The organism is Pseudomonas imperatae (assembly GCF_057128625.1).
In genome coordinates this window covers 1-112,399 of record NZ_JBSKHP010000003.1, presented here as the reverse complement: position 1 = coordinate 112,399, position 112,399 = coordinate 1, and the positions used below count along the sequence as shown (strand labels likewise).

The following is a 112,399-nucleotide window of genomic DNA, read 5'->3' as shown; positions in this document are numbered from 1 at the left end:
GCTGACCCACCGCGCCATCCGCAGTGTGATCCGCTCGAAGATGGACACCCCGCACGTCAAGCGTGCCGGTGCCATGACCATTCCGAAAGCGCGCATCTATCCGTACGACGAGCCGGCCCTGGAGCAGCTGGGCGAGCAGTGCTCGATGAGCGAGCGCCGTGCCGACGAAGCCACCCGCGACGTGGTGAACTGGCTCAAGTGCGAGTTCATGAAAGACCGCGTGGGCGAGACCTTCCCGGGCGTGATCACCGCCGTGACCGGTTTCGGCCTGTTCGTGGAGCTGACCGACATCTTCGTCGAAGGCCTGGTGCACGTCACCGCGCTGCCGGGCGACTACTACCACTTCGACCCTGTACACCACCGCCTGGCGGGCGAGCGCACCGGCCGTAGCTTCCGCCTCGGCGACACAGTGGAAGTGCAGGTGATGCGCGTCGACCTGGACGAGCGCAAGATCGATTTCGGCATGTCGGAAAAATCCGCCAGCGCACCCGTGGGTCGCAAGAATCGCCAGGCTGAAAAGCCTGAGGCGAAGAAAGCGCCTGAGCGCAAGTCGGCGGACAAGAAGCCGGCGGCCAAGTCCTACGACAAGCCCGTGTACGAAAAACCGGCACCGGCAGCCCCGCTGTCGAAGCCGTCGAAGCGCCCGGCCAAGTCCTCGGAGTCGGCCAGCGCCTACCGTGCGTCGGATGCCGCGGCCAACAACGCCGACGTGCGCAAGAGCCGTGAAATGAAAAAAGCGCTGCTGGCCGAGGCCAAGGGCGGCGCGGGCAAGCCGGCGCGTTCGGACAAGTCCGGCGGCGCCAGCAAGCCCACCACGCACCGCAAGGGCCCGTCGAAATCGGGCGCCCGTAAACCGAAGGCGAAGTCATGAGTCAGTTGGAAAAGATCTACGGCGTACACGCCGTGGAAGCCCTGTTGCGTCACCACCCCAAGCGGGTCAAGCAGATCTGGTTGGCGGAAAGCCGCAACGACCCGCGCGTGCAGCCGCTGATCGCCCTGGCCGCGGAAAACCGCGTGTCGGTGGGGCAGGCCGAACGCCGCGAGATGGACGCCTGGGTTGAAGGCGTGCACCAGGGCGTGGTGGCTGAGGTCAGCCCAAGCCAGGTGTGGGGCGAGGCCATGCTCGACGAGCTGCTGGACCGCACCGAAGGCGCGCCGCTGCTGCTGGTGCTGGACGGCGTGACCGACCCGCACAACCTCGGCGCCTGCCTGCGCACTGCCGACGCCGCCGGCGTGCTGGCGGTGATCGTGCCCAAGGACAAGTCGGCCACCCTGACCCCCGCAGTGCGCAAGGTCGCCTGCGGTGCGGCCGAGGTGATCCCGCTGGTGGCCGTGACCAACCTGGCGCGCACCCTGGAGAAACTCCAGCAGCGCGGCCTGTGGGTAGTGGGCACTGCCGGTGAAGCCGAGCAGGAGCTGTACCAGCACGACATGACCGGGCCGACCATCCTGGTGATGGGCGCCGAAGGCAAGGGCATGCGCCGCCTGACCCGCGAGCACTGCGACTACCTGGTGAAGCTGCCGATGCACGGCAGTGTCAGCAGCCTGAACGTGTCGGTGGCCACGGGCGTGTGCCTGTTCGAAGCCGTCCGTCAGCGCAACACCAAGAAGTAACCCAACCCCCGTAGCAGCTGCCGAAGGCTGCGTCGCTGTCAAAAGGCGACGCCGCCTGCGGCAGCTGCTACGGGGATTTGCATTCCGGCGAAAGCTGTTCAAATATTCGCCAATTCCCTTGCTTGTCCCCACTCCCTTCTCTACAATTGCGCCCCTTGCCTCGACGGCAGGTGCCGGCAGTTCATCGCCATCACCTTTTCCGCGAGCAAGACATACAGTGTCATTCACTCCTTGTCTGACCGCCCTGGCGGCAGGCTACAACCCGTAAGGAGCATTCATGCGTCATTACGAAATCATCTTTCTGGTCCACCCTGACCAGAGCGAGCAAGTCGGCGGCATGGTTGAGCGTTACACCAAGCTGATCGAAGAAGACGGCGGCAAAATCCACCGTCTGGAAGACTGGGGCCGTCGTCAACTGGCCTACGCAATCAACAATGTTCACAAGGCTCACTACGTGATGCTGAACGTTGAGTGCACTGGCAAGGCCCTGGCCGAGCTGGAAGACAACTTCCGTTACAACGATGCCGTGATCCGTAACCTGGTCATCCGTCGCGACGAAGCCGTAACTGGTCAGTCCGAGATGCTCAAGGCCGAAGAAAACCGCAGCGAGCGCCGTGAGCGTCGTGACCGTCCTGAGCATGCTGACAGCGCCGATGGCGATGACAGCGACAACAGCGACGCCAGCGATAACGCTGACGAGTAATCCACGGACCTTTTGAGGAGCCAATTACATGGCACGTTTCTTCCGTCGTCGTAAATTCTGCCGCTTCACCGCTGAAGACGTGAAAGAGATCGATTACAAAGATCTCAACACCCTGAAAGCCTACGTATCCGAAACCGGCAAAATCGTTCCAAGCCGTATCACCGGTACCAAAGCTCGTTATCAGCGTCAGCTGGCCGTCGCTATCAAGCGCGCCCGCTTCCTGGCCCTGCTGGCCTACACCGACAGCCACGGCCGCTGAGACCGGGTCGTCGACAAGTAGCAAGGGATTGAATGCATGCGCGCCATAGCTGATTTCATCATGCGCGGACGCATGCAGGCCACCCTGGTGGTGGCCATATCGGCAGTCATGCCGCTGTTGTTCTGGTTGGGTGCTGCCGCGGGAAGCCTGGTGCTTCTGCGGCGCGGATTTCAGGATGCCAAGAGTGTCCTCGCCCTCGGCCTGCTGCCCGCTCTGGCGTGGTGGCTGCTGGGAAGCGACCACGACCCCCGCGCACTTCTGGTGCTGCTGGGCTCGGCGACCCTCGCGCACGTGCTGCGCTCGAGTGAGTCCTGGATCCGTGTGCTGCTGGTCAGCATAGCCCTGGGGTTGGTGTATGCAGTGGTGCTGGGCGCGGTTTTCCGCCCTCACATCGACGGCATGGCGCAGGAACTGTCAAAGGTCCTGCCCATGGCCCTCGGTGATCTCTACCAGCAATTGTCGGTAGAAGAGCGAGCGCGCCTGAGCGCACTGCTGCCACCGGTCCTGACCGGCCTGATAGCGGCCATGCTGCAGATTGTCAGCGTGCTGTGCCTGATGTTGGGCCGGTACTGGCAAGCGTTGTTGTACAACCCGGGTGGGTTCGGCCGCGAGTTTCGCACCGTGCGCATCCCACGGGGGCCGGCATTGCTGCTGCTGGCGTGCATGCTGGTGGGGCCGAATTTCGGCACTCAACTGGCCATGCTCACGCCGCTGTGCAGTGTGCCGCTGCTGTTCGCAGGCCTGGCCCTGATCCACGCCCTGGTCGCTGCAAAGCGCCTGGCGCGGTTCTGGCTGGTGGGGCTGTACGTGACGCTGCTGGTGTTCATGCAGCTGATCTATCCGTTGCTCGTGGTGTTGGCCATTGTCGACAGCCTGATTGATTTTCGCGGACGTCTGGCGTCGAAAGACGCTGGCAATGCGAACGGTGAAGGTTAAAAGTTAGAGGATTTCCACATGCAACTGATCCTTCTGGAAAAAGTCGCCAACCTGGGCAACCTGGGCGACAAAGTAAACGTTAAGGCTGGTTACGGCCGTAACTACCTGCTGCCTTACGGCAAAGCTACCGCCGCGACCCCAGCCAACCTGGCTGCGTTCGAAGAGCGTCGTGCCGAGCTGGAAAAACTGGCTGCAGACAAGAAAGCTTCGGCTGAAACTCGCGCTGCCCAACTGGCTGAGCTGGAAGTGACCATCACTGCCACCGCCGGTGACGAAGGCAAGCTGTTCGGTTCGATCGGCACCCACGACATCGCTGACGCACTGACCGCCTCGGGCGTTGAAGTTGCCAAGGCTGAAGTTCGTCTGCCGAACGGCACCATCCGTAACGTTGGCGAATACGACGTTGCCGTGCACCTGCACAGCGACGTAGAAGCTACCGTACGCGTTGTTGTTGTAGCTGCTTAAGGCACTACCTATCGGCTGGCACCCTTGGGTAACAGCCGGTAACATTGGGCACGATCCTGTCTACAGGTCGTGCCCTTTGTCTTTCTGTACCCTCTGATTTCAAGTGGCCATGAACGAGATATCGCAACCCGAACAGTACGATCTGCAAACCGCCGCCCTCAAGGTGCCGCCGCATTCCATCGAGGCCGAACAGGCCGTGCTCGGTGGCTTGATGCTGGACAACAACGCCTGGGAACGCGTGCTCGATCAAGTTTCGGATGGCGATTTCTACCGTCATGACCACCGCCTGATCTTCCGCGCCATCGCCAAGCTGGCTGACCAGAACACGCCGTTCGACGTGGTCACCCTGCACGAGCAGCTGGACAAGGAAGGGCAGAGCACCCAGGTCGGTGGCCTGGGTTACCTGGGCGAACTGGCGAAGAACACGCCGTCGGTCGCCAACATCAAGGCCTATGCGCAGATCGTCCGCGAGCGGGCCACCCTGCGCCAGCTGATCAGCATCAGCAACGAGATCGCCGACAGCGCCTTCAACCCCCAGGGCCGCAACGCCGCCGAGATCCTCGACGAGGCCGAACGGCAGATCTTCCAGATCGCCGAGGCGCGGCCCAAGACCGGCGGCCCGGTCAGCGTCAACGACCTGCTGACCAAGGCCATCGACCGCATCGACACGCTGTTCAACACCGATGAGGCCATCACCGGCCTGTCCACCGGCTACACCGACCTGGACGAGAAGACCAGCGGCCTGCAGCCGGCCGACCTGATCATCGTCGCCGGCCGTCCGTCGATGGGCAAGACCACCTTCGCCATGAACCTGGTGGAAAACGCCGTGCTGCGCAGCGAGAAAGCCGTACTGGTCTACTCGCTGGAGATGCCAGGTGATTCGCTGGTCATGCGTATGCTGTCTTCCTTGGGCCGCATCGACCAGACCAAGGTGCGTTCCGGCCGCCTGGATGACGACGATTGGCCGCGCCTGACCTCGGCGGTCAACCTGCTCAACGACCGCAAGCTGTTCATCGACGATACCGCCGGCATCAGCCCGTCGGAAATGCGCGCGCGCACACGCCGCCTGGTGCGTGAACACGGCGACATCGGCCTGATCATGATCGACTACCTGCAGCTGATGCAGATTCCCGGTTCCAGCGGCGACAACCGTACCAACGAGATCTCGGAGATTTCCCGCTCGTTGAAAGCCCTGGCCAAGGAATTCAACTGCCCGGTGGTGGCGCTGTCGCAGCTCAACCGCTCCCTGGAACAGCGCCCGAACAAGCGCCCGGTAAACTCCGACTTGCGGGAATCGGGAGCGATCGAGCAGGACGCCGACGTGATCATGTTCGTGTACCGCGACGAGGTGTACCACCCCGAGACCGAGCACAAGGGCATCGCCGAGATCATCATCGGCAAGCAGCGTAACGGCCCCATCGGCTTCATCCGCCTGGCCTTCATCGGCAAATACACGCGCTTCGAGAACCTGGCCCCAGGCAGCTACAACTTCGACGACGACGAATAACCCGCGTAGCAGCTGCCGAAGGCGGCGTCGCTTTTAAAAAACGACGCCGCCTTCGGCAGCTGCTACGGGGGTTTTTATCGAGCGGGCTGAATTCCGACAGTGGTCGTCGGAATTGGTCAAAATTTGTGCTATATTCCGCGCCCGCGTTTTTTCAACATGTAGCCACACGGTCATCGACATGCAAGCAGCCAAGCCGTTATTCGACTATCCAAAGTACTGGGCCGAGTGTTTCGGGCCAGCGCCATTCCTGCCCATGAGCAGGGAGGAGATGGATCAGCTCGGCTGGGATTCCTGCGACATCATCATCGTCACCGGTGACGCCTACGTCGACCACCCGTCGTTCGGCATGGCCATCATCGGCCGCCTGCTGGAGGCCCAGGGCTTCCGCGTGGGCATCATTGCCCAGCCCGACTGGACCAGCAAAGACGACTTCATGAAGCTGGGCGAGCCGAACCTGTTCTTCGGCGTCGCGGCCGGCAACATGGACTCGATGATCAACCGTTACACCGCGGACAAGAAAATCCGCTCGGACGACGCCTACACCCCTGGCGGCCTGGCGGGCAAGCGCCCCGACCGCGCCAGCCTGGTGTACAGCCAGCGCTGCAAGGAAGCCTACAAGCACGTGCCGATCGTGCTGGGCGGCATCGAGGCCTCGCTGCGCCGCATCGCCCACTATGACTACTGGCAGGACAAGGTCCGCCACTCGATCCTGATCGACGCCTGCGCCGACATCCTGCTGTACGGCAACGCCGAACGCGCGATCGTCGAGGTGGCCCAGCGCCTGTCGTACGGGCAGAAGATCGAAGAAATCACCGACATCCGCGGCACCGCCTTCGTGCGCCGTGACACGCCGCAGGGCTGGTACGAGGTGGACTCCACCCGTATCGACCGTCCTGGCAAGGTCGACAAGATCATCAACCCGTACGTCAACACCCAGGACACCCAGGCCTGCGCCATCGAGCAGGAAAAGGGCCCGGTGGAAGACCCGAACGAGCCCAAGGTCGTGCAGATCCTGGCCAGCCCGCGCATGACCCGTGACAAGACCGTCATCCGCCTGCCGTCGTTCGAGAAAGTGCGCGGCGACGCCGTGCTCTACGCCCACGCCAACCGCGTGCTGCACCTGGAAACCAACCCGGGCAACGCCCGTGCGCTGGTGCAGAAGCATGGCGAAGTGGACGTGTGGTTCAACCCGCCACCCATTCCCATGACTACCGAGGAAATGGACTACGTGTTCGGCATGCCCTATGCGCGCATTCCGCACCCGGCGTACGGCAAGGAGAAGATCCCGGCCTACGACATGATCCGCTTCTCGGTGAACATCATGCGTGGCTGCTTCGGCGGCTGCACCTTCTGCTCCATCACCGAGCACGAAGGCCGCATCATCCAGAACCGCTCGGAAGAGTCGATCATTCGCGAGATCGAAGAGATCCGCGACAAGGTGCCAGGCTTCACCGGCGTGATCTCGGACATGGGCGGCCCGACCGCCAACATGTACCGCATCGCCTGCAAGAGCCCCGAAATCGAATCGGCGTGCCGCAAGCCGTCGTGCGTGTTCCCGGGCATCTGCCCGAACCTGAACACCGACCACTCGGCGCTGATCCAGCTGTACCGCAGCGCCCGTGCCCTGCCGGGGGTGAAGAAAATCCTGATTGCCTCGGGCCTGCGCTACGACCTGGCGGTGGAATCGCCGGAGTACGTCAAGGAACTGGTCACCCACCACGTGGGCGGCTACCTGAAGATTGCCCCGGAGCACACCGAAGAAGGCCCGCTGAACCAGATGATGAAGCCGGGCATCGGCTCGTACGACAAGTTCAAGCGCATGTTCGAGAAGTACTCCAAGGAAGCCGGGAAAGAGCAGTACCTGATTCCGTACTTCATCGCCGCGCACCCGGGCACCACCGACGAAGACATGATGAACCTGGCGCTGTGGCTCAAGGGCAACGGTTTCCGCGCCGACCAGGTGCAGGCGTTCTACCCTTCGCCGATGGCGTCGGCGACCGCCATGTACCACTCGGGCAAGAACCCGCTGCGCAAGGTCACCTACAAGAGCGACGCGGTCACCATCGTCAAGAGCGAGGAGCAGCGCCGCCTGCACAAGGCCTTCCTGCGCTACCACGATCCGAAGGGCTGGCCGATGCTGCGCGAAGCGCTGGAGCGCATGGGCCGCGTCGACCTGATCGGCCCGGGCAAGCACCAGCTGATTCCGCTGCACCAGCCGGCGACCGACACCTACCAGAGTGCCCGTCGCAAGAACTCGACGCCGGCCGGCAGCCACAAGGTGGCCAAGGAAACCCGCATCCTCACCCAACACACCGGCCTGCCGCCGCGTGGCAGCGACGGCTCCAAGCCGTGGGACAAGCGCGAACAGGCCAAGGCTGCCGCCGAAGCCCGCGCCAAGGAAGCCGCCAAGGCCCGCCACGACGCCGCCAAGGGTGGCAAGGGCAAGAAGAAACCATCGCGCCAGCCCGTCCTGCCGCGCTGATGTGAAGCCGGGTGTAACCGAGGCTCCTCGGTTACACCTGCCGTCCTACGCAATATCCTGTAGCAGCGGCCGCAAGGTCGCGTCACTAACGCCGCATAACCCGTGACGCAGCCTTCGGCAGCTGCTACGTACCGCGCTCCTCCCCACTGAACAAGGAACCGTCCAGTGAGCACCGCTCTCAATCCGTCCTTCACCACCCCCTCCCAGCACTTCGCCCGCCAGCGCATCGAAAGCCGCATCAACCTGCCACGTCTGTTCGCCGCCATCGACGCCGACCCCGGTATCGTCGGCGCCGGGGTGGTGTATATCGACAGCGATTTCAACGTGATCACCCTGCGCGAGTTCCAGCCGATCTGCAGCAAGGCGGTAAAACGGGTGATATTGCGTGAGGCCAAGCGCCACACTACGCCCGAGCAGTTCATCAGCCAGGTGCATAACGACGGCCGCGAGTCGCGGGTGTTGCAGGAGGCGCTCAACGCCGGGTTGGCCTGCACGGGGGCGGTGCTGAGCTGGGTGGTAATGCTCAGCGGCACCATTGCCGTGCCGTTCACGGGGGGCGCCAGTACCGTGGTGACCATCATCGGTTACAGCGCCGCCACTGCCAGCGGGCTGCAATGCATCGCCGGGGTAGGGCGCACGGCGGTATCGGCCTACGACCAGCAGGCCGTGGACGAACTCGACAGCAATGATTGGTACCAGGCGGTGTCGCTCATTCTCGATGGCCTGTCATTGGCCGGTGTCGCTGCATCGGCGGTGACGACGACCAGGCTACTCCTGCTGGTCAAGGCCAACACGGGCAGGCCGCTTCGCGCGGCCCTTCAGGGCCTTACCCGGCAGGAGCGCAAGCGGTTGACCAGCGAGCTGCTTGCGTTGAAAGACCCGAAGTTGACCCCCAGGCTGATGAAGCTGAGGCAAGCTGCCAAGACACTGGAGAAGCGCTACACCCCGGCCCAGTTCAAACACGCCACTATCACCCAGATCAGAGACTCGATCAGCGCGTCGTTGGGCCTGATAGGCAGCAGCCTGTCGGGCAACATCAACGTAGCCGTCGGGCTGTATGAGGAGGACGGTGAATGACTGACCAGGATGGCTCGCTCAGCTGGATGGCAAAATATTACCCAGCGTTCATAGGTGTTGTCCTGTGCTGTTGCCTTGCGATTGGTACGGTAGTTGCCATTGTCGGCTTCTCCTACCTGGCCAACGTGCCGCTCAAGCCGCTCAAGGGGCCGGGGCTCCTGTGGGGCGGGGCATCGGTGGGTGTGGCAGTTTTCATCAGCCATTTCCTGATGGTCAGGGGCCGGCTCGCGGCGACCTGGGTTATTGCCGCCGTGTTGCTGGCCTGCCTTGCCACGGCGCTTCCCAGCTATTTCTACCAGCCGCCGCTCGGTGTCTTCGCGGTAGCGGTGTTGTCGCCGCTAACGGGGTTGTTGCTACTGAATTCGAGACGCCATCGCGAAATGCGCCAACACTTCCTGTGGCTGCGTCGGCAGCGATAACGCCTTGGCCAACCGCCTCCTTCGCTTGCGTCATGTGCCTGCCCGATAAATGTGCAACCCTTGCGATGCTAATCGGGCATGGCACGATCTTGGTGCTGTGCTTGAATGAGCAGGCGCTCTAGTGCTTGGCTTTGCCCACGTGGCATAAACCTTGCGCGGTGCGCTTACCGTTAAGGCTCGCAGGAGGCACGCCGTGTCGATCCATGTCGCATTGCACCATGTCACGCATTACCGCTACGACCGTGCGGTTGAACTTGGCCCGCAGATCGTCCGCCTTCGCCCCGCGCCCCATAGCCGCACGCGCGTGCTGTCCTATGCGCTAAAGGTGCTGCCCGAGCAGCACTTCATCAACTGGCAGCAGGACCCTCAGGGCAACTACCTGGCGCGCCTGGTGTTCCCGGAAAAGACCGACGAATTCCGCGTCGAGGTGGACCTGGTCGCCGAAATGGCGGTGTTCAACCCCTTCGACTTTTTCCTTGAGCCGTACGCGGAAAAGATCCCATTCGCCTACGCGAAGGACGAAAAGCACGAGCTGGCGCCTTACCTTGAGAAGTTGCCACTGTCGCCCAAGTTCGAGGCTTACCTCAAAGGCATCGACCGCACGCCGATACCGGCCGTGGACTTCCTGGTGGCGCTCAACCAGCGCCTGAGCCAGGACATCGGCTACCTGATCCGCATGGAACCGGGGGTGCAGACGCCGGAAGAAACCCTGGAAAACGCCTCGGGCTCCTGCCGTGACTCGGCCTGGTTGCTGGTGCAGCTGCTGCGCCACCTGGGCCTGGCCGCGCGCTTTGTGTCCGGCTACCTGATCCAGCTGACGGCCGATGTGAAAGCCCTGGACGGCCCGTCCGGCACCGAGGTGGACTTCACCGACCTGCACGCCTGGTGCGAGGTGTACCTGCCCGGTGCGGGCTGGATCGGGCTGGACGCCACCTCCGGGCTGTTCGCCGGTGAAGGGCATATCCCATTGGCCTGTAGTCCCGATCCGTCCTCTGCGGCGCCCATCAGCGGCCTGGTGGAGCCGTGCGAATGCGAGTTCAGCCATGAAATGGCGGTAGAGCGCATCTGGGAGGCGCCGCGCGTCACCCGGCCCTACAGCGAACAGCAATGGCAGCAGATCCAGGCGCTGGGCCGGCAGATCGACGCCGACCTGGTGGAGGGCGACGTGCGCCTGACCATGGGCGGCGAGCCGACCTTCGTGTCCATCGACGACCCCGATGGCGCCGAGTGGAACACCGCGGCCCTGGGCGACGCCAAGCGCAAACTGTCCGCCGAGCTGTACCAGCGCCTGCGCGCCCGCTACGCGCCCAAGGGCCTGGTGCACTTCGGCCAGGGCAAGTGGTACCCCGGCGAACAGTTGCCGCGCTGGTCGCTGAACGCCTACTGGCGCGTGGACGGCGAGCCGATCTGGCACAACGACGCGCTGATCGCCGATGAAACCCGTGATTACGGCGCCACCGGCGAGCTGGCTGGGCGCTTTCTGGCCAGCGTCGCCGAGCGCCTGAAGCTGCCGCCGCGCTTCGTGTTCCCGGCCTACGAAGACAACTTCTACTACCTGTGGCGCGAAGGCGCACTGCCGGTGAACGTCAGCGCCGAGGACTCGCGCCTGGGCGAGGAAATGGAGCGCAAACGCCTGCGCAAGGTATTCAGCCAAGGCCTGGACAAGGTCATCGGCCAGGTGCTGCCGCTGGCGCGCACGGCTGATGGAGAGCAATGGCAGAGTGGCCGCTGGTACCTGCGTGACAGCCACTGCCGGCTGGTGCCGGGCGATTCGCCGCTGGGCTACCGCCTGCCCCTGGCCTCGCAGCCCTGGGTGACCGCTGCCGAATACCCCTTCGTGCACCCGCGTGACCCCAACCAGGACCTGGGCGCACTGCCCACCCCGGTGCAGCTGCAGGTCGCCAGCCCGGCCCAGGCCGCCGACGAGCGCGTGCCCAAGCTGGACGAGTCGGCCAGCTGGCTGACCCGCACGGCCCTGTGCGCCGAGGCCCGCGACGGCCGCTTGTACCTGTTCATGCCGCCGCTGGCCAAGGCCGAGGAATACCTTGAGCTGGTAGCGGTGATCGAAGCCACCGCCGAGGAACTCAAGTGCCCGGTGCTGCTGGAAGGCTACGAGCCGCCCTACGACCCGCGCCTGGCCAACTTGCGCATCACCCCCGACCCGGGCGTGATCGAGGTCAACGTGCAGCCCTCGGCCAGCTGGGACGAGCTGGTAGAGCGCACCGAGTTCCTTTACGAGCAGGCGCGGGAAACCCGCCTGAGCACCGAAAAGTTCATGATCGACGGCCGCCACACCGGCACCGGCGGCGGCAACCACTTCGTGCTCGGCGGCGCCACCCCGGCCGACTCGCCGTTCCTGCGCCGCCCGGACCTGCTGCGCAGCCTGATCAGCTACTGGCACAACCACCCGTCGCTGTCCTACCTGTTCAGCGGCCTGTTCATCGGGCCTACCTCCCAGGCGCCGCGCGTGGACGAGGCGCGCAACGACTCGCTGTACGAGCTGGAGATCGCCTTCCAGCAGATGCCCGCGCCCGGCGAGCAGTGCCCACCGTGGCTGGTGGATCGCTTGCTGCGCAACCTGCTGATCGACGTTACCGGCAACACCCACCGCGCCGAGTTCTGCATCGACAAGCTCTACTCCCCGGACGGCGCCACCGGCCGGCTCGGCCTGCTGGAACTGCGCGGCTTCGAAATGCCGCCCCACGCGCGCATGAGCCTGGTGCAGCAACTGCTGCTGCGTGCCCTGGTGGCGCGCTTCTGGCGCGAGCCCTATGCACCACCGAAGCTGGCGCGCTGGGGCACCGAGCTGCACGACCGCTTCATGCTCGCGCACTTCATCGAACAGGACTTCGCCGACGTCATCGCCGACCTCAACGGCGCCGGCTACGGGCTGCAAGCCGAATGGTTCGCCGCGCACCTGGAGTTCCGCTTCCCGAAGATCGGCGACTACGCCGTGGCCGGCATCGAACTGGAGCTGCGTCAGGCGCTGGAGCCCTGGCACGTGCTGGGCGAAGAGGGCGGCGCCGGCGGCACCGTGCGCTACGTCGACTCGTCGCTGGAGCGCCTGCAGGTCAAGCTCAACGGCCTGTCGCCACAGCGCTACGTGCTCACCTGCAACGGCCGCACCGTGCCGCTGCAGCCCACCGGCAAGGTCGGCGAGTACGTGGCCGGCGTGCGGTTCCGCGCCTGGCAGCCGTTCAACTGCCTGCAGCCGACCATCCCGGTGCACGCGCCGCTGACCTTCGACATCCACGACACGTGGATGCAGCGCTCCCTGGGCGGCTGCCAGTACCACGTGGCGCACCCGGGCGGGCGCAACTACGAGACGCTGCCGGTGAACGCCAACGAAGCCGAGAGCCGGCGCCTGTCGCGATTCTTCCGCCTGGGCCATAGCCCCGGCCCGCAGCCTGCGCCTACACTCACGAACAATGACGAGCTGCCGATGACACTGGACATGCGTCGCACCTGAAAGGGCGGCCGGGCAACCGGCCTGCCGCTTTTTTCTGATGTCTTACTGCCTGCGCCGAGCGTTCCATGCCAGACCTGCTTGACCGATACCCGCTGACGGCGGGAAGTTTTGACGAGATGCTCGCGGCTGACGGCTCGGTGCGTCCGCACTGGCGCAAGCTGTTCGACCAATTGCAGCGCAGCAGCCCGGCGCAGTTGGCCCAGCGCCAGGCGTTGCTGACCCGGCAGATCCAGGAAAACGGCGTGACCTACAACGTCTACGCCGACCCCAAGGGCGCCGACCGCCCGTGGGAGCTGGACCTGCTGCCCCACGTGATTCCCGCCGCCGAGTGGCAGCACCTGCGCGCCGGCATCGCCCAGCGCGCCCGCTTGCTGAACGCGGTGCTGGCCGACATCTACGGCCCCCAGGAGCTGATTCGCAAGGGCCTGTTGCCGGCGGAGCTGGTGTACGGCCACAACAATTTCCTCTGGCCCTGCCAGGGCCTGAAGCTGCCCGGCGACACCTTCCTGCACCTGTGCGCCGTGGACCTGGCGCGCACCCCCGACGGCCGCTGGTGGGTGACCGCCGACCGCACCCAGGCGCCCTCGGGCGCAGGCTATGCCCTGGAAAACCGCATGAGCGTGTCGCGGGCCTTTCCCGAGCTGTACCGCGACCTCAAGGTGGAACACCTGGCGGGCTATTTCCGTACCCTGCAGGACACCCTGCGGCGGCTGGCGCCGGGCGGCAACGAAACCCCGCTGATCGTGTTGCTGACCCCCGGGCGCTTCAACGAGAGCTATTTCGAACACCTGTACCTGGCGCGCCAGCTGGGCTACCCGCTGGTGGAAGGCAGCGACCTGACCGTGCGCGACGCCACCGTGTACCTCAAGACCCTCAACGGCCTGCGCCGGGTGCACGCGATCATGCGGCGCCTGGACGACGACTTCTGCGACCCGCTGGAGCTGCGCACCGACTCGGCCCTGGGCGTGCCCGGCCTGCTGGAAGCCGTGCGCCAGGGCCGCGTGCTGGTGGCCAACGCCCTGGGCAGCGGCGTGCTGGAATCACCCGGGCTGCTGGGCTTTTTGCCGACCATCAACGAGCACCTGTTCGGCGAGAAGCTGATCCTGCCGTCCATCGCCACCTGGTGGTGCGGCGAGCCGCCGGTGATGGCCCAGGCCCTGGAAAAACTGCCGAACCTGCTGATCAAGCCGGCGTTCCCCTCGCAAAGCTTTACCCCGGTGTTCGGCCGCGACCTTGACGCCAAGCAGCGCAAGGCCATGGCCGAGCGCATCCAGGCGCGCCCCTACGCCTACGTGGCCCAGGAGCTGGCGCAGCTGAGCCAGGCGCCGGTGTGGCAGGACAACGGCCAACTGGCGCCGCGCGCCATCGGCATGCGCGTGTACGCGGTGGCTGGCTACGACGGCTACCGGGTGCTGCCCGGTGCCCTGACCCGCGTGGCTGCCGAGGCCGACGCCGAAGTGGTGTCGATGCAGCGCGGCGGTGCCAGCAAGGACACCTGGGTGTTGGGCGAACGCGTGCCCATCGGCGAACAGTGGAAGGCCCAGCGAACCATCGGCGTGCACGACGTGGTGCGGGTCGACCCGTACCTGCCGTCGCGGGTGGTGGAAAACCTGTTCTGGTTCGGCCGCTACTGCGAGCGCTGCGACGACAGCGCGCGGCTGCTGCGCATCATCCTCGGCCGCTACATCGACGGCGACGACCCGCTGGCGCTGGACGCCGCGGTGGAGCTGGCCGAGCGCCTGTCGCTGCTGCCCGAGGAGGGCGAGCTGGAAGAACGCCTGCTGGCCGCGCTGCTGGGCGAGGAATGGCCGTTCAGCCTGCGCGCCAACCTGCAGCGCTTGCAGTGGGCGGCCTCGCAGGTGCGCGGCAAGCTGTCCCGGGAAAACTGGCAGGCGCTGGTGGAACTGCAGCGCGAAGCCCAGAGCCTGGACGTGGAAGAACCCGACCTGGGCGAGCTGCTGGACTTCCTCAACCGCCTGGTGATGTCGCTGGCGGCGCTGTCGGGCTTCGCCCTCGACGACATGACCCGCGATGAGGGCTGGCGCTTCCTGATGATCGGCCGGCGCATCGAGCGCCTGCAGTTCCTCAGCACCAGCCTGGCCGGCTTCCTGCGCGGCGTGGCGGTGACCGACCAGGCCGGCCTTGAATGGCTGCTGGAACTGGGCAACAGCAGCATCACCTACCGCTCGCGCTACCTGGCGGTGCCGCAGCTGATTCCGGTGCTCGACCTGTTGCTGCTGGACGAGCAGAACCCCCACGCGGTGATCTTCCAGCTCAAGCTGGTGAACCGCGCGCTGCGGCGCCTCAACGATGAATTCGGTGCGCCCCGCGAGCGCGGCCTGGCCATGCTCATCGAGCGTCTGGCCGGCTTCGACCTGGGTAGCCTGGAACACTCGCTGTTCGGCGCGCCCAGCGTGCAGGCGGCGCTCGACGGCCTGGCCGACCTGCTGCAGACCATCAACGAAGCCAGCGGCCAGGTCTCTGACCGCCTGGCCCTGCGCCATTTCGCCCACGTCGATGATGTCAGCCAACGGACGGTGTCGGTATGAGCGCCCAGTACCAGATTCTTCACGACACCCATTACCACTACGACAGCCCGGTGTCCCTGGCCCAGCAGCTGGCGCACCTGTGGCCGCGGCCCTGCGCCTGGCAGATCTGCCGCGAGCAGAGCCTGGTCATCAGCCCCGACCCCAGCTGGCGCGTGGATGACTTCGATGTGTTCGGCAACCCGCTGACGCGCCTGACCTTCGAGCGGCCCCACGACGAGTTGAAAGTCAGCGCGCGCCTGCAAGTGGAGGTGCTGGCGCGGGCCACGCCGGACTTCGCCGCCTCGCAAGGCTGGGAAAAGGTGCGCAACGCCCTGTGCTACAACAGCGCGCCTATCGCCGAGGACCTGATGAAGGCCTGCCGCTACCGCTTCGAGTCGCCCTATGTGCGGCTCAAGCAGAGCTTCGTGGCCTTTTCCGCCGATTGCTTCCCGCCCGGCCGGCCCTTGCTGGAAGGCGCGCGGGCGCTGATGGAAAAGATCTTCGAGGAATTCACCTTCGACGCCGAGGCCACCCAGGTGGCGACGCCGCTGGTGGAAGTGCTGGAGCGCCGTCGCGGCGTGTGCCAGGACTTCGCTCACCTGATGCTGGCGTGCCTGCGTTCGCGCGGGTTGGCGGCGCGCTACGTCAGCGGCTACCTGCTGACCCAGCCACCGCCCGGCCAGCCGCGCTTGATCGGCGCCGACGCGTCCCACGCCTGGGTGTCGGTGTACTGCCCGCCGCTGGGCTGGGTCGACTTCGACCCCACCAACAACGTGCAGCCGGCGCTGGAGCACATCACCCTGGCCTGGGGCCGCGACTTCTCCGACGTCTCGCCACTGCGCGGGGTGATCCTGGGCGGCGGCAGCCATGACCCGGAGGTGCAGGTCACGGTGACGCCGCTGGGCGAGCTGGCGGGCTGATCAGTCCGGCTTCTTGTCGGTCCACTTCGGCAGCACGGTGGGCTGCCAGGCGTCCAGGGCGTCGAGCAGGTCGTTGGCCGAGTCGTTCACCTGCAGCATCGCCCGGTGCTGCTCGCGGACGAAGTTTTCCTCCACCAGGTGGTCGAGGAAGCCGGTGAGCTTGCTGTAGAAGCCGTTCACCTCCAGCAGGCCCAGCGGCTTGCCGTGGTAGCCCAGCTGGCCCCAGGTCCACACTTCGAACAGCTCTTCCAGGGTGCCCAGGCCGCCGGGCAGGGCGATGAAGGCGTCGGCCAGCTCGGCCATGCGCGCCTTGCGTGCGTGCATGCCGTCCACCACTTCCAGGCGGGTGAGGCCCTTATGGCCGATTTCCAGGTCGTTGAGGCTGTGGGGGATGATGCCGATCACTTCACCACCGGCTTCCAGCACGGCATCGGCGACGATACCCATCAGGCCCACGGCGCCACCGCCGTAGACCAGCGTCAGCTTGCGCGCCGCCAGGGCGCGGCCCAGGGTGATGGCCGCCTCACGGTACACCGGGTTGTTGCCGCTGCTGGCGCCGCAGAAAACACAGACTGAAGTCAAAGGCATGGGGTGGCTCCTGGCACGTTGGGGGCCACAGGGTAAATCCGCAGGCGCTCTGGCTCCAGCTTTTCGTTCAGTCGTCCAGATGTTCGGTGCCGGTGTTGCCGCAGGCGTAGGCGGCGAGCAGGCTGCGCAGGAAATTGTTCATGTAAACGCTCCGTGATTGATATTGTATACAATATTAGGTGCGTGTAAGGTTTGTCTTGTTGCCATTTTCGATAGGGCTCATAGAAGAAGCCTTGCTTAATAACTGTCCTGGAGATCCACCATGTTCGCAAAAGTCGTAGCCGCCTCCCTGCTTGCCCTCGCTGCCGGCCAGGTATTTGCCGCTGATTGCAAGGTAGACGTCGATTCCACCGACAGCATGACCTTCGACACCAAGGCCATCGCAATCAGCAAGACCTGCAAGACCTTCACCGTCAACCTGGGCCACTCGGGCTCGCTGGCCAAGAACGTCATGGGCCACAACTGGGTGCTGAGCAAGGCTGCCGACGCCCAGGGCGTGGCCAGTGACGGCATGGCTGCCGGCATCGACAAGAACTACCTGAAGGATGGCGACGAGCGCATCCTGGCCCACACCAAGATCATCGGTGCCGGCGAGAAGGATTCGGTGACCTTTGATGTGTCGAAGCTGCAGGCGGGGACTGACTACGCGTTCTTCTGCTCGTTCCCGGGCCACATCTCGATGATGAAAGGCGCGGTCACCCTGGTGGACTGATCGCCACACCCGTAGCCGCTGCCGCCAGGCTGCGCTGGCCCTGTGCCTCACTGAAAATCTACAGTGTACTCAGGGGCCAGCGCAGCCTGGCGGCAGCGGCTACAGTGCGTTACGGTTTTACCTTGAACACATGGCGCAGGTACGCCACAAAGTTCTCATCCCGGCACTGGGTCTTCGCCGCCTCGTCCGAGATCTTCGCCACCGGCTGGCCATTGCAGTCGGTCATCTTCAGCACAATGCTCATCGGTTCCACCCCCGGGATATCGCAGGTCAGGTTGGTGCCAATGCCGAAGCTGACGTTGATGCGCCCGCGCAGCGCGCGGAAGATGTCCAGCGACTTGGGCAGGTTCAGCCCGTCGGAGAACACCAGCGTCTTGCTCATGGGGTCGATGCCCAGCTTCTGGTAATGGGCGATGGCTTTTTCCGCCCACTGCACAGGGTCGCCCGAGTCATGGCGCAGGCCATCGAACAGCTTGGCGAAGTACAGGTCGAAATCGCTGAGGAAGGCGTCCATGGTGATGCAATCCGTCAGGGCGATGCCCAGCAGCCCACGGTATTCACGCACCCAGCAATCCAGCGCCGCGCTCTGGCTGTCGATCAGCCGCGGGCCCAGTTGCTGGTGGGCCATGATCCATTCATGGGCCATGGTGCCCAACGGTTTGATGTCCATTTCCCGCGCCAGGTGCACGTTGCTGGTGCCGACGAAGCGCCCGGGGAAATCGTGCTTGAGCACCGACACCACTTCTTCCTGCACCTTGTAGGAAAAGCGCCGGCGGGTGCCGAAATCGGCTACCTGCAATTCGGCCAGTTCGTCGGCCGAGGCGTTGGCCGCCAGCCAGTCGAACTTGCGGTACAGCTGCTCGCGGGCCTGGCCCAGGGTGACCTCGCGGTAACGCACGCGGTTGCGCACTTCGCTGACGATGGCCAGCAGCGGCACTTCGAACAGGATCACGTGCAGCCACGGCCCGCGCAGCTTGATGCTTAGCTGGTCGTTCTCGATGCTGGTCTGGATATAGCGCAGGTTGAAGCGGAACAGGCCCAGGAAGCGCAGGAAGTCCGGCTTCATGAAGTTGATGCGCTCCAGGAACCCCAGCTGGTCGCTGCTCAGGCTCAGTTCGCAGAGGCGCTCGATCTGGTAGCGAATTTCGGCCAGGTACGGGCGCAGGTCTTCACCGTTGCGGCAGCGGAACTCCCACTCCACCTCGACGTTGGGGTAGTTGTGCAGGACGGCCTGCATCATGGTCAGCTTGTACAAATCGGTGTCGAGCAGGTTCTGCACGATGCGATCAGCGAATACGCTCTCGCTCATTGAGGGCTCCAACTGGGCCTGGCGGCATGACGGAATCGATAGTGGCGCACAGTAAAGGCTCATTCTGCCAGTCTTTTGTGCTGGCCGCCGAATGCTTGAGCCTGGCGCGAAAGCCTCTGGCATCGCCTTTTCGCCGCCACTATAAGTAGTTTCCTAACTAACTCTGTGTTTTTCCAGGCACCAGCTAGCCTGTAATGGTGCGTGGCGTAGCAATTGCGCACCGCTGATGTGCACTTCGGTTACGCAGCCTGTTACAGGTCGGTTGCACGCGCAAGTGCTAGCAGGTTGCAATGATGGCACTTTGTGGTTGCGCCTTTTTTGCAACCCGGTGTTACCAGGCCCGAGCCAGACGGTTGCACGAGCCGCAAAAAGGCGGGCGCAGGGCCTGCGCGCGCAAAACGGCGCCTGGCGTCCCACATTGGAAAATGGGATGGCACGGCGCTTGCTCAGAGCTATTGCTGAAGTTGTAGTGCCAACCAAAAAAACTCAGGAGCACCACCTCATGTCGCAGACGTTTTACAGGAAAGGTTTTCTGGCTCTCGCAGTGGCTACTGCGTTGGGTGTTTCTTCGTTTGTACAGGCAGCCGACATCAAGATCGGCGTGGCAGGCCCCATGACCGGTGCCAACGCATCCTTCGGTCTGCAATACATGAAAGGTGCCCAGGCGGCAGCCGACGAGATCAACGCCCACGGTGGCGTGAACGGCGGCAAGATCATCCTGGTGCAGGGCGACGACGCCTGTGAGCCGAAACAGGCCGTGGCGGTGGCCAACAAGCTGGCTGACCAGGACAAGGTCGCCGGCGTGGTCGGTCACTTCTGCTCCTCGTCCACCATTCCTGCTTCTGAGGTTTACGGGGACGCTGGCATCATCGCCATCACCCCAGGCTCCACCAACCCACAGGTTACCGAGCGTGGCCTGACCGCCATGTTCCGCATGTGCGGCCGTGACGACCAGCAAGGCGTGGTGGCCGGTGACTACATCGTCGACGTGCTCAAAGGCAAGAAAGTCGCGGTCATCAACGACAAGGACACCTACGGCAAGGGCCTGGCCGACGCCACCGCCAAGCAGCTGACCGCCCGTGGCGTGAAGCCGGTGCTGGAAGAGGGCCTGACCCGCGGCGAGAAAGACTTCAGCGCCCTGGTGACCAAGATCCGCGCCGCTGGCGCCGACGTGGTCTACTTCGGTGGCCTGCACCCCGAGGCCGGCCCGCTGGTGCACCAACTGCGCGAGCAAGGCCTGAAAGACGTGAAGTTCATGTCCGACGACGGCGTGGTCACCGACGAACTGGTGACCACCGCCGGTGGCGCCCAGTACGTGGATGGCGTGTACATGACCTTCGGCGCCGACCCGCGCCTGCTGCCAGACAGCAAGGCGGTGGTGGACCAGTTCCGCAAGGCCGGCTACGAGCCTGAAGGCTATACCCTGTACGCCTACGCCTCGATCCAGGCCCTGGCCGCAGGCTTCAATGGCGCCAAGTCCGACAAGGGCGAAGACGCTGCCAAATGGCTGAAGGCCAACCCTGTCCACACCGTGATGGGCACCAAGACCTGGGACAGCAAGGGCGACCTGAAAGTCTCCGACTACGTGGTGTACCAGTGGGACAAGGACGGCAAATACCACCAGCTCGACAAGCAGAAATGACATGACGTCGGCCCGGCCCGGGGTTAAGCCCCGGGCCGGGTCAAACAGGGCCCGGCCGCTCGTGGCCAGGCCCGTCAGTTCTCTTACCACCGCTCGCGTCTCGAGTGGGCAGGCCCGGCTTGCCCGCGCGGACCCGTGCGGCCCAGAAGTTCGTGAGCGTGCATGATGGATGGTATTTTCCTGCAACAAATGGTCAACGGCCTGACCCTCGGGTCGGTCTACGGGCTGATCGCCATCGGCTACACCATGGTCTACGGCATCATTGGCATGATCAACTTCGCCCACGGCGATGTGTACATGATCTCTGCCTACCTGGCGGCCATCGGCCTGGCGGTGTTGTCGTTCTTTGGCGTCGAGTCCTTCCCTTTCCTGATTCTCGGCACGCTGGTGTTCACCATCGTCGTCACCGGGGTCTACGGTTTCGTCATCGAGCGGGTGGCCTACAAGCCCCTGCGCAACTCCACGCGACTGGCGCCGCTGATCAGCGCCATCGGCATCTCGCTGATCCTGCAGAACTACGCGCAGATCGCCCAGGGCCCCAACCAGCAAGGCGTGCCCACGCTGCTCAGCGGCGGCTGGCGCTTCGACATCGGCACCGGCTTCGTGCAGATCACCTACACCAAGCTGTTCATCCTGGTGGCAGCGTTCGCCGGCATGGCCGTGCTGACCTACATCATCCAGTACACCAAGCTGGGCCGCATGTGCCGGGCCACCCAGCAAGACCGCAAGATGGCCTCGATCCTGGGCATCAACACCGACCGGGTGATTTCCTACGTGTTCATCATCGGCGCGGCCATGGCGGCGCTGGCGGGCGTGCTGATCACCGTGAACTACGGCACTTTCGACTTCTACGCCGGCTTCATCATCGGCATCAAGGCCTTCACCGCCGCGGTGCTGGGCGGCATCGGCTCGCTGCCGGGGGCCATGCTCGGCGGGTTGATCCTGGGGGTTGCCGAGTCGCAGTTCTCCGGGTTGATCAACTCGGACTACAAAGACGTGTTCAGCTTCGCCCTGCTGGTGCTGATCCTGATTTTCCGACCCCAGGGCCTGCTGGGTCGACCACTCGTGGCGAAGGTGTAATTTATGTCTGGTGCCCCAATCAAACCCATCGATATCAAGCAAAGCGTGATCGACGCGGTGATCGCCGGCCTGCTGGCGCTGATCGTCTTCGGCCCGATCGTCGGCGTGGTGCTGCAAGGCTACAGCTTCAACCTGGAACCCACCCGCGTGGCCTGGCTGGTGCTGGCCGTGGTCATCGGCCGGTTCCTGATCAGCCTGTTCCTGCAGACGCCCCGTGGCCTGCGCATTTCCCAGGGCATGGAGCGCGGCGGCTCGGGCGTGCACGTGCTTGCCCCCGGCCACAAGTCGGCGCTGCGCTGGGTGATCCCGCTGGTGATCGTGCTGGCCATCGTCTTCCCGGCGTTCGCCAACAAGTACGTGCTGACCATCGTCATCCTCGGCCTGATCTACGTGCTGTTGGGCCTGGGCCTGAACATCGTGGTGGGCCTGGCCGGCCTGCTCGACCTGGGCTACGTGGCGTTCTACGCCATCGGTGCCTACGGCCTGGCGCTGGGCTACCAGTACCTGGGCCTGGGCTTCTGGTCGGCGCTGCCGCTGGCGGCCCTGGCCGCGGCGTTCGCCGGTTGCATACTGGGCTTCCCGGTGTTGCGCATGCACGGTGACTACCTGGCCATCGTCACCCTGGGCTTCGGCGAGATCATCCGCCTGGTGCTGAACAACTGGCTGTCGTTCACCGGCGGTCCCAACGGCGTGCCGGTGCCATCGCCGACCTTCCTGGGCCTGGAGTTCGGGCGCAAGGCGAAGGAGGGCGGCATCCCGATCCATGAGTTCCTGCACATCGACTACAACCCCGACCTGAAATTCGTGTTCATCTACGCGGTGCTGTTTCTGGTGGTGATCGGCGTGCTGTACATCAAGCACCGCCTGACACGCATGCCGGTGGGCCGCGCCTGGGAAGCCCTGCGCGAAGACGAGATCGCCTGCCGCGCTATGGGCCTGAACCACGTGCTGGTCAAGCTCTCGGCCTTCACCCTGGGCGCCTCCACGGCGGGCCTGGCGGGGGTGTTCTTCGCCAGCTACCAGGGCTTCGTCAACCCCACCTCGTTCACCTTCTTCGAGTCGGCGCTGATCCTGGCCATCGTGGTGCTGGGCGGCATGGGTTCCACCGTCGGGGTGGTGATCGCCGCCTTCGTGCTCACCGTGGCCCCCGAGTTGCTGCGTTCGTTCGCCGAGTACCGCGTGCTGCTGTTCGGCGTGTTGATGGTGTTGATGATGATCTGGAGACCGCGCGGCCTGATTCGTATCAGCCGTACCGGTGTGGTCCCGCGTAAAGGAGTGGCGCCATGAGTGAATATGTACTCACGGTTGAAAACCTGATGATGCACTTCGGTGGCATCAAGGCGCTCAGCGATGTCAGCCTGAAGGTGAAGCGCAATTCGATCTTCGCCCTGATCGGCCCCAACGGCGCCGGCAAGACCACCGTGTTCAACTGCCTGACCGGCTTCTACAAGGCCACTGGCGGGCGCATCGAGCTGCAGACCCGTGGCATCAAGACCAACGTCATCAAGCTGCTGGGCGAGCCCTTCCAGCCCACCGACTTCGTCTCGCCGCGCAGCTTCGCCAGCCGCCTGTACTACAAGATGTTCGGCGGCACCCACCTGGTCAACCGCGCAGGCCTGGCCCGGACCTTCCAGAACATTCGCCTGTTCCGGGAAATGTCGGTGGTGGAAAACCTGCTGGTAGCCCAGCACATGTGGGTGAACCGCAACATGGTGGCCGGCATCCTCAACACCCGGGGCTACCGCAAGGCCGAGGAAGACGCGCTCAACACCGCCTTCTACTGGCTGGAAGTGGTGGACTTGGTGGACTGCGCCAACCGCCTGGCCGGCGAGCTGTCCTACGGCCAGCAACGCCGCCTGGAAATCGCCCGGGCCATGTGCACGCGGCCCCAGGTGATTTGCCTGGACGAACCCGCCGCCGGCCTCAACCCGCAGGAAACCGAAGCGCTGAGCGGCATGATCCGCCTGCTGCGCGACGAGCATGACATGACCATCGTGCTGATCGAGCACGACATGGGCATGGTCATGGGCATCTCCGACCACATCGTGGTGCTGGACCACGGCAACGTGATCGCCGAAGGCGGCCCGGAGCAGATTCGCCACGACCCGAAAGTGATCGCCGCCTACCTGGGCGCGGATGAAGAGGAGCTGGTATGAGTACCCCGATCCTCGAACTGAAGGAACTCGACGTGTTCTACGGGCCCATCCAGGCCCTGAAAAAGGTCTCGATGCACATCAACGAGGGCGAGACCGTGAGCCTGATCGGCTCCAACGGCGCCGGCAAGTCGACCCTGCTGATGTCCATCTTCGGCCAGCCGCGCGCGGCCAACGGCCAGATCATCTACCGCGGCACCGACATCACCAAGAAGTCCTCGCACTACATCGCCTCCAACGGCATCGCCCAGTCGCCGGAAGGCCGGCGAGTGTTCCCGGACATGTCGGTGGAAGAGAACCTGCTGATGGGCACCATCCCCATCGGCGACAAGTTCGCCAGCGAAGACATGCAGCGCATGTTCGAACTGTTCCCGCGCCTCAAGGAGCGCCGCAACCAGCGCGCCATGACCATGTCGGGCGGCGAGCAGCAGATGCTTGCCATTGCCCGCGCGCTGATGAGCCGGCCCAAGCTGTTGCTGCTCGATGAGCCATCGCTGGGACTGGCGCCCATCGTGGTGAAGCAGATCTTCAGCACCCTGCGCGAGCTGGCGAAGTCGGGGATGACGATCTTTTTGGTGGAGCAGAACGCCAACCATGCGCTGAAGCTGTCGGATAGGGCGTATGTGATGGTCAACGGCGAGATTCGGTTGACGGGCACGGGGGCGGAGCTGCTGAGTAACGATGAGGTGCGTAACGCTTACCTCGGCGGCCACTGACCTTTTTTTTGTGGGAGCTGGCTTACCAGCGAGCTTTTCGGGCGCTCAACAACTCGCTGGCAAGCCAGCTCCCACAGAAGCGAAATCATTGATCCGGGTTTTGGAAAAAGGGTTTTCCACAGAATTGTGGAAAACCCTTTTTGCTTGCTCGCCCACTGCGACATAAAACCACTCCAATTCATTGTTTTGTCATGTAAAGCAGTTGTCCCCGGTTATTGTGGAGCTGGCTGTGGGTAACTTGGGTGTACATTGCCCAAGCCCTTTAACGGCGTGGCCTGCAGGGTTGTGGTTGTTTTTTGATCAGCGGTTTTCCAGCCTGCTAGCGGGGTGTTTGTCAAGCCCTTATCCACCGGCCAATACCGCTCGTCCGGGGCCTGAAAGCCTGTGGATAACTCTGTGGGCAAGCCTTGGAAAGACTGCCCGGAGCGGCGTAGTTACTGGCCTGGCGCCATCCCCGTGGTTATCCCTCACGCGTGGCGGCCGGTGGGGCTACCTGACTGCGCGGTCAAGGTCAAGCCGAAAAGCCGCTGCACCCCGCTACAAGCCCCGCCATTCAAGGCTTTGTGCACAGCACAGTTGCCCACGGATACTGTGCAAGGGCCTGTGGATAACGTGCGCAAAAGTGGCGGCGGCCCAGCTGGCACAAGGGTTTGCGGCCGGCGATCATTTTTTGATCAGGTGCGCCTTTTACTTGCCGTCGCGCAGCCGCGCGGGCATGCTTTGAAATCGACTTTACCCACAGCCTTCCAGGAGCATGCAATGACTTCCACCGTGTTTATCACTGGCGCCACTTCCGGGTTTGGCGAAGCTTGTGCCCGCCGTTTTGCCGAGGCCGGCTGGTCGCTGGTGCTGACCGGTCGCCGTGAGGAGCGCCTGAACGCCCTGGCCGAGGAACTCTCCAAGCAGACCAAGGTGCACGCCCTGGTGCTGGATGTGCGTGACCGCAAGGCCATGGAAGCTGCCATCGCCGGCCTGCCGCCGGAGTTCGACAAGCTCACCGGCCTGATCAACAACGCCGGCCTGGCCCTGGGCGTGGACCCGGCGCCCAAGTGCGACCTGGACGACTGGGACACCATGGTCGACACCAACGTCAAAGGCCTGATGTACAGCACCCGCCTGTTGCTGCCACGCCTGATTGCCCAGGGCCGCGGCGCCAGCATCGTCAACCTCGGTTCGGTGGCAGGCAACTACCCGTATCCGGGCAGCCACGTGTATGGCGCCACCAAGGCGTTCGTCAAACAGTTCTCGCTGAACCTGCGTTGCGACCTGCAGGGCACTGGCGTGCGCGTCACCAACCTGGAGCCGGGCCTGTGCGAAAGCGAGTTCTCGCTGGTGCGCTTCAACGGCGACCAGGCGCGCTACGACGCCACCTACGCGGGCGCCGAGCCGATCCAGCCGCAGGACATTGCCGACACTATCTTCTGGATCTTGAACACCCCGGCGCACGTCAACATCAACAGCCTGGAGCTGATGCCAGTGACCCAGAGCTGGGCCGGCTTCGCCATCGAGCGCCCGCACAAGGCGTAAGGCGTCTTTGTGGGAGCCGGCTTGCCGGCGAGCTTTTGATGGCACTGAAAAGCTCGCTGGCAAGCCAGCTCCCACACATGTAGCTAAGCCTGGGCCAGGCTCTCGTAGCACGTAGCCAAATGGTACGGGGTGGTGGACGGCATATCCGGCCGGCTCACCGCCCCGCTGGCATCGCGGCACTCGTGCCAGCCGCCGGCATGCAGGAAGCGCGCTTGCAGCACTTGCAGCTGCCCGGCCACATCGGCGCCGGGGCGCAGGGTCAGGGCCCGCAGGTATTCAGCCTGGGCCCAGATGCGTTGAGTGGCATCGCGCACGCCGCCGTCGACATCGAGCATCGCCAGCACGCCGCCCTGCTGCACGCCCATGCGCTCGGAAGGGGCGAACGCCTTGTCCAGGGACGCATGCAGTGGACCGCCGCGCAGCAGCTCGGATGATTCCAGCAGGTAGAACCATTCGAACTGATGGCCTGGCTCCCACCAGTTATCCACAGCGCCGCACGGTTTCTCCATCAGAAAGCCCGAAGCCTGGTCTACGAAGCGCGCCTGCATGGCCGCGCACAGGGCCAGCAGCGCCTCGCTCACCGCTTCGTCGTCACGCACTGCCAGGGTCACCAGGAAGGCCTCGGCCAGGTGCATCAGCGGGTTCTGCAGCGGCCCGCTGCCCAGTGGCGCCCAGTCTTCGGCCAGCGCGGCCTCGTACAGGCCATCGCCGCTGGCGAACCGCGTGGCTACCACGTTGAGCGCGGCGTTGAGCACCGACTCGGCCAGCGGGTCGCGGGACTGCTGCCAGTAGTGGGCGCAGGCGAAGATGATGAAGGCGTGGGTGTACAGGTCCTTGGTGCGGTCCAGCGGCCGCGCCTGGGCGTCGATGCTGTAGAACCAGCCACCGTGCTCGGCGTCGTGGAAGTGCTTCTGCAGCGAGCGGAACAGCGCTGCTGCGTGCTCGCGCGCGCCCGGTTGCTCGATCAGCCCGGCGAACAGGTACAGCTGCCGCGCGCAGGCCATGGCCCGGTAGCGTTGCACCGGCATGGGCGTGTGGTTGGGCGCCAGCGCCTCGTAGGGCAACGCCAGGTCGGCGTTCCAGCCGGGGCCTTGCCACAGGGGCACGATGGTCTTCAGGAAGTGCTCATGCACGGCGGTGAAGGCGGCTTGCGGGGAGTGATCGAGCATGAAAGGTGTCGTCAAAGCGGCTGTTTGAGCGACATGGTAACAGGGATGAAGCGCCCCGTTGCTGCAACTGTTTTTGTGGGAGCTGGCTTGCCAGCGAGTTGTTCGGCCTCAACAGCTCGCTGGCAAGCCAGCTCCCACAGGGGGTGATCGATCAACCAGCCAGCAGCCACGCGCCGGTCAGGGCGGACAGGGCGCCGGCGATGCGCACCAGCGGGCTGGCAGCTTGCGGCAGCAGGCGCACCACGGCGTAGCCGACCGCGTGCAGCGCGGCGGTGGCGGCGACGAAGCCGGCGGCGTAGGCCCATGGGCTGGACATCTCCGGCAGTTCCAGGCCGTGGGCCACGCCGTGGAACAGGGCGAACAGCGCGGTGGCGCCAACGGCCAGGGCTACCGGTGGGCGAATGGCCAGGGCCACCGCCAGGCCCAGGGCCAGCACCGAGGCGGCGATGCCGCTTTCCAGGCCTGGCAACTGCAGGCCTTCAAAGCCCAGCACGCCGCCCAGCAGCATGGTGCCGACGAAGGTGGCGGGCAGCGCCCAGCGCGCCTTGCCGGTCTGCTGCGCGGCCCACAGGCCCACGGCCAGCATGGCCAGCAGGTGGTCGATGCCGGTCAGCGGGTGCAGCACGCCGGCGACGATGCCATGTTCGCCGTGGCCGGGGTGGGCGAAGGCCAGGGCCGGGGTGAGCAGCAGGGCGGCGGCGCCGAAGAGTTTTTTCAGGGTCATGGGTGGCTTCCTTGGTAGGTGTGTAGCCGCTGCCGAAGGCTGCGCTGGCCCCTGAGTACACTGGAAATCTCAAGCGTGGCTCAGGGCCAGCGCAGCCTGTCGGCAGCGGCTACGGGGTTGTGGTGGCTCAGGCGGCAGTCAGCAGCCCCTGGCGTTCGATGAAGGCGATGATCTCTTCAAGGCCCTGGCCGGTCTTCTGGTTGCTGAACACGAATGGCTTGCCGTTGCGCATGCGCTTGGTGTCGCCGTCCATCATTTCCAGCGAAGCGCCCACCAGCGGTGCCAGGTCGATCTTGTTGATCACCAGCAGGTCCGACTTGCAGATGCCCGGGCCGCCCTTGCGTGGCAGCTTGTCGCCAGCCGACACGTCGATCACGTAGATGGTCAGGTCCGACAGCTCGGGGCTGAAGGTGGCCGAGAGGTTGTCGCCACCCGATTCCACCAGGATCAGGTCCAGGCCCGGGAAGCGGCGGTTGAGCTGGTCCACGGCTTCCAGGTTGATGGAGGCGTCCTCGCGGATGGCGGTGTGCGGGCAGCCGCCGGTTTCCACGCCAATGATGCGCTCGGGCGCCAGGGCCTCGTTGCGTACCAGGAAGTCGGCGTCTTCGCGGGTGTAGATGTCGTTGGTGACCACGGCCAGGTTGTAGCGCTCGCGCAGGGCCAGGCACAGGGCCAGGGTAAGGGCGGTCTTGCCGGAACCGACCGGGCCGCCGATACCGACACGCAGGGGCTGGGTATTCATTATTGTCATCTCCTAGGAACGGAACAGGCGGCTGTACTGGCGCTCATGGGCCATGCTCGCCAGGGACAGGCCGAAGGCGGCGCTGCCGTAGTGGTGGGGGTCGAGTTCGCTGGCGTGCTGCTGAGCCTGCTGCAGCAAGGGCAGCAGCTCGCTGGTCAGGCGCTGGGCGGCTTGCTGGCCCAGCGGCAGGGTTTTCATCAGCACCGCCAATTGGTTTTCCAGCCAGCTCCACAGCCAGGCGGCCAGGGCGTCGGCGGGGCTGATATTCCAGGCGCGCGCGGCCAGCGCCCAGCCCAGGGCCAGGTGCGGTTCGGGCGTGGCAGCCAGGAAGTCGCGGGCGGCGCTGTCCAGCTCGGGCAGGCCGTCGAGCAACTGCTTGAGCGAATAGCCCATCTGCCGGCTTTCCTGGGCCAGCTCGCGGGTTTCGCGGCTGGCGCGGTGCTCGTCGCTCAACTCGCGCAAGGCAGGCCAGTCTTCCGCAGCCGCGGCGTTACAGTGGGCCAACAGCAACGGCGCCTCGAAGCGTGCCAGGTTGAGCAGCAACTGATCGCTGATCCACCGGCGCGCGTCGTCGGCCTGCTTGACCGTGCCTTGTTCCACGGCCATCTCCAGCCCCTGGGAGTAGCTGTAGCCGCCAATCGGCAGTTGCGGGCTGGCCAGGCGCAGCAGGGCCCAGGCCGGGTTCACGTGCGCACGCCGAACTGATGGAGCTTGGGCGCGTAGTTGAAATCTTCCTCGCCATGGCGCGAGTGATGGTGGCCGCCGCCATAGGCGCCATGCTCGGGCTGGAAGGGCGCTTCGATGACTTCGGTGGTGGCGCCCAACTGGTCGAGCATGGCTTTCAGCACATAGTCGTCCAGCAGGCGCAGCCAGCCATCGCCCACTTGCAGGGCCACGTGGCGGTTGCCCAGGTGGTAGGCGGCGCGGGTCAGCTCGAAGGCGCTGGCGCAGGTGACGTGCAGCAGGGTTTCGGGGCGGGCCACGACTTTCACCACGCGGCCGTCCTGGGCTTCGAGGAATTCGCCGTCGTGCAGCGGCGGCTGGCCGCGCTCCAGAAACAACCCGACGTCTTCGCCGTCGGCACTAAAACAGCGCAGGCGGCTTTTGCTGCGCGCTTCGAAATTCAGGTGTAATTCGGCCGACCAGTCAGGTTTTGGCTCGGTTCTGCGGTGGATCACCAGCATTTTCAGGCATCCGGCTGAGTGCGATAGTTTGCTGACAGCAAGCATCTTGCCAACATGCGAGCGCTGCGAATGCCGGCCTTGCGCCAGAACTTGGGGCAACAAAATGTTACATATTGGTGCGCTTCAGCCTGTATGGCACCAAGCTGGGTCAGTCGTCAATACTGCTCAAACCGTGCCAGTGCTTGGCGCCCATGAAGATGAAGCGCAGCTGCTGGGTGATCTTCGCCTGGGGCGACAACTGCCGGGGTAGAGCCTCGGCGGGCGGGTCGATGAGCTCGGGCAGGGTGGCGAACACGGTCTTCACCACCAGGTCCGCCATCACCGCCAGGGCGGCGCTGTCCAGGTGCTGCCACTTGGGCATCAGCGCCAGGTCTGCGGCCAGGTCCGAGCTGATGCCGTCGCGCAGGCAGGTCAGCGCCTGGCGTACTGGGCGCGAGTCGCCGTACTGCTCGCGGGCCAGGAACAGGAACTGCGAGCGGTGCGCGGCCACGCTGTCGAGGAAGATGCGCACCGAGGCGTCGGTCAGGCCCTTGAGCTCGAACTCGTTGCGGCGCACGCGGCGGATGGTTTCGCGGAAGGTTTCGCCCACTTCATTGACCAGGGCCAGGCCCAGCTGGTCCATGTCGTCGAAATGGCGGTAGAAACCGGTGGGCACGATGCCCGCGGCCTTGGCCACTTCACGCAGGCTGATGCTGCCGAACCCACGGCCGGCATCGATCAATTGCCGGGCGGCATCGAGGAGGGCGTGGCGGGTCTGCTGTTTCTGTTCGGCGCGGGGCAGCATGGTGCGGGATTCTGTGAAGGGCAGCGCAGCACTCTAGCAAATCGGCGGAAAAATCAAAGCCCGGTACGGGGACCGGGCTTTTTCCAGGGCAGCCAAGGTTCAGCTCGCGCGGTTCAGGGTACGGTCGGAGCCGTCCTGGGCGACGCGCATCAGGGTGCGGTCCGAGCCGTCTTGAGCGACGCGGTTCAGGGTGCGGTCGGAGCCGTCCTGGGCAACGCGGTTCAGGGTGCGGTCCGAGCCGTCTTGAGCAACGCGGTTCAGGGTGCGGTCAGAGCCGTCTTGAGCGACGCGGTTCAGGGTGCGGTCCGAGCCGTCTTGGGCAACGCGGTTCAGGGTGCGGTCGGAGCCGTCTTGAGCGACGCGGTTCAGAGTGCGGTCAGAACCGTCCTGGGCAACGCGGTTCAGGGTGCGGTCAGAACCGTCCTGGGCAACGCGGTTCAGCGTACGGTCCGAACCATCCTGGGCCACGATCACCGCAGCGCTGTGCTGGGTAACGGCAGGTTGAACGTTGCTGGCGGCGAACACGTTGGCGGCCAGTACAGAGAGGGTCAGGGTCAGCAGCAATTGGCGTTTCATGATTTGGCGCTCCTTTGGAGGGCTGAAAAGTGGGTACGAAGCCAATGCTACTCTTGAGAATTAGATATAAAAGTTCATAAGGACAATGGTAACAATCAACGGAATTGATTGTTTGCCCTGGGGCTGTCTAATCAAGGCCTTACGCGGGTTTCGCCTGCACCGTCGCGGGGATTTCCCACGGCGCCCGCGCTTTCATGGAACGTGCATCGATGAAAGTGTTCGCGATTTCATCAATCGGGTTAAACCCCCGGGCGGTTTGCCAGTCCTAAGGTAATTGCTGCAACCAGGCGGGCCGCCGTTTTCCGGCTCGCTGTCACTTGGAGATTCGTGCATGACGCGCCCCCGCAAGATCCTGGCCTGGACAGTTGGCACCCTGGTGCTGCTGATCGTCGTACTGGTGGTGGTCATTGCCACCTTTGACTGGAACCGGGTGAAGCCGACGCTCAACGCGAAGGTGTCCGAAGCCCTGCACCGCCCGTTCGCCATCAACGGCAACCTGGCCGTGCACTGGGGCCGCGAGCCCGACGAGGGCGGCTGGCGCGCCTGGGTGCCGTGGCCGCACTTCGAGGCCGAGGACCTGACCCTGGGCAACCCCGAATGGTCGAAAGAGCCGCAGATGGTCGGCCTCAAGCGCGTGGCGTTCCGCCTGTCGCCGCTGCCTTTGCTGGCCGAGCGCATTGTCATCCCGCGCATCGACCTGACCCAGCCGGACGCCAACCTGCAACGCCTGGCCGACGGCCGCGCCAACTGGACCTTCGACTTCGGGCCCAAGGACCCTAACGCCGAACCGTCGAAATGGGTGATGGACATCGGCGCCATCGGCTTCGACAAGGGCCACGTGGTGTATGACGACGTGACCCTGAAAGCCCACGCCGACGTGCTGATCGACCCGCTGGGCAAGCCGATTCCGTTCAGTGACATCGTCGGCAGCGGCGCGGCGAAGAAGGTCAGCGACCAAGGCGGCAGCGCCCAGGACTACGCCTTCGGCTTCAAGGTCACTGGCCGCTACAAGGACCAGCCCGTCAACGGCACCGGCAAGATCGGCGGCCTGCTGGCCCTGCAGGACGCGGCCAAGCCGTTCCCGGTGCAGGCCGACGTGCGCATTGCCGACACCCACGTGGCCGTCGCCGGTACCCTGACCGACCCGCGCAACCTCGGCGCCCTGGACCTGCGCCTGAAGCTGGAAGGCGCCAGCCTGAGCAAGCTGTACCCGCTGACCGGGGTGACGCTGCCCGACTCGCCGCCGTATTCCACCGACGGCCACCTGCAGGCCAAGCTCCATGAGCCCACCGGTGCCACCTTCGAATACCAGGGCTTCAACGGCAAGATCGGCAACAGCGACATTCACGGCGACCTGAGCTTCGTCGCCAGCCAGCCGCGGCCCAAGCTGACCGGCAAACTGGTGTCCAACCAGCTGCTATTCACCGACCTGGCACCGTTGATCGGCGCCGACTCCAACGCCAAGCAGGCCGCGCGCGGCAGCGAAAGCAAGCAACCGGCGGGCAAGGTGCTGCCGGTGGAAGAGTTCCGCACCGAGCGCTGGCGCACCATGGACGCCGACGTCGAGTTCACTGGCAAGAAGATCGTACAGAGCAAGGAGCTGCCGTTCACCGACCTCTACACGCACCTGGTGCTCGATGACGGCCAGCTGAACCTGCAACCCCTGCGCTTTGGCGTGGCGGGCGGCAACCTCGACGCGCAGATCGGCCTCAACGGCCGCACCACGCCCTTGCAGGGCCGGGCCAAGCTGACCGCGCGCGGCTTCAAGCTGAAACAGCTGTTCCCCACCTTCGAACCGATGAAGACCAGCTTCGGCCAGCTCAACGGTGACGCCGACATCGCCGGCACCGGCAACTCGGTGGCGGCCTTGCTGGGCAGCGCCAACGGCGACCTGAAGCTATTGATCAACGATGGCGCGGTCAGCCGCAGCCTGATGGAGATTGCCGGGCTGAACGTGGGTAACTACGTGATGGGCAAGATCTTTGGCGACAAGGAAGTGAAGATCAACTGCGCCGCCGCCGACCTGGGCATCAAGGATGGCCTGGCGGCACCACGGCTGTTCGTGTTCGACACCGAGAACGCGATTATCTACATCGATGGCACGGTGAACTTCAAGACCGAGCAGCTGGACCTGAAGATCACCCCCGAATCCAAGGGCTTCCGCCTGCTGTCGCTGCGTTCGCCGCTGTACGTGCGCGGGCCGTTTGCCAAGCCCAGCGCCGGCGTGCAAGCGGTGCCGTTGCTGCTGCGCGGCGCGGGGATGATTGCCTTGGGCGTGGTAGCGGCGCCGGCGGCAGGCCTGTTGGCGCTGGTGGCACCCAGCGGTGGCGAGCCTAACCAGTGCACGCCGTTGCTGGAGCAGATGAAGGCGGGCAAGGCGCCGAAGACAGTGCCAAGCACTCGTTAGGTGCTACCCATGTGGGAGCGGGCTCTGCCCGCGAAAAGGCCCCCGCGCTTGATCAGACAAAGCGCGGGGGCCTTTTCGCGGGCAGAGCCCGCTCCCATTGGTTGGATGTAACGCTACTTACAGCCCTTCGAGAATATCCGCCATGTCATCGGCGTGTTCTTCTTCCTGGGCCAGGATCTCCTCGAACAGGCGGCGCGAGGTAGGGTCCTTGTCGCCGATGTACTGGATGATCTCGCGGTAGCTGTCGATGGCGATGCGCTCGGCCACCAGGTCCTCGTACACCATTTCCTTGAGGTTGCTGCCCGGCTTGTATTCGGCATGGGAGCGGCTGCTGAGGCTGTCGGGGTTGAAGTCCGGCTCGCCGCCCAACTGCACGATGCGTTCGGCCAGCTTGTCGGCGTGCTCGGCTTCCTGGCCGGCGTGCTCCAGGAACTCCTCGGCGGCCACGTGGGCCTTCACGCCCTTGGCCATGTAGTAATGGCGTTTGTAGCGCAGCACGCACACCAGCTCCGTGGCCAGCGAGTCGTTGAGCAGGCGCAGCACCTCCTGGCGGTCGGCGTCATAGCCTTCGGTCACGGCGCCTTGGTCAACATTCTTGCGAGCGGTTTCACGCAGGGTGTTCTTGTCGGTCAGTGCAATGGTCATGACATTCTCCAGGCTATACGGTTGGGGCCGTCAGGCTCTATCGCGCCCGTCATTGGCTGACGGGCGCCCGGCTCGATCGGTACAGAGGGTGTGAGTGCGCGAGGTGCCGGAAAGTTTTATCCGCGCGACATCAGGGCATCGCCTTGACGTTGCCCTTGTGCTGGGCGCAGGTCATGAAGCCCTTGCTGTCCACGTGGCCGGTGCCGTCGAAGCTCACGTAGTAGGCCTGCTGCTTGCCGTCGGTGTTGAGCACGTAGTTATTGCAGGTGCCGGCGGCGGTCTTGCCGTTGCCATCCACGACGCTGGAGGGGGTACCGCCGATGGCGATGACCTGCTGCATGGTCATGCCGGTGTCCACCTGCTTGACCAGCGGCTCGTTGCGGTAGGTGACAAAGTCCACGGGGTTTTCGACCTTGGTGTTGGCGCAGCCCGCCAGCGAAGCCAGTACGCACACTGCAGCCAGGGTTTGCTTGTACATAGGTGTCGCTCCTTCGAATGAGCCAATAGTGGCCCCGTAATACTGTGGCAACGGCGCCACGCAGGAGTTCGATGTCAGTGCGCTAGTATGTTGGCTTGCTCCCCAAGGATGCCCACGCCATGGCCACGCCCGGCGCTACCCGCTACCCCATCATCCTGGTGCCCGGCATGCTCGGCTTTGTCCGGCTGCTGCTGTACCCCTACTGGTTCGGCATCGTCCGGGCGCTGCGCCGTGGCGGCGCGCAGGTATTTCCGGTGCAGGTGTCGCCGATCAACAGCACCGAGGTGCGCGGCGAGCAGCTGTTGCTGATCATCCAACGCATCCGCCACGAGACCGGCGCGGCCAAGGTCAACCTGATCGGCCACAGCCAGGGCGCGTTGACCGCCCGCTATGCCGCAGCCAAGCGCCCGGACTGGGTGGCGTCGGTGACCTCGGTGGCCGGGCCCAACCATGGCTCGGAGCTGGCCGACTACCTGGAGCGCCGCTACCCGCACAACTCGGTGGGCGGGCGCCTGCTGCATGTCGTCCTGTACCTGCTGGGGCTGTTGATGGGCGTGCTGGAAACCGGCTGGCGCGGGCCGCTGCTGCCCATCGACGTGCACGGGTCGCACAATTCCCTGACCTGCGCCGGGGTGGCGCGTTTCAACCAGGCGTATCCACAGGGCCTGCCCGCCACGTGGGGCGGGCAGGGCGAGCCGGTGGTCAATGGCGTGCATTACTACTCATGGTCGGGGGTGTTGCAGCACCCGTTGGCCGACGGCGGTGGCAACCGCCTGGACGGCTCGCACCGCAGCTGCAAGCTGTTCGCCCGCACCTTCGTGCGCGAGGCGGGGCAGTGCGACGGGATGGTCGGGCGTTTCAGCTCGCACCTGGGCCAGGTGATTGGCGATGACTACCCCATGGACCACCTGGACATCGTCAACCAGTCCCTGGGCCTGGTGGGCAAGGGGGTGGAGCCGGTGCGGTTGTTCACCGAACACGCCGCCCGGCTGGCGCAGGCCGGGCTTTAGGCGCAGGCGCGGACGCGGCCCAGCGGCGTGGTCCAGCGTTCCGCCATGATCACCCCGCCCAGGGTCAGCAGGCCGCCCACCAAGTGGTACAGCGCCAGTTGCTCATGCAGCACGGCGGCGGCGATCAGCGCGGTGATCAACGGCAGCAGGTTGAAGAACAGCGTGGTACGGCTGGGGCCCAGGCGGCTGACCGCCTGCATCCACGCCAGCGGCGCGACCATGGAGGCCAGCAGGCAGGCGTACAGCACCAGGCCGATGTTGCCCAGGCCCAGGCCTACCTTGGGCGACAGCACGAACAGCGGCAGCAGCACGATGATCGCCACCAGCACCTGCAGGTACAGCAGTTGCAACGCTGGCAGGCGCAGCTGCCATTTCTTCAGCAACGTGCTGTACACCGCGTAGGCCAGGGTGGCCAGCAGCATCATCGCGTCGCCACGGTTCAGGCCGTGGGCCAGCAGGCTGCCCAGCTGCCCGGCCGAGACCACCACCAGCACCCCGCCCAGCGACAGCACCGCGCCGAACAACGCGCCGGCAGTGAGGCGCTGGCCCAAGGCGACGATGGCCATGGCCAGGGACATCAGCGGCATCAGCGAGAGGATGATGCCCATGTTGGTGGCGCTGGTCAGCGCCGCGGCGAAGTACGCCAGGCTCTGGTACACCGCCATGCCCAGCAGGCCCAGCACGAACACCTTGCCCAGGTGCGGGCGGATCGCCGCGCGGTTGGCCCACACCTTGGGCAGCAGGAACGGGGTGAACAGCAGGCCGGCGAGCAGCCAGCGGTAGAAGCCGATTTCGGCGGGGAAGATGGCGCCCACGGCCATCTTGTTGATTACGGTGTTGCCGGCCCAGATCAGAATGGCCAGCAACGGAAACGCGTATTGCATGGGGAACGCCTGTCAGTCGATAAGGCGCGATTATCCCCGCTTTGCGCCGCGCGCACCTACCGCCAAGCCGTCAACCGACCGTGCGAATCCGACAATCTGCGCCGCCAGGGGCTGTTGCAAAGTTTGTCTACACTTCAGGCGAGGCCGCGCGGCCCAGCGCGGCGCCAAGGAGAAAACTCCATGAAAATGCTGCACGCGCCCCTGCTGGTGCTCGGCCTGCTCCTGTGTTCTCAAGGCTTTGCCGCCACTGCGCAACAGAACAAGATGACCACCTGCAACGCCGACGCCACCACCAAGGGCCTCAAGGGCGATGAGCGCAAGACCTACATGAGCACGTGCCTGAAAGCCGCCCCAGCGGCGAGCACCACCAAGACCCTGACCCCGCAGCAGCAGAAAATGACCACCTGCAACGCCACCGCCAAGACCCAGAACCTGAGCGGCGATGCGCGCAAGACCTTCATGAGCAGTTGCCTGAAGAAATAGTCTCGCGCACAACGATCCCTGTGGGAGCTGGCTTGCCAGCGAGCTTTTCAGGCCTCAACAGCTCGCTGGCAAGCCAGCTCCCACAGGCCGCCACTGGCTCTGCCAGGCGAAGGCTGGCAGACTGCCGGGTCCTTCCATGTCGTACGTGTTCGAGGCTGTATGCCAACGTTTTCCCAGCGTCACGTGTTATGGGCCAGCCTGATCATTATGTTCTGTGGTCTGCTGCTGGTGATGCCTTTGCGCCTGCTGCCCAGCCTGCTGGCGGGTTTGCTGGTGTATGAACTGGTCAATATGCTCACGCCCAAGCTCGAGCACCTGATCTCCGGGCCGCGCGCGCGCTGGGTGGCGGTGGCGTTGCTGGGCACGGTGATCGTCAGCCTGCTGGCGGTGATCTTCGCCCTGGCCATCAGTTTCCTGATGCACGAGGCGGAGAACCCGGGGGCCTTCCTCGACAAGTTCATGGACGTGCTCAACCGCGCCCGTGGGCAACTGCCGCCGTCCATCGATGCCTACCTGCCGGCCAACGTCACCGAGTTCCGCTCGGCCATCAGCGACTGGGTCAGCAAGCACCTGGCCGAGCTGCAACTGGTGGGCAAGGACGCGGTGCGCACCTTCGTCACCCTGCTGATCGGCATGGTGCTGGGCGCTATCGTGGCGTTGAACCGCATTCCGCCCGAGGCTGAGCACAAGCCGTTGGCGGGCGCCTTGCTGACCCGCCTGACCCTGCTGGTGCAGGCGTTCCGCAATATCGTCTTCGCGCAGATCAAGATTGCCGCCTTGAACACCGTGTTCACTGCGGTATTCCTGCTGATCATCCTGCCCTTGTGCGGCATCAAGCTGCCGCTGCACAAGACCATGGTGGTGCTGACCTTCATCCTCGGCCTGCTACCGGTGATCGGCAACCTGATCTCCAACACCCTGATCACCATCATCGGCCTGTCGGTGTCGCTCTGGGTGGCGGTGGCGGCGCTGGGCTGGCTGATGCTGATCCACAAGCTGGAATACTTCCTCAACGCCCGCATCGTGGGCAGCCAGATCCGCGCCAAGTCGTGGGAACTGCTGCTGGCGATGCTGATCTTCGAGGCGGCTTTCGGGCTGCCGGGGGTGGTGGCGGGGCCGATCTACTACGCGTATCTGAAAAGCGAGCTGCGCCGCGCCGAGTTGGTGTGATGGCCCATCGCGGGCAAGCCCGGCTCCTACCGAATGCGTAGGAGCCGGGCTTGCCCGCGATGGTCGCGGCGCGGTGTTTAGCCGTAGCGCTTGCGCGCCTCAATGGCCAGGCCGCTGCCAATGCTGCCGAAGATGTTGCCTTCCACGTGCCGGGCGATGGGCAGCATGGCCGCCACGCTGTTGCGCAGCGCCGGGATGCCGCTGGAACCACCGGTGAAGAATACGGTGTCGACCTGGGCCACGCCCACGCCGGCATCGTTCAGCAGCGCCGTGACGCTGCCGCGCACCCGCTCCAGGAGGGTGTCGATGGACGCTTCGAACAGCGCGCGGCTCATGTCCACGCTCAGGCCCGGCTCGATGCGGTCCAGCGGCACCAGGCGGTTGTCGGCGTGGGTCAGCTGGATCTTGGTCTCTTCCACTTCCATGGCCAGCCAGTGGCCGGCGCGCTGGTCGATCAGCTTGAACAGGCGGTCGATGCCGGCGGTGTCTTCGATGTCGTAGCGCATGCTGCCCAGGGCCAGCTGGGATTTCTGCGAGTACACCGAGTTGATGGTGTGCCAGGTGGCCAGGTTCATGTGGTGGCTGGTGGGCATGAACGCGCCGCTTTTCATGCGGCTGCCGTAGCCGAACAGCGGCATCACGCCCTGCAGGCTCAGCTGCTTGTCGAAGTCGGTACCGCCGATGTGCACGCCGCCGGTGGCGAGGATGTCGCTATGACGGTCGTCGATGGTGTGGCGCTCGGGGGCCAGGCGAATCAGCGAGAAGTCCGAGGTACCACCGCCGATGTCGACGATCAGCACCAACTCTTCGCGCTGGATGGTGGACTCGTAGTCGAACGCCGCGGCAATGGGCTCGAACTGGAACGACACGTCCTTGAAGCCGATTTTCTTCGCCACTTCTTCCAGGGTGTCCTGGGCTTCCTGGTCGGCAGCCTTGTCGTCGTCGACGAAATGCACCGGGCGGCCCAGCACCACTTCGTCGAAGGCACGGCCGGCGTTGGCTTCGGCGCGCTTTTTCAGCTCGCCGATGAACATGCCCAGCAGGTCCTTGAACGGCAGGGCGGTGCCCAGCACGCTGGTGTCGTGCTTGATCAGCTTGGAGCCCAGCAGGCTCTTGAGCGAGCGCATCAGGCGGCCTTCGTAGCCTTCAAGGTATTCGTGCAGTGCCAGGCGGCCGTACACCGGCCGACGCTCCTCGATATTGAAGAACACCACCGACGGCAGGGTGATCTTGCCGTCTTCCAGCGCAATCAGGGTCTCGACGTCCGGCCGGTGCCAGCCGACGGTGGAGTTGGAGGTGCCGAAGTCGATGCCGCAGGCGCGGGCCGGGGTTTGGTTGGTCATGTCGTTGCCGGATTCTGTGCAAAAAACGGCCGCGCAGTTTATGCCAGTGGTAGCGATAATCAAGGCCATGGGGCGTTTAATTGCCACACGGTCGCACCTTGAAAGCGCGCCTCGGCCCCCCAATCTTGCAGTCATCCCCTACGACTGCGCCGCTGCGCCTTCAGCAAAGCGTACCGGCAGTCGATAAACTTACACCCCATTGCCAGGTCTCTACACTAAGTGGACTGACCGCGCGATCCCGATAAACGGATGGTGATCCTTCGATGGACTTCAAAGACTACTACAAGATATTGGGCGTGGAGCCGACCGCGGACGAGAAGGCGATCAAGACCGCCTACCGCAAGCTGGCACGCAAATATCACCCCGACGTCAGCAAGGAAAAGGACGCCGAGGACAAATTCAAGGAGGCCTCCGAGGCCTATGAAGCGCTGAGCAACGCCGACAAGCGTGCCGAGTACGACGAGATTCGCAAGTACGGCCAGCACGGCCGTCCGTTCCAGGGCCCGCCAGGCTGGCAGGGCCGCGGTGGTGGCGGCTTCGAGGAAAGCGCCGGCGACTTTTCCGATTTCTTCAGCTCCATCTTCGGCTCGGCCGGGCGTGGTGGCAATGGCAACCCCTTTGGCCGTGGCCAGCAACGCAGCGCCGGGCGGCGAGGACAAGACGTGGAAATGGAACTTGCAGTATTCCTCGAGGAAACCCTGGCCAACGAGTCGAAGCAGATCAGCTTCCAGGTGCCGCAGCACAACGCTGCCGGCCAGCAGACCGGGCACACCACCAAGACCCTCAACGTGAAGATCCCGGCCGGCGTCACCGATGGCGAGCGCATCCGCCTCAAGGGCCAGGGCGCGCCGGGCGTGGGTGGTGGTGCGAACGGCGACCTGTACCTGATCGTGCGGTTCGCCCCGCACCCGATGTTCGACGTGGAAGACCACGACCTGATCATCACCGTGCCGCTGGCGCCGTGGGAAGCGGCGCTGGGCACCAAGGTGGCGGTGCCTACCCTCACCGGGCGCATCAACCTCACCATCCGCCCCGACAGCCAGAGCGGCCAGCGCCTGCGCGTGAAGGGCAACGGCCTGCAACGCAAGCAGGGCGAGCGCGGTGACCTCTACGCACAACTGAAAGTGGTAATGCCCCCGCACGCCGACGAAGCCACGCAAGCGCTGTGGAAAACCCTGTCGGAGAAGGCGGCATTCGACCCCCGAGCCAACTGGAGTCGTTGATCATGGAAACGTCCCGCTACGTTCAACTGGACATGCAAGCGTTCTGTCAGGCCACCGAGATGTCGGCGGCCTATGTGATTGAAATCGTCGAGCACGGCATAGTGGAACCCACGGGACGGTCCCCGGAGGAATGGTTGTTCGACGACTTTTCCCCGCTGATCGCGCGGCGCGCGGCGAAGTTGCACCACGACCTGGACCTGGAATGGGAAGGCGTGGCACTGGCGCTGGAGCTGCTTGAAGAAGTCCGCGACCTGCGCGCCGAAAACGCCCGGCTGCGCCAGCGCCTGGGGCGCTTTGTGCAAGGCTGATATAACTGTGGGAGCTGGCTTGCCAGCGAGCTTTTGAGGCCCTGGAAACCAGTTCCCACAGGGTTTGTCTCTAGAACAGGAAATACCGCTGCGCCATCGGCAACGTCTCCGCCGGTTCACACCACAGCAGCACCCCGTCGGCCTTCACCTGGTAGGTCTGCGGGTCGACGTCGATCGCCGGCAGGTAGCCGTTGTGAATCAGGTCGGTCTTCTTCAGCGTGCGGCAGCCCTTTACCACGCCAATCTGCTTCTTCAAGCCCAGCTGCTCCGGCACGCCGGCGTCCAGTGCTGCCTGGCTGATGAAGGTAATGCTGGTGGCATGCCGGGAGCCGCCGTAGCTGGCGAACATCGGCCGGTAGTGCACGGGCTGCGGGGTGGGAATCGAGGCGTTGGCGTCGCCCATCAGGCTGGCCGCGATGGCGCCGCCCTTGAGGATCAGCGTCGGCTTCACGCCGAAGAACGCCGGGCGCCACAGCACCAGGTCGGCCCATTTGCCAATTTCGATGGAGCCTACCTCATGGCTGATGCCGTGGGTGATGGCCGGGTTGATGGTGTACTTGGCGATGTAGCGCTTGGCGCGGAAGTTGTCGTTGCCCGGCGCGTCCTCGGCCAACGAGCCGCGCTGCTTTTTCATCTTGTCGGCGGTCTGCCAGGTGCGCGTCACCACCTCGCCGACGCGGCCCATGGCCTGGCTGTCGGAGCTGATCATCGAGAAGGCGCCCAGGTCGTGGAGGATGTCCTCGGCGGCGATGGTCTCGCGGCGGATGCGGCTTTCGGCGAAGGCCACGTCCTCGGCGATGCTGGGGTCCAGGTGGTGGCACACCATCAGCATGTCCAGGTGTTCGTCGATGGTGTTGCGGGTGAACGGCCGGGTCGGGTTGGTTGAGCTGGGCAGCACGTTGGGGAAGCCGCAGGCCTTGATGATGTCGGGGGCGTGGCCGCCGCCGGCGCCTTCGGTGTGGTAGGTGTGGATGGTGCGGCCCTTGAACGCGCCGAGGGTGGTTTCCACGAAGCCCGACTCGTTGAGGGTGTCGGTGTGGATGGCCACCTGCACGTCGTACTGGTCGGCCACGCTCAGGCAGTTGTCGATGGAGGCGGGGGTGGTGCCCCAGTCTTCGTGCAGCTTGAGGCCGATGGCGCCGGCCTTCACCTGCTCGATCAGCGGCTCGGGCAGGCTGGCGTTGCCCTTGCCGGTGAAGCCGATGTTCATCGGGAACGAGTCGGCCGCCTGCAGCATGCGCGCCATGTGCCACGGGCCTGAGGTGCAGGTGGTGGCGTTGGTGCCGGTGGCCGGGCCGGTGCCGCCGCCGATCATGGTGGTGACGCCGCTCATCAGCGCTTCTTCGATCTGCTGCGGGCAGATGAAGTGGATGTGGGTGTCGATGCCGCCGGCGGTGAGAATCATGCCTTCACCGGCGATGACTTCGGTGCTGGCGCCGATGGCGATGGTCACGTCGGGCTGGATGTCCGGGTTGCCGGCCTTGCCGATGGCGGCGATGCGGCCGTCCTTCAGGCCCACGTCAGCCTTGACGATGCCCCAGTGGTCGATGATCAGCGCGTTGGTGATCAGCGTGTCCACCACCTCGGCGGCCAGCAGCTGGCCCTGGCCCATGCCGTCGCGGATCACCTTGCCGCCACCGAATTTCACTTCTTCGCCGTAGGTGGTGAAGTCCTTTTCCACTTCGATCCACAGGTCGGTGTCGGCCAGGCGCACCTTGTCGCCGACGGTGGGGCCGAACATGTCGGCGTAGGCTTGTCTCGAGATTTTCATTGTCTGCCTTTGAATTCCAATTTCATGACCCCGCGGGGGCCTTACAAATCGCCCATGACGCGGCCGGCGAAGCCGAACACGCGGCGGTGGCCGGCCAGGTCCACCAGTTCCACCTCGCGGCTCTGGCCCGGCTCGAAGCGCACGGCGGTGCCAGCCGGGATGTTCAGGCGCATGCCGCGGCTGGCGGCGCGGTCGAAGGTGAGGGCGTCGTTGGTTTCGAAGAAGTGGTAGTGCGAGCCCACCTGGATGGGCCGGTCGCCGCTGTTGGCCACCGTCAGGCTGAGGGTGCGGCGGCCGACGTTGAGTTCGATGTCGCCAGGTTGGATCTGGTATTGGCCGGGGATCATTCAGGCCTCCTTCAAAGAGTCTTGTAGAAAAACGCCGTGGCGGTGTATTCGCCGTCCGGACGGCAGGCAAAGCCAGGGATCTGCCCCGCGCGCTTGTAGCCCTGGGACAGGTAGAACGCCTCGGCGGGCGAGCCGGCCTCGGTGTCCAGGTGCAGCAGGCCGCGCTTGTACTGGCGGGCGGCGACTTCCACCGCTTCCATCAGCTGCTGGCCCATGCCGCGGCGCTGGGCGTCGCTGCGCACCATCAGCTTCTGCACCTCGGCACGGTTCAAGCCGTTCACGCGCTTACAGAACACCAATTGCGCGCTGGCCAGCACCTGCTCGTCACGTACTACCACCCACAGCACCAGGTCATTGATGGCGATGCGGTTCTTCACTTCGTCTAGAAAACTGTTGGCTTCATGGGCGTCCACGTCGGCGAGGAAGCCGATGGAGGCGCCTTGCTTGACCGAGTCCAGCAGCAACTCGACCAGGCCCTGGCGGTAGTGGGCAAAGCTTTCAACGGTGACGCGGCGCAATTGGGCGGCATTCATGGCGGCTTACTCCACGGGAGTCGGGGAAGGTTCGGCGCCCGGGTTCAGGATCAGTTGCATGAAGGTCAGGTCCAGCCAGCGGCCGAACTTGCTGCCCACTTGTGGCATCTGCCCCGTGATCGTGAAACCGAGTCGCTCGTGCAGACGGATGGAGGCCACGTTGCCACTTTCGATGGCAGCCACCATCACGTGTTTGTCGCAGCCGCGTGCGCGTTCGATCAGGGCTTTCATCAGTGCGGGCCCCAGGCCCTTGCCTTGTTGATCGTTGCGCACGTAGACCGAGTGTTCGACGGTCTGGCGGAAACCCTGGAAGGGACGCCAGTCACCAAATGAAGCGTAGCCCAGCACGGCATCATTGGCGTCCACCGCCACCAGGATGGGGTAGTGCTGGGACTGGCGGGCGCTGTACCAGGCCTGGCGGTTGCCCAGGTCCACCGGTTGCTCGTTCCAGATGGCCGTCGTGTTGGCCACGGCATCGTTGTAGATGTCGCGGATGCCGGGCAGGTCGGCGTGTACGGCGTCGCGAATGCGGAAGGTCATGGCAGGCCTCAGGCGATGGGTTGGTGGACGGTGACCAGCTTGGTGCCGTCGGGGAAGGTGGCTTCCACCTGGATCTCGGGGATCATTTCCGGGATGCCTTCCATCACCTGGTCGCGGGTGAGCAGGGTGGTGCCGAAGTGCATCAGCTGGGCCACGGTCTGGCCGTCGCGGGCGCCTTCGAGCAGCGCTGCCGAGATGTAGGCCATGGTTTCCGGGTAGTTGAGCTTCACGCCCCGGGCCAGGCGGCGCTCGGCCACGAGGCCGGCGGTGAAGATCAGCAGCTTGTCTTTTTCGCGGGGTGTCAGGTCCATGGTGTGTCCATTCGTGGGCAGTAACAAAACAGGATTCGAACACGCACTTTATTTGTGGGAGCTGGCTTGCCAGCGAGCTTTTGGGGCTCCAAACAGCTCGCTGGCAAGCCAGCTCCCACAAAATGTCAGGTGCTCCAGATTCTTGGGGGCAGGGCTTCTTTGCCCAGCACCTCGGGGCGCAGCAGTTTCCACAGGGCAATCAGCCAGTCGCGGGCGTGCAGGCCTTCGTGGGCCAGGCAGCGAGCTACCAGCAGGCCGGGCAGCTGGCTGAGGTCGCCACGCACCTGGCCTTCCACGGCCCGGCATTGTTCAAGCAACTCGGGGCTGATGTCGGCCGTCACCAGCAAGGTGGCGAACACGGTGTGGCCGTCCAGGCCCATGGGCGAGTCCAGCAGTCCGTCGTTGCCCAACACGCGCTGGCGCTCATGCCACAGCAGCTGGCCGTCGCGGCGAATGTCCACGCGGCTCTGGAAATGCCCGCGCTCGAAGCGCTCGTCCGCCGCCGGGCGGCCCAGGGCGACCATGTCCCAGTACACCAGGCGCGCGTCGCCTTGCAGCTCGACAGTCGTCTGCAGTTCTGCCTGGGCGGCGCTGTAGACGATGGTTTCCTGGGGCAGCCACTCCAGGGTCGCGCCGGGGGCCACGCTCAGCTTCAGGGTCTGGTAGGCGGGCCCGGCCGCGCGGTACCACTTGGCGGCGCCGGGGCTGGTCAGCTGCGCCCAGGCACCGGTGCCGACAGCGACACTGATATCCAGGCGGTCGCCGCCGGCAATGCCACCCGGTGGGTGCACGATGATGTGCTGGCACACCTCGGGGCCTTCGGCGTACAGGTGCTTCTGCACCCGCAGCGGGCCCAGGTGGCGGCGCTGGGTGGGCCGGGTGGTGTCGCCGAAACGGCCGTAGCCCAGCTCGAGCTCGGCGTGCCAGCTCGGCGTGTACAGGGCGGTGGAAGCGGGCAGGTTCATAGGCGTGTTCGTTATTGGTTTGTGTGCAGATTAAATGGTTACCAGGCCGCGTACACCCTCGGCCTCCATATTTTCACCTCGCCCGTGCTGCACGATTTCACCCCGAGACATGACGATGTACTGATCAGCCAATTCTGCGGCGAAATCGTAGAACTGTTCCACCAGCAGAATCGCCATGTCGCCGCGGGCGGCAAGCTTCTTGATCACCGCGCCGATTTCCTTGATCACCGACGGCTGGATGCCCTCGGTAGGCTCGTCGAGAATCAGCAGGCGCGGGCGGCTTGCCAGGGCGCGGCCGATGGCCAACTGTTGCTGCTGGCCGCCGGACAGGTCGCCGCCGCGCCGGTGTTTCATCTGCAGCAGCACCGGGAACAGCTCGTAGATGAACCCCGGCACCTCCTTGGCCTCGCTGGCGCTGAAGCGCGACAGGCCCATCAGCAAGTTTTCTTCCACCGTAAGCCGGCCGAAAATTTCCCGGCCCTGGGGCACGTAGGCGATGCCGGCGTGCACGCGCTGGTGCGGCTTGAAGCCGGTGATGGGCTTGCCTTCCCACTGCACGCTGCCTTCCTTGGACGGGATCAGGCCCATCAGACACTTGAGCAAGGTGGTCTTGCCCACGCCGTTGCGGCCCAGCAGGCAGGTGACCTCGCCGACCTTCACGTCAAAGGACAGGCCGCGCAGGATGTGGCTGCCGCCGTAGTATTGGTGAAGCTTTTCGACCTGGAGCATGGTTCAAACTCTCCGCATATGGACCTTGTGGGAGCTGGCTTGCCAGCGAGCTTTTGAGGCCCTGAAAGCTCGCTGGCAAGCCAGCTCCCACAACAGCAGTGTTTCCATCAAAAAAGGGCAGGGTCAGCGGCCCAGGTAAACCTCGATCACCCGCTCATCCGCCTGCACCTGCTGCAGCGACCCTTCGGCCAGCACGCTGCCCTGGTGCAGCACGGTGACGTAGTCGGCGATGGTGTCGACGAAGCCCATGTCGTGCTCCACCACCATCAGCGAGTGCTTGCCGGCCAGGCGCTTGAACAGCTCGGCGGTGAATTCGGTCTCGGCGTCGGTCATGCCCGCCACCGGTTCGTCCAGCAGCAACAGCTGCGGGTCCTGCACCAGCAGCATGCCGATCTCCAGGAACTGCTTCTGGCCGTGGGACAACAGGCCGGCGGGGCGGTGCACCGAGGTGGTCAGGCGAATGGTGTCGAGCACCTCGTCGATGCGGTCTTTCTGCTCGCCCGTCAGGCGCGCACGCAGGCTGGCCCACACCGACTTGTCGGTCTTCTGCGCCAGCTCCAGGTTCTCGAACACGCTCAGCGCCTCGAACACCGTCGGCTTCTGGAACTTGCGGCCGATGCCGGCTTGGGCGATCTGCACCTCGCTCATCTTGGTCAGGTCCAGGGTTTCGCCGAACCAGGCCTTGCCGTGGCTGGGGCGGGTCTTGCCGGTGATCACGTCCATCAGCGTGGTCTTGCCCGCGCCGTTGGGGCCGATGATGCAGCGCAGCTCGCCGACGCCGATATACAGGTTGAGGTTGTTCAGCGCCTTGAAGCCATCGAAGCTGACGCTGATGTCTTCCAGGGTCAGGATGGTGCCGTGGCGGGCGCTGAGCGCACCGTCCACGCGCTGGCCCAGGCCGATGGCATCACGGCTGGTGCCGGCATCGCGGTTGGGTTCCAGGATGGGTTCGAGCATGAACTCGGGAGTCGGCGTGGTCTTCATTGTTCGCCCCTTTGCTTGATCAGGCCGATGACACCCTTGGGCAGGTACAGGGTGACGATGATGAACAGCGCGCCGAGGAAGAACAGCCAGTATTCAGGGAAAGCCACGGTGAACCAGCTCTTCATGCCGTTCACCAGGCCTGCGCCCAGCAGCGGGCCGATCAGCGTGCCGCGGCCGCCCAGGGCCACCCACACGGCGGCTTCGATGGAGTTGGTCGGCGACATTTCGCTGGGGTTGATGATGCCCACCTGGGGCACGTACAGCGCGCCGGCCAGGCCGCACAGCACCGCGCTCAGTACCCAGATGAACAGCTTGAAGCCGCGCGGGTCGTAGCCGCAGAACATCAGCCGGTTCTCGGCGTCGCGCAGGGCGGTCAGCACGCGGCCGAACTTGCTCTGTGCCAGGCGCCAGCCCAGCAACAGGCTGCCCACCAGCAACGCCACGGTGAGCAGGAACAGCACCGCGCGGGTGCCCTGCGAGGTGATGTCGAAGCCCAGCAGGGTGCGGAAGTTGGTGAAACCGTTGTTGCCGCCAAAGCCGGTCTCGTTGCGGAAGAACAGCAGCATGCCGGCGAAGGTCAGCGCCTGGGTCATGATCGAGAAGTACACGCCCTTGATCCGCGAGCGGAAGGCGAAGAAACCGAACACCAGGGCCAGCAGCCCCGGCGCCAGCACCACCAGGCACAGGGCCCAGAGGAAATGCTGGGTACCGGTCCAGTACCACGGCAGCTCGGTCCACGACAGGAAGGTCATGAACGCCGGCAGGCTGTCGCCGGCCGACTCGCGCATCAGGTACATGCCCATCGCGTAGCCGCCCAGGGCGAAGAACAGGCCATGGCCCAGGGACAGCAGCCCGGCGTAGCCCCACACCAGGTCCAGGGCCAGGGCGACGATGGCGTAGCAGAGGATCTTGCCCACCAGGGTCAGGGTGTAGGCCGACACCTGCAGGCTGCTGGTGTCAGGCAGCAGCGACATCAGCGCCAGGGCCACCAACCCCAGCACCACCAGGGCGCCGATGGCGATAGTGGCCTTGGGGCCGGCCTTTTGCGCGGCGGTTACCATCAATGGTTGGTTCATCAGTCGATCACCCGTCCTTTCAATGCAAAGAGGCCCTGCGGACGTTTCTGGATAAACAGAATGATCAGCGCCAGGATCAGGATCTTGCCCAGCACCGCGCCAATCTGCGGTTCCAGGATTTTGTTGGCGATGCCCAGGCCGAACGCCGCCGAGACGCTGCCGGCCAGTTGGCCGACGCCGCCCAGCACCACCACCAGGAACGAGTCGATGATGTAGCCCTGGCCCAGTTCGGGGCCGACGTTGCCGATCTGGCTCAAGGCCACGCCGCCAAGGCCGGCGATGCCCGAGCCCAGGCCGAAGGCCAGCATGTCGATGCGCCCGGTGGGTACGCCGCAGCAGGCGGCCATGTTGCGGTTCTGGGTGACGGCGCGCACGTTCAGGCCCAGGCGGGTCTTGTTCAGCAGCAGCCAGGTCAGCACCACCACGAACAGCGCGAAGGCGATGATGACGATGCGGTTATAGGGCAGTACCAGGTTGGGCAGCACCTGGATGCCGCCGCTCAGCCATTCGGGGTTGGCCACTTCCACGTTCTGCGCGCCGAAGATCAGGCGCACGGCCTGGATCAGGATCAGGCTGATGCCCCAGGTGGCCAACAGGGTTTCCAGCGGGCGGCCGTACAGGTGGCGGATGATGGTGCGTTCCAGGGCCATGCCGATGCAGGCGGTAACGAAGAACGCCACCGGCAGCGCCACCAGCGGGTAGAACTCAATGGCGCCAGGGGCCAGGCGCTGGAACAGCAACTGTACGGCGTAGGTGGAGTAGGCGCCGATCATCAGCATCTCGCCGTGGGCCATGTTGATCACGCCCAGCAGGCCGAAGGTGATGGCCAGGCCCAGCGCCGCCAGCAGCAGGATCGAGCCCAGGGACATGCCGCTGAAGGCCTGGCCCAGCAGGTCGCCGATCATCAGCTTGCGTTTCACCTGCACCAGGCTGGTTTCGGCGGCGGTGCGCACGCCGGGGTCTTTCTCGACGTCGGGTTGCAGCAGGTTTTCCAGGCGGGTGCGGGCCATGGGCTCGCCGGTGTCGCCCAGCAGGCGCACGGCAGCCAGGCGCACGGCCGGATCCGGGTCTACCAGCTGCAGGTTGGCCAGGGCCAGGCTCAGGGCGGTCTTGACCGTGCTGTCCTGCTCGCCGGCCACCACGTGGTCCAGCAGTTTCAGCTGGGCGGGCTGGGCGCTTTTCTGCAGCTGTTGGGCGGCGGCCAGGCGCGTGGCCTTGTCGTTGTTGAGCAGTTGCTGGCTGGCCATGGCGTTGTCCACCAGGCCGCGCAGGCGGTTGTTCAGGCGCACTTTGCGCAGGTTGCTGTCGCTGGGGGCGTTGGCCTTTTCGATGACGGCGTGCTTGTCGGCGTCCATGGCCACGCGGCCGTCCTGCAGGGCCTGTAGCAGCTCAAGGCGTTCGGGGATGGGCTGGGCAGCCCAGGTTTCCAGCAGTTGCGCCTGCTGCGCAGAGTCCCCAGCGACAAAATCGTCGCCGTCGCTGGCGTGGGCGGCCAGGGGCAGCAGCAGGATGAGGGAGAGCAGAAGGCGATAAAGGGACATGGCAGCGTCCTGAAAAGCGGAAAAAATCGGCGGCTTCACACCCGTAGCCGCTGCCGCCAGGCTGCGCTGGCCCTTGAGTACGCTGAAAATCTCCAGCGGGGCGCAGGGCCAGCGCAGCCTTCGGCAGCGGCTACGTTGGGGGGGTTAGTTGCTCTTCACCGCGTAGTCCGGCTTCTTGTCGTTGCCTGGAATGAACGGGCTCCACGGCTCGGCGCGGATCGGCTCCTTGGTCTGCCACACCACGTTGAACTGCCCGTCGTCCTGGATCTCGCCGATCATCACCGGCTTGTGCAGGTGGTGGTTGGTCTTGTCCATGGTCAGGGTGAAGCCCGACGGCGCGGCGAAGGTCTGGCCGCCCATGGCTTCGCGCACTTTATCCACATCGGTGGACTTGGCTTTCTCGGCGGCCTGGGCCCACATGTGGATGCCCACGTAGGTGGCTTCCATCGGGTCGTTGGTCACGGCCTTGTCGGCGCCTGGCAGGTTGTGGGCCTTGGCGTAGGCTTTCCAGTCGGCGACGAACTTGGTGTTGACCGGGTTATCCACCGACTCGAAGTAGTTCCAGGCGGCCAGGTTGCCCACCAGCGGCTTGGTGTCGATGCCGCGCAGTTCTTCCTCGCCCACCGAGAACGCCACCACTGGCACGTCGGTAGCCTTCAGGCCCTGGTTGGCCAGTTCCTTGTAGAACGGCACGTTGGAGTCGCCGTTGACGGTGGAGATGACCGCGGTCTTGCCGCCGGCCGAGAACTTCTTGATGTTGGCGACGATGGTCTGGTAATCGGCGTGGCCGAACGGGGTGTAGACCTCTTCGATGTCGCTGTCCTTCACGCCCTTGGAGTGCAGGAAGGCGCGCAGAATCTTGTTGGTGGTGCGCGGGTAGACGTAGTCGGTGCCCAGCAGGAAGAAGCGCTTGGCGCTGCCGCCGTCTTCGCTCATCAGGTATTCCACCGCCGGAATGGCCTGCTGGTTCGGCGCGGCGCCGGTGTAGAACACGTTCGGCGACATTTCTTCGCCTTCATACTGCACGGGGTAGAACAGCAGGCCGTTGAGCTCTTCGAACACCGGCAGCACCGACTTGCGCGACACCGAGGTCCAGCAGCCGAACACCACGGCCACCTTGTCCTGAGTCAGCAGCTGGCGGGCCTTTTCGGCGAACAGCGGCCAGTTGGACGCAGGGTCCACCACCACCGGCTCCAGCTTCTTGCCGTTGACGCCGCCCTTGGCGTTGATCTCGTCGATGGTCATCAGCGCCACGTCTTTCAACGAGGTTTCGGAAATTGCCATAGTGCCCGACAGCGAATGCAGGATACCGACCTTGATGGTCTCGGCGGCCTGGATAGTCCAGCTCATGCCCATGGCGGCGATGGACGCCGTAAGGGTAAACGCCTTGATCAAGCTACGACGCTTCATGGTGCAATCTCCAAATGATTTGATTTTTTAGTGGGGCAGATGGCGACTTCTGCCTGGGAGATTGCAAGGGGTGTGCCGAAGTGGTGCGGGGCCGTGGGATGGCGCTTTGAGGGCGGTGGAGGTCGCAGGGCTGCACCGGGCTGGTGCGCGTTTGGCGCAGTGGTGCGTGGGGTTGGGCGTTGCTGGTGCATTGCTAGCGGTATTGCTGAACATCCACGAACGCGGCCTGCGGCCGCTGCTACACGGTTCGTAGCAGCTGCCGCCAGGCGGCGTCCGGCCCCGCCGCGATCAGCCTGCGGTGCAGGCGTCCACCAGCGCCTTGGCGGCATCAATCAACGGCATGACGCCGCGGGCCAGCAACTTGCCGTCCACGCCATCGCAGTCGGCGGCTTCATAGGCAATGGCCCCGGCGTAGCCGAGCAACAACGAGGCATGGGCAAGCGCGTCGTCGGCGTTTGTGCCTGGGCGGACGGAGAAGAGCGGTTGGTTGTTCCGGTCCAGGGGGCCGAAGTGTTGGAGGCGGGTAGCGGGAAGATCAAAATTCATAATCAAGAGACTCGGAGATCATGGGTATGACACCCCTCGTCGCTTGCATTCGACAAGGTGGCGGCTGGACGCAGGTGTGCAAGACTGGGGATCTCCAACCCAGCAGGGCCTGAGCCCTCCCGCGTACAGCCACCATAGTTTCTTGAAGGCGTAAAAATACGCCAGCCAGTATTCTACAGCAGCTGTGGAAATCCCTCAGGCTTGCACGCCCGGCCACTGATTTTTGAAATGTGTGGAGCGGCCGTGGAATATTGTGGGAGCTGGCTTGCCAGCGAGCTTTTGAGGCCCGAAAAGCTCGCTGGCAAGCCAGCTCCCACACCAGATCCCGCCGTCACAGGCTTTTTCATCCAGCCCCTAATTCCTGTAGCCGCTGCCGAAGGCTGCGGCTACGAATGCACCGCGCTCGAGCTTGGAATACGCGCCAACGCCCACTCGATTACCCACACCACCGCCAACGACACCCCCACCAGCGGAAACATCACCCCCAGCGCAACCATGATCCCGATCGCCACCTTCCATTTCGGCAGATCATGCCGCAACGGCGGTACCCCCAGTTGGCCCACGGGCCGGCGTTTCCACCACATGATCAAGCCGCTCGCCGAGCCCAGCAGGATCATCAGGCATACCAGCAGAATCACGATCTGGTTGAACGGCCCGAACATTTTCCCTTCATGCAGCATCACCCCGGCTTCGGTGGCGCGGGCGACGGGGCCGTAGTCTTTCCAGCCGACGTTGGCCAGTACTTGCCCGGTGTATTGGTCGACGTGCAGGGTGGCGTCGTTGCGCGGGTCGTCGGCGAACACCGAGACGGTGAACACACCGGTATCGGTGGTGGGCAGGGTGATGCTGTAGCCTGGCTCGACGCGATGCGCGGTGGCCAGGTCGACCACCTGCTGCAGGCTGATCAACGGATCGGCTGGCATCTGCATGTGCCCACCATGGGCCATGTGCTCGGCATGGGCGCCGCCGGACATGGGCATGGGCGTGTTTTCCAGCGCCCAGGGCACGGTCTGGCGGTTGGCCTGGTTCAACTGCCCGGCCTGCACGTCGGACGTGGGCACGTTGTCCCACATGACGGCGGGGAAGGTGTTCCACACCTGGGCGAATTGCTTGCCCCACAGGCCGGTCCAGGTCATGCCGCTGAGCAGCATCAGCAGCAGGAACGCCGAGCCCCAGAAGCCCAGCACGCCATGCAGGTCGCGCCAGAACAGTCGGCCGCGCGCGTTAAGGCGCGGCCACAGCACGCCGGCGCCGGCCTTGCCGCGCGGCCACCACAGGTACAGGCCCGACACCACCAGCACGATGCCCCAGCCAGCTGCCAGTTCGACGAGGCGGTCGCCGACGGTGCCGATCATCAGCTCGCCATGCAGGGCACGGGCGATGGCCTGCAGGTTGAGTTTGGCGTCCTGGTCGCCCAGCACTGCGCCGGTGTAGGGGTTGATGAACACGTTCAGCTCGCGGCCCTTGGCGGTCAGCACGAACTGCGCGCTGCGGTCGGCGGCGGTGGCCGGCAGGTATTGGGTGATGCCGTCCTGTGGATAACGGCTGTGCACGCGTTGCATCAGTTCATCGGCGCTGAGCGCGTGCTCGGCGGGGGCGACGATCATCAGCGAGCGATACATCAGCGGGTCGAGCTGCGGCTTGAACAAGTAGATGATCCCGGTGATCGCCAGCAGGATCATGAAGGGGGCGACGAACAGCCCGGCGTAGAAGTGCCAGCGCCAGGCCAGGTTGTAGAAATTAGTAGTTGGCTTGCTCATCACGGAGCGCTCCACGGTAGCAAAAAGGCGGCGCGATCCAGGCGCGCCGCCGAAAGGGTTCAGAAGCTGAAATCAACCTTGGTCCACAGCGTGCGGCCGGTTTCGTTGACCGCCTGCGGGTCGCTGGCCGGGTAGCCGAAGCCGGCGTTGCCCGCCAGGTTCAGGTGCTCGGAATAGGTTTTGTCGAGCAGGTTGTCGACGCCGGCGCTGACCTTCAGGTGCGGGTTGACGCGGTAGGCGCCGTTGAGCGAGAACACGCCGAAGCCGGGGCTTTTTTCGTAGTCCTTGCCCACCACGTTGCCGGCGCCGATGTCGACGCGGTTCTGCGCAGCCACCAGGCGCCACAGGGCGCCGGCGCTCCAGTTGTCCTGGGCGTAGGTCAGGCCCAGGCGTGATTCCAGCGGCGGCATTTGCGGCAGGGCGCGGCCGTCGCTGCTGTTCTTGCCCCAGGCGTAGGCCAGGGTGGCGTCGGCTTTCCAGCGCTCGGTGAGCCGGTAGGCGGCGCCCAGTTCGCCGCCCATGATGCGGGCGTCGATGTTGCGGGCCTGGGAGCTCATGCCGCTGTAGTCGAACAGGATGAAGTCGCGCACCTGGCCGACGTAGCCGGACGCCCAGGCATCCAGCCGTTCGGTCTTGTACTGCACGCCGAAGTCCAGTTGCGTGGTTTTTTCCGGTTTCAGGTCGTGGAAGGCGTTGACCGCGCCGGGGCCGGAGGTGGGCGAGAACAGCTCCCAGTAATCCGGGAAGCGCTGTACGTGGCCCAGGCCAATGTAGGTGGTGGCGGGGAGAGCAGCCAGGTCGTGCTCGTAGCGCAGGAAACCGCTGGGCAGGGTTTGCTCACGGGTCTGATCGGCGGTGGGGTTGGCGATGGCGCTCATGCCTGAGCCGGTGGTTTGCCGATAGTCGCGCGCCTGGGCGCGGTCCACGCGGGCGCCGCCGATGACGCGGTCGTTGCCGCTGGCGTACCAGGTCAGCTCGCTGAACACGCCGACGTCCTGCATGTCGGCATCCTTGCTGCGCGGCACGTCCTTGTAGGCGTCCACGCCCATGGCGCTGCGCTTGCGGTGCTGGCTGGTCTGCGCGTCGATGCCGCTCAGCAGTTGCCAGTCGGCCCACTTCCAGGTCGCCTTGATGCGTGCGCCCAGGGTGCGGCGGTCGGGGTTGCTGGCCATCGCGCCGCCCATCATGCCGGTGCCGGAGGGCGTGCGCAGGGTGTAGTTGTCCATCACGTGGTCGGCGTAGTTGTAGTAGACCTGGGCCTCGACCTTGTCCAGCACCTCGCCGATGTTCGACTTCTCGAAGCGCAGGCCCAGGCTTTCACGCTTGAACTGGGTGCCGTCCATGCCGCGCCCGGCGTAGCGCGATTCGCCATCGCCCTTGCCGGCGGTCAGCTCCAGCAGGGTGTCGGCGTCGGGCGTCCAGCCCAGGGCGACGTCGCCGTTCCATTTGTCCCAGCGCGAGGGCACGGTGGCGCCGTTGCCATCCTTGTAGTCATCGGCCTGGGAGGTGTTGCCGACGAAGCGGGCGTAGCCGTCGGCATTGCCCACGGCGGTATCCACCACTTTATCGAAGCGGCCGTTGGAGCCGGCCAGCACGCTGGCATTGAAGCGGCTGCCCAGCGTGCCGAAGTGCTCGGGCTCGCGCTCGAACAGGATGGTGCCTGCCGAAGCACCGGGGCCCCATTGCACGGTTTGCGGGCCCTTGATCACGGTCAGGCGGTCGAAGGTTTCCGGGGCGATGTAGGAGGTGGGCGCGTCCATGCGGTTGGGGCAGGCGCCCAGCACGTTGCCGCCGTTGGTGAGGATGTTCAGCCGCGAGCCGAACATGCCGCGCAGCACCGGGTCGCCATTGGTGCCGCCGCTGCGGATGGCCGAGAAGCCGGGAATGGTTTTCAGGTAGTCGGCGCCATCGCTGGCCGGCACCGGCTGGCGCGGGTCCTTGGGGTTGGTGACCACGGTCAGGGGCGAGCTGGGCGCCACGGCGGTGATCACCGTGGGGCTCAGCTCGGTGGCGTCAATCAATTCCGCGGCGAAGGCCGCAGGGCAGAAAAGTGTGCCGCACAGCGCGGCGGCCGTCCGTTTGCGGGACAGCAACAAGGTAGCAGTAGACCTGGACATGGTTTATCCAACTTCGATCAGTCACAAAGGCACGGGTGCACGCCAGCCGCCGCGAGGGCAGCGTGGGAAACACGACGTGAGCAGGGGCTAGGCGAAGCGGATGGCAGGCGGGGCGCGGGTACGGGCGCCGGGGAACACGGCCTGGGCGGCGTGGCCCTGGCGGGTGGGGGCGATGAGGCCGGCCACCGGCAGTGGCTTCGCCAATGGAAGGTAGCCAGGCGCCTGGGGCAGGGCCGGGGTGTGGAAGAACAGGCTGCAATAGCCGCACTTTTCCCAGATGGGGTGCAGCGAGGGGTCGCCATGATGGCCGCCCATGTCCATGCCCGGCATGTCCATGGACATTTCCATGGGCATGGCGCGGTCGTGGTCCATCGGCATCGACTGGGAAACCAGCGGGCCGATGAACATCATCAGCATGGCGAACAGGCTCAGCCAGGTCGCCCGCCGCTTGGACGGGGCATGGGGCCTGTGGTGGTGCGCGCGGCTCATGGCTTAGGGGTTGGCTACCGGAGGCTGCTTCATGACCACTACTTGCACGGTGATATCACCGGCTTGCTTGAAGTGTAGTGTCAGCGGGAAGTGCCCGCCATCCTGCAACTGGCTGCGGTCGCTGAGGTTGAGCAGCATCACGTGGTAGCCCATGGGCTGGAAGGTGGCCTGCTCGCCGGCGCCGATGTTCACGGCTTCCACGGGGGCCATTTTCATCATGCCGTCGCTGTCCATGTGCTGATGGATCTCGGCGCTGCCGGCAATCGGGCTGTCGGCCCCCAGCAGGCGGTCGGCGCTGTTGCCGTCGTTGCGAAGGGTGAAATACGCCGCCACGGTGGGGGCGTTGGGTGGCAGTTCCTGGGACCAGGGTTGCAGCACCTGGATGTCCTTGGCCTGGGCCATGAAGGCGGGCAACAGCAGGGTCAACGCTAACAGCACTTTCTTGAGCATGGTGGCTTTCCATGAGCAGCGTGTGGGATGACGGCAGCGGGGGATTATCCACGATACACCCGTGGCGCGCATCCACTGTAGCCGCTGCCGCCAGGCTGCGCTGGCCGGTGTGAACCCTGGAGATTTCCAGCGAGGTATAGGGCCAGCGCAGCCTTCGGCAGCGGCTACGGGTGGGATGACAGCGCTTCGAGCAATGCGGTGACACAATTGAATTCTCGGTCGGCGGCAGGTAACGGCGGCCGAGCCAGGATCAATACCGGCACACGCAACTCCCTCGCCACCTCAAGCTTCGGCTCGGTGGCACCGCTACCACTGTTTTTGCTGATCAACACATCAATCTGCCGCCGCTCGAACAACGCCCGCTCATCCTCGAGATGGAACGGCCCGCGCGCGCCGATCACTTCGCAGCGTTCGTTGCCGGGGCAGCTTTCTAGCGCGCGCAGGGTCCAGAATTGATGCTCGGGAATCTCGTGCAAATGCTGCAGCGGTTCGCGGCCCAAGGTGAACAAGGGGCGTTCGAATGGCTTCAACGCCTCGATCAACGCCGGCCAACCGTCGAACTCGCGCCAGTCATCGCCGGCCTGTGCCTGCCAGGCCGGGCGGCGCAAGGCCCAGCAGGGCACCCCGGCAAGCGCCGCGGCCGATACGGCGTTGGTACTGATTTGCGCGGCATAGGGGTGGGTGGCATCGATCAGCAGTTCAATGCCTTCGGCGCGAATGAACGCCGCCAGCCCCTCGGCTCCGCCGTAACCACCCACTCGCACCTGGCAGCGCAGGTCCGTGGGCACGCGGCCCACGCCCGCCAGGCTGTAGATATGTTCAGGCCCCAGCGTGCGGGCAATCGCCAGCGCCTCGGTGACGCCGCCCAGCAGCAAAATTCGTTTCAACGCGCTTCCCCGACGATGCCACCGACTCGGTCGATGGCGAAGACTTCGACCTGCACCTGCGCCGGCACCACGCTGCGGGCGAAGGCCAGGGCATGGCGGCACACTTCATCACCCAGCTTGACCCCGACCGCGCTGGCCATGGCCAAGGCTTGCTGGCTGGTGTTGGCGGCGCGGATGGCGGCCTGCAGGTCGGCATCGGCGCCGATATCGGCCGCCCACTGTGCCAACTGCTCCAAGTTGATGCTCGAATGGCGGCTGTGCAGGTCCATGTGCCCGGCCGCCAGCTTGCTGATCTTGCCGAAGCCGCCGCACAGGCTGAGCTTATCCACAGGCACCTTGCGCAGGTGCTTGAGCACCGCGCCGACGAAGTCGCCCATCTCGATCAGGGCTATTTCCGGCAGGTTGTACACCCGGCGCATGGTGTCTTCGCTGGCGTTGCCGGTGCAGGCGGCGATGTGCATGTAGCCATTGGTGGTGGCGACGTCGATGCCCTGGTGGATCGAGGCGATGTAGGCCGCGCAGGAGAACGGCCGGACGATGCCGCTGGTGCCCAGGATGGACAGACCGCCGAGGATGCCCAGGCGCGGGTTCATGGTCTTCAGCGCCAGGGCGGCGCCGTCCTGCACGTTGACCGTCACTTCGAAGCCGCCGGTGTAGCCGCATTCCGTCGCGAGGGCGGTCAGATGCTCGGTGATCATGCGCCGTGGCACCGGGTTGATCGCCGGCTCGCCCACGCCCAGCACCAGGCCGGGGCGGGTGACGGTGCCCACGCCGTCACCGGCGGCGAAGCGGATGCCCGCGTCGATCAGGCGTACCTGTGAGTACAGCAGGGCGCCGTGGGTCACGTCCGGGTCGTCGCCAGCGTCTTTCAAGGTGCCGGCTTCGGCGCCGCCATCCAGCAGCCGGCAGAACTCCAGGCGCATTTCCACCTGCTTGCCCTTGGGCAAGGTGATTTGCGCGGCGTCCAGTGCCTGGCCGGTCAACAGCAGCCGCGCGGCGGCAAGGCTGGTGGCGGTGGCGCAGCTGCCGGTGGTCAGGCCGCTGCGCAGGGGCGCGGGTTGTTCGGCGGTTTCGTCACGCATCGAGGGGTTTGACCAGTTCCAGCAGGGTGATGGGCAGCGCTTGGCGCCAGGTGTCGAACGCGCCCAGCGGCTGCGCCTGGGCCACGTGGATGCGGGTGAGGTCGCCGCCGTGCTGCTCGCGCCAGTGGGCCAGGGCCAGCTCGCTTTGCAGGGTGACGGCGTTGGCCACCAGGCGGCCGCCGGGCTTGAGTTGCTGCCAGCAGGCCTCGAACACGCCCTCGCGGGTGACGCCGCCGCCGATGAAGATCGCGTCCGGGCGTTCCAGGCCTTCCAGCGCCTGGGGCGCGCGGCCACGGACCAGTTGCAGGCCGGGCACGCCCAGGGCGTCGCGGTTGTGCTCGATCAACTGCTGGCGGCCGTCGTCGCTCTCGACTGCCAAGGTGCGGCAGCTGGGGTGCGCGCGCATCCACTCGATGCCGATGGAGCCGCTGCCGGCGCCCACGTCCCACAACAGTTCGCCGGGCTGCGGCGCCAGGCGGGCGAGGGTGATGGCGCGCACGTCGCGCTTGGTGAGTTGGCCGTCGTGACGGAAGGCGCTGTCGGGCAGGCCAGCCAGGCGCGACAGGCGCGGGGCGTCGAGGGCGGCGCGGCAGTCGATGGCCACCACGTTGAGGTCGGCCACGGGCGCCTCGGGGCAGTCGTTGGCGGCAAAGGCCACGCGGCGTTCAGCCGGGCCGCCCAGGTGTTCCAGCACGGTCATCAGGCTGGCGCCGTAGCCGCGCTCGCGCAGCAGGCTGGCGATGGCGGCAGGGCTGCTGCCGTCGTTGCTCAGCACCAGCAGGCGCACGCCGTTGGCCAGTTGTGCGTTCAGCGCCGCCACCGGGCGCGCGACCACCGACAACGTCACCACGTCCTGCAACGGCCAGCCCAGGCGGGCGGCGGCCAGGGACAGCGACGAGGGCGCCGGGTGAATCAGCAGTTCGTCTTCGGCCACCTGGCGCGCCAGGCTGGCGCCCACGCCGAACAGCATCGGGTCGCCGCTGGCCAGCACGCACACGGGGCTGCCACGCAACGCCAGCACCGGTGCCAGGGAGAATGGGCTAGGCCACTGCTGGCGCTCGGCGCGGATGCAGTGGGGCAGCAATTCGAGCTGGCGCGGGCTGCCGAAAACACGTGTGGCGTTCAACAGGGCGTGGCGCGCGGCCTTGCCGAGGCCGGGGTAACCGTCCTCGCCAATCCCCACGATAGTCAGCCAGGGTGACATGAATCTTCCTCATAACCAGCTAATCCGACCGGCAGGCTTTTCATGCGCTCGGACAAAGCAGGCATAATACCGCGCCTTCTACACTGACAACGCCTTTTCACGATTGCCGGATGCCCCTCTTGAGCCCACCCCAGCCCGCTGCCTCGATCCGCCCCTCGGCCTGCCCGGGGTTGTTGCGCATCGTCCAGGCGCTGGATGGCGGCATCTGCCGCATCAAGCTGGCAGGTGGTGAACTGAGTGCCGCGCAGGCGCGCGCCGTGGCCGATGCCGCCGAGCGCTTCGCCGGCGGCGTGATCGAGGCCACCAACCGCGCCAACCTGCAGATCCGCGGCATTCGCGGCTCACACCCGGCCATGCTCGAAGGCCTGCTGGCCGCAGGGCTAGGGCCACGCAACAGCGGCAGCAGTGGTGGTGACGACGTGCGCAACCTGATGCTCAGCCCCAGCGCCGGCATCGACCCGCAGATGCTGTTCGACACCCGCCCGCTGGCCGCGCAGATCCTCGACAGCCTGCAACAGCGCGAGCGCCTGCATGAGCTGTCGGCCAAGTTCGCCGTGCTGCTGGACGGCGGCGAGGCCCTGGCCATGCACGAGCACGCCCATGACCTGTGGCTGGCGCCGGTGCAGCTGGATGGCGACACCTGGCTCGGCTTCGGCCTGGCGGGTTGCCCAGGCCAGGCGCTGGCGGCGGTGCCGCTGCACCAGGGCCATGACCTGGTGATGGCCGTGCTGGAGCGCTTCCTCGACCTTGCCAGCCCCGAGCAGACGCGCATGCGCCATGTGCTGGAGCACGTCAGCGCCCAGGCGTTCATTGCGCCGCTGGCCGTCACGATGCGCCTGGGGCCGTTCCCGGTGCCCAAGGCCGGCAGCGGCTGCCTGGGCACTTATCCACAGCGCCAGGCGGGCAAGCTGTTCGTCGGCGCTGCGCCAGCCCTGGGCCGCCTTGATCCGCCGATGCTGCGCGGGCTGGCCCGGCTGGCCGAGCAATATGGCGACGGCAGCCTGCGCCTGACGCCCTGGCAAAGCCTGGTCATCCCCAACGTGGAAAACGCCCCGGCGTTGACTGCCGACCTGCGGGCGCTGGGCCTGCTGTGCAGCGCCAGCGAGCCGCTGGCGCAACTGATCGCCTGCACCGGCAGCGACGGCTGCAAGAAGGGCCTGGCCGATACCAAGGCCGACGCTCGCCTGCTGGCCACCCTGCTGCCTGGCCCGCAAGCCGTGCACCTGAGTGGCTGCCCCCGATCCTGCGCCGCCGCCCATGTGGCGCCGGCCACCCTGCTGGCCACCTCGGCCGGCCATTACGACCTGTATCTGCGTGACGCCGGGCAACCGGGCTTCGGTGCCCTGCGCGCGCGCAATCTAGACCTGCACGCCGCCAGCGAACTGCTGGCACGCCTGCCCACGGAGCAACACCATGATTGATTACATCCGCGACGGTCAGGAGATCTATCGCAACTCCTTCGCCATTATTCGCGCGGAGGCGGACCTGAGCGGCATCCCCGCAGACCTGGAGAAGCTCGCCGTGCGGGTCATCCACGCCTGCGGCCTGGTGGACGTGGTGCAGTACCTGCGCTTCTCGCCCGGTGCCGGCAAGGCCGGCCGTGACGCGCTGGCCAAGGGCGCGCCGATCCTCTGCGACGCGCGCATGGTGGCCGAGGGCATTACCCGCGCGCGCCTGCCCGCCAACAACGAGGTGATTTGCACCTTGCGCGACGAAAGCGTGCCGGCCCTGGCCCAGGAACTGGGCAACACCCGCTCGGCGGTGGCCCTGGAGCTGTGGCGCCCGCACCTGGAAGGCGCGGTGGTGGTGATCGGCAACGCGCCGACCGCACTGTTTTACCTGCTGGAAATGATCGACGCCGGTGCGCCGAAGCCAGCGTTGATCCTCGGCTTCCCGGTGGGCTTCGTCGGCGCCGCCGAATCCAAGGCCATGCTCGCCGCTGACAGCCGTGGCATTCCGTTCGTGATCGTCGAAGGCCGCCGCGGCGGCAGCGCCATGGCCTCGGCTGCGGTCAATGCCCTGGCCACGGAGGTTGAATGATGCAGGCTCGCGGACGTTTGCTGGGCCTGGGCGTAGGCCCGGGCGACCCGGAACTGATCACGGTCAAGGCCCTGCGCCTGCTGCGTGAATCGCCGGTGGTGGCCTATTTCGTCGCCAAGGGCAAGAAGGGCAACGCCTTCGGCATCATCGAGGCGCACCTGCAACAGGCGCAGACCCTGCTGCCGCTGGTGTACCCGGTGACCACCGAGGTGCTGCCGGCGCCGCTGTCCTATGAACAGGTGATCAGCGACTTCTACGACACTGCCAGCCTGGACGTGGCCGCGCACCTGGACGCCGGTCGCGACGTGGCGGTGATCTGCGAAGGCGACCCGATGTTCTACGGCTCGTACATGTACCTGCACGACCGCCTGGCCGACCGCTATGAGGCCCAGGTCATTCCTGGCGTGTGCTCCATGCTCGGTGGCGCCTCGGTGCTGGGCGCGCCGCTGGTGTACCGCAACCAGAGCCTGTCGGTGCTGTCCGGGGTGCTGCCGGCCGACGAGCTCAAGCGCCGCCTGGCCGACGCCGACGCCGCGGTAATCATGAAACTGGGGCGCAACTTCCCCAAGGTGCGCGAGGTGCTGGCCGAGCTGGGCCTGGCCGAGCGCGCGCTGTACGTGGAACGCGCGACCATGGCCAACCAGAAGATCGTGCCCATCAGTGAGGTGGACCCGACGTCGTCGCCGTACTTCTCGCTGATCATTGTTCCAGGCGAAAGGTGGCAGGGCTGATGAATTCCAATGCACCGGCCATCGTCATCCTCGGCAATGGCAGCCTGGCCACTGCGCGCCGCATCCAGCAGATCTACCCTGACGCCCTGATCCACGGCCTGGCCGCGCGGGTGGAAGGCGCGGACCGTGACTACCACGACTTTGGCGACACCCTGCGCCAGCTGTACCAGCAGGACACGCCGATCATCGCCCTGTGCGCTGCCGGTATCGTCATTCGCTGCCTGGCCAGCGTGCTGCTCGACAAGGGCGCCGAGCCGCCGGTACTGGCCGTGGCCGAGGACGGCAGCGCCGTGGTGCCGCTGCTCGGCGGCCTGGGCGGCGTCAACGTCATCGCCCGGCAACTGGGTGCCGGGCTCGGGGTGGCTGCGGCCATCACCACCAGCGGCGAGCTGCGTTTCGGCACCTGCCTGCTCAACCCGCCTGCCGGCTACGCCCTGGCGGACCTGGAGCTGGGCAAGCGCTTCGTCAGCGACCTGCTGGCCGGCGAAAGCGTGCGCATCGAAGGCGCCGCGCCGTGGCTGGCCCAGGCCCACCTGCCTGAGGACGCGCACGCGCAGCTGGCCATTCACGTGGGCTGCACCGCCCGTGAGCCGGCGGCCAACGAGCTGCTGATCTACCCGAAAAACGTGCTGGTGGCCGTGGACGCCGAGTTGGCGGACCTAGCCGCCAGCGTGCGCGCCGCGCTGCAGCAGGCACGCATCGCGCTGCCGTCGCTGGCGTGCCTGCTGGCCAGCGATACGCAGATGGCCAGCGCCGCTCTGCGGGACGCTGCCAATGAACTGGGCGTGGCCCTGCGCTTCGCCGTGCCTGCGCCCAGCATCAGCGCCTTGGCCGAACAGGCCGTGCCGCAACTGCTGCCGGCGCTCAGCGTCAACCCGCAGCTGGCCATCGCCGTGGCCAAGCAGCCGCTGGACGTGGCCAGCATTGGCCGCGTACGGGGCCGCCTGGCCGTGATCGGCCTGGGCCCCGGCGCTGCCGAGCTGATGGTGCCGGCGGTGAAGGCTGAACTGGCGCGTGCCAACGACATCCTCGGCTACGAGACCTACGTGCGCATGGCCGGCCCGTTCCGCCCCGACCAAGTGATGCACTGCACCGACAACCGCGAGGAAATGCAGCGCGCCCGGCATGCCTTCGAACTGGCGGCCCAGGGCCGCTCGGTGGTGGTGGTGTCGTCCGGTGACCCGGGCGTGTTCGCCATGGCGGCAGCGGTGCTGGAAGCGCTGCACGAGTCCAGCGACAGCGCCTGGCACAACGTCGAGCTGGAGATCCTGCCGGGCGTCTCGGCCAGCCTGGCCACCGCCGCCCAGGCCGGCGCGCCGCTGGGGCATGACTTCTGCGTGATGTCGCTGTCGGACAACCTCAAACCGTGGGACATCATCGAGAAGCGCCTGGACCTGGCCTGCCAGGCCGACCTGGCGCTGGCGTTCTACAACCCCATCTCGCGCTCGCGCCCCTGGCAGCTGGGCCGCGCCCTGGAAATCGTGCGCCTGCACCGCACCCCGGCCACCCCGGTGGTGCTGGGCCGCGACATCGGCCGCCCAGGGCAGACCCTGCGCAACATCACCCTGGGTGAGCTGACACCTGAGCAGGTGGACATGCGCACCATGGTGCTGGTGGGCTCGTCGACCACCTGTGCCTTCCCCCGTGCGGAAGGCGGAAGTTGGGTGTACACCCCGCGCTGGTATGGCAACAAGCCCTGAAGCCTGCCCCGGCGACCTGTGCGTGCAGGTCGCCGGCGCCCCCTGCGCGGCCTTTCCCCATTCCTTGCCGTCCACTCCCTGACTAATGTGCCGTGCAACAGGTTCATGTCGAACTTGCTTCATGAAAAGGGAATTGTCATGGATAACATCACCACGCTGTCCAAATCCGAACGCCTCGAGAAGCTGCAGGCTTTTCACCACCAGAATGTTGTCGGGCCACGGATCCTGGGGAACGAGGAGGCGACCGCAACGGTTGTTGCCAATGGGCTGTTGACGTTCACCAAGGGCGTCAGCCGCGCTTTTCGGCAGGACGTCAAGAATGCCTACCTGTACGCCACTATGGCGGCCGACAAGAAGCATGGCTCCTACGCTGCCGGCGAAGACTGGTACAAGACATTTTGCCAAGTGATGGCCCTGGCGGGCTGGGTCGCCAAGGAGACCTCTTATCGCGCCCACACCACCCAGGAAAAACACCTGAGCATGGAAAAGGTCGCCATTGAGATTCTCAGGGGCGCAATCATCAGTGCTGCGATGGGGCCGGCAGGTACCCTGGAAGCACTGGATGCCGCGTACAAGGCCGTTGCCGTGGTTGCCAAGGACGACGCCGCACTCAAACTCTTCGACCGCAGCGCCAAGACTGATAGCGGCGCGAACTTTGGCATCGGCAGCGTCGTGGAAGAAGACGGCGACGTCTGCGTGGCCCTGGGCATGGTCCAGTACACCGGCCATGAGACCAAAACCAGTGTGTTGTTCACCAACTGGGACAGTTCCAGCCTGAACATCTACCAGGCCAAGACCGTGTTCTGGATGGATGAGAACGGTGTGGAAGATGCCCGCGACCTGATCAGGGCGAGCATTGCCGAGGCCCGCCAACGCAAAATGGCTGAACTCTCCATTTGATGAGACGTGCGCAGGCGCCCGGGCGGGCGCTTGCGCAGGTTGTCTGTTGGCTTGTACAAGGAGTACGACATGTCACCTGGTAATTATGAAACCTGGCTTGATGATGGGCAATTGGTGTGTCTGGATTCAACACTTCCTGCTACGGACAAGCAGGACATCCTGCAATCCACGCTTTACTTCCAGCTCGCAGCGTCGAAAAAAGTAAACAAGCTCCAGCACGTCGAACGCTGGTTTGATGCTTATCAGAATTGCTTGCGCGGGCTGGGCTGGAAAGTGCTCCGGGAGGGGCAGGTGCAGGAACGTTATCCGCACCTGCTGGCCTTCACCTTGAGCGATGTAGTGCAGGCCCTGGTACGCAACGGGCTGCCCATTGAGTTGGGCGACCTTCAGCAGGTGCTTCCTGCTGGCGGCTCGGCCCTGACCAGCCAGGGCCTTGAGCATTTTTTCCAGCACTCGTTCGGGGTGTTGAACAATAGCGATGGCCCGTTGCATCAGGTTGCCATCTTCCTGAGCGTGGCTCGTGCGGATGCGTGCATGCATGGACTGCTGATTCATTTCAAGACCCGCCAGGTGGTGAGCGGTGACATCACCCGGGCCATCTTCAAATGTTCGAGCCTGCAGGGTGAGGTGGCAGCCGTGTGGTTGAGCGCTCGTCCAGATCCCTGGCAGTTTCCGGATTACCAGGAGGTCATGACTGCACGCCTGCAGGCACGCACCACAGGAGAGCTGGTGCGTATCGACAGGCCGGAACTGCGTGTGGGCAAAGGGGGGGAGTGACATGGATAACGCCGACCATGTCGTTGCCTTTGATCAGAGAATCGGCCCAACGGAGCGCTCGGATATCCGGGCGTTGCTGCAGGACAGCGATCGCGCTGCCAGTAGCATTCATGATCGGGAAACCTTCTGGGATGCCTGGCGGCTGTACTACAACAACTGCCTGGAGCGGCATGGGTGCAGTTGGCTGGCTTCGGTCACGACGCAGCCGTTGTTCATTTCCAAGGAGCGGGATCTTGATTCGCTGGAGCTCAACATCAAGGGCTACAGTGAACCCAAGGCGCTTTTCGACCTGGCCCAGCGGGTGATGGGGGGCATGGGGATTCGGGAGTTCGTTGCCAGCTGGCTGGCGGGTGACGGCACGGGTGATGCGCGCCTCCTGTCATGGGTGATCGTGCCTTGCCAGATCAATGACCAGGGGGGAATAAACATCACGACCTTCGGTATCCAGGTCAAGGGACTGCCGCTCACCACCCAGCAAAAGCCGGAACTGGTGATGCGCTTCAGTGGGGGCATCTACGGGTTTGATCCGGTAGCTTACGCCCCGTACAGGGAGGCTATGCGCGCCAGGCTCCAAGGCATTGCCTTGCGCAAGCTGGGGTGCGTCGAGCTTTAGTGCCCGTTCACGACACCAGGTAGCCCTTGATCCCGGTAAAAATGATCTGCGCCGCCAGGGCGCAGACGAACAGCCCCATCAACCGGCTGACGATCTGCAGGCCCTGTTCACCCAGCAGCCGTTCGATGCGGTTGGACAGGTACAGCACCAGGCCCACGGTGGCGCTGGCCAGGGCGATGCTGAGGATGGCCATCAGCTTGTCGTCCCAGTGCGGCTGGCTGACGCCCATCACCAGCAGGGCGCCGATGGTGCCGGGGCCGACGGTGATGGGGATGGTCAGTGGCACGATGGTCACGTCCTGCTGCACGTTGTCGGTCTGCACCCCCGACTTGCCCTGGGCCATGCCCAGCGCCGAGATGAACAGCACGCTGCCGGCGCCGATGCGGAAGGCGTCGGCGGTGATGCCGAACACGCTGAAGATCACCCGGCCGAACAGGTACAGCAGCACGCTGGACACCAGCACCCCCAACGCCACCTTCCACGCCAGGCGCTTGCGCTCCTTGAGCGAATAACCGCGTGACAGGCCGATGAAGCACGAGAGCACGAAGAACGGGCTGTAGAGCACCAGCATCTTGAGGTAAACGCTGAACAACGTCTGAAGCATGGGTTGGGCTCGTGCAGGGGTGGGCGATGGCAAAGTCTATAGCGCGCGCCGCCCAGCCACCACCCTCGCGTATTTCCCGTAGCAGCTGCCGAAGGCTGCGTCCCCGGGTTCAGCTCGGTTCCTGGGACGCGGTCTGGCGGCCGCTGCTACGGGGGGAATGTTTCAGGAATTGCTGGCCTGGTCCTGGCCCATTTCGCGCTGGGCTACCCAGTGCTCGATCAGCTCGCGTAACTGCGACAGTTCGATGGGCTTGGCCATGTGGCCGTCCATGCCGGCCTGGCGCGCGCGTTCCTTGTGTTCGGTGAGGATGTGCGCAGTCAGCGCTACCACCGGCGTGCGCTCGCGCTGGGTGCCCAGCTCCCAGTCGCGTAGCTGCTGGGTGGCGGAGAAGCCGTCGAGGATCGGCATTTCGCAGTCCATCAGCACCAGGTCGTAGCGCTGGGCCTTCATGGCACGCAGCGCCTCCTCGCCGTTGCTGGCGGTATCGGGCGACAGGTTGAGCTTGCCCAGCATGCCGCGGATCACCTTGGTGGAAATGCTGTTGTCTTCGGCCACCAGGATGCGGAAGTCCGCCGGCACCGAAATCGCCGTCGCCGCTACCGACGGTAGCGGCGCTGGCTGGGCCGGGTGCTGGCCGCGCTGGGCCAGTTCGTCGGCCAGGGTAGTCTTGAGCGTGTAGCCGGCTACCGGCTTGGCCAGGATGCGCTTGACCCCGGCGTTGCGGGCGATGATCTTGCTCGGCGCGTTGCTGATGCCGGTGAGCATGATGATCAGGATGTCGTGGTTCAGGCTGGGGTCTTCCTTGATCTTCGCCGCCAACTGCATGCCGGTCATGCCGGGCATGTTCTGGTCGAGCAGCACCACGTCGAAGTAGTCGCGCAGGTGGGCCTTGGTGCGCAGCAGGGCCAGGGCTTCCTTGCCCGACGGCACCGAGCTTACGTTCAGGCCCCAGGCGCCGCACTGCTGCACCAGCACCTTGCGGCAGGTGTCGTTGTCGTCCACCACCAGCACGCGGGCGCCGCGCAGCGGGCTGTCCAGGTCCAGGGTCGGGTGCTCCAGGCGCTCGGGGTCCAGCGGCAGGGTCAGCCACAGGGTGCTGCCCTGCTGGCTGCCGCTCTTGATGCCGAACTCGCCCTTCATCAGCAGGATCAGCTGGCGGGCGATGACCAGGCCCAGGTGGCCGCCCACCTCGTTGCCCGACAGCAAGTTCTTGCTGTGCAGCTCGCTGTGCAGCAACGCCTCGCGCTCGTCACGCGGGATAGGCACGCCGCTGTCCTGCACGGCGATGCGCAGGCGTGGTTCGCCGCTGCGCTGGTCCAGAGCCACCACCAGCAGGATCTCGCCCTCGTCGGTCTTCTTCAGGGCGTGATCGAGCAGGGCCAGGAGGGTCTGGCGCAGGCGCGTGGGGTCGCCGCTGATGACCTGCGGCACCTGGGGCTGGGTGAAGCTGATCAGCTCGACGTTCTGCTGCTCGGCCTTGGCACGGAAGATGTTCAGGCAGTCCTCGATCAGCGCGCTGAGGTCGAACTGCACGTCGTCCAGCTCGATCTGCCCGGACTCGATCTTGGAGATGTCGAGGATCTCGTTGATCAGCGTCAGCAGCTCGTTGCCGGCGCTGTGAATCGTTTGCACATAGTCGCGCTGCTTGACCGACAAGGGCGTGCCCAGCAGCAGCTCGGTCATGCCCAGCACGCCGTTCATGGGCGTGCGGATCTCGTGGCTGATGCGTGCCAGGAACTCGGCCTTGGCGTTGACCTCGGCGTTGCTGGCCGCCAGCTCGCGGCTGGCGCTGAAGCGGTCCTCGCTGATGAAGCGCAGGCGCTCGCTGAGGGCGGTGTTGAGCATCAGCCCGGTCAGCGCGCCCACCGCCATCAGCCCCAGCACCAGCCACTGCGGCGGGGTGCGCGTGAGCACCAGCAGGGCCGGCAGCACGATCAGCACGCCCAGGTTGAGCAACAGCATGGCGCAGGTGAACAGCCGTGCCGGGCGGTAGCCTTGCTGCCAGTGGTAGCCGGAGGTAAGCAACATGCCCAGGCCGCCGACCACCATCATGGCGTAGGTGATGGAGTTGATCGGCAGGCCGTCCATCAGCAGCACCATCAGCCCGCTCAGGCCGATCAGCAGCTTGGCGGCGGTCAGCAGGCGGTCGATCAGCGGCGTGGAGCGCGGGGCGAAGAAACGCTGGGTGAACATCAGGCAGCAGATGGCCGCCAGCATCAGGGTGACGAAGCTGCCGGTGGTGCGCAGCGAATGCCAGGTGTCGAACCAGGGGCCGCTGAGGTTGAGCAGGATGGCCGCGCTCAGGGTCAGCAGGGTCTCGGCGCCGGCCAGCCACAGGCTGCTGCTGGAGCGGCTGTAGGTGTAGCGGGCGAGGTTGTGGATGACCAGCATGCCCAGGCAGCCGAACAGCAGGCCCATGATCAGGGTCTGGCGCTGGTCGGCGGCGGCGCTGACGGCGGGCATCATGCTGACGCTGGGGCGCAGCTGGTGCTCGGAGGCCAGGCGCAGGTACAGGTCCAGCGGTTTCTGGCTGACCGGCACGGGCAGCAGGATGTCGGTGTTGGCGAACGACGGCTCGCCTCCGGGCCGCCCGGCGTCGTTGCGTTGCTGGCGGATGACGGTGTCGCCGTCCAGCACGTAGAAGTCCAGGTCGGCAAGGTCGGGGGCGTAGATGCGCAGCACCTGTTCATGGGCTGCAGGGGGCAAATGGTAGTGCAGCCACTGGGCGGCATTGGGGCCGCTGGGCACCAGCTGGCTGAGCTCGAGGGGGCTGAACTGGTTCTGGTAGCGGTCCGAGCGCACGTCGCTCAGTTGCAGGCGCGCGTGTTCATCGAGCAATACCGACCAGCCACTGCTGGACTCGGCAAAAGCCGGGTGCGCGCAGAGCAGTGTCAGCACACTGACTATCGATGAAATGGCGATCCTGAGCCAGCGCACAGCGAAATCCCTTCGAAGGTTAATGACTGAGTATAACTATGCGCGGCGGAGAAAGCGTAGGGCTAGTGGTCGAACGGCCTGAAGTACCGGGGAAAACCCGGTACTTCAGGGGGAGGGCAGGGGTTTTTACTCGCCTTTTTCGCGGGCAATGGCGCGGTAGCCAATGTCGGTGCGGTAGAAGCAGCCGTCCCAGTCGATCTTGCCGGCCAGGGCGTAGGCCTGCTGCTGGGCTTCACCCACGGTGTTGCCCAGGGCGGTGGCGCACAGCACGCGGCCGCCAGCGGTCACTACCTGGCCGTCCTTCAGCGCGGTACCGGCGTGGAACACCTTGCCAGGCAGCTGGGCAGCGGCGTCCAGGCCACCGATGACGGCGCCCTTGGCGTAGTCGCCCGGGTAGCCGCCAGCGGCCAGCACCACGCCCATGCTTGGGCGCGAGTCCCACTGGGCCTCGACCTTGTCCAGGGCCTGGGCCATGGCGGCTTCCACCAGCAGCACCAGGCTCGATTGCAGGCGCAGCATTACCGGTTGGGTTTCCGGGTCGCCGAAGCGGCAGTTGAACTCGATGACTTTCGGGTTGCCGGCCTTGTCGATCATCAGGCCTGCGTACAGGAAGCCGGTGTAGACGTTGCCTTCGGCCGCCATGCCGTTGACGGTCGGCCAGATGACCTGGTCCATGACCTTCTGGTGCACGTCGGCAGTCACCACGGGGGCCGGGGAGTAGGCACCCATGCCGCCGGTGTTCGGGCCGCTGTCGCCGTTGCCGACGCGCTTGTGGTCCTGGCTGGTGGCCATTGGCAGGACGTTCTTGCCGTCCACCATGACGATGAAGCTGGCTTCCTCGCCGTCCAGGAACTCTTCGATGACCACGCGCGAACCGGCGTCGCCGAAGGCGTTGCCTGCCAGCATGTCACGCACCGCGTCCTCGGCTTCGGCCAGGGTCATGGCGACGATCACGCCCTTGCCGGCGGCCAGGCCATCGGCCTTGATCACGATCGGCGCGCCTTTCTCGCGCAGGTAGGCCAGCGCTGGCTCGATCTCGGTGAAGTTCTGGTATTCGGCGGTCGGGATCTTGTGGCGCGCCAGGAAGTCCTTGGCGAACGCCTTGGAGCCTTCCAGCTGGGCCGCGCCCTTGGTCGGGCCGAAGCAGTCCAGGCCGCGCGAGCGGAACAGGTCGACGACGCCAGCCACCAGCGGCACTTCCGGGCCGACGATGGTCAGGGCGACGTTCTTCTCGGCGAAGTCGGCCAGTTGCTCGATGGCCTGCACGTCGATGGCGACGTTTTCGCACTTGGCTTCAATGGCAGTGCCGGCGTTGCCGGGGGCCACGAAGACTTTCTCGACGCGTGGGTCCTGGGCAACTTTCCAGGCCAGGGCGTGTTCACGGCCGCCGCTGCCGATGATCAATACGTTCATAGCTAAACCTCGAATTCTGTGTGGGGCGGTTCCACTTGTACTGTGGGAGCTGGCTTGCCAGCGAGCTTTTCAGGGCCTCAAAAGCTCGCTGGCAAGCCAGCTCCCACATTCAGTGCAGCGTCAACCGCCTGCTTTCGATCAGTGGCGGAAGTGGCGCATGCCGGTGAACACCATCGCGATGCCGGCTTCGTCGGCAGCCGCAATGACTTCAGCGTCGCGCATCGAGCCGCCTGGCTGGATAACGGCAGTGATACCCACTTTGGCGGCGTTGTCGATGCCGTCACGGAACGGGAAGAACGCGTCCGAGGCCATGACCGAACCCTGCACCTGCAGGCCAGCGTGCTCGGCCTTGATGGCGGCGATGCGCGCGGAGTTGACGCGGCTCATCTGGCCGGCGCCGACGCCGATGGTCTGACGGTTCTTGGCGTAGACGATGGCGTTGGACTTCACGTACTTGGCCACTTTCCAGGCGAAGATCAGGTCGTGGATCTCTTGCTCGCTAGGCGCGCGCTTGGTCACGACCTTCAGGTCGTCGGCGCTGATCATGCCGATGTCACGGCTCTGCACCAGCAGGCCGCCGTTGACGCGCTTGTAGTCCCAGGCAGCGGCGCGGTCAGCCGACCACTCGCCGCAGGCCAGCAGGCGCACGTTGGCCTTGGCGGCAACGATGGCGCGGGCTTCGTCGCTGACCGACGGGGCGATGATCACTTCCACGAACTGACGGTCGACGATGGCCTTGGCGGTCTCGGCGTCCAGCTCGCGGTTGAAGGCGATGATGCCGCCGAACGCGGATTCGGTGTCGGTGGCGTAGGCCAGCTCGTAGGCCTGGCGGATGCCGCCTTCGGCGTCAGGGCTGACGGCCACGCCGCACGGGTTGGCGTGCTTGACGATGACGCAGGCAGGCTTGACGAAGCTCTTCACGCATTCCAGCGCAGCGTCGGTATCGGCGACGTTGTTGTAGGACAGTTCCTTGCCCTGCAGCTGGGTGGCGGTGGCGATGCCCACTTCGGCCGGCTTGGCTTCCTTGTAGAACGCCGCGCTCTGGTGCGGGTTCTCGCCGTAGCGCATTTCCTGGGCCTTGATGAACTGGCTGTTGAAGGTGCGCGGGAATTCGCTGCGGCCTTCGGTGCTCAGGGTTTCGGCGGCCTGGTCAACAGTGCCCATGTAGTTGGCGATCATGCCGTCGTAGGCAGCGGTGTGCTCGAAGGCTTTCAACATCAGGTCAAAGCGCTGGGCGTAGGTCAGGCCGCCGGCTTTCAGGCCTTCCAGCACCTGGCCGTAGTCGCTGGCGTTGACCACGATGGCCACGTCTTTGTGGTTCTTGGCAGCGGAGCGGACCATGGTCGGGCCGCCGATGTCGATGTTCTCGATGGCGGTCGGCAGGTCGCAGCCTGGCTTGCTGATGGTGGCTTCAAACGGGTAGAGGTTGACCGCGACCAGGTCGATCGGCTTGATGCCGTGCTCGCTCATGATGGCGTCGTCGATGCCGCGACGGCCCAGGATGCCGCCGTGGATTTTCGGGTGCAGGGTTTTCACCCGGCCGTCCATCATTTCGGCAAAACCTGTGTAATCCGCCACTTCCACTGCGGCAACGCCGTTGTCCGCAAGCAGCTTGAAGGTACCGCCGGTGGACAGGATCTCGACGCCCAGGGCTTCGAGTTCACGGGCGAATTCAAGGATACCGGTCTTGTCGGAGACGCTGATCAAAGCGCGGCGGACGGGCAGGCGGGTAGTCTGGTCGGTCATTTCAATTTCCGTCTAAAGCAGAGGAGTCAGCAAAAAAGGCGACCCTGGACAGGTCGCCTTTTCTGGTTTGAATGCATGCTTACAGCAGATCGTATTGCTTGAGCTTCTTGCGCAAGGTACCGCGATTCAGGCCCAGCATCTCACTGGCCTTGGTCTGGTTGCCCTTGACGTAATTCATCACGCTTTCGAGCAAGGGGGCCTCGACTTCGGAAAGCACCAGGTTGTACACGTCAGTGACGGCAGCGCCCTCAAGATGGGCGAAATAATTGTGCAGCGCCTTCTCGACGCTGCCACGAAGGGTCTGACCCTCTTCGCTGGGCGTGTTGAGGTGCTGTTTCAAGTTGACGTTGTCGCTCACGGGCGTTGTTCCACTCACTAAAGTCTCGGTCATCATCGTCATGCGGCCACCCCCTGTCCGTCCCCTTTCACAGGGCTCTCGTTACATTCGCTGAGGAACCGGCGAACGTTGGCGCACTGCGCTTCCGTATCTTCCAAACGATTGAACTGGGCGCGAAATTCCTTGGCGCCCGGCAAGGTTGCCAGGTACCACCCGACGTGCTTGCGGGCGATTCGAACGCCCATCACATCGCCATAGAAGGCGTGCAGCGCAGCCAGGTGCTCCAGCAGAATCTGTTCCACTTCACTCAATTGCGGCGCCGGCAGCAATTCGCCGGTACGCAGGTAATGCTCGGTCTCGCGAAAGATCCACGGCCGCCCCTGGGCAGCCCGGCCAATCAGCAGGCCGTCGGCGCCGGTGGCGTCGAGGACCTGCCGGGCCTTTTGCGGCGAGGTGATGTCGCCATTGGCAAAGACCGGGATCGACACCGCCTGCTTGATGGCAGCGATGGTGTCGTACTCGGCTTCACCGGTATACAGGTCGGCGCGTGTGCGCCCGTGCACCGACAGGGCGCTGATGCCTGCCTGTTCGGCAATGCGTGCAACCGTGATGCCATTCTTGTTCGCCCGGTCCCAGCCGGTGCGAATCTTCAAGGTGACCGGCACCTCGACGGCGGCTACCACGGCGTGCAGGATTTCCTGCACCAGTGCCTCGTCTTTCAGTAAAGCGGAACCTGCCGCCTTGTTGCAGACTTTCTTCGCCGGGCAGCCCATGTTGATGTCGATGATCTGGGCGCCCATCTCGACGTTGGCCCGTGCTGCCGCTGCCAGCATCTGCGCGTCACCGCCGGCGATCTGTACCGAGCGGGGCTCGGGATCACCTTCGTGAATCATGCGCAGGCGCGACTTGCGGCTGTTCCACAGGCTCATGTCGCTGGTGACCATTTCCGAGACCACCAGGCCTGCCCCCATCCGTCGGCAAAGTTGACGGAAGGGTTGGTCCGTGACCCCTGCCATCGGGGCAAGGATCAGGGCGTTGTTCAATGTATATGGGCCGATGCGTACCGCCGACATAGGTGTTCCCTGTTGTGGGGCCGGATCATTAGAGTTCGAAAAAGGGTGGGCATAATACCCGCTCTCGGTGACCGGATAAAGATCGTTTTGGATAAAATCTGAACAACTATTGGCTTATGCCCAAGCGTTCGGTTGCCCTGAAGCGTCTAAATTGTGGGAGCTGGCTTGCCAGCGAGCTTTTGGGGCTGATGAAAAGCTCGCTGGCAAGCCAGCTCCCACAAGGCCTGGAAACGGCGGGGTGCCGGCTACTCGGGGGAGCGGAAGCTGAGGCTATAGTTCACGGCTTTCGGGCCCGGATCGAGGATATCGAGGGAGATATGGATCGGCGTCTGCGGCGGCATCTCGTCCTGCCCGGCCAGCTCGCCGGACAGGTACTCGCCGGGCTTGAACCGACGACTGGCGATCAGGTGGCCGTTGAGGTCGGCGAAGCGCAGCTCCAGCAGCGGGAACGGCTGGGAGAACGCCGCACGGTTGTAGATGATTGCATCCACCACCAGCGCGCCATTGAAGTCCGGGTGGCTGCGCACCACCAGGTTGCTGCTCTTGATCTTGTCGATGTCGACCTTGGACGGCACCGTGCAGCCGACGCTCGGGCACAGCTGCTGGAACCACGGGCGGTACTGGTCCTGGCGGGCCAGCTCGTCGAAGTGGTACCACACGTACTGCCCGGCCAGCGCCGCGGCGGCGGCCAGGGTCAGGGCCAGCCACAGCAGGCGCTTGCCCCAGGGCGTGCGGCGCTTCTGCCAGTCCAGCTGCAGCGGGTCGTCCACCAGGTCCAGCAGCGGCGCGTCGCGCAGGTTCGGCTCGCTGCGCTCGTGCTTCTGCTTGCCCTGGCGCACCGGGGCTTCGCGAGGCTCGTCGTCCTCGTCGTCGGCATCCAGTGCGGACAGGCGCTGGCTGGCCGGCACGTCATCGTCGGCATGCAGGGCGCCAATGCCCGGCTCGCTGGCCTCGATGGGCGCCAGGGTCAACGAAGGCTCGGTACGCGCCTCAGGGGCAGCAGGGGCTTCGTCCAGCGGCGGGTCGCGCTCGATGATCGGCGGTGCCGGGTCGTCCTCGTGCAGCTCTTCCTCGTCGGCATGGGTGCCGAACGGCTGGTCGTGCCACTCGTCCAGCGCTTCGTCGCGGCTGGCGCTGAAGGACTCTTCCCGGCCCGGCTGGTCGCGGAAGGCCTTGGCCGGCTGGATTTCGCGCTGTTCCAGGCGTGCCAGTTCGCCGTCCAGGTCCAGTTTGTCCAGGTCCAGTTCGTTGGCTGACCACTCGCGCAGGCTGATAGGCGTGGCGCGCCGGTCCGGGGCCGCAGGGGCCGGTTCGGGGGCGGCGGGCTGCTGCTGGCCGGTGCTTTGCTCCAGCAGCTGGCGGGCAGCGTTGAACACCTGCAGGCAGGCGCCGCAACGCACAACCCCGCGGGCCACACTCAACTGATTGTGGCTGACGCGGAAGCTGGTCTGGCAATGGGGGCACTGGGTGACGAAACTGTCGGTCATGCGCGGATCCGGTTTATGCAGACAGGCATTCTAGGCCGTCTCAGCGGCGGCGACCACTGATGCGTACCCAGCCATCGCGGTTGGCGATAGGGTCCAGGTCGAAGTCGGCGGCGTAGGCGGCAGCCACTTCCTCGCCCTGTTCGGCGAGGATGCCCGACAGCGCCAGGCGGCCACCGCTCTTCACCAGGGTGCTCAGTTGCGGCGCCAGCGACACCAGTGGGCCGGCGAGGATATTCGCCACCAGCACGTCGGCCTGCACTTGCGGCAGGTCTTCAGGCAGGTACAGCGGGAATTTGTCTTCGGCCACGCCGTTGCGCCCGGCGTTTTCACGCGAGGCTTCGAGCGCCTGCACGTCGATGTCGGTACCCACGGCGTGCTCGGCGCCCAGCAGCAGCGCGGCGATGGCCAGGATGCCCGAGCCGCAGCCGAAGTCCAGCACGTTGCAGCCGGCCAGGTCCTGGCCGTCCAGCCATTCCAGGCACAGCGCGGTGGTGGGGTGGGTGCCGGTGCCGAAGGCCAGGCCCGGGTCCAGCAGCAGGTTCACCGCGCCAGGCTCGGGGGCCGCATGCCAGCTTGGCACGATCCACAGGCGCTGGCCGAAGCGCATGGGGTGGAAGTTGTCCATCCAGCTGCGTTCCCAGTCCTGGTCCTCGATGACTTCGGCGTGGTGCTCGGGCAGCGGCGCGTCGGTCAGCAGTTGCAGGTGGGCGAACACGCTGGCCGGCTCCGCGTCGGCTTCGAACAGCGCCAGCAGGTGGGTGTGGGTCCACAGCGGCGTGGTGTTCAGCTCTGGCTCGAAGATAGGCTGGTCTTCGGCGTCCATGAAGGTGACCGAAACGGCGCCGACTTCCAGCAGGGCGTCTTCGTAGGTTTCGGCTTGTTCTGGGCTGATGGCCAGACGGACTTGTAGCCAGGGCATGGCGGGTACCTTTGGAATCGGGAACTAAAGCGGGGCAGTTTACTAGAGCGCGCAGGCAAAAGCTGTGCCTCGCTGAAAATCTCCGGGGCACAGGCTGGCCAGCGCAGCCTGGCGGCAGCGGCTACAGATTTCGCGTAGCAGCTGCCGCAGGCTGCGTCGGCGGCGCCCGGGGCGCAGGCAATAAAAAACCGGCCACTGGGGCCGGTTTCTGGTGCAGCTATCTACAACCGTGGATCACTTCTGGGCAGCCAGCTTGTGTTCCAGGTAGTGGATGTTCACGCCACCCTTGCAGAAGCCTTCGTCGCGGGTCAGGTCGCGGTGCAGCGGGATGTTGGTCTTGATCCCGTCAACCACGATCTCGTCCAGGGCGTTGCGCATGCGCTCCATGGCCTCGTTGCGATCCTTGCCGTAGGTGATCAGCTTGCCGATCAACGAATCGTAGTTCGGCGGGACGGCATAACCACTGTACAGGTGCGAATCGACGCGAACGCCGTTGCCGCCTGGGGCGTGGAAGTGCTTGACCGTGCCTGGGCTAGGAATGAAGTTCTTCGGGTCTTCGGCGTTGATACGGCATTCCAGGGCGTGACCGCGGATGACGACGTCATCCTGGGTGAACGACAACGGGTTGCCGGCCGCAATGCTCAACATCTCCTTGACGATGTCGATGCCGGTGACCATTTCCGATACCGGGTGCTCTACCTGGACGCGGGTGTTCATTTCGATGAAATAGAACGCGCCGTTCTCGTACAGGAACTCGAAAGTACCGGCACCACGGTAGCCGATGTCGATGCACGCCTTGACGCAGCGGGCGAAGACCATCTTGCGAGCTTCTTCGTCGATGTCCGGGGCCGGCGCTTCTTCCAGTACCTTCTGGTGACGGCGCTGCAGCGAGCAGTCGCGGTCGCCCAGGTGCACGGCGTGGCCCTGGCCGTCGGACAGCACCTGCACTTCCACGTGGCGTGGGTTGGTCAGGAACTTCTCCAGGTACACCATCGGGTTACCGAACGCAGCACCGGCTTCGGTACGGGTCAGTTTGGCCGAGGCGATCAGGTCTTCTTCCTTGTGCACCACGCGCATGCCGCGACCACCACCGCCACCGGCGGCCTTGATGATCACCGGGTAGCCGACTTCACGGCCGATGCGCAGGGCTTCTTCCTCGTCTTCCGGCAGCGGGCCGTCGGAACCTGGAACGGTAGGCACGCCAGCCTCGATCATGGCGTGCTTGGCCGATACCTTGTCGCCCATCAGGCGAATGGTGTCGGCTTTCGGGCCGATGAAGGCGAAACCGGATTTCTCCACCTGTTCGGCGAAGTCGGCGTTTTCAGCCAGGAAGCCGTAGCCTGGGTGAATGGCGGTGGCGCCAGTCACTTCGGCGGCCGCGATGATCGCCGGGATGTGCAGGTAGGATTGCGCAGCCGGTGCCGGACCGATGCAAACGGATTCGTCTGCCAGGCCCAGGTGCATCAGCTCCTTGTCGGCCTTGGAGTAGACGGCGACAGTCTTGATGCCCATTTCCTTGCACGCGCGCAGGATCCGCAGGGCGATTTCGCCGCGGTTGGCAATCAGGACTTTTTCCAATTTCGCAGGTTGGGACATCGTTGGCTCTCCGCGATTCAAACGATGGTGAACAGCGGCTGGTCGTACTCAACCGGCTGGCCGTCTTCCACGAGGATCGATTCGATCACACCGCTGGTTTCAGCTTCGATGTGGTTCATCATCTTCATCGCTTCGACGATGCACAGGGTGTCGCCTTTCTTCACGGTCTGGCCGACTTCAACGAAGGCTGGCGAGGCTGGCGAAGCCTTGCGGTAGAAGGTACCGACCATTGGCGAACGGGCAACGGTGCCGTTCAGCTTCGGTGCAGCGGCTGGCGCGTCGGCGGCAGCGGCGGCTGGAGCAGCGGCAGCCGGGGCGGCTACTGGCGCGGCAACCGGGGCTGGCGCGTAGTACTGCTGGGCTGGGGTCTTGCTGTGGCGGCTGATCCGTACGGATTCTTCGCCTTCACGGATTTCCAACTCGTCGATACCGGATTCTTCCAGCAGCTCGATCAGTTTCTTTACTTTGCGAATATCCATTAATCATCAACTCCCAAGGGTCGGTCAGGGGCGTTCAGGTAGTGTTTCAAGCAGTTCCAGGGCGACCTCCCAGCCAGTCTGCGTGTGCGCTGGCGCCAAGGTCGCTGATCACCCCGGTGGCCGTGAGGCCGTGCCGGGGCGATGGCAAAGATTTCTACGAATGGCCTGTCGGACAATCGCACGTCGAAGAGTGGGATGCTCACTCTTGGCGGCGCGTCACGTTTTGCGTTGATACCAAGGGCAACTCAAGCGAAAACCGGTGGATCATCTTCATTCGCGGGCTCCCTGCATGGGCCAGTGGGTGCTGGCGGGGTGACTATGCCGCAACGGGGCAACGACTGTCCAGTCAAGCACAATAGCCAGCACGTTGCCCGATGTTCGCCTGAAATTTGTGACTAAATTGCTATTGACGGTCATTTAGGCCGGAATTGCTCCGGCCTGGCGGGTCATGGCGCCTTTTTGCCGTCGGCGATGGCGATCTTGCCGACGAAATCGGCGGCATTGATCTCGCCGATCACCTTGGCCTCGTGGATTTCGTCGCCGTTGGCGGCAAAGAACATCAGCGCAGGGGGGCCGAACAGCTTGTAGCGGTCCAGCAGGGCGCGTTGTTCGGCGTTGCTGTCGGTGACATCGAAACGCACCTGCTGGTAGCCAGCCAGGCGCGCCTTCACCTCCGGATCGGTGAGCACCTCGTGCTCGATGACCTTGCAGCTGATGCACCAGTCGGCGTACCAGTCCAGCACCAGTGGCTTGCCGGCCTGCCTGGCGGCGGCCAGGGCCTGGTCCAGTTGCGCCGGGGTGGTGACCGTCTGCCAGGTGCTGGCAGTTGCAGGGGTGGCAAGGGCATTCGCCGGCGCCGGCAGGGGCCGCAGCGGGTCCCCCTGGCCACTGAGCGCGCCGTACCAGCAGGCCAGGCCGTACACCAGCAACAGCAGGCCCAGCAGTTGCGCCAGGCGCTGGCGCGGCGCCTTGTAGACAAATTCCAGGGCGCCCAGGAACAGGCCGACGCCGACCGCCAGCAGGCCCACCAGCACCAGCGTCACCGGGCCTGGCAGCACGCGGCTGAGCAAGCCGATGGCCAGGCCCAGCAGCAGCACGCCGATGGCGTTCTTGACCACCACCAGCCACGGCCCGCTTTTCGGCAGCCAGGTAACGCCGCCAATGGCCACCAGCATCAGCGGAATGCCCATGCCCAGGCCCAGGGCGAACAGTTTCAAGGCGCCGCCCAAAGCATCGCCGGTGGTGCTGATGTACAGCAGCGCGCCGGCCAGGGGGGCGGATACGCAGGGCGACACCAGCAGGCTGGAGAGCACGCCCATCACCGCCGCGCCCCACAGCGAACCGCCCTGGGTGTTGCCGGCGATGCGGTCCAGGCGGTGGGTGAGGGCGGCCGGCAGCTTGAGCTCGAACACGCCGAACATCGACACCGCGAACAGCACGAAGAACAGCGCGAACGGCCCCAGCACCCAGGCCGACTGCAGGCGTGCCTGCAGGTTGAGTCCAGCGCCGAACAGGCCCATCAGCGCGCCCAGCAGGGCGAAGCACAGGGCCATGGGCAGCACATAGGCCAGCGCCAGGCTGTAGCGGCGCAGGCGGCTGGTCTGCCCGCGCATCACCACCGCCGAGAGAATCGGCAGCATGGGCAGCACGCAGGGGGTGAAGGTCAGGCCGATGCCGCCCAGCAGGTACAGCAGCAGTTCCTTCCAGTCCCAGCCCTTGGCCGGGGTGCTGGCAGGTGCCGCGGCGGGCGCGCTGGCGCCGCCGTCGATGGCCAGCTTTTCGGTTTCCGGCGGGTAGCACAGGCCCTTGTCGGCGCAGCCCTGGTAGGTCACGGCGAGGGTTAAGGGGCGGGTGTCCTTGGGGTCGCGGGGCAGGGTGATCTCGACGATGCCGTGGTACACCTCGACGTCACCGAAATATTCATCGTGTTTCTTCTCGCCGTCGGGGATCTGCGGCGCGCCCAGCTTGATGTCGGCAGGCGTGGGCTTGAACGCGAAGCGGTGGCGGTACAGGTAGTAGCCATCGGTGGCCACGAACTGCAGGGTGATGGCCTCGGGCGTGGTCTTGCTGAGGTTGAGCTGGAACGCCTGGTGCACCGGCAGGAAATCGCTGCTGTTGTTCAGGGCGCTGCCCAGGGTGGCGCTGGGGCGGCTGTCCAGCAGGCTGGCGCCCATGGCGGGCAGGGTCAGCACCAGTAACAGAAGGCAAAGCAGGCGGCGCATGGCAATCTCGCAACACAAAAGTCTGCGCATCATAGCCCAGCGAGGGTGGCCGTGCAGGTGACAGGGTTGTTACCTGCCGTGTCGCAGCCTTTGTGGGAGCTGGCTTGCCAGCGAGCTGTTGAGGCCGTGAAAACTCGTTGGCAAGCCAGCTCCCACAAAAACATCGGCTGCTACGAAATCGTTTGCACGTGGTTGCGGCCGGCGCCCTTGGCGCGGTATAGCGCCTCGTCCGCCTGGGCGGCCATGCTCAGGCTGTCGCTGTCGGCGGCCATCTGCACCACGCCGGCGCTGAAGGTGCAGCGCAGGTCCTGGGGCTGCGCCGGGTAGTGGATCTCGGCAAAGCGCTGGCGGATCTCGTCCAGCACGTCGTGGGCGGCGGCAAGGTCAGTGTCAGGCATGACGATGGCGAACTCCTCGCCACCGTAGCGGCCAATGAAGTCGGTCTTGCGCAACCGTTGCTTGAGGAACAGCGCCAGGCTCTTGATCACCCGGTCGCCCATGGGGTGGCCGTGGCTGTCGTTGACCTTCTTGAAATGGTCGATGTCGAGCATGGCGAAGCTCAGCGGCTTGGCCTCGCGGCGCGCGCGGAAGGCGCAGTCCTCCAGCAGTTGCAGGATATGCGTGTGGTTGTACAGCCCGGTGAGGCTGTCGCGCACCATCCGCGACTTCAGGTTGCGCGCCCGCGAGGCGCGGTTGCGCACGGTGGTGATCAGGTGCCGCGAGCGAATCGGCTTGGTCAGGAAGTCGTCGCCGCCCTCGCTCATGGCGTCCAGCTGCTTGTCCAGGTCATCCTCGGCCGACAGGTAGATGATCGGCACGCTGACGTAACGGTCGTTGTGGCGGATCACCTTGGCCAGCTCCGGGCCGGTGCAGGCCGGCATGTACAGGTCGAGGATGATCAGGTCGGGCTGGAAATCGGCCAGCTCGGCCATGGCGCCGATGGGGTCGGTGAGGGTGCGGGTGACGATGCCGGCGCCGTTGAGCAGGCGTTCGGTGTACATGGCCTGGGCCCGGGAGTCATCGATGACCAGCACCTTGAACGGCTCGTACTGGGCCACGCAGGTCAGGGCCTCGATTTTCTCCAGCAGGCTGGAGGCCTCCAGCGCCCCGGTCAGGAACTCCTGGCCACCGGCGCGCACGGCGGCCAGGCGGGTAGGGGTGTCGGTGTCCAGCAGGCTGAAGAACAACAGCGGCAGCCTCGGCTCCTGGCCTTCCTGGGCCTGGGCCGCTAACTGCAGGCCAACACCACAGCCACCGAAGTCCACGTCCATGACGATGGCCGCCGGCGTGCACTCCTGCATCGAGGCCTGGAACGCCGCCGCGCTGTCGAGGGCCTGGGCGTGCAGGCCGAAGAATTCCAGCTGCGTGGCCAGCCGCTCGCCGCGCTCGGCATCCTGCAGCAGCACGTACACCGGCTTGCGCAGCGGTGGCAGCAGCGTGTGGTCCAGCTCGTCGCCATGGCGCAGGCCGGTGCGCGACAGGCGCTGCATCAGGCGGTTGAGCTCGTGAATCAGTTCGCTGCTCAGGCGCCCGCGGTTGTCTTCCACGGCCAGCAGGGCCTGGTTGAGGCTGCGGGCGATGGTGACGTGCTCGGGTTGCTCGAAGCGTTCGGCGAAGCGCAGCAGCCGCAGGTTGGCCTCATTCAGCTCGCACAGGTCTTCGCTGGACCACTCGCTGCGCTGCAGGCGCTGCCAGACTTCCAGGATCTGCCGGGCCTGATGGATGACCCGCTGGGCAAAGTGATGCTTGAGGCGTTCGCGGCCGGGATCGTCTGCTTCGGTCATGTCCTGACTACTTATTGGGGGTGCTGCGACTCGATAGTGGCTCTATGCTAGCACTCATTTCCTTTCACGCGACTGTCATCCGGAAAATAACCCTTCGGTTTGTGTATTCATTTAATGACTGGCTAGTCGCTTATGCCTGCGGCGTCGCATCCTTTATAGTGCACCCAGGATCGACAGCCCCACTGGCACGATGCCAAGGGCTTGCGGTCGAACCTTTGAATTCAGTGATCGAAAGGATATAGCCATGCTGGACTGGAAGAACCGCACAGGCAAAGGCAAGGGCGAACCGCGCGAGCCCGCCGACAGCAACAGCAATGGCCCCGCCAAGGCCGCACCCCGCAGCTACCTGGGCGGCCTGCTGGTCAGCCGCGCGCTGTTGACGGTGGTGGGGTTGTACCTGGTGGTCACCGGCCTGCTGGGCTGGTACTGGAGCGAGGAGCCGGCGCTGTTCCCGGTGCAGCAGCATGCCCAGGAAGCCGCCGCCCGCGAAGGCCACAAGATGGTAGTGGGCTACACCACCGTGGAAACCCTCAAGACCGTGGCCGGCACCCTGCTGAACAAGCCCGGTGGCTATATCTCCAACGATCGCTTCCCGCCTGGGCTGTGGATGGACAACATGCCCAGCTGGGAATACGGCGTGCTGGTGCAGGTGCGCGACCTGACCCGGGCCATGCGCAAGGACTTCGCCCGTTCCCAGTCGCAGTCGGCTGAAGACGCCGACCTGGTGCGCGCCGAGCCCAAGTTCAACTTCGACAACAAGAGCTGGATCTGGCCGTCCAGCGAGTCCGAGTTCCAGGACGGCATCAATTCCCTGAGCCGCTACCAGGCGCGCCTGTCCGACCCCAACCAGACCGGCGCGCTGTTCTACCCGCGTGCCGACAACCTCAACAACTGGCTGGGTGACGTCGCCACGCGCCTGGGCTCGCTGTCCCAGCGCCTGTCGGCCAGCGTTGGCCGGGTGAAGCTCAACACCACCTCCAAGACCGAGACCATCGTGCCGGGCCAGGCGCCGCAGCTGGAAGAGGAAATCGTCGAGACCCCGTGGATGCAGATCGACAACGTCTTCTATGAAGCCCGCGGCCAGGCCTGGGCGCTGTCGCACATGCTGCGTGCCATCGAGGTCGACTTCGCCGACGTGCTGGCGAAGAAGAACGCCACCGTCAGCGTGCGCCAGATCATCCGCGAGCTGGAAGCCTCGCAGGAGCCGGTCTGGAGCCCGATGATCCTCAACGGCAGCGGCTTCGGCATCCTGGCCAACCACTCGCTGGTGATGGCCAACTACATCTCTCGCGCCAACGCCGCGGTGATCGACCTTCGCCAACTGCTGTCCCAGGGGTGACGGATGTCGTACTCCGATAAAGAAGCGGCGCACCGCGCCGCCTCCGACGCCGAGGCCATCGCCTGGGTGGACGAGCAGGACCACGTGCTGGGCGCCCTGCCGCGCCAGCAACTGCGCGAGCGCGGCCTGATCGGCCGCGCCACCTTCATCCTGCTGTTCAACTCCACCGGCGAGCTGTGCGTGCATCGGCGCACATTGAGCAAGGCGGTGTACCCCGGTTACTGGGACGTGGCCGCGGGCGGCATGGTCGGCGCCGGCGAAAGCTACGCCGATTCGGCGGCCCGCGAGCTGCACGAGGAACTGGGCGTGGCCGGCGTGCCGTTGACGCCCCACGGCCAGTTCTTCTTCGACCAGCCCGGCAACCGTGCCTGGTGCGCGGTGTTCTCGGCCGTGTGGGACGGGCCGTTGAACGTGCAGCCCGAGGAAGTGCTGGAAGCGAAATTCATCCCCGTGGCCCAGGCCCTGGCCGAAAGCGAGACCCGCCCCTACTGCCCCGATTCCCTGGTGGCCCTGCAACGCGTAGTCGCGCCTTGACCCCGTGGGAGCGGGCTCTGCCCGCGAAAATGGCACCGCATATTCCATGACAGGTCGCGGTGTGCTTTTCGCGGGCAGAGCCCGCTCCCACATTCAATGGTCATGGACGTCGCGAATCCTTTGATAAATGGCGCGTTTTGGCACTTAGCAAGCCTTGCATTTGCCGTTACACTGCGCGACCTTTTCAAGCTGCAGCCATCCCCATGGCGCAGTAGCGCTGCCCCTGCCTGAGTGGGGCTTCGCGGTCGGAACCCGCCCTGTGCGCCGGCCAGTTTTTTCGTCCTCAACTGAGGATTGCCAGTGGCCAAGAAAACCACATCCTTCGCCGCTCTCGGCGGCCTGGTGTTCTCCACCGATGCTGGCCGGCATTGCCCGGACTGTCGTCAACCCATGGATGCCTGCATCTGCAAGCAGACCGTCATCCCCGAAGGTGACGGGATTGCCCGTGTGCGTCGTGAAAGCAAGGGCCGGGGCGGCAAGACGGTGACCACCATCACCGGCGTCCCGCTGGCGCCCGACGACCTCAAGGAACTGGCCACCACCCTCAAGCGCCGCTGCGGTACCGGCGGCGCGCTGAAGGATGGCGTGATTGAAATCCAGGGCGACCACGTCGAGCTGCTGCTCGCCGAGCTGGTCAAGCAGGGTTTCAAGGCCAAAAAGTCTGGCGGCTGACCAGCCCCACGCATTGCCATTTCTAAACTTGACGCGGCCAGCAGGGTCTACCCTGCACTGGCAGGTAATCGTCATCTTCGCTTATTACACTGCACCGGCCGAATTACCGGTGGATTCTGACTTTCTATAGGGGACTTCGATGTCCGTACGACGCACACGCAAAGACGATGGCAGCCAATGGACAGTTGCGGACAGCCGCAGCGTTTATGGGATACGCCATTGGGGGGCCGGTTACTTCGCGATCAACGAGGCCGGGCGCGTGGAAGTGCGTCCCAATGGGCCGAAAAGCGCGCCCATCGACCTGTTCGAACAGGTAGACGAACTGCGCAAGAGCGGCTTGTCGCTGCCCTTGCTGGTGCGCTTCCCGGACATTCTGCAGGACCGCGTGCGCCAGCTGACCGGCGCCTTCGATGCCAACATCGAGCGCCTGGAATACCAGAGCAAGTACACCGCGCTGTACCCCATCAAGGTGAACCAGCAGGAAGCGGTGGTGGAAAACATCATCGCCACCCAGGACGTGTCCATCGGCCTTGAAGCCGGCTCCAAGCCCGAGCTGCTGGCCGTGCTGGCCCTGGCGCCGAAGGGCGGCACCATCGTCTGCAACGGCTACAAGGACCGCGAATTCATTCGCCTGGCGCTGATGGGCCAGAAGCTGGGCCACAACGTCTTCATCGTCATCGAGAAAGAATCGGAAGTGGGCCTGGTGATCGAAGAGGCCGCCGAGCTCAAGGTCAAGCCGCAGGTAGGCCTGCGCGTGCGCCTGTCGTCCCTGGCTTCCAGCAAGTGGGCCGACACTGGTGGCGAGAAGTCCAAGTTCGGCCTCTCGGCTGCCCAGCTGATCTCGGTGGTGGAGCGCTTCCGCGCCGCCGGCCTGGACGACGGCATCCGCCTGCTGCACTTCCACATGGGCTCGCAGATCGCCAACCTGGCCGACTACCAGCACGGTTTCAAGGAAGCCATTCGCTACTACGGCGAACTGCGCGCCCTGGGCCTGCCGGTTGACCACATCGACGTGGGCGGCGGCCTGGGCGTGGACTACGACGGTACCCACTCGCGCAACGCCAGCTCCATCAACTACGACATGGACGACTACGCCGGCGTGGTCGTGGGCATGCTCAAGGAGTTCTGCGACGCCCAGGGCCTGCCGCACCCGCACATCTTCTCCGAGAGCGGCCGCTCGCTGACCGCGCACCACGCCATGCTGGTGGTGCAGGTGACCGACGTCGAGAAGCACAACGACGAAGTGCCGGAAATCCTCGACAAGGAAAGCCTGCCCGAGACCGTGCAGTGGCTGGTGGACCTGCTGGGCCCGACCGACATCGAGATGGTCACCGAGACCTACTGGCGCGCCACGCACTACATGAGCGACGTGGCCACCCAGTACGCCGACGGCAAGATCACCCTGGCGCAGAAGGCCCTGGCCGAACAGTGCTACTTCGCCGTGTGCCGCCGCCTGCACAACTCGTTGAAAGCCCGCCAGCGCTCGCACCGCATGGTGCTGGACGAGCTCAACGACAAGCTGGCCGACAAGTACATCTGCAACTTCTCGGTGTTCCAGAGCCTGCCCGACACCTGGGCCATCGGCCAGGTGCTGCCGATCCTGCCGCTGCACCGCCTGGACGAAGAGCCCATGCGCCGCGCGGTGCTGCAGGACCTGACCTGCGACAGCGACGGCAAGATCAAGCAGTACGTCGACGAGCAGAGCATCGAGACCAGCCTGCCGGTGCACGCGGTCAACGAAGGCGAGGACTACCTGCTGGGCATCTTCCTGGTGGGCGCCTACCAGGAAATCCTTGGCGACATGCACAACCTGTTCGGTGACACCGACTCGGTGAACATCTACCAGAACGCCGACGGCAGCGCCTACAGCGCCGGCATCGAGACCCACGACACCATCGAGGACATGCTGCGCTACGTGCACCTGTCGCCCGAGGAGCTGATGAACCACTACCGCGACAAGGTGGCCAGCGCCAAGATCAGCCCGCGTGAACGCACCCAGTACCTGGACGCACTGCGCCTGGGCCTGACCCGTTCCTCGTACCTGTCGTCGTAACCGGTGAAGGGGCTGCTGGCAGTCCTGGGCGGCGTGATGCTGGCTGCCCTGGCAGCCTGCTCGCCGCTGAAACTGGTGGACTGCGTCACCCCCTCGGACAGCTACCGGCTGACCGCGGGGGTGGCCTACGGCCCCGACCCCAGGCAGATGCTCGACATCTACCAGCCTCTGAAACCACTGCCGGATCATCCGGTGGTGGTTTTTTTCTATGGGGGCACCTGGAACAGCGGCTCGCGCCAGCAGTACCGCTTCGTCGGCGAGGCGCTGGCGTCCCAGGGCATCGTGGCGGTGGTGGCCGACTACCGGCTTTATCCACAGGTGCGTTACCCGGCGTTTCTCATGGACAACGCCGCGGCAGTGGCCTGGGCCTACCGCCACATCGGCGACTACGGCGGCAACCCCCAGCGCTTTTTCCTGATGGGCCACAGCTCGGGTGCCTACAACGCTGCGATGCTGGCGCTGGACCCGCGCTGGCTGGCGGCCGAGGGCCTGACTCCAGCCATCCTGCATGGCTGGATCGGCCTGGCCGGGCCCTATGACTTCCTGCCCATCGAAAACCCCGAGGCCAAGCCGGTGTTCTTCGCCCCGCACGAGCCGCCCGATTCCCAGCCCATCAACCACCTGAGCGCCAGCGCGCCGCCGGCGCTGCTGATTGCCGCCAACAGTGACAGCCTGGTGAACCCGCAACGCAACACCCATCAACTGGCCGGGCGCCTGCGCGCGCTGGGCGTGCCGGTGCAGGACTTCTACTACGACCGCATCAACCACGTCACCCTGGTGGGCAGTCTGGCCAAGCCGCTGCGCTGGCTGGCCCCGGTGCTACCCGATGTGGTTGCCTTTGTGGGAGCTGGCTTGCCAGCGAGTTCTTCGAGACCCTGAAAATCTCGCTGGCAAGCCAGCTCCCACGGGCCGTCAGTTAAACCAGCCGTCGCGCTGGTGCAGGCGCCAACCGACCACGCCCAGGGTCACCGCGCGCAGGGCCATGAACAACAGGAAACTCAGCCACAAGCCATGGTTGCCCCAGCCCATGGTCACCACCCCCACTGGCAGCATCAGCGCCACGCTCAACAGCATGGCATTGCGCATTTCCCGCGCGCGGGTGGCGCCAATGAACAGCCCGTCCAGCAAATAACTGCCCACCGCAATCAACGGCAGCACCGCCAGGTACGGCAGGTAGATGTCGGCGGTCGCGCGTACGCTGGGGATATTGGTCTGCGCGGCAATGAACAGGTGCCCGCCAAACAGGAACACCAGCGCGAAGACGACGCTGGCCAGCAGCGACCAGCCGCAGGCCACGGTCATGGAGCGGCGCAGTTCGTCACGCTGGCCGGCGCCGATGGCGTGGCCGCACAGGGCTTCCACCGCGTGGGCCAGGCCGTCCAGGGCGTAGGCGGTGACCATCAGGCCATTGAGCAGCAGCGCATTGGCGGCCACGGTGGCATCGCCCAGGCGCGCGCCCTGCACGGTGATCAGGAAGAACACCAGTTGCAGGGCCAGGCTGCGCAGGAAGATATCGCGGTTCACCACCAGCATCGGCTGCCAGTTCCGCCACCGCCGCAGCGCCGCCCACGCCACCTGGCCGGGGTAGGCCCGCAGCGCCGGGCGGGTCAGCGCCAGGCCGATGGCCACCGACAACCACTCCGACAGCACCGAAGCCCACGCCGAGCCGATCACGCCCCAGCCCAGGCCAAGCACGAACCACAGGTTGAGGATGATGTTGGTGATGTTGGTCACCAGCAGAATCGCCAGCGGCGCGCGGGCGTTCTGGGTGCCCAGGAACCAGCCCACCAGCGCGTAGCTGGCCAGCGCCGCCGGCAGGCCCAGCAGGCGCACCTGGAAGAACGCCTGGGTGCTTTGCGCCAGCGCCCCGGAGGGTTGCATCAGGCTCAGGGCCAGGTGGCTGAAGGGCAGGGCCAGCAGCCACAGCAGTAGCGCAAACAGTAGCGCCAGGATCAGGCCCTGAGCCAGCACCTGGCGCAGCCCGGCGCCATCGTTGCGCCCGGCGGCCTGGGCGGCGAAGCCGGTGGCGCCCATGCGCAGGAAACCCATCACCCAGGCCAGGAAGCCGTACAGGCTGGCGCCCACGGCCACCGCGCCCAGTTGATGGGCGTGGGGCAGGTGGCCGATGACGGTGCTATCGACCAGCGCCACCAGCGGCACGGAAATATTGGAGAGGATCATCGGCGCGGCCAGGGCCCACACCCGGCGGTGGGTGGGGCGGTCGCGCCAGTCGTTCAGCAGTGTGCTCATGCAGGCTCCTTGCGGGCCCGCCATCCTACCTGATTGGCGTCAGTGAATGATCCAGCTCAGCAGCCACAGGCCCAGGATCAACCAGATCACCCCGAGGAAGATCGAGGCACGCATGAACGCCCGCAAGGCCGAATACAGGAACATCAGGCCGATCACCAGGGCGATGATGCTGATCAGCGAGGCGTCCATGCCCAGGGTGCGCGACAGGCCGTCGACGAAATTGCCGCCGGCGTGGGCCAGCAGGTTGAACAGCCAGCCCAGGCTGTCGACCACGAAACGAATGATGGCGCCCAGCGCCTGGCCCAGCCATTCGAAAAAACCGTCTGCGTGCATGTGTGTTTCCCGATCGATTACCGGCGTGCTGCCGGCCAGAGCCTTGGGCACGACCAACGGCACCAAGTTCAACTACATCGTAGCCGGATGATGCGCAACGCGCCGACCCGTAGTAGCTGCCGAAGGCTGCGTCAGGGCGTGACGCAGCCTTCGGCAGCTGCTACAGGCGGTAAGAAGTGGTTGCGGTGACAGCTCTAATGGCCGACCAGGTGGATTTTCGGCTCGGGGAACAGGTTGTTCAGGGTTTCCAGCAGGCGCACGTGGTAGATGGGCTTGCGGAACAGGTCCAGCACCTGCAGGCGCAGCATGTCGCTGACGTCCTCCATGTCGGCGTGGCCCGAAGTGACGATCACCGGCAAGTGCTGGCGCGAGGTGTGTTCGCGCAGGCGCTTGATCAGCGACATGCCGCTTTCCTCCGGCATGCGCAGGTCGGTGATCACCAGTGCGATGTCGGGGTTGCGAGTGAGGTGGTGCAGGGCGAGCTTGACCGAGGTCGCCGTGAAGCAGCAGAAACCTTCGCCTTCGAGCAACTCGGCGAGTTCCAGCAGTGCGTCCTCTTCGTCATCCACGAGAAGCAGTTGTTGGCGTGGGGGTGGGGAGGGACTCATAGGAAATACCTGATGCCGGGTGAAGTCATGAGTAGGCGGCCACGTTGATCATGTCATGTGCTGATCAGTGTAGAACATCAGGAGCCAGAGGGCAGGGCAGCCTGGATTTTAGTAAAGATGGCAGTGATCCCACCCTGGATACTGCTACTGAAACCAATGATGATAACCGCGACCATGGCAGCGATGATTGCGTATTCGATACCCGAGGCGCCTTCTTTGTCGCGCATGAACTTGCTGATGCGGATCTGCGCGTTGACCATGAGTTTCATGAAGGACATGCGAACCTCTCCTTAGCGCTGTGCGAACGCTGCTACCTCAGTTTTTGCGACGTAGTTCCCTTCCACAGCAGCATCGACAACATCCTGACGGCCCACAACTGTAAGAAAGCGTTAGTACTAAAGTAGGTATTCGCGGTTCCGCGTCAACAAGTCGTTGTTTTTACAACCCGCCAACGTTTGCGGTGATTTTGTTCGTCCCAGTAATGGCGTTTCGTCCTACCTCTACTACCTTGAAATAGCGAAATAGTTTCACGCACTTAACACCGGCGCATGGCCAGACTTCGGAAGGCAGACGGTTTAAAGGCATAAGGAGGCGCCCTCGATGAGTAGTCGATTCACGATGATCCTGGCCGGCCTTTTTTTGGTGGGCGCACTGGTAGCCGGGTATTGGGGCATCGTGCTCAGCAAGCCTGCCGTGCCTCCCCCCGCGCCGGTGGTGGCCGAACCGGTGGCTGCCGAGCCGGCACCTGCGCCAGCGCCGCCGGACCTGTTGCAACCGCTGGTGGTGCTGGCGCACGAAGTACCGCCCTATACCCCTCTCACGGCTGCAGACCTTGCCGTGGAGCGTGTTCGCGTTGCCCCGCCGGGCAGTTTCGCCAGTGTCGACAAGGTCGTGGGCCGCTCAACCTGGCGTGCGTTGCCCGCCGGTACCTGGCTAAGCGACGACGCCTTCAGCCCGGGCGGCCCATTGGCGCGCATGATCCGCCCTGACGAACGCGCGCTGGCCGTGGCCGTGGATGAGGTCATTGGCGCCGCCGGGCAAATGGCCCCTGGCGACTATGTGGACGTGATGCTGTACCTGCGCCAGGAACAGAGCAACCCAGCGGCCTCGGCACAGGTGGTGATCCCTGCGGTACGAGTATTGAGCATCGGCGATCAGCTTGGCCTGGCGAACGATGGGCACCCGGCCTCGCCGGGCGCGGCCAATGACAGCAAGAACACCCGAGGCGCGCGCACCGTTGTGCTGGCGGTGCCGCAAGCCCTGGTCAGCCGGCTGATGCTGGCGGCCCAGGCTGGCACCTTGCGCCTGGCCGTGCGCAGCGCCGAGGAAAAGCGCCTGGCTCGCTATTGGGCCAACCAGGACGACGCGGCGCCCGCGGTGGAAAGTACCAACCGGCAGTTGCTGCAGTTCAGCCAACTTGCCTTGAGCAACCCGACACCGCAGCGTATGGCGCAGGGCGAAAGCCCCGCCCGGCGCGGCATGGAAGTGATACGCGGCAACCAGCCTGCCAACCAGGCCACTGCGCAAACGCCCTGAATACAGCAAGGATGCCTTGAATGAGCTGTCGTACCGTGCCGGTTTTCCAGCGATTGATCTACCGCGTGCTGCTGGCGGGGTTCTGTGTGCCCGGGGCGCAGGCCGCCCCGGCAGGCTGCGCGCAACTGTCGGCGTTGCCCGGCGTGTTTGAAGTGCAGCAGGGCTTGCAGAATGAAATGCACAGCCCGGTCGCCATCACCCGCGTGGCCATCGGTGACCCGAAAATCGCCGACGTGCACCCCACGGGCGACACCGGTTTCCTGCTGACCGGCGTGGCCCAGGGTACCACCAGCCTGATGGTATGGACCGCCTGCGCCAGCACGCCGCGGCAGAGCATGGTATTCGTGCGCGGCACCGCGACCGCCGGCCTCGACGCCCACGGCGGCCCACCTTCGCAGGACGTCGACCTGCCCAGCCAGGTGCAGACCGATATCCGTTTCGTGGAGGTCAGCCGCACCAAGCTCAAGGAAGCCAGTACGTCGATTTTCGGCAAGGGTTCCAACTTTCTTTTCGGCTCGCCCAATACCGTCACCGGCACCGTGGCCCCCGGCGCCATCGGCGACGTGGCAGGCGCCGCCACCCTGGCCAGCGGCAGCTTCAACATCGCCTTCGGTGGCGGCAAGGTGCTGGGTCTGATCAACGCCCTGGAAAGCAGCGGCTTCGCCTACACCCTGGCACGCCCCAGCCTGGTGGCGCTGAGCGGCCAGAGCGCGAGTTTCCTTGCCGGTGGCGAGGTGCCTATCCCGGTGCCCAGCAGTGGCAGCAACAACATCTCCATCGAATACAAGGAATTCGGTATTCGCCTGACGCTCACGCCTACGGTGGTCAGCGGTGACCGCATCTCCCTGAAGGTCGCACCCGAGGTCAGCGAACTGGACTACACCGGCGGCATCACCATCGCCGGCACCACGGTGCCGGCCCTGAACGTGCGCCGTACGGACACCAGCGTGTCCCTGGCCGACGGCGAAAGCTTCGTGATCAGCGGGCTGATCAGCAACAAGACCACCTCGGACGTGAGCAAATTCCCGGGGCTGGGCGACATCCCCGTGCTGGGCGCGTTTTTCCGCACCTCGTCCATCAGCCGCGAGGAGAAAGAGTTGCTGATGGTGGTCACCCCGCACCTGGTCAGGCCGCTGGCCGCCGATGCGCGCCTGCCCAACCTGCCCGGCGAGAACCTGCACAACTACGACCCCAACTGGTACCGCATGTACTTCCTCGAAAACGGCGACTTCGACCGCATGAGTGGGCTGTCCAAATGAGCCAGAGCCTGAGCCAGACCTTTCTGGCCATCACCCGCAACGACGGTGACCTGGAGTGGCTGCAGGGCGCCCTGGCGCCCCTGGGCCAAGTGGTGGGTGCCGCCAGCGGCAGCCTCGACGAACTGCTGGCGCTGGTGGACGTGACCTTCGCCAGCCTGGTGTTCATTGGCCTGGACCGCGACCAGGTGAGCAACCAGTGCGCGCTGATCGAAGGCGCCCTCGAGGCCAAGCCGATGCTGGCGGTGGTGGCCCTGGGCGACGGCATGGACAACCAGCTGGTGCTCAACGCCATGCGCGCCGGCGCTCGGGACTTCGTCGCCTACGGCTCGCGCTCCAGCGAGGTAGCAGGCCTGGTGCGCCGGCTGAGCAAACGCCTGCCGCCGGTGGCCACCAACCCCAACCTCGGCGCCCTGACCGTGCTGTATGGCGCCCAGTCCGACGGTGACGGCGCCCTGTTGGCTGCGCACCTGGGCCTGGTGGTGCACCGCAGCAAGCAGCACACCCTGCTGCTGGACCTGGGCCTGCCCCACGGCGCCAGCCTGGCGATGCTAAATCTGGAGACCACCTTCCACTTCGGCGACGCCCTGCGCAACCTGCGGCGCCTGGACGGCACCATGATCGACAGCGCCTTCCCGCGCTCACCCTCGGGCATGAGCATCCTCGCCTATGGCGAGAACGACGAGCCGCTGGAAGCCACCAGCGCCGCCGAGCTGTACATGCTGCTCAGCGCCCTGCGCCAGCATTTCCAGCACATCGTGGTGAACCTCATGGGCCAGCCGGACAGCGAGGCGCTGCGCACCTTCGTCAGCCACTGCGACAAGTTGCTCTGGTACACCGACCAGAGCGTGGTGGAGTGCCGGCGCAACCTGGCGGTGCTCAACCTGTGGCGCGAGAAGGGCATGAAACTGCAACACGCGCGCCTGCTGGTGGACCGCTACCTGCGCGCCGTGGCCCCCGATTCCGACGCCCTGGGCAAAAGCTATGGGCTGCCGGTGCTGTCGGTGCTGCCGTTCAGCCCCGAGATCCGCATGAACGCCAAGAACCAGGGCATCAGCCTTTTTGAGCTGGCGCCACGGGAAACCCTGACCAATGGCCTCAAGGCCCTGGGCGAACGCCTGGCCAAGCGCTCTGAAGCGGTCAAGCCGCCGGGCGCTGGCTGGTTCAACCGGCTGTGGGGGAACAAGGAATGAGCGAGAAACTGTTCGGCGGCCCGCGCGGCCAGACGTCCAGCGGCGACCCTCAGGGCCTCAAGCTGATACTGCACCGCTTCATCATCGATGCCATCGAAGAGTCCGGCAAGAACCTGCTGGAGGGCTCGCGCGCGGTGTTGGCGCAGTTCGTCATGGACCGGGTCGGCGACTACATCGCCCGCCGCCACCTGGCGGTGTCACGCTATGAAATGGAGCGCCTGGCCGAGGAACTGGTGGATGAGCTCACCGGCTTCGGCCCACTGGAAGTGTTGCTGCGCGACCCCAACGTCACCGAGATCCTGGTCAACGGCCCGCACCGGGTGTTCGTCGAGCGCCAGGGCGTGTTGCACCACACCGACCTGCGCTTCATCGACTCGCACCACGTGGAACGGGTGATGCAGCGCATCCTCGCGCCCCTGGGCCGGCGCCTGGACGAATCCTCGCCCATGGTGGATGCGCGGCTGCCCGACGGCAGCCGGGTCAACGCCATCATCCCGCCCATCGCCCTGGACGGGCCGTGCCTGTCGATCCGCAAGTTTCGCAAGGACATGCTCAAGAGCGCCGACCTGATGGCTACGCAGACCATCGACCAGGCCATCTACGATTTCATCCAGGAGGCAGTGGGCAAGCGCTGCAACATCCTGGTCAGCGGCGGTACCGGCACCGGCAAGACCACCATGCTCAATATCCTCAGCCAGCTGATCAACCCCCATGAACGGCTGGTCACCATCGAGGACGTCGCCGAACTGCAACTGGACCACCCCCACGTGGTGCGCCTGGAAACCCGCCCGCCCAACGCCGAAGGCCACGGCGAGGTGAAGTCCGCCGACCTGATCCGCAATGCCCTGCGGATGCGCCCTGACCGCATCATCCTCGGCGAGATCCGGGGTGTGGAAGTGGTGGACGTGCTGACCGCCATGAACACCGGCCACGACGGCTCCATGAGCACCGTGCACGCCAACAACGCCCAGGACGCGCTGCTGCGCCTGGAAACCCTGGTGGGCCTGACCGGCCGCACCGTGGCCGAGAGAACCCTGCGGCAGATGATCGTCGCCGCGCTGGATGTGGTCATCCAGCTCACCCGTCGGCCCGACGGTCGCCGGTGCGTGAGCGAGGTGGTGGAGGTGGTGGGCGTGCGCGATGACGTGTACGTCACCAACACCCTGTTCCGCCTCGACCGCCAGACCGGCTATGGCTTCGTGCGCGAGGCCATCAACCCCGCGGGTGACAAGCTGCGCCGCGACACCTTCAGCCACGCGCATTGAGAGGGTCGCAGGCATGATGGCGGCAATCGTGATGGGCGTGCTGAGCCTGGGGCTGCTGGGTTTGTCGGTGCGGTTCTTCGTGACCGGGCTGCGCCGCACGGGCGACAAGCGCGTGCTCGAACGGCTGGGCCAGGGCCAGGTGGTCGCGCCCAGCGAGCGGCCGTGGATGCGCTGGCTGGAGCGCCGTTTCCTGCGTGCCGGGCTGGGGCGGCCCAACGATCGCATTGGCATCTTCCTCGCCATCTGGGGCGTGCTGGTGCTGCTGGGCACCTTGTCTGGCGAATGGTTTGGCGTGTTGCTGATGGTGGTGATCCCACCCATGGGGCTGCGGCTGTATGTCAGCTGGCGCTACCGCCGCCGGGTTCAGCGCATGATTCAGCAACTGCCATCGTTGTTGGACTACACCGTGCGCAGCCTGAAGTCCGGGCGCACCCTGGCCGACGCGGTGCTGGGCGCCATGGAGGCCAGCAATGACCCGTTGCGCGAGGCCATGGCCCGGGTTGAGCGCAACGTGCGCCTGGGGGTGGCCCTGGATGAGGCCGTTGAGGATTTCGCTGAATTGTACGAACGCGATGAATTCAGGCTGTTTGCCTTGGGCCTGCGCATCAACCAACGGTTCGGCGGCAATGCCAGCGAGCTGCTGGAAAACCTGATCAAGCTGATTCGCGAGCGCGAGCAGGGGGCCAGGCAGTTGGCGGCCATGACCGGCGAGACGCGGATGACTGCGGTGGTGCTGGCGGGCTTGCCGGCCCTGTTGGCCGGCTACTTCCTGCTCACCAACCCCAGCTACCTGAGCCGAATGTGGCATGACCCCAGCGGTCAGCACCTGCTGATCGCCGCCATCGTCTTGCAGCTCACGGGCTGCCTGGCGCTGTGGCGCATGCTGAGGAGTATCTGACATGGCGATGTTGCTCAGTGCGTTGCTGCTATTGCTGGCGGCCGGCCTGTTGGCCAACCAGTTTGTCGAGCAGCGCCGTCGTGAGCGGCTAGTGGAGCGCCGCTTGCGCGGCGAAGCCGACGTGGACCGGCGCATCGGGGGGCTTTGGCAGCGCCTGGGCGACAGCCGCCTGGGCCAGCGTGCCGTCAGCCTGGACAGCGAAACCCAGGCACTGCTGGACCGCATCGGCTGGCGCAAGGCTAGCCAGCGGTCCCAGTTCGCCGCCTGGCAGGTTGGGACGCCCCTGGTGGCGCTGGTACTGGTGTGGTCAGTGCAGACCGTGTTTTTTTTACCGGTGAGCCATGAGGTGGTCGCCCCGGTGTTCGCCCTGGGGTTGGGTTATATCCTGCCCAAGCGTGTGCTGGCGTGGGCAGCCAGGCGCCGCCAGCAGCAAGTGGCGCGCGAGATATCGACCTTCATCCCCTTGCTGCGCATCCTTTTCGAGTCGGGCCTGGCCGTGGAGCAGGCGCTGCGGGTGTTGACCAATGAATCCGAGGGCCTGTTGCCGGTACTCAGCAGCGAGTTGCGCCTGGTGCTGAACCGGGTCGATTCGGGCCTGGAGTTGGGCGAGCAATTGGACGTCGCCGCACGCTTGCTTGCTGTGGACGAATTCACCGATACCTGCGTGATTCTTCGCCAACTGATCAACCAGGGTGGCGGTGCGATGAAGTCGCTGCTCTCGCTCAAGCAACTGCTGGATGACCGTCGCCTGACGACCCTGCAGGAATACATCTCCAAGTTGTCGGGAAAGATGTCGGTGGTGATGATGGTCTTTCTGTTCCCGGCCTTGTTGATCGTACTTGCCGGGCCTGGGCTCATGGCCATTTCCCGGGCCTTTGGCAAATGAACCTGACTTTGGAGCTTCACGGATGAAAGCACTGTTACTGGCCACCCTGCTGCTCGCCCTGACAGGCTGCGCCGCCGATGGCCGCTTCGATTTACAGGCCCTCAACGGCAAGCCCGGGCAATGCCCCAAGCCTACGCCCGAGCAGGACCTGTCGCTGAACCTGGCCGATGACATGGCCAACGAAGGCCGCCTGCACGCCAGCCTGGCCAACCTGGAGGGGCTGCCCGACAACCTGGTGCAGGTGCGCGTGCGCAAGGCGCGGGTGATGCGCCTGCTGGGGCGCAGCGAGGCCGAGCCCCTGTACCGCGGCCTGCTGGGCACCTGCATGGCGGCCGAGGGCGAGCACGGCCTGGGCCAGCTGGCAGCCGCCAAGGGCGACAATGGCCTGGCCATGAGCCATTTGCAGCGCGCGGCACGGCTGTCGCCCACCGACGAGAAGATCCGCAATGACCTGGGCGTGGTCTACCTCAACCAACTGCGCCTGGACGATGCGCGCTTCGAGTTCCTGACCGCCATGGAGCTCAAGCAGGGCGACAACCTGGCGGCACTGAACATGGTGACGTTGCTGATTTACCAGGACAAATGGCAGCAGGCCGCCGAACTGACGACCCGCGCCAACCTCACCCCCGAGCAGGTCGCGGAGGCCCAGGCGCGCGCCGACAAACTCAGGACCGGCGGCAAGGTGGTCGCCACCATCGCGGCACCGGTCTCACCGGTCAAATAGTCAGGAGGCAGCATGGCAATCAAGGTATTGGCAGTCATGATGGTGCTGGGCGCAAGCCCGGCCTGGGCCATTGAGCCCGGCCCGGCGTCTGCGGCGCAGCAGGGCACCGAGCAGTGGTTGCAGCTGCAAAGCAGCGGCCAGGTGGCCTCGCGCAACCCCCAGGCCACCACGGCGGTGGAGCATGAGGCGGCGATGCAGCGCTGGCTGGACAGCTACAAGCTGAAGATTCCGCAGTGGTACACCGCGGACGACTCCGGAAAAATCAGCAAGTAGCCTCAGTAGGCGCTGGCCCGCTGCCGCTGGTTGGGCGCCAGCGCCAGGGCCAGCTGGGTGCGGTTGTGCATGTGGGTCAGGCGCAGCACCTGGCTCACGTAGAGTTTGACGGTGTTCTCGGTAATGCCCAGCTCGCAGGCGATCTGGTAGTTGGTCTGGCCCCTGCCCACCAGTTGCGCCACGGCCATTTGCCGCGGTGAGAGCTGGTCGAAGCCGGCTGGAACCGCCCGCTCGGCTGCTGCCGCCGGCGCTTCCAGGGCCTGTTCGCGCATGGGCGCGCGCACCTGCTCCAGGTCCTGATAGAGCTCATTGATGGAGCTGGCGAGGAACTGCAGCTTTTCGTTCAGGTGGCCCAGGTGCTGGACGGTCTGCTGCCGGCTCGCCAGGTTGGCCTCGTGGCGCTGCAGGCCCTCCAGCAGTTCGTCGATATCCACGGGCTTCTGGTAATAGTCGACGAACCCTTCGCGTAGCGCCTTGATCACATCCTGCTTGTCGGCGCGCCCGGTCATCATGATGGGCTCGAACGGGCGCCCTTTGCCCGCCACGCGCTTGAGTTGCTGGACCAGTTCGATGCCGTCCAGGCCAGGCATGTGCAGGTCGCACAGCACCAGGCCAATGGCGGGGTCGCGGGCAAAGCATTCCAGCGCCTGCTGGCTGCTGAGGCTGGGCACGCACTGGTAACCGCTGGTCTCCAGCAGCTCGCAGAGCAGTTCGACGATCTCGGGTTCATCGTCGACGACCAGCACTTTGACGGACGAGACGCGCTTGTTCACGAGCAACTCCCTGTTGGCAACCTGATAGGCCCGGTCTCTTTGAGTAGTGGCACATGATGGCCAGTCACTACCTTCTGACGTTAGCCCTACTTTCCGACTAAGTACATAGGTGCACGCCTATTTATCGATCAGTGGATCCAAAAAAGCGACGCCAGGAAGCCGGCGAGCAGGAATGGCACAAAGGGTGGCTTGACCTGGGGATCCGGCTGCAGGTTCTGCAGGCGTTTGCGCAGCCGTGGGCTGAGGCGTTTCCATACACGGGGGCCCAGCAGCATCCAGGCAATCATGGTCACTCCGGCGCCGATGAAAGTGGCCAGCACATGCATGCGGTCGGTGGCCAGGGCCAGGGCCCACAGCAGCTTGACGTCGCCCGCGCCCAGCCGGCCGCTGATGTAGCCGGGCAGGGTCAATACCATGGCGATGGCCAGTGCCAGGCCGGCTTCCTCGGCGGTGCCGCCCAGCCACGTGTGGCCGCTGTAGAACAGAAAGAACAGCGCGAACAGGGCTCCGCCCAAGGTCAGTCCGTTGGCAATCTGCCGGTGGCGGATGTCCTGTTCGGCGCAGAGGGTAAACCAGATCAATAGTACTAGGCTTGGCATCCGGTAAAAAACGTCCCTTTTCGTCGAATGATTCTATGCTCTAACACAGGTGTACTGTCAGGGTAGACGCGATCATGAATGCAAGCCTCCCCCACAAGCAAAAAGGTGCGGCCGCGATTGAATTCGCCCTGGTCTTCATCCTGTTTTTCGCGGTGTTCTACGGGGTAGTGGCTTACACCTTGCCTTTGCTGATGGTGCAGTCATTCAACGAGGCGGCGGCTGAAGGTGTGCGCCAGGCGGTGGCGGTGGACCCCACGACCACGGGCACCGGGTATGCCGCGCTGGTGAGGTCCACGGCGACAGGCAAGGCGTTGGCCGCCCTGACCTGGTTGCCCACGGCGTTGAATTTTTCCCAGAGCTACATCACCGCGGACTACGCTGGCGCGGGTAGCACTCTCACGGTTTACATCAAATACCCTTCCAGCAATATCAACAGCGTCTTGCCGTTCCTGACCTTGCCTGGCATCGGTCAGGTGCCGAACCTGCCAGCCACAATCACCGTCTCCTCGAGCATCTTCCTTTGAGTGCCGGCGAGAAGCTGTTCGGGCGCTGGCGCTCGCAGCCGCCGCCCGTGCTGCCGGTGGCGCTGGAAGTGGCGCCCCAGGTAGCCAGCGGCCTGCAACTGCTGCTCGACCCCCAGGGCCAGGTGCTGCGCCTCAGCGGCCCCCTTCGCCACCAACTGGCCGCAGCGGCCAGCGCCGACCGCCGCCTGGCCACCTACCTGCAGCCCAACAGCCGCCTGGTGGTGGAGGGCGAGCCGGCGGACTGGCAGGGCCAGACCCTGGACCTCGACTTCAAGGCCGCCGACGGCACCCTGCACACCCGCGGCTGGGTGCAACACCAGGCGGAAGGCTGGGTGCTGCAGGTGTTCGACGTTGGCGACCTGCTGGCCGAGCGTGGCCAGCAGCAGGCGCACGGCCAGTTCCAGCGCCTGCTGGCACAGATCGCCGAGCGCCTGCGCCTGAGCAGCCTGGAGCGCCTGGACGAGGTGATCGCCGAGCAACTGCACGGCATTGCCAGCCAGTGCCAGCTGCCGGGCGTGGCACTGCTGCTGCGTGCCGGCGAGGCGGCCCAGTGGCAGGTGTTCAGCGACTGGTTGCGCCCCGGCGAGCTGACCTTGTGGCCCGCCGAAATGCGCCTGAACCGCAGCCTGCCCGGGCTGGACAGCCATGGCCTGCTGGACAGCGACCTGCTGGCGCCGGCCCAGGGCTGCCTGGTGCCTTACCGCGAAAACCATGGCGTCGCCGCCTGGCTGCTGTGCGCGCTGCCGCCCACGGGCGTACCTGTTGCGCTGAAAGAACATGGCCAGGCGTTGTTCGCGGCGCTGGCCGGGCCGGTGTTGGCGCGCCTGGCCGAGCGCGGCCATCGCCACCAGCTCGAGCGCCTGGAAACCCTGCAAGGGCTGATGGGCACCGGTTGGTGGGAGTTCTTCCCCGAACGTGACAGCCTGCAGCTGGCCCCCGGCCTGGCCCAGGCCCTGGACGCCCCGCAACAACTGCCGCTGCAGGACTGGATGGCGCTGATCCACCCCGCCGACCGCGCCGAGCTGCAAAGCCGCCTGCGTGACGTGCAGCGCGGCCACGAGCTGAGCCTCAGCGTGCGCCTGCACAAGGGCGACCCGCCGGTGTGGTTCCGGGTGCAGGGCCGCGTGCTGGAGGGCGACCGCATCCGCCGCGTGGTGGGCATGATGCTCGACATCAGCGACATCAAGAACCAGCAACAGCAGGCCGCCGCCGCCCACAAGCGCCTGGACAACGTGATCGCCAGCTCGCCGGCGGTCATCTACGTGCAGCGCTACGCCGAGGGCGCGCTGCAACCCACCTTCTTCAGCGACAGCCTGCGGCCGCTGCTGGGCTGGGCCCTGGAAGACTGCCAGGACGGCGAGATGGCCCAGTGGGTGCACCCCGACGACCGCGACGGCTACTTCCAGCGCACCCGCCAACTGCTGCGCGAAGGCGCGGTGCGCAGCCGCTACCGCCTGCGCGACCGCCAGGGCAATTACCATTGGGTGCTGGACGAAGCCCGGCTGTTGCGCGATGACCTGGGCATGCCCGTGGAAGCCGTTGGCCTGTGGCTGGACGTGACCGAAGCCACCGTCGCCAGCGAACTGGTGCGCCAGAGCGAGGAGCGCTACCGCATCCTGGTGGAAGACTCGCCGGCGATGATCTGCCGCTACCGCCCCGACCTGACCCTGACCTTCGGCAACCAGCCGCTGGCCAAGTACCTGGAGTGCAGCACCGAAGAGCTGCCGGGCATCAACCTGGGCAACTGGCTGTCCAACGAACAGCGCGACGCCTTCGTGGCGCGCCTGGCCACCCTGACCCCGCAGCAGCCGGTGAGCGCCGCCGAGATTGCCCTGCAACTGCCCGGCCGTGAGCATGCCTGGTGGGTGTGGTCCGACCGTGGCGTGTTCGACGAGCGCGGGCAACTGATCGAGATCCAGGCCGTGGGGCGCGACAACACCGAGGTGCGGCGCACCCAGCAGCAACTGACCCAGAGCGCGAAAATGGCCACCCTCGGCGAAATGGCCACAGGCCTTGCCCACGAGATCAACCAGCCGCTGAACGTGATGCGCATGGCCATCGTCAACGTGCTCAAGCGCCTGGGCAACGGCGACGTGCAGATCGACTACCTGCAGGACAAGCTCAACCGCATCGACGCCCAGGTGCAACGCGCCGCGCGGGTGGTGGACCACATGCGGGTGTTCGGCCGCCGCTCGGAAATCGAGATGCAGCTGTTCAACCCCAAGGTGGCGGTGGAGGGCACCTTGTCGCTGCTGGCCGAGGGCATGAAAGGCAAGGGCGTGGAACTGCGCGTGCCGGAAATTACCCTGGAGGTGGTGGTGCGCGGCCACGTCGACCAGCTGGAACAGGTGCTGATCAACCTGATGGTCAACGCCCGCGACGCGCTGCTGACCAAGCGCGAGGGCAACCGCGAACTGGAACCCTGGATCGAAACCACCGCCGAGGCCGACGACGAGCGCGTGCGCCTCTACGTGCAGGACAACGGCGGCGGCATCCCGCCGCGCCTGCTGGAGAAAATCTTCGAGCCGTTCTTCACCACCAAGCCGGTGGGTGTCGGCACCGGGCTGGGGCTGTCGGTGAGCTACGGCATCATCGAGAACATGGGCGGCCGCCTGAGCGTGACCAACACCGACGAAGGCGCACGCTTCTGCATCGAACTGCCCATCGCCCACCCCGAATAACCGCGCGCCCCCGGACGCCGCCTGCGGCAGCTGCTACGCCGCTTCCCGTAGCAGCGGCCGCAGGCCGCGTCAAAGCACAAGCTGCGCCCGGCCGGTCTGGCAGGTGAGGTTGGCGCCGACCTGGACTTGGGTAAGGTCGATGCCTAAGGAACTCAACAGTTGATTCAACAAAGGATCCAGCAGAGGGCTAAGCAGTCCTTGGATCACCGGGAGCAAGAGGCTATTGAGCGTACCAAGTAAGCTCGAGACAGTTACCAGCAAATCGCCCAGCAAATTGCTAGTTACTGGTTTGTAAGCTTGTACTTGAATGCCAGAAATTGTACTGGCCAGGCTGTTCACGATACTGCTGTTACTCAGCGTCAAATAGCTGGGGGTCAAACCTACGTTCGGCGGGGCACTCGCACTATTGAAAATGAGGTCAGTGGTATTTCCAGCCACAGTGGTATTCACAAGAATACCAAGGCCCCCGCCAGTGCCAGCCGTCCTTGGGCCACAGCTGCCGATCCCAAGAACTTGGTGACAGGTCTTTGTTCCGATATCGATAATGCGCAATGGATTCACGACCATGTCAGTCGAGGAAGAAAATGCAGTGCTGGCGTCAATTTGACCGATTTTTAGCGTCGCCGCGGATGTGAGGGTATGAGCAGTAATTGACTTGTTAGACGTACAGCTGAACGCCGTTATATAGCTTTGAGCACTTGCCAATTCCAGCCCAATATCAATTTCAGGCGATGGCATGGGCAGTAGGTCCAACTGCTCACAACCGGCCCCCAGCAAGCAGGATACTGCGTTAAGAGTTGCGACCAGATTTAGCTGGAGCAAACTGCCAAGAACGTTTGCCAATGATGAAACCAGGTCGGTGAGTAAAGTGGTCAACCCTGAAAGGGAAGTAAGTACGGGAAGATTTACTGAGACCAAGGCCCGAACTTGAGCAGTTTTTACATAAATTCGATTTGGGTTATTCAGTGTTGGATCGGCCACCGCGAGAGTGGGGTTCCCTATGGCGGAAAGCTGCGGCGGCTCAATAACCTTAATTCGCGTAGTGACATTGGCCAAGCCCAAGACGCTTACTGGTAGTGTTGCGCTCACGGAGCTCGCGCTATTGGCCAGCTGAACAAAGCTCTGAATAAGTTGGAAAAGTTGAATGTTGGCGTTTAGTCCAGCGGTTGTTGCGCCTGACTGGAGTTGCAAGAGGCTGCCCAAGGTCACATTTGGCACATTGATAGCTGCCGATTGTATAGCGGCCAAGCTAGTGGTGATGGTGGCGGTATTTCCGCTCTGCGGTAGTACGTCAATAGCGGCCTGCACCAGTTGTCCAACCGAGACGTTGGTAGCCAGCAATTGAGTGTAATTACCTGCACTGACACCAAGGTTAAGCGCTAACCGGTTGAGGTAGCTCAGCAGATTGACGTCTGTTGTAATCAGTCCGTTCCAGCCGTCCACACTTAAATTTACGTTTCCTCCCAAAAGTCCGGAAAATAAGGGATTGAGGATGCTGGATTGCGCAGTATTCACTGTCGCCAAGGTACTGCGAATACTCAACTGCGCCAAAGGATTCCCCACATACCCCGCCGTAGCAGTAGCCCGCAACACCGTATTCGCATTGAACCCCCCACCCGCCACCATCCCCCACAACCCCGCCGCCACGCTGGTGGCCACCGTTTCATTGGCTACCACCTGTATCGCCTGGGTGGCCGTGGCGTTGGCGGTGAACGCGCGCAGGTTGTTACTGCCGGTGCTCAAGGTGCCACAGGTGGCGGTGAGGGTGTTGCCGGTGCCGACGGTTAAGCCGTTGCGGGCGGCGCTGGTGGTGGCTTGGGTGAGGGCGTTGACGCCGGTGCCGCTGCACACGGCGTTGAGGTTGGAGGCTTCCAGGGCGGCGGCGTCGACCACGCGCTGCAATTTGCGCTGTTCCAGGTACAGGCGGCCGCTGTCGATGACCAGCAGCATGAACAACAAGGCCATGCCCAGGGTGATGGCGGCCATCAGGCCGATCGCACCGCGTTGCCGGTACGGGTAAGCAAAGCGCGGGACCATCGAGCACTCCTTGCCGACACTGTCACATCCAGTGGGTGTGTTTCAGCGTAGCAGCAGGTGGCGTGCTTGCACCCGTAGCAGCGGCCAAAGGCCGCGTCCCGCCGTGACACGGTCCGGACGCGGCCGGTGGCCGCTGCTACGGGGGTTATTTTGGCGGGTAGGTGGACAGCACCTTGGTCACGGTCTTCTGGATGGCCGCGGTGCGCTCGGCGGGGCTGGGCGGGTAGCTGTTCATGATCTGCTCGGAACTGCCGCGCCACACCAGCTTGCCGTCGTGGCCGTCCAGCAGGTCGACCTGGATGGTGGCCACCTTGTAGTCGACGCTACGGGTCTCGTTGTACATCGGCCCGCCCCAGTAGCCTCCCCAGTAACCGCCCCAGGCGCCACCGTAGTTGGTGGTGATCTGCTGCTGGCGGTTCTCGACGATCAGGTAGGTCTGCACGCTGAGGTCACCGCGGGCCCCGGCCTGGGCGGGGCGCAGGCCGCGCTGGTCGAGTTCGCTGGCCACCGCTTCGCGGATGCGCTGCTCGGTGAGGTCACTCTTGATGCGCGGGTCATCGGGGCGGTACTGCAGGGCCGGCTCCTTCCAGCTCCAGCTGCGGTAGGCACCGAAGTCACGGCTGGCGTCGAAGTCGTGGTTGACCTGGTTGCTTTCGCAGGCGCTGAGCAACAGCGCCACCACTGACAGTAAAGCAAGACGGCGGAACATGATGATGTTCTCCAGTTACCTAGCGTGGGGGGTAGGCCGCGAGGGCCTTGTTCACGGCGCCGCGCAAGGCGTCGCCGCGTTGGCTGATGCTGCCTTGGCCGTCTGTCTCTGCGCTGGCGCTCCAGACCGGTTGCCCGGTGGCGCCGTCGAACAGGTTGATGCGCACCACCATGACCTGCACCTCATAGGTGCGCACTACAGGAGGATAGCCGCCGTAAGGCCCATAGGGACCGTAACCTGGGCCCGGGCCGTAATCTTCCTGCACCTGGCGCAGGCGCTTCTCCATGCGCACGTCGGTGCTCACCAGCAGGTCCGCCGGGCCGTTGCGCGCCGGGCGCAGGCCGCGCTGGTCGAGGCCCTCGCTGACGGCCTCGGCGATCTGGTCGGACTCAGCCAGCGGGCTGCCCGGCGGCGGCTGGTGGTTGAACCAGGTCCAGCTGCGGTAGCTGGCAAAGTCTCGCGGCTGCGCCGGGTAGGCGCTGCGGTCGAAGGTCTGCGCGGCCTGCGGGGGCGCCGGCGGCAGCGGGTTGGAGCTGGCGGTGTAGGGGTTGGGGCTTTCGCAGCCGGCCAGGGCCAGCACGATCAGACTCAAGGCAAGTGGGCGGTACATGGTGATCTCCACAGCGTCAGACGGGACGGCAGATCCAGTGCAGATAGCGGCCAAGGCCCGCGTACGCCGGGTGGCGACGGTAGGCCAGTTCCATTTCCAGCAGGTCGTCCAGCGCCGCTTTCTTCTGGAAGTCGACCGGCATGTAATCGTGAAAAACCCGTACGCCGCTTCTGCTTTCGACCTGCCAATGGCCGTCGAGTTGCGCCTGCAGTTCGCGCGGGTCAAGGGGCATTTGCGGGGTGAGGCTCTGCTTTTCGCCGGCCATGTCGTTGCTGCGCAACTTGCGGAAATGGCCCTTGAGCAGGTTGCGGTACACCAGCGCGTCGCGGTTGTAGAACGCCAGCGACAGCCAGCCGCCCGGTGCCACCAGGCTGCGCAACACCGGCAGGATGGTGAACGGCTCGGCCAGCCATTCCAGCACGGCGTGGCAGATCACCAGGTCGTACTGCTCGCTCAGCAGGCCGGGCAGGTCCTGCCACGGTGCCTGGATGAAGGTGGCGGCCAGGCCGGCCTCGGCGAACCGCTGGCGCGCGCCTTCGAGCATGGGCTCGGCGGGCTCGGCCAGGGTTACCTGGTGGCCTTGCTGGGCCAGCCACAGCGACATGTGGCCCAGGCCGGCACCAATGTCCAGCACCCGCAACGGGCGCTGGGGCAGGGCTTCGGTCAGATCAGTCTGCAACACGGCCAGGCGGATGGCGCCCTTGGCGCCGCCGTAGATCTTCTCGGCGAAGCGGGTGGCCAGCTCATCGAAGTGACGGTCGCTCATTTGGCGAACCGCCGTTCGCTGTGGGCCAGCTTGGCGCGCACCACGGCGTCCATGTCCAGGCCCAGTTCGCTGCACAGCAGCAACAGATAGAGGACGATGTCGCCCACTTCCTGGCCGGCGTGCTCAAGCTTGTCCGCCGGCAGCTGGCGCGACTGGTCTTCGCTCAGCCATTGGAAAATTTCCACCAGCTCGGCCATTTCGACGCTGGCGGCCATGGCCAGATTCTTGGGGCTGTGGAAACCACGCCAGTCATTGTTGTCGCGGATGCGATGCAGGCGTTGGGTCAGTTCTTCGAGGTTCATGGGGCTCTCCTGTGCCTAAAGCTTGGGGCGCAGGCGCGCGGCGCGCAAGAGCAACGCGAATGAAAATCTGTATGGCGGCTGAAACCTGTGCAAATTCCCGGTGCGTGGTGCCTGGGACGCGGCCTGCGGCCGCTGCTACAGGATGACGTTGGGGCCCTAAAAACTCGCTGGCAAGCCAGCTCCCACAAAGACATTTGCTGCTACGGACCTCGTAGCAGCTGCCACAGGCTGCGTCCGGCCCCGACGCGATGAATCCTGGAAACCGCGTTGGCTGTGACGCGGCCTTTGGCCGCTGCTACAGGATGACGGTGAGCCAGGTGGAGATGAGCAGCAGCACCGCCAGGGTGCGGTTCATGCGCTGCATGGCCCGGGGCGAACGCAGCCAGCGCGCGGAGCCTGCGCCCAGCAGTGCCCAGCAGCCCATGCACGGCAGTGACACCAGAAAGAATGCCAGCGCCAGCCACTGCACGGCCAGGCCCTGGGCGCTGAACACGCTGACTACCGCCAGGGCCATCATCCAGGTCTTGGGGTTCACCAGTTGCAGGCTGGCAGCGCTGGCCAGGCCCAGACGGCGCTCGTCGTCGGCGTGCACGGCGGTTGCCGGCGCCGCCCAGATTTTCCACGCCAGCGAGGTCAGCCACAGCAGGCCGGCCACGGTCATGGCCGGTTTCACGTAGGGCAGGGTCATCAGCGTGCGGCCCAGGCCGGTGCCTACCGCCAGCACGATCAGCGCCGCCGCCGCACAGGCGCCGAGGATAATTGGCAGCACCGCGCGCAGGCCGAAGCGTGCGCTGTTGCTCAGCACCAGGATGTTGGTGGGGCCGGGGGTGATGGAAGCGACGAAGGCGAACAGCATGAAGGCGAGCATGGCAGGCTCCGATAACGGGAAGTGGCCATGATCGGCGTTGCGCGGCGCTCAGTCTGGAAGGTTTGAGCAGCGCTTGCGGTATGCCGCCGGGGTCATGCCATAGGCGCGCATGAACCAGCGCCCCAGGTGGCTCTGGTCGGCGAAGCCCAGGTCGCTGGCCACGTCTGCCGGCCAGGCGCCCCCGGCCAGCAGGCGGCGGGCGCGGGCCAGGCGCAACTGCACCAGGTAGGCGTGCGGCGGCAGCCCGAAGGCGGCCTTGAACGCGCGGGTCAGGCGGAAGCGGTCGACGCCGCAGGCGATGGCCAGTTCGTCCATGCCCAGGTCGCGGAAGCAGTGGCTGTGCAAATAATCGCGTGCACGCTGGGCCACCAGCGGCAGGCGCGGGTCGCTGTTTTGGCGCTGGCGCCATTGGGTATGGGTGGTCAGGTGCTCCAGCAGGCCGTCCAGCGCGCTCTGGCGCACGATGCGCAGTTCCTGGCCGTGCAAGGCGCTAAAGGCGAACAGCGCGGCGTGGGCCAGGCGCGGGTCCTGGGTCAGGGTCTCGGCGAAGCTCAGGGCATGGTTGGACGGGGCCTCCTCGAACAGGCTGGCCAGCTCGCGCTCCAGCCAGTGCGGGTCCAGGTACAGCATGCGGTAGGTGAAGCCGGCGTCGTCAGGGGCTTCGCCGTCGTGGATCTCGCCCGGTTCGATCAGGAAAATCTTGCCCGGCGTGCTGTCGTGCAGGGTGCGCCGGCAGTTGAAGCGCTGCACGCCCTGCTCGGTGACGCCCACCAGGTAGCTGTCATGCCAGTGCGGGTCGTAGGCATGACCTTTGTAGAAGTGGGCGCGCAGGGTTTCGATGCCGGTTTCCCGGTCCTGGGCCAGGTCGATCCAGTTGGATGGGTTCATGGGCCAAGCTTATCGCGCGCGCGCCGGGGGCTGTCTAGAAGCTTTGTGCAGCCCCTGGGCATCAGGCGACGGGCGACCAGCCGCCCTCCATGTGCAGCAGGTCGGCCTTGCCCTTGAGCTCGAACTGGCCGCTGGAGCCGCCGGTGCTGGCCCACAGGATCAGCTCGCTGGGCAGCCGCACCGGTTTGCGGAACTGCGCGTGTAGCTCGACGTTCGCCGCAGGCAGCTGCTCGCGCAACGCCGCCAGTGAGCGCGCCAGGCTCCACATGCCGTGGGCGATGGCCGTGGGAAAACCGAACAGCCGGGCGCTGGCGGCGCTCAGGTGGATGGGGTTGTAGTCGCCGGAGACCTTGGCGTACTGGCGGCCGCAGTCGTTGCCGGCGTACCAGCGCGAGTGCTCGATCAGCGGTGCCACGCTGGGCTGCAGTTCTGCCGGGGGCACGCCGTCCAATTTCACGCCTTTGCACAACATCACGCTGTGTTCCTCCCACAACGGCCCCAGGGCGTCGTCGACCTGGGTCACCAGGTCAAAGGTCGCGCCTTTTTCGTGCGGCTCGAGATTTTCCACATGCACGCTGGCGTGCACCCGGCTCAAGCCGCCCAGCGGTCGCAGCACGCGAATGCGATTGCTCAGGTGCACAAGCCCCAGCAAGGGGAAGGGAAACTCGTGGCTGGTCAGCAGCTGCATCTGCAGGGCGAAGGCCATCACGTGTGGATAAGTGGCCGGCAGCAGGCCGCTTTCGCCGAAGCCGCAGGCCTGGCGGTAGGCGGCCAGGCGCGGGTTATCCACTGTCAGCCAGGCGCGCAGGCCGGTGTCGGGCAACTGCGTGCCGCTGATCTTGCGGCGTAGCGCGGCGCGGGTGTACAGGCCCGACAGGCCGTCGACGCGGTCGAGGTCTTGCCAATGCACGCTCATGCTCAGGCCCCCACCACGCTTTGGCCGCACACGCGCAGCACTTGGCCATTGACCGCGCCGCTGCCCGGCTGGGCCAACCAGGCCACGGCCTCGGCGACGTCCTGGGGCAGGCCGCCCTGGCCGAGGGCGTTCATGCGCCGCCCGGCTTCGCGCAGGGCGAAGGGCATTTGCGCGGTCATGTGGGTCTCGATGAAGCCCGGCGCCACTGCGTTGATGCTGGCGCCACGGGCGGCCAGGGTGGGCCCGAACGCCTGTGCCAGGCCGATCAGCCCCGCTTTGCTGGCGGCGTAGTTGGTCTGCCCGCGGTTGCCGGCGATGCCGCTGGTGGACGACAGCAGGATGACCCGGCCGTGGTCCTTCAGGGTGCCGCTGTCGAACAGCGCCAGGGTCAGCAGGTGCGGGGCGTTGAGGTTCACCGCCAGCACCGAGTCCCAGTATTCGGGGGTCATGTTGACCAGGGTCTTGTCACGGGTGATGCCGGCGTTGTGTACCACCACATCGATGCCGTCGGGCAGGGCGGCGATCAGCTGCTGCGCGGCATCGCTGGCGCAGATGTCCAGGTCCACGGTGCGCCCGCCCAGGCGCGCGGCCAAGGCGTCGAGGTCGGCCTTGGCCTGGGGCACGTCCAGCAGCACCACCTCGGCGCCGTCGCGGGCCAGGGTTTCGGCAATCGCGGCGCCGATGCCGCGGGCAGCGCCGGTCACCAGGGCCTTCTTGCCGGCCAGTGGGCGGGTCCAGTCGGCTACTTGGCTGGCACAGCGGCTGAGGCGCAGCACCTGGCCGTCGACGTAGGCGCTTTTCGGCGAGAGGAAGAAGCGCAGGGCGCCTTCCAGCTCGGCGTCATCGTCCAGCTGTAGCAGTTGCAGCACGCCGCCGTTGCGCAGTTCCTTGGCCAGCGAGCGGCTGAAGCCCTCGATGGCCTTCTGCGCGATGTGCGCGGCAGGTGCCAGGCCGTCGGGCACGCGGCCCAGGATCAGCAGGTGGGCGCTGTTGTCGAGGCTCTTGATCAGCGGCTGGAAGAATTCGCGCAGCTGCTTGAGCTCGGCGCTGTCGCTGATGTGGCTGGCGTCGAACACCACGGCCTTGATCTTCGGGCCCAGGCCGGCAGTCCAGGCGGGCAGGCTGGTGTTGTCGGTGGCAAAGCCGAAGGCGCTGTCGGTGAGCCGCGGCGCCAGTTCGGCGACGTTAGCCGCCAAGGGGCCGCCGCCCACCACCAGGGTGCCGTCGATGGGCCGCAGGCGTCCGGCCTGCCAACGCTCCAGCCGGGCCGGCGTGGGCAACCCCACGGCGCCCACCAGGCGGCGGCCTAGGTCGGAATTGGCGAAGTCGATATAACGGTCGGACATGGAACGCTCTCCGGCAGATTGAGTTCAAAGTGTGGACCACGTTGACGACTTGGTCGTTCGGTCTATTGACCGGCGTCTGATCCAGCCTTTGATCTGGCTTGTGATCTGGCTTGTGATCTGGCTTGTGATTTGCTGTTGATCTGGCTGTTGATCTGGCTCTTGATCTTGATTGTATGCCCCGTAAAGCGCCCGGGCCGACTGGAGGCGTCGATCAACGGGCTGCC

The 112,399-nt window shown here is 65.2% G+C and carries 106 protein-coding genes and 2 pseudogenes (1 of these 108 cut by a window edge); 48 read left to right on the top strand and 60 right to left on the bottom strand.

Annotated elements, in window-relative coordinates:
* The 13 genes from rnr to ACWKWX_RS05150 all read left to right on the top strand — a co-directional run.
* On the top strand, positions 1–871 hold the end of the coding sequence (gene rnr / locus ACWKWX_RS05210; RefSeq protein WP_416422161.1) for a ribonuclease R. It extends 1,772 nt beyond the left edge of the window; 871 of the gene's 2,643 nt are visible here — the last part of the coding sequence; its start codon lies off the left edge, out of view; the stop codon is at positions 869–871.
* Positions 868–1,614 carry a 23S rRNA (guanosine(2251)-2'-O)-methyltransferase RlmB gene (gene rlmB / locus ACWKWX_RS05205; protein WP_416422162.1) on the top strand — a complete coding sequence of 249 codons (747 nt, stop codon included), beginning with the start codon at positions 868–870 and terminating at the stop codon, positions 1,612–1,614. The genes rnr and rlmB overlap by 4 nt, the downstream gene beginning before the upstream one ends.
* Before the next feature lie 277 nt (positions 1,615–1,891).
* The gene (gene rpsF, locus ACWKWX_RS05200; RefSeq protein ID WP_027979704.1) at positions 1,892–2,317 is read left to right on the top strand and encodes a 30S ribosomal protein S6; all 426 of its coding nucleotides are present in this window, start codon (positions 1,892–1,894) and stop codon (positions 2,315–2,317) included.
* A gap of 28 nt (positions 2,318–2,345) precedes the next feature.
* Positions 2,346–2,576 carry a 30S ribosomal protein S18 gene (gene rpsR / locus ACWKWX_RS05195; protein WP_008368574.1) on the top strand — a complete coding sequence of 77 codons (231 nt, stop codon included), beginning with the start codon at positions 2,346–2,348 and terminating at the stop codon, positions 2,574–2,576.
* A gap of 36 nt (positions 2,577–2,612) precedes the next feature.
* On the top strand, positions 2,613–3,512 hold the full coding sequence (locus tag ACWKWX_RS05190; protein ID WP_416422163.1) for a YybS family protein: 900 nt from the start codon (positions 2,613–2,615) through the stop codon (positions 3,510–3,512).
* Between the two features lie 18 nt (positions 3,513–3,530).
* Entirely contained in the window at positions 3,531–3,977 is a 447-nt protein-coding gene (gene rplI / locus ACWKWX_RS05185) for a 50S ribosomal protein L9 (RefSeq protein WP_416422164.1), read from the top strand.
* A 109-nt stretch (positions 3,978–4,086) separates the two neighbouring features.
* Entirely contained in the window at positions 4,087–5,484 is a 1,398-nt protein-coding gene (dnaB, locus tag ACWKWX_RS05180) for a replicative DNA helicase (protein ID WP_483827160.1), read from the top strand.
* Positions 5,485–5,662: 178 nt separating this feature from the next.
* Positions 5,663–7,966, top strand: a complete 2,304-nt coding sequence (locus ACWKWX_RS05175; RefSeq protein WP_483827159.1) for a YgiQ family radical SAM protein — start codon at positions 5,663–5,665, stop codon at positions 7,964–7,966.
* 165 nt (positions 7,967–8,131) lie between these two features.
* A complete protein-coding gene (ssp4, locus tag ACWKWX_RS05170) occupies positions 8,132–9,043 on the top strand; it encodes an Ssp4 family T6SS effector (protein ID WP_483827158.1) in 912 nt (303 codons plus the stop codon).
* Positions 9,040–9,462, top strand: a complete 423-nt coding sequence (locus ACWKWX_RS05165) for a hypothetical protein (RefSeq protein WP_416422168.1) — start codon at positions 9,040–9,042, stop codon at positions 9,460–9,462. The genes ssp4 and ACWKWX_RS05165 overlap by 4 nt, the downstream gene beginning before the upstream one ends.
* Positions 9,463–9,655: 193 nt before the next feature.
* Positions 9,656–12,931 (top strand): transglutaminase family protein, encoded by a 3,276-nt coding sequence (locus tag ACWKWX_RS05160; RefSeq protein WP_483827157.1) that lies wholly within the window; start codon positions 9,656–9,658, stop codon positions 12,929–12,931.
* Between the two features lie 65 nt (positions 12,932–12,996).
* Positions 12,997–15,480 carry a circularly permuted type 2 ATP-grasp protein gene (locus tag ACWKWX_RS05155; RefSeq protein WP_483827156.1) on the top strand — a complete coding sequence of 828 codons (2,484 nt, stop codon included), beginning with the start codon at positions 12,997–12,999 and terminating at the stop codon, positions 15,478–15,480.
* Positions 15,477–16,379 (top strand): transglutaminase family protein, encoded by a 903-nt coding sequence (locus ACWKWX_RS05150; RefSeq protein WP_483827155.1) that lies wholly within the window; start codon positions 15,477–15,479, stop codon positions 16,377–16,379. The genes ACWKWX_RS05155 and ACWKWX_RS05150 overlap by 4 nt, the downstream gene beginning before the upstream one ends.
* Here the strand turns inward: ACWKWX_RS05150 and ACWKWX_RS05145 are convergent, their stop codons facing one another.
* The gene (locus tag ACWKWX_RS05145; protein WP_416422172.1) at positions 16,380–16,967 is read right to left on the bottom strand and encodes a cytokinin riboside 5'-monophosphate phosphoribohydrolase; all 588 of its coding nucleotides are present in this window, start codon (positions 16,965–16,967) and stop codon (positions 16,380–16,382) included.
* A 262-nt stretch (positions 16,968–17,229) separates the two neighbouring features.
* Between ACWKWX_RS05145 and azu the strand changes: the two genes are divergently transcribed.
* Positions 17,230–17,679: an azurin gene (gene azu, locus ACWKWX_RS05140; RefSeq protein WP_416422173.1), complete on the top strand. Its 450-nt coding sequence runs from the start codon at positions 17,230–17,232 to the stop codon at positions 17,677–17,679.
* Between the two features lie 109 nt (positions 17,680–17,788).
* Here azu and pncB read toward each other — a convergent pair whose 3' ends face one another.
* A complete protein-coding gene (gene pncB / locus ACWKWX_RS05135; protein WP_416422174.1) occupies positions 17,789–18,988 on the bottom strand; it encodes a nicotinate phosphoribosyltransferase in 1,200 nt (399 codons plus the stop codon).
* A gap of 502 nt (positions 18,989–19,490) precedes the next feature.
* Between pncB and ACWKWX_RS05130 the strand changes: the two genes are divergently transcribed.
* The 6 genes from ACWKWX_RS05130 to ACWKWX_RS05105 all read left to right on the top strand — a co-directional run bounded on the left by ACWKWX_RS05130 (position 19,491) and on the right by ACWKWX_RS05105 (position 26,106).
* Positions 19,491–20,630 carry a branched-chain amino acid ABC transporter substrate-binding protein gene (locus tag ACWKWX_RS05130; RefSeq protein ID WP_416422175.1) on the top strand — a complete coding sequence of 380 codons (1,140 nt, stop codon included), beginning with the start codon at positions 19,491–19,493 and terminating at the stop codon, positions 20,628–20,630.
* Between the two features lie 165 nt (positions 20,631–20,795).
* Positions 20,796–21,710: an ABC transporter permease subunit gene (locus tag ACWKWX_RS05125; protein ID WP_416427528.1), complete on the top strand. Its 915-nt coding sequence runs from the start codon at positions 20,796–20,798 to the stop codon at positions 21,708–21,710.
* A 3-nt stretch (positions 21,711–21,713) separates the two neighbouring features.
* On the top strand, positions 21,714–22,997 hold the full coding sequence (livM, locus tag ACWKWX_RS05120) for a high-affinity branched-chain amino acid ABC transporter permease LivM (RefSeq protein WP_416422176.1): 1,284 nt from the start codon (positions 21,714–21,716) through the stop codon (positions 22,995–22,997).
* Positions 22,994–23,866: an ABC transporter ATP-binding protein gene (locus ACWKWX_RS05115; RefSeq protein ID WP_416422177.1), complete on the top strand. Its 873-nt coding sequence runs from the start codon at positions 22,994–22,996 to the stop codon at positions 23,864–23,866. Before livM ends, ACWKWX_RS05115 begins: the two co-directional genes overlap by 4 nt.
* Entirely contained in the window at positions 23,863–24,579 is a 717-nt protein-coding gene (locus ACWKWX_RS05110) for an ABC transporter ATP-binding protein (protein WP_416422178.1), read from the top strand. Before ACWKWX_RS05115 ends, ACWKWX_RS05110 begins: the two co-directional genes overlap by 4 nt.
* Before the next feature lie 759 nt (positions 24,580–25,338).
* Positions 25,339–26,106, top strand: a complete 768-nt coding sequence (locus ACWKWX_RS05105) for an SDR family oxidoreductase (protein WP_416422179.1) — start codon at positions 25,339–25,341, stop codon at positions 26,104–26,106.
* Between the two features lie 83 nt (positions 26,107–26,189).
* Here the strand turns inward: ACWKWX_RS05105 and ACWKWX_RS05100 are convergent, their stop codons facing one another.
* The 7 genes from ACWKWX_RS05100 to ACWKWX_RS05070 form a co-directional block, all read right to left on the bottom strand.
* Positions 26,190–27,275, bottom strand: a complete 1,086-nt coding sequence (locus tag ACWKWX_RS05100; protein WP_483827154.1) for an AGE family epimerase/isomerase — start codon at positions 27,273–27,275, stop codon at positions 26,190–26,192.
* Positions 27,276–27,426: 151 nt separating this feature from the next.
* Entirely contained in the window at positions 27,427–27,999 is a 573-nt protein-coding gene (locus ACWKWX_RS05095) for a HupE/UreJ family protein (RefSeq protein WP_473005207.1), read from the bottom strand.
* Between the two features lie 127 nt (positions 28,000–28,126).
* The gene (gene ureG, locus ACWKWX_RS05090; RefSeq protein WP_416422182.1) at positions 28,127–28,741 is read right to left on the bottom strand and encodes an urease accessory protein UreG; all 615 of its coding nucleotides are present in this window, start codon (positions 28,739–28,741) and stop codon (positions 28,127–28,129) included.
* Positions 28,742–28,753: 12 nt separating this feature from the next.
* On the bottom strand, positions 28,754–29,428 hold the full coding sequence (locus ACWKWX_RS05085; protein WP_473005208.1) for an urease accessory protein UreF: 675 nt from the start codon (positions 29,426–29,428) through the stop codon (positions 28,754–28,756).
* Positions 29,425–29,925, bottom strand: coding sequence for an urease accessory protein UreE (gene ureE, locus ACWKWX_RS05080; protein WP_416422184.1), 501 nt, complete (start codon positions 29,923–29,925; stop codon positions 29,425–29,427). Before ureE ends, ACWKWX_RS05085 begins: the two co-directional genes overlap by 4 nt.
* Before the next feature lie 148 nt (positions 29,926–30,073).
* Entirely contained in the window at positions 30,074–30,709 is a 636-nt protein-coding gene (locus ACWKWX_RS05075) for a TetR family transcriptional regulator (protein WP_416422185.1), read from the bottom strand.
* A gap of 99 nt (positions 30,710–30,808) precedes the next feature.
* Positions 30,809–31,285, bottom strand: coding sequence for a phage infection protein (locus ACWKWX_RS05070; RefSeq protein ID WP_483827153.1), 477 nt, complete (start codon positions 31,283–31,285; stop codon positions 30,809–30,811).
* Between the two features lie 331 nt (positions 31,286–31,616).
* Here ACWKWX_RS05070 and ACWKWX_RS05065 point away from each other — a divergent pair, with 331 nt between their 5' ends.
* Positions 31,617–33,692 (top strand): AsmA family protein, encoded by a 2,076-nt coding sequence (locus tag ACWKWX_RS05065; protein WP_473005210.1) that lies wholly within the window; start codon positions 31,617–31,619, stop codon positions 33,690–33,692.
* Positions 33,693–33,809: 117 nt separating this feature from the next.
* On the opposite strand, the gene ACWKWX_RS05060 is transcribed toward ACWKWX_RS05065, so the two are convergent.
* Both ACWKWX_RS05060 and osmE read right to left on the bottom strand, forming a co-directional pair.
* Positions 33,810–34,337, bottom strand: a complete 528-nt coding sequence (locus ACWKWX_RS05060; protein WP_416422188.1) for a ferritin-like domain-containing protein — start codon at positions 34,335–34,337, stop codon at positions 33,810–33,812.
* 130 nt (positions 34,338–34,467) lie between these two features.
* Positions 34,468–34,815 (bottom strand): osmotically-inducible lipoprotein OsmE, encoded by a 348-nt coding sequence (gene osmE, locus ACWKWX_RS05055; RefSeq protein WP_416422189.1) that lies wholly within the window; start codon positions 34,813–34,815, stop codon positions 34,468–34,470.
* Between the two features lie 119 nt (positions 34,816–34,934).
* Between osmE and ACWKWX_RS05050 the strand changes: the two genes are divergently transcribed.
* Positions 34,935–35,825, top strand: a complete 891-nt coding sequence (locus ACWKWX_RS05050; protein ID WP_483827152.1) for an esterase/lipase family protein — start codon at positions 34,935–34,937, stop codon at positions 35,823–35,825.
* Here the strand turns inward: ACWKWX_RS05050 and ACWKWX_RS05045 are convergent.
* Positions 35,822–36,709: a DMT family transporter gene (locus ACWKWX_RS05045; RefSeq protein ID WP_416422191.1), complete on the bottom strand. Its 888-nt coding sequence runs from the start codon at positions 36,707–36,709 to the stop codon at positions 35,822–35,824. The genes ACWKWX_RS05050 and ACWKWX_RS05045 overlap by 4 nt on opposite strands.
* A gap of 180 nt (positions 36,710–36,889) precedes the next feature.
* Here ACWKWX_RS05045 and ACWKWX_RS05040 point away from each other — a divergent pair, with 180 nt between their 5' ends.
* Both ACWKWX_RS05040 and ACWKWX_RS05035 read left to right on the top strand, forming a co-directional pair.
* A complete protein-coding gene (locus ACWKWX_RS05040) occupies positions 36,890–37,192 on the top strand; it encodes a PsiF family protein (RefSeq protein ID WP_473005212.1) in 303 nt (100 codons plus the stop codon).
* 159 nt (positions 37,193–37,351) lie between these two features.
* Positions 37,352–38,362, top strand: coding sequence for an AI-2E family transporter (locus ACWKWX_RS05035; protein WP_416422193.1), 1,011 nt, complete (start codon positions 37,352–37,354; stop codon positions 38,360–38,362).
* Positions 38,363–38,439: 77 nt separating this feature from the next.
* Here the strand turns inward: ACWKWX_RS05035 and ACWKWX_RS05030 are convergent, their stop codons facing one another.
* Complete coding sequence (locus ACWKWX_RS05030; protein WP_483827151.1) at positions 38,440–39,705, bottom strand: Hsp70 family protein; 1,266 nt, start codon at positions 39,703–39,705, stop codon at positions 38,440–38,442.
* A gap of 263 nt (positions 39,706–39,968) precedes the next feature.
* Here ACWKWX_RS05030 and cbpA point away from each other — a divergent pair, with 263 nt between their 5' ends.
* Positions 39,969–40,928, top strand: a complete 960-nt coding sequence (gene cbpA / locus ACWKWX_RS05025; RefSeq protein ID WP_416422195.1) for a curved DNA-binding protein — start codon at positions 39,969–39,971, stop codon at positions 40,926–40,928.
* A gap of 2 nt (positions 40,929–40,930) precedes the next feature.
* Positions 40,931–41,236, top strand: coding sequence for a chaperone modulator CbpM (locus tag ACWKWX_RS05020; RefSeq protein WP_416422196.1), 306 nt, complete (start codon positions 40,931–40,933; stop codon positions 41,234–41,236).
* Positions 41,237–41,306: 70 nt separating this feature from the next.
* On the opposite strand, the gene ureC is transcribed toward ACWKWX_RS05020, so the two are convergent.
* From ureC to cbiE, 20 genes and pseudogenes are all read right to left on the bottom strand, one after another.
* Positions 41,307–43,007 carry an urease subunit alpha gene (gene ureC / locus ACWKWX_RS05015; protein ID WP_483827150.1) on the bottom strand — a complete coding sequence of 567 codons (1,701 nt, stop codon included), beginning with the start codon at positions 43,005–43,007 and terminating at the stop codon, positions 41,307–41,309.
* A gap of 41 nt (positions 43,008–43,048) precedes the next feature.
* Positions 43,049–43,354 (bottom strand): urease subunit beta, encoded by a 306-nt coding sequence (locus tag ACWKWX_RS05010; RefSeq protein WP_416422198.1) that lies wholly within the window; start codon positions 43,352–43,354, stop codon positions 43,049–43,051.
* 11 nt (positions 43,355–43,365) lie between these two features.
* The gene (locus tag ACWKWX_RS05005) at positions 43,366–43,887 is read right to left on the bottom strand and encodes a GNAT family N-acetyltransferase (RefSeq protein WP_027979666.1); all 522 of its coding nucleotides are present in this window, start codon (positions 43,885–43,887) and stop codon (positions 43,366–43,368) included.
* A gap of 6 nt (positions 43,888–43,893) precedes the next feature.
* On the bottom strand, positions 43,894–44,427 hold the full coding sequence (locus ACWKWX_RS05000; RefSeq protein ID WP_416422199.1) for a GNAT family N-acetyltransferase: 534 nt from the start codon (positions 44,425–44,427) through the stop codon (positions 43,894–43,896).
* An 8-nt stretch (positions 44,428–44,435) separates the two neighbouring features.
* Positions 44,436–44,738: an urease subunit gamma gene (ureA, locus tag ACWKWX_RS04995; RefSeq protein WP_416422200.1), complete on the bottom strand. Its 303-nt coding sequence runs from the start codon at positions 44,736–44,738 to the stop codon at positions 44,436–44,438.
* Positions 44,739–44,863: 125 nt separating this feature from the next.
* Positions 44,864–45,703 carry an urease accessory protein UreD gene (locus ACWKWX_RS04990; RefSeq protein WP_483827149.1) on the bottom strand — a complete coding sequence of 280 codons (840 nt, stop codon included), beginning with the start codon at positions 45,701–45,703 and terminating at the stop codon, positions 44,864–44,866.
* A gap of 30 nt (positions 45,704–45,733) precedes the next feature.
* A complete protein-coding gene (gene urtE / locus ACWKWX_RS04985; protein WP_416422202.1) occupies positions 45,734–46,432 on the bottom strand; it encodes an urea ABC transporter ATP-binding subunit UrtE in 699 nt (232 codons plus the stop codon).
* Between the two features lie 123 nt (positions 46,433–46,555).
* Positions 46,556–47,416: an urea ABC transporter ATP-binding protein UrtD gene (urtD, locus tag ACWKWX_RS04980; RefSeq protein ID WP_473005215.1), complete on the bottom strand. Its 861-nt coding sequence runs from the start codon at positions 47,414–47,416 to the stop codon at positions 46,556–46,558.
* Entirely contained in the window at positions 47,413–48,492 is a 1,080-nt protein-coding gene (gene urtC, locus ACWKWX_RS04975) for an urea ABC transporter permease subunit UrtC (protein ID WP_483827148.1), read from the bottom strand. Before urtC ends, urtD begins: the two co-directional genes overlap by 4 nt.
* Positions 48,492–49,787: pseudogene (gene urtB, locus ACWKWX_RS04970) on the bottom strand (urea ABC transporter permease subunit UrtB); the annotation flags it as partial. The pseudogene urtB and the gene urtC, both read right to left, overlap by 1 nt.
* Before the next feature lie 30 nt (positions 49,788–49,817).
* Positions 49,818–50,033 (bottom strand): annotated as a pseudogene (locus tag ACWKWX_RS04965) (urea ABC transporter permease subunit UrtB); the annotation flags it as partial.
* A 144-nt stretch (positions 50,034–50,177) separates the two neighbouring features.
* Complete coding sequence (urtA, locus tag ACWKWX_RS04960) at positions 50,178–51,443, bottom strand: urea ABC transporter substrate-binding protein (RefSeq protein ID WP_476294745.1); 1,266 nt, start codon at positions 51,441–51,443, stop codon at positions 50,178–50,180.
* A 288-nt stretch (positions 51,444–51,731) separates the two neighbouring features.
* Positions 51,732–51,989, bottom strand: coding sequence for a DUF3077 domain-containing protein (locus ACWKWX_RS04955; protein WP_483827147.1), 258 nt, complete (start codon positions 51,987–51,989; stop codon positions 51,732–51,734).
* Between the two features lie 386 nt (positions 51,990–52,375).
* On the bottom strand, positions 52,376–53,749 hold the full coding sequence (locus ACWKWX_RS04950) for a PepSY-associated TM helix domain-containing protein (protein ID WP_483827146.1): 1,374 nt from the start codon (positions 53,747–53,749) through the stop codon (positions 52,376–52,378).
* Between the two features lie 59 nt (positions 53,750–53,808).
* Positions 53,809–55,866, bottom strand: a complete 2,058-nt coding sequence (locus ACWKWX_RS04945; RefSeq protein WP_483827145.1) for a TonB-dependent copper receptor — start codon at positions 55,864–55,866, stop codon at positions 53,809–53,811.
* Between the two features lie 87 nt (positions 55,867–55,953).
* On the bottom strand, positions 55,954–56,355 hold the full coding sequence (locus tag ACWKWX_RS04940; protein WP_416422210.1) for a DUF2946 domain-containing protein: 402 nt from the start codon (positions 56,353–56,355) through the stop codon (positions 55,954–55,956).
* Between the two features lie 3 nt (positions 56,356–56,358).
* Positions 56,359–56,805, bottom strand: a complete 447-nt coding sequence (locus ACWKWX_RS04935; protein WP_416422211.1) for a copper chaperone PCu(A)C — start codon at positions 56,803–56,805, stop codon at positions 56,359–56,361.
* 164 nt (positions 56,806–56,969) lie between these two features.
* Positions 56,970–57,692 (bottom strand): cobalt-precorrin-6A reductase, encoded by a 723-nt coding sequence (locus tag ACWKWX_RS04930; protein ID WP_483827144.1) that lies wholly within the window; start codon positions 57,690–57,692, stop codon positions 56,970–56,972.
* Positions 57,689–58,774 (bottom strand): cobalt-precorrin-5B (C(1))-methyltransferase, encoded by a 1,086-nt coding sequence (locus tag ACWKWX_RS04925; protein WP_483827143.1) that lies wholly within the window; start codon positions 58,772–58,774, stop codon positions 57,689–57,691. Before ACWKWX_RS04925 ends, ACWKWX_RS04930 begins: the two co-directional genes overlap by 4 nt.
* On the bottom strand, positions 58,767–59,978 hold the full coding sequence (cbiE, locus tag ACWKWX_RS04920; protein WP_483827142.1) for a precorrin-6y C5,15-methyltransferase (decarboxylating) subunit CbiE: 1,212 nt from the start codon (positions 59,976–59,978) through the stop codon (positions 58,767–58,769). The genes ACWKWX_RS04925 and cbiE overlap by 8 nt, the downstream gene beginning before the upstream one ends.
* Positions 59,979–60,097: 119 nt before the next feature.
* On the opposite strand from cbiE, the gene cobG reads away from it, so the two are divergent.
* The 7 genes from cobG to ACWKWX_RS04885 all read left to right on the top strand — a co-directional run bounded on the left by cobG (position 60,098) and on the right by ACWKWX_RS04885 (position 66,739).
* Complete coding sequence (gene cobG, locus ACWKWX_RS04915) at positions 60,098–61,399, top strand: precorrin-3B synthase (RefSeq protein ID WP_483827141.1); 1,302 nt, start codon at positions 60,098–60,100, stop codon at positions 61,397–61,399.
* Positions 61,392–62,018, top strand: a complete 627-nt coding sequence (locus ACWKWX_RS04910; protein ID WP_027979650.1) for a precorrin-8X methylmutase — start codon at positions 61,392–61,394, stop codon at positions 62,016–62,018. Before cobG ends, ACWKWX_RS04910 begins: the two co-directional genes overlap by 8 nt.
* Complete coding sequence (locus tag ACWKWX_RS04905; protein WP_416422216.1) at positions 62,015–62,749, top strand: precorrin-2 C(20)-methyltransferase; 735 nt, start codon at positions 62,015–62,017, stop codon at positions 62,747–62,749. The genes ACWKWX_RS04910 and ACWKWX_RS04905 overlap by 4 nt, the downstream gene beginning before the upstream one ends.
* Positions 62,749–64,449, top strand: coding sequence for a precorrin-3B C(17)-methyltransferase (cobJ, locus tag ACWKWX_RS04900; protein WP_483827140.1), 1,701 nt, complete (start codon positions 62,749–62,751; stop codon positions 64,447–64,449). Before ACWKWX_RS04905 ends, cobJ begins: the two co-directional genes overlap by 1 nt.
* A gap of 138 nt (positions 64,450–64,587) precedes the next feature.
* A complete protein-coding gene (locus ACWKWX_RS04895) occupies positions 64,588–65,349 on the top strand; it encodes a hypothetical protein (protein WP_416422218.1) in 762 nt (253 codons plus the stop codon).
* Positions 65,350–65,418: 69 nt separating this feature from the next.
* A complete protein-coding gene (locus ACWKWX_RS04890) occupies positions 65,419–66,126 on the top strand; it encodes a hypothetical protein (protein WP_483827139.1) in 708 nt (235 codons plus the stop codon).
* A 1-nt stretch (position 66,127) separates the two neighbouring features.
* Positions 66,128–66,739, top strand: a complete 612-nt coding sequence (locus tag ACWKWX_RS04885; RefSeq protein ID WP_483827138.1) for a hypothetical protein — start codon at positions 66,128–66,130, stop codon at positions 66,737–66,739.
* 7 nt (positions 66,740–66,746) lie between these two features.
* Here ACWKWX_RS04885 and ACWKWX_RS04880 read toward each other — a convergent pair whose 3' ends face one another.
* The 12 genes from ACWKWX_RS04880 to ACWKWX_RS04825 form a co-directional block, all read right to left on the bottom strand.
* Complete coding sequence (locus tag ACWKWX_RS04880; protein WP_416422221.1) at positions 66,747–67,343, bottom strand: MarC family protein; 597 nt, start codon at positions 67,341–67,343, stop codon at positions 66,747–66,749.
* A gap of 162 nt (positions 67,344–67,505) precedes the next feature.
* Positions 67,506–70,280 (bottom strand): response regulator, encoded by a 2,775-nt coding sequence (locus tag ACWKWX_RS04875; protein ID WP_483827137.1) that lies wholly within the window; start codon positions 70,278–70,280, stop codon positions 67,506–67,508.
* A 126-nt stretch (positions 70,281–70,406) separates the two neighbouring features.
* Positions 70,407–71,693 (bottom strand): phosphoribosylamine--glycine ligase, encoded by a 1,287-nt coding sequence (gene purD, locus ACWKWX_RS04870; protein WP_416422223.1) that lies wholly within the window; start codon positions 71,691–71,693, stop codon positions 70,407–70,409.
* A gap of 138 nt (positions 71,694–71,831) precedes the next feature.
* Positions 71,832–73,439 (bottom strand): bifunctional phosphoribosylaminoimidazolecarboxamide formyltransferase/IMP cyclohydrolase, encoded by a 1,608-nt coding sequence (gene purH / locus ACWKWX_RS04865; protein ID WP_416422224.1) that lies wholly within the window; start codon positions 73,437–73,439, stop codon positions 71,832–71,834.
* Positions 73,440–73,518: 79 nt separating this feature from the next.
* Complete coding sequence (gene fis / locus ACWKWX_RS04860) at positions 73,519–73,839, bottom strand: DNA-binding transcriptional regulator Fis (RefSeq protein WP_008368706.1); 321 nt, start codon at positions 73,837–73,839, stop codon at positions 73,519–73,521.
* Positions 73,836–74,849 (bottom strand): tRNA dihydrouridine synthase DusB, encoded by a 1,014-nt coding sequence (gene dusB / locus ACWKWX_RS04855; protein ID WP_455924176.1) that lies wholly within the window; start codon positions 74,847–74,849, stop codon positions 73,836–73,838. Before dusB ends, fis begins: the two co-directional genes overlap by 4 nt.
* A gap of 245 nt (positions 74,850–75,094) precedes the next feature.
* Positions 75,095–76,336, bottom strand: coding sequence for a DUF3426 domain-containing protein (locus ACWKWX_RS04850; RefSeq protein ID WP_483827136.1), 1,242 nt, complete (start codon positions 76,334–76,336; stop codon positions 75,095–75,097).
* Positions 76,337–76,376: 40 nt separating this feature from the next.
* On the bottom strand, positions 76,377–77,255 hold the full coding sequence (gene prmA / locus ACWKWX_RS04845; RefSeq protein ID WP_473005230.1) for a 50S ribosomal protein L11 methyltransferase: 879 nt from the start codon (positions 77,253–77,255) through the stop codon (positions 76,377–76,379).
* Positions 77,256–77,489: 234 nt separating this feature from the next.
* Positions 77,490–78,851 (bottom strand): acetyl-CoA carboxylase biotin carboxylase subunit, encoded by a 1,362-nt coding sequence (accC, locus tag ACWKWX_RS04840; RefSeq protein ID WP_416422228.1) that lies wholly within the window; start codon positions 78,849–78,851, stop codon positions 77,490–77,492.
* A 17-nt stretch (positions 78,852–78,868) separates the two neighbouring features.
* Entirely contained in the window at positions 78,869–79,330 is a 462-nt protein-coding gene (gene accB / locus ACWKWX_RS04835) for an acetyl-CoA carboxylase biotin carboxyl carrier protein (RefSeq protein ID WP_483827135.1), read from the bottom strand.
* A gap of 446 nt (positions 79,331–79,776) precedes the next feature.
* Positions 79,777–81,552: a protein-disulfide reductase DsbD gene (locus ACWKWX_RS04830; RefSeq protein WP_483827134.1), complete on the bottom strand. Its 1,776-nt coding sequence runs from the start codon at positions 81,550–81,552 to the stop codon at positions 79,777–79,779.
* A gap of 170 nt (positions 81,553–81,722) precedes the next feature.
* The gene (locus tag ACWKWX_RS04825) at positions 81,723–83,336 is read right to left on the bottom strand and encodes a diguanylate cyclase (RefSeq protein ID WP_483827133.1); all 1,614 of its coding nucleotides are present in this window, start codon (positions 83,334–83,336) and stop codon (positions 81,723–81,725) included.
* Between the two features lie 244 nt (positions 83,337–83,580).
* Between ACWKWX_RS04825 and ACWKWX_RS04820 the strand changes: the two genes are divergently transcribed.
* From ACWKWX_RS04820 to ACWKWX_RS04800, 5 genes are all read left to right on the top strand, one after another.
* Entirely contained in the window at positions 83,581–84,675 is a 1,095-nt protein-coding gene (locus tag ACWKWX_RS04820) for a DUF2333 family protein (protein ID WP_483827132.1), read from the top strand.
* A gap of 3 nt (positions 84,676–84,678) precedes the next feature.
* Complete coding sequence (locus tag ACWKWX_RS04815) at positions 84,679–85,209, top strand: NUDIX hydrolase (RefSeq protein ID WP_483827131.1); 531 nt, start codon at positions 84,679–84,681, stop codon at positions 85,207–85,209.
* A 300-nt stretch (positions 85,210–85,509) separates the two neighbouring features.
* Positions 85,510–85,881 carry a translation initiation factor Sui1 gene (locus ACWKWX_RS04810; protein ID WP_416422234.1) on the top strand — a complete coding sequence of 124 codons (372 nt, stop codon included), beginning with the start codon at positions 85,510–85,512 and terminating at the stop codon, positions 85,879–85,881.
* A gap of 139 nt (positions 85,882–86,020) precedes the next feature.
* Positions 86,021–87,934, top strand: coding sequence for an arginine decarboxylase (gene speA / locus ACWKWX_RS04805; RefSeq protein ID WP_483827130.1), 1,914 nt, complete (start codon positions 86,021–86,023; stop codon positions 87,932–87,934).
* 36 nt (positions 87,935–87,970) lie between these two features.
* Positions 87,971–88,813, top strand: coding sequence for an alpha/beta hydrolase (locus tag ACWKWX_RS04800; RefSeq protein ID WP_483827129.1), 843 nt, complete (start codon positions 87,971–87,973; stop codon positions 88,811–88,813).
* Positions 88,814–88,846: 33 nt separating this feature from the next.
* Here the strand turns inward: ACWKWX_RS04800 and ACWKWX_RS04795 are convergent, their stop codons facing one another.
* From ACWKWX_RS04795 to ACWKWX_RS04780, 4 genes are all read right to left on the bottom strand, one after another.
* Positions 88,847–90,184 (bottom strand): MATE family efflux transporter, encoded by a 1,338-nt coding sequence (locus ACWKWX_RS04795; protein ID WP_483827128.1) that lies wholly within the window; start codon positions 90,182–90,184, stop codon positions 88,847–88,849.
* 39 nt (positions 90,185–90,223) lie between these two features.
* On the bottom strand, positions 90,224–90,517 hold the full coding sequence (locus ACWKWX_RS04790; protein WP_416422238.1) for a hypothetical protein: 294 nt from the start codon (positions 90,515–90,517) through the stop codon (positions 90,224–90,226).
* Between the two features lie 194 nt (positions 90,518–90,711).
* Positions 90,712–91,125: a response regulator gene (locus ACWKWX_RS04785; protein WP_416422240.1), complete on the bottom strand. Its 414-nt coding sequence runs from the start codon at positions 91,123–91,125 to the stop codon at positions 90,712–90,714.
* 77 nt (positions 91,126–91,202) lie between these two features.
* The gene (locus ACWKWX_RS04780; protein ID WP_416422241.1) at positions 91,203–91,403 is read right to left on the bottom strand and encodes a Flp family type IVb pilin; all 201 of its coding nucleotides are present in this window, start codon (positions 91,401–91,403) and stop codon (positions 91,203–91,205) included.
* A gap of 322 nt (positions 91,404–91,725) precedes the next feature.
* On the opposite strand from ACWKWX_RS04780, the gene cpaB reads away from it, so the two are divergent.
* The 8 genes from cpaB to ACWKWX_RS04740 are packed head-to-tail and all read left to right on the top strand — an operon-like array spanning position 91,726 to position 99,156.
* Positions 91,726–92,661: a Flp pilus assembly protein CpaB gene (cpaB, locus tag ACWKWX_RS04775; protein ID WP_483827127.1), complete on the top strand. Its 936-nt coding sequence runs from the start codon at positions 91,726–91,728 to the stop codon at positions 92,659–92,661.
* 20 nt (positions 92,662–92,681) lie between these two features.
* Entirely contained in the window at positions 92,682–93,920 is a 1,239-nt protein-coding gene (locus ACWKWX_RS04770; protein ID WP_483827126.1) for a type II and III secretion system protein family protein, read from the top strand.
* On the top strand, positions 93,917–95,110 hold the full coding sequence (locus ACWKWX_RS04765; RefSeq protein ID WP_416422244.1) for a CpaE/TadZ family protein: 1,194 nt from the start codon (positions 93,917–93,919) through the stop codon (positions 95,108–95,110). The genes ACWKWX_RS04770 and ACWKWX_RS04765 overlap by 4 nt, the downstream gene beginning before the upstream one ends.
* Positions 95,107–96,375, top strand: a complete 1,269-nt coding sequence (locus ACWKWX_RS04760) for a TadA family conjugal transfer-associated ATPase (RefSeq protein WP_483827125.1) — start codon at positions 95,107–95,109, stop codon at positions 96,373–96,375. Before ACWKWX_RS04765 ends, ACWKWX_RS04760 begins: the two co-directional genes overlap by 4 nt.
* 13 nt (positions 96,376–96,388) lie before the next feature.
* A complete protein-coding gene (locus ACWKWX_RS04755; RefSeq protein WP_483827124.1) occupies positions 96,389–97,273 on the top strand; it encodes a type II secretion system F family protein in 885 nt (294 codons plus the stop codon).
* A gap of 1 nt (position 97,274) precedes the next feature.
* Entirely contained in the window at positions 97,275–98,159 is an 885-nt protein-coding gene (locus ACWKWX_RS04750) for a type II secretion system F family protein (RefSeq protein WP_483827123.1), read from the top strand.
* A 22-nt stretch (positions 98,160–98,181) separates the two neighbouring features.
* A complete protein-coding gene (locus ACWKWX_RS04745; RefSeq protein ID WP_416422248.1) occupies positions 98,182–98,883 on the top strand; it encodes a tetratricopeptide repeat protein in 702 nt (233 codons plus the stop codon).
* A gap of 12 nt (positions 98,884–98,895) precedes the next feature.
* Positions 98,896–99,156 carry a DUF3613 domain-containing protein gene (locus tag ACWKWX_RS04740; RefSeq protein WP_483827122.1) on the top strand — a complete coding sequence of 87 codons (261 nt, stop codon included), beginning with the start codon at positions 98,896–98,898 and terminating at the stop codon, positions 99,154–99,156.
* Between the two features lie 2 nt (positions 99,157–99,158).
* Here the strand turns inward: ACWKWX_RS04740 and ACWKWX_RS04735 are convergent, their stop codons facing one another.
* Together ACWKWX_RS04735 and ACWKWX_RS04730 are read right to left on the bottom strand one after the other, a co-directional pair.
* The gene (locus ACWKWX_RS04735; protein ID WP_483827121.1) at positions 99,159–99,929 is read right to left on the bottom strand and encodes a response regulator; all 771 of its coding nucleotides are present in this window, start codon (positions 99,927–99,929) and stop codon (positions 99,159–99,161) included.
* A gap of 128 nt (positions 99,930–100,057) precedes the next feature.
* Complete coding sequence (locus ACWKWX_RS04730) at positions 100,058–100,528, bottom strand: prepilin peptidase (RefSeq protein WP_416422251.1); 471 nt, start codon at positions 100,526–100,528, stop codon at positions 100,058–100,060.
* Positions 100,529–100,602: 74 nt separating this feature from the next.
* On the opposite strand from ACWKWX_RS04730, the gene ACWKWX_RS04725 reads away from it, so the two are divergent.
* Both ACWKWX_RS04725 and ACWKWX_RS04720 read left to right on the top strand, forming a co-directional pair.
* Positions 100,603–101,052, top strand: a complete 450-nt coding sequence (locus ACWKWX_RS04725) for a TadE/TadG family type IV pilus assembly protein (protein WP_483827120.1) — start codon at positions 100,603–100,605, stop codon at positions 101,050–101,052.
* Positions 101,049–103,733 (top strand): PAS domain-containing sensor histidine kinase, encoded by a 2,685-nt coding sequence (locus ACWKWX_RS04720; protein WP_483827119.1) that lies wholly within the window; start codon positions 101,049–101,051, stop codon positions 103,731–103,733. Before ACWKWX_RS04725 ends, ACWKWX_RS04720 begins: the two co-directional genes overlap by 4 nt.
* A gap of 69 nt (positions 103,734–103,802) precedes the next feature.
* On the opposite strand, the gene ACWKWX_RS04715 is transcribed toward ACWKWX_RS04720, so the two are convergent.
* The 9 genes from ACWKWX_RS04715 to ACWKWX_RS04675 all read right to left on the bottom strand — a co-directional run bounded on the left by ACWKWX_RS04715 (position 103,803) and on the right by ACWKWX_RS04675 (position 112,175).
* Entirely contained in the window at positions 103,803–105,770 is a 1,968-nt protein-coding gene (locus ACWKWX_RS04715) for a pilus assembly protein TadG-related protein (protein ID WP_483827118.1), read from the bottom strand.
* Positions 105,771–105,915: 145 nt separating this feature from the next.
* Positions 105,916–106,479, bottom strand: coding sequence for a DUF4136 domain-containing protein (locus ACWKWX_RS04710; protein ID WP_416422255.1), 564 nt, complete (start codon positions 106,477–106,479; stop codon positions 105,916–105,918).
* 19 nt (positions 106,480–106,498) lie between these two features.
* The gene (locus ACWKWX_RS04705; protein ID WP_416422256.1) at positions 106,499–107,089 is read right to left on the bottom strand and encodes a DUF4136 domain-containing protein; all 591 of its coding nucleotides are present in this window, start codon (positions 107,087–107,089) and stop codon (positions 106,499–106,501) included.
* 16 nt (positions 107,090–107,105) lie between these two features.
* The gene (locus ACWKWX_RS04700; protein ID WP_416422257.1) at positions 107,106–107,855 is read right to left on the bottom strand and encodes a methyltransferase domain-containing protein; all 750 of its coding nucleotides are present in this window, start codon (positions 107,853–107,855) and stop codon (positions 107,106–107,108) included.
* Positions 107,852–108,157 (bottom strand): MazG-like family protein, encoded by a 306-nt coding sequence (locus tag ACWKWX_RS04695; protein ID WP_416422258.1) that lies wholly within the window; start codon positions 108,155–108,157, stop codon positions 107,852–107,854. The genes ACWKWX_RS04700 and ACWKWX_RS04695 overlap by 4 nt, the downstream gene beginning before the upstream one ends.
* A 295-nt stretch (positions 108,158–108,452) precedes the next feature.
* A complete protein-coding gene (locus tag ACWKWX_RS04690) occupies positions 108,453–109,025 on the bottom strand; it encodes a LysE family translocator (protein WP_416422259.1) in 573 nt (190 codons plus the stop codon).
* A 48-nt stretch (positions 109,026–109,073) separates the two neighbouring features.
* Positions 109,074–109,913 carry an AraC family transcriptional regulator gene (locus ACWKWX_RS04685; protein ID WP_483827117.1) on the bottom strand — a complete coding sequence of 280 codons (840 nt, stop codon included), beginning with the start codon at positions 109,911–109,913 and terminating at the stop codon, positions 109,074–109,076.
* 61 nt (positions 109,914–109,974) lie between these two features.
* Positions 109,975–110,829, bottom strand: a complete 855-nt coding sequence (locus ACWKWX_RS04680; protein WP_416422261.1) for a MaoC family dehydratase — start codon at positions 110,827–110,829, stop codon at positions 109,975–109,977.
* A gap of 2 nt (positions 110,830–110,831) precedes the next feature.
* Positions 110,832–112,175: a 3-oxoacyl-ACP reductase gene (locus ACWKWX_RS04675; RefSeq protein ID WP_483827116.1), complete on the bottom strand. Its 1,344-nt coding sequence runs from the start codon at positions 112,173–112,175 to the stop codon at positions 110,832–110,834.
* Between the last annotated feature and the right edge of the window lie 224 nt (positions 112,176–112,399).

Bases quoted from the DNA above. Each gene is read 5' to 3' on its own strand.
- purD (WP_416422223.1), bottom strand. From the start codon at position 71,693: ATGAACGTATTGATCATCGGCAGCGGCGGCCGTGAACACGCCCTGGCC.
- ACWKWX_RS05020 (WP_416422196.1), top strand. From the start codon at position 40,931: ATGGAAACGTCCCGCTACGTTCAACTGGACATGCAAGCGTTCTGTCAG.
- ACWKWX_RS04850 (WP_483827136.1), bottom strand. From the start codon at position 76,336: ATGACCGACAGTTTCGTCACCCAGTGCCCCCATTGCCAGACCAGCTTC.
- ACWKWX_RS04675 (WP_483827116.1), bottom strand. From the start codon at position 112,175: ATGTCCGACCGTTATATCGACTTCGCCAATTCCGACCTAGGCCGCCGC.
- ACWKWX_RS04730 (WP_416422251.1), bottom strand. From the start codon at position 100,528: ATGCCAAGCCTAGTACTATTGATCTGGTTTACCCTCTGCGCCGAACAG.
- dnaB (WP_483827160.1), top strand. From the start codon at position 4,087: ATGAACGAGATATCGCAACCCGAACAGTACGATCTGCAAACCGCCGCC.
- ACWKWX_RS05105 (WP_416422179.1), top strand. From the start codon at position 25,339: ATGACTTCCACCGTGTTTATCACTGGCGCCACTTCCGGGTTTGGCGAA.
- cbpA (WP_416422195.1), top strand. From the start codon at position 39,969: ATGGACTTCAAAGACTACTACAAGATATTGGGCGTGGAGCCGACCGCG.
- osmE (WP_416422189.1), bottom strand. From the start codon at position 34,815: ATGTACAAGCAAACCCTGGCTGCAGTGTGCGTACTGGCTTCGCTGGCG.
- ACWKWX_RS04740 (WP_483827122.1), top strand. From the start codon at position 98,896: ATGGCAATCAAGGTATTGGCAGTCATGATGGTGCTGGGCGCAAGCCCG.
- ACWKWX_RS05045 (WP_416422191.1), bottom strand. From the start codon at position 36,709: ATGCAATACGCGTTTCCGTTGCTGGCCATTCTGATCTGGGCCGGCAAC.
- dusB (WP_455924176.1), bottom strand. From the start codon at position 74,849: ATGTCGGCGGTACGCATCGGCCCATATACATTGAACAACGCCCTGATC.
- ACWKWX_RS05110 (WP_416422178.1), top strand. From the start codon at position 23,863: ATGAGTACCCCGATCCTCGAACTGAAGGAACTCGACGTGTTCTACGGG.
- ACWKWX_RS04880 (WP_416422221.1), bottom strand. From the start codon at position 67,343: ATGCTTCAGACGTTGTTCAGCGTTTACCTCAAGATGCTGGTGCTCTAC.
- rpsR (WP_008368574.1), top strand. From the start codon at position 2,346: ATGGCACGTTTCTTCCGTCGTCGTAAATTCTGCCGCTTCACCGCTGAA.
- ACWKWX_RS04760 (WP_483827125.1), top strand. From the start codon at position 95,107: ATGAGCGAGAAACTGTTCGGCGGCCCGCGCGGCCAGACGTCCAGCGGC.
- ACWKWX_RS04705 (WP_416422256.1), bottom strand. From the start codon at position 107,089: ATGTACCGCCCACTTGCCTTGAGTCTGATCGTGCTGGCCCTGGCCGGC.
- ACWKWX_RS04790 (WP_416422238.1), bottom strand. From the start codon at position 90,517: ATGCACGCAGACGGTTTTTTCGAATGGCTGGGCCAGGCGCTGGGCGCC.
- ACWKWX_RS05125 (WP_416427528.1), top strand. From the start codon at position 20,796: ATGGATGGTATTTTCCTGCAACAAATGGTCAACGGCCTGACCCTCGGG.
- ACWKWX_RS04825 (WP_483827133.1), bottom strand. From the start codon at position 83,336: ATGACCGAAGCAGACGATCCCGGCCGCGAACGCCTCAAGCATCACTTT.
- cobJ (WP_483827140.1), top strand. From the start codon at position 62,749: ATGAATTCCAATGCACCGGCCATCGTCATCCTCGGCAATGGCAGCCTG.
- ACWKWX_RS05145 (WP_416422172.1), bottom strand. From the start codon at position 16,967: ATGCCTTTGACTTCAGTCTGTGTTTTCTGCGGCGCCAGCAGCGGCAAC.
- ACWKWX_RS05005 (WP_027979666.1), bottom strand. From the start codon at position 43,887: ATGAATGCCGCCCAATTGCGCCGCGTCACCGTTGAAAGCTTTGCCCAC.
- ACWKWX_RS04815 (WP_483827131.1), top strand. From the start codon at position 84,679: ATGTCGTACTCCGATAAAGAAGCGGCGCACCGCGCCGCCTCCGACGCC.
- ACWKWX_RS05060 (WP_416422188.1), bottom strand. From the start codon at position 34,337: ATGACCATTGCACTGACCGACAAGAACACCCTGCGTGAAACCGCTCGC.
- ACWKWX_RS04765 (WP_416422244.1), top strand. From the start codon at position 93,917: ATGAGCCAGAGCCTGAGCCAGACCTTTCTGGCCATCACCCGCAACGAC.
- ACWKWX_RS05095 (WP_473005207.1), bottom strand. From the start codon at position 27,999: ATGACCCTGAAAAAACTCTTCGGCGCCGCCGCCCTGCTGCTCACCCCG.
- ACWKWX_RS04695 (WP_416422258.1), bottom strand. From the start codon at position 108,157: ATGAACCTCGAAGAACTGACCCAACGCCTGCATCGCATCCGCGACAAC.
- ACWKWX_RS05115 (WP_416422177.1), top strand. From the start codon at position 22,994: ATGAGTGAATATGTACTCACGGTTGAAAACCTGATGATGCACTTCGGT.
- ACWKWX_RS04940 (WP_416422210.1), bottom strand. From the start codon at position 56,355: ATGAGCCGCGCGCACCACCACAGGCCCCATGCCCCGTCCAAGCGGCGG.
- ACWKWX_RS05155 (WP_483827156.1), top strand. From the start codon at position 12,997: ATGCCAGACCTGCTTGACCGATACCCGCTGACGGCGGGAAGTTTTGAC.
- ACWKWX_RS05130 (WP_416422175.1), top strand. From the start codon at position 19,491: ATGTCGCAGACGTTTTACAGGAAAGGTTTTCTGGCTCTCGCAGTGGCT.
- rplI (WP_416422164.1), top strand. From the start codon at position 3,531: ATGCAACTGATCCTTCTGGAAAAAGTCGCCAACCTGGGCAACCTGGGC.
- ACWKWX_RS04820 (WP_483827132.1), top strand. From the start codon at position 83,581: ATGCTGGACTGGAAGAACCGCACAGGCAAAGGCAAGGGCGAACCGCGC.
- ACWKWX_RS04830 (WP_483827134.1), bottom strand. From the start codon at position 81,552: ATGCGCCGCCTGCTTTGCCTTCTGTTACTGGTGCTGACCCTGCCCGCC.
- ACWKWX_RS05150 (WP_483827155.1), top strand. From the start codon at position 15,477: ATGAGCGCCCAGTACCAGATTCTTCACGACACCCATTACCACTACGAC.
- ureG (WP_416422182.1), bottom strand. From the start codon at position 28,741: ATGAATACCCAGCCCCTGCGTGTCGGTATCGGCGGCCCGGTCGGTTCC.
- ureC (WP_483827150.1), bottom strand. From the start codon at position 43,007: ATGAAAATCTCGAGACAAGCCTACGCCGACATGTTCGGCCCCACCGTC.
- ACWKWX_RS04890 (WP_483827139.1), top strand. From the start codon at position 65,419: ATGTCACCTGGTAATTATGAAACCTGGCTTGATGATGGGCAATTGGTG.
- ACWKWX_RS04780 (WP_416422241.1), bottom strand. From the start codon at position 91,403: ATGTCCTTCATGAAACTCATGGTCAACGCGCAGATCCGCATCAGCAAG.
- urtC (WP_483827148.1), bottom strand. From the start codon at position 48,492: ATGAACCAACCATTGATGGTAACCGCCGCGCAAAAGGCCGGCCCCAAG.
- accB (WP_483827135.1), bottom strand. From the start codon at position 79,330: ATGGATATTCGCAAAGTAAAGAAACTGATCGAGCTGCTGGAAGAATCC.
- ACWKWX_RS05030 (WP_483827151.1), bottom strand. From the start codon at position 39,705: ATGACCAACCAAACCCCGGCCCGCGCCTGCGGCATCGACTTCGGCACC.
- ACWKWX_RS04700 (WP_416422257.1), bottom strand. From the start codon at position 107,855: ATGAGCGACCGTCACTTCGATGAGCTGGCCACCCGCTTCGCCGAGAAG.
- ACWKWX_RS04800 (WP_483827129.1), top strand. From the start codon at position 87,971: ATGCTGGCTGCCCTGGCAGCCTGCTCGCCGCTGAAACTGGTGGACTGC.
- ACWKWX_RS05010 (WP_416422198.1), bottom strand. From the start codon at position 43,354: ATGATCCCCGGCCAATACCAGATCCAACCTGGCGACATCGAACTCAAC.
- ACWKWX_RS04945 (WP_483827145.1), bottom strand. From the start codon at position 55,866: ATGTCCAGGTCTACTGCTACCTTGTTGCTGTCCCGCAAACGGACGGCC.
- pncB (WP_416422174.1), bottom strand. From the start codon at position 18,988: ATGAGCGAGAGCGTATTCGCTGATCGCATCGTGCAGAACCTGCTCGAC.
- ACWKWX_RS05065 (WP_473005210.1), top strand. From the start codon at position 31,617: ATGACGCGCCCCCGCAAGATCCTGGCCTGGACAGTTGGCACCCTGGTG.
- cpaB (WP_483827127.1), top strand. From the start codon at position 91,726: ATGAGTAGTCGATTCACGATGATCCTGGCCGGCCTTTTTTTGGTGGGC.
- azu (WP_416422173.1), top strand. From the start codon at position 17,230: ATGTTCGCAAAAGTCGTAGCCGCCTCCCTGCTTGCCCTCGCTGCCGGC.
- ACWKWX_RS04755 (WP_483827124.1), top strand. From the start codon at position 96,389: ATGATGGCGGCAATCGTGATGGGCGTGCTGAGCCTGGGGCTGCTGGGT.
- ACWKWX_RS04955 (WP_483827147.1), bottom strand. From the start codon at position 51,989: ATGAATTTTGATCTTCCCGCTACCCGCCTCCAACACTTCGGCCCCCTG.
- ACWKWX_RS04690 (WP_416422259.1), bottom strand. From the start codon at position 109,025: ATGCTCGCCTTCATGCTGTTCGCCTTCGTCGCTTCCATCACCCCCGGC.
- accC (WP_416422228.1), bottom strand. From the start codon at position 78,851: ATGTCCCAACCTGCGAAATTGGAAAAAGTCCTGATTGCCAACCGCGGC.
- ureA (WP_416422200.1), bottom strand. From the start codon at position 44,738: ATGGACCTGACACCCCGCGAAAAAGACAAGCTGCTGATCTTCACCGCC.
- ACWKWX_RS04795 (WP_483827128.1), bottom strand. From the start codon at position 90,184: ATGAGCACACTGCTGAACGACTGGCGCGACCGCCCCACCCACCGCCGG.
- ACWKWX_RS04680 (WP_416422261.1), bottom strand. From the start codon at position 110,829: ATGAGCGTGCATTGGCAAGACCTCGACCGCGTCGACGGCCTGTCGGGC.
- ACWKWX_RS04935 (WP_416422211.1), bottom strand. From the start codon at position 56,805: ATGCTCAAGAAAGTGCTGTTAGCGTTGACCCTGCTGTTGCCCGCCTTC.
- urtD (WP_473005215.1), bottom strand. From the start codon at position 47,416: ATGAAGACCACGCCGACTCCCGAGTTCATGCTCGAACCCATCCTGGAA.
- ACWKWX_RS04905 (WP_416422216.1), top strand. From the start codon at position 62,015: ATGATGCAGGCTCGCGGACGTTTGCTGGGCCTGGGCGTAGGCCCGGGC.
- purH (WP_416422224.1), bottom strand. From the start codon at position 73,439: ATGACCGACCAGACTACCCGCCTGCCCGTCCGCCGCGCTTTGATCAGC.
- ACWKWX_RS04750 (WP_483827123.1), top strand. From the start codon at position 97,275: ATGGCGATGTTGCTCAGTGCGTTGCTGCTATTGCTGGCGGCCGGCCTG.
- speA (WP_483827130.1), top strand. From the start codon at position 86,021: ATGTCCGTACGACGCACACGCAAAGACGATGGCAGCCAATGGACAGTT.
- ACWKWX_RS04685 (WP_483827117.1), bottom strand. From the start codon at position 109,913: ATGAACCCATCCAACTGGATCGACCTGGCCCAGGACCGGGAAACCGGC.
- ACWKWX_RS05190 (WP_416422163.1), top strand. From the start codon at position 2,613: ATGCGCGCCATAGCTGATTTCATCATGCGCGGACGCATGCAGGCCACC.
- ACWKWX_RS05050 (WP_483827152.1), top strand. From the start codon at position 34,935: ATGGCCACGCCCGGCGCTACCCGCTACCCCATCATCCTGGTGCCCGGC.
- ACWKWX_RS05000 (WP_416422199.1), bottom strand. From the start codon at position 44,427: ATGACCTTCCGCATTCGCGACGCCGTACACGCCGACCTGCCCGGCATC.
- ACWKWX_RS05075 (WP_416422185.1), bottom strand. From the start codon at position 30,709: ATGCTGCCCCGCGCCGAACAGAAACAGCAGACCCGCCACGCCCTCCTC.
- urtE (WP_416422202.1), bottom strand. From the start codon at position 46,432: ATGCTCCAGGTCGAAAAGCTTCACCAATACTACGGCGGCAGCCACATC.
- ACWKWX_RS04785 (WP_416422240.1), bottom strand. From the start codon at position 91,125: ATGAGTCCCTCCCCACCCCCACGCCAACAACTGCTTCTCGTGGATGAC.
- ACWKWX_RS05165 (WP_416422168.1), top strand. From the start codon at position 9,040: ATGACTGACCAGGATGGCTCGCTCAGCTGGATGGCAAAATATTACCCA.
- ACWKWX_RS04885 (WP_483827138.1), top strand. From the start codon at position 66,128: ATGGATAACGCCGACCATGTCGTTGCCTTTGATCAGAGAATCGGCCCA.
- ACWKWX_RS04725 (WP_483827120.1), top strand. From the start codon at position 100,603: ATGAATGCAAGCCTCCCCCACAAGCAAAAAGGTGCGGCCGCGATTGAA.
- ACWKWX_RS04710 (WP_416422255.1), bottom strand. From the start codon at position 106,479: ATGTTCCGCCGTCTTGCTTTACTGTCAGTGGTGGCGCTGTTGCTCAGC.
- ACWKWX_RS05100 (WP_483827154.1), bottom strand. From the start codon at position 27,275: ATGCTCGATCACTCCCCGCAAGCCGCCTTCACCGCCGTGCATGAGCAC.
- ACWKWX_RS04770 (WP_483827126.1), top strand. From the start codon at position 92,682: ATGAGCTGTCGTACCGTGCCGGTTTTCCAGCGATTGATCTACCGCGTG.
- ACWKWX_RS05070 (WP_483827153.1), bottom strand. From the start codon at position 31,285: ATGAAACGCCAATTGCTGCTGACCCTGACCCTCTCTGTACTGGCCGCC.
- fis (WP_008368706.1), bottom strand. From the start codon at position 73,839: ATGACGATGATGACCGAGACTTTAGTGAGTGGAACAACGCCCGTGAGC.
- rpsF (WP_027979704.1), top strand. From the start codon at position 1,892: ATGCGTCATTACGAAATCATCTTTCTGGTCCACCCTGACCAGAGCGAG.
- ACWKWX_RS05040 (WP_473005212.1), top strand. From the start codon at position 36,890: ATGAAAATGCTGCACGCGCCCCTGCTGGTGCTCGGCCTGCTCCTGTGT.
- livM (WP_416422176.1), top strand. From the start codon at position 21,714: ATGTCTGGTGCCCCAATCAAACCCATCGATATCAAGCAAAGCGTGATC.
- ACWKWX_RS04925 (WP_483827143.1), bottom strand. From the start codon at position 58,774: ATGCGTGACGAAACCGCCGAACAACCCGCGCCCCTGCGCAGCGGCCTG.
- ACWKWX_RS04910 (WP_027979650.1), top strand. From the start codon at position 61,392: ATGATTGATTACATCCGCGACGGTCAGGAGATCTATCGCAACTCCTTC.
- ACWKWX_RS04990 (WP_483827149.1), bottom strand. From the start codon at position 45,703: ATGAACCTGCCCGCTTCCACCGCCCTGTACACGCCGAGCTGGCACGCC.
- ureE (WP_416422184.1), bottom strand. From the start codon at position 29,925: ATGCTGGTGATCCACCGCAGAACCGAGCCAAAACCTGACTGGTCGGCC.
- cbiE (WP_483827142.1), bottom strand. From the start codon at position 59,978: ATGTCACCCTGGCTGACTATCGTGGGGATTGGCGAGGACGGTTACCCC.
- ACWKWX_RS04950 (WP_483827146.1), bottom strand. From the start codon at position 53,749: ATGAGCAAGCCAACTACTAATTTCTACAACCTGGCCTGGCGCTGGCAC.
- ACWKWX_RS04715 (WP_483827118.1), bottom strand. From the start codon at position 105,770: ATGGTCCCGCGCTTTGCTTACCCGTACCGGCAACGCGGTGCGATCGGC.
- ACWKWX_RS05175 (WP_483827159.1), top strand. From the start codon at position 5,663: ATGCAAGCAGCCAAGCCGTTATTCGACTATCCAAAGTACTGGGCCGAG.
- ACWKWX_RS04745 (WP_416422248.1), top strand. From the start codon at position 98,182: ATGAAAGCACTGTTACTGGCCACCCTGCTGCTCGCCCTGACAGGCTGC.
- urtA (WP_476294745.1), bottom strand. From the start codon at position 51,443: ATGAAGCGTCGTAGCTTGATCAAGGCGTTTACCCTTACGGCGTCCATC.
- rlmB (WP_416422162.1), top strand. From the start codon at position 868: ATGAGTCAGTTGGAAAAGATCTACGGCGTACACGCCGTGGAAGCCCTG.
- ACWKWX_RS05035 (WP_416422193.1), top strand. From the start codon at position 37,352: ATGCCAACGTTTTCCCAGCGTCACGTGTTATGGGCCAGCCTGATCATT.
- prmA (WP_473005230.1), bottom strand. From the start codon at position 77,255: ATGCCCTGGCTACAAGTCCGTCTGGCCATCAGCCCAGAACAAGCCGAA.
- ACWKWX_RS04895 (WP_416422218.1), top strand. From the start codon at position 64,588: ATGGATAACATCACCACGCTGTCCAAATCCGAACGCCTCGAGAAGCTG.